The following is a 113,534-nucleotide window of genomic DNA, read 5'->3' as shown; positions in this document are numbered from 1 at the left end:
AAATATCGGGATTGTCTGCATCAGGTCCAGGATTGGTGAGATGATCTTTTCAAAAAGCGGATGGCGATAGGCGAGAATGCCCAACAGCAACCCTCCGCCCGCGCCAATCGGCACCGCGATCAGGACCGAGGCCAGCGTCACCATGGCGCTGTCCCATTGTCCGAAAACTGCAAGATAGACGAAGCAGGCCCCGACCAGAGCGGCCAATCCCCAGTCACGGCAGTATTGCCCCAAGGCGACAACGGCGGTGATGACCACGATCCAGCTGATCGCAGGCAGGATGACCTGCGCGTCATTTCCCTGACCGCTGACAAAGCCGTCGGCCAGCAGAGCCAATACCAGATTATAGGGCTGCTCGATCAACCACGCGATGGCGCGGGTGACATCGGTGAAGGACACTGGCCCGATGGCGGCATCCTCGATCAGCCATGTCATCGCCGAGGAAATGAAGGTTTTGAACGGGATCACCCAGGCCGAAGGGAACTTGGTCAACCAGCGCGCATCCAGCGCCTTGCTCAAATCACGACCGAAATAGCCAAGCACGATGGTGACCAGAACAAGCAGCAGAATGGCCATCTGGCTGCGGGTCAGGCGGATCATGCCATGTCTCCGCCGCCGAACAGCACATGCGCAACGGCCTTGCGGTCAATCGCTCCGACGGGCTGGCCCTCTGCATCCACGACGGGGATCGGCGCATCTGCCGCGATAATCCGTTCCGCCACGTCCGAGATGCGCGTGGATTGAGAGATCGGATCGCCCTCGCCCACAGCGCCGCAGGTCATGACACCGCCGACGGTCAGGACCTTTGAACGGGGAATATGTTTCGTGAATTCAGCCACATAGTCGGTGGCCGGGTGCATCACCAGCTCTTCCGGCGTGGCGATCTGGATCACCTCTCCGTCCTTCATGATGGCGATGCGGTCGGCCAGGCGAACGGCCTCTTCGAAATCATGGGTGATGAAAACGATGGTCTTGTGTAACCGCTCCTGCAACCGCAGGAATTCATCCTGCATCTCGCGCCGGATCAGCGGATCGAGGGCCGAGAACGGCTCGTCCAGAAACCATAGATCAGGCTCGGTCACCAAGGAACGGGCAATGCCGACGCGCTGTTGCTGGCCGCCGGACAGCTCACGCGGGTAATAATCCTCGCGCCCCTTCAAACCGACCAGTTCCACCACCTCGCGGGCCTTGGCCTCGGCTTCGGGTCTGGGCGTGGCCTGAATCGTCAACGGAAACATCACATTCTGCAAAACGGTCAGATGCGGCAGCAACGCGAAATGCTGGAACACCATGCCCATCTTATGACGCCGGATTTCGATCAGCTCATTCTCGCTGGCGCGCAAGAGGTCAGCATCGTCGAACAGAACTTCTCCGGCGGTTGGTTCGATCAACCGGGACAAGCACCGTACCAGAGTGGATTTGCCGGACCCCGACAGGCCCATGATGACGAAAATCTCACCTTCCGAGATCTCGATATTGGCGTTGCGCACTGCGCCGATCACGCCTGCCTTGCGAATTTCTTCTGCCGTAGGTTCGGGGGTTGTCCGCAGCAACCGATCTGCGTTGGGGCCATAAAGCTTCCAGACGTTTCGGCACGACAGTTTGGTCTTGGGGGGCATCAGGGTGGTCCGGTTCGTTCGCGAAAAAGGCCAGAGCGGTCCGAGAGAGCGGCAGGCCCGCTCTGGCCAGTGGATTACTTCGAGATCCAGCCAGACCAGCGGTCTTTGTTGGTCTCCATCCACTCTGCAACAACGCTGTCGATTTCCACGCCGTCCAGATCGGCCTTGCCAACCATGGCGCTCATTTCATCATTGTTGATTTTGTAGGCTTCGATGATGTCATAAGCGCCCGGCCATTTTTCTTGCATGCCAGACCAGGCTGCTTTCCAGATCGGGCCACGCGGCTTGCCGCAATCATAGGCCATGTTCGGGTTCACACCAACCGAAGGGTCGCTGTAACACTCTGGCGTAAATGGCGGAAACTCGACAAACTCGCCTTCGTATTTCGCCGGCGCCCAATGTGGGACATAGACCCACAGAACAATTGGATCCTGCCTTTGATAAGCGGATTCCAATTCTGCAAACAGGGCCGCGTCGGTGCCCGCATGGACGACTTCGAAATCCAGTTCAAGCGCTTCGACACGCTCGTCATCGAAGCCACCCCAGGTCACCGGGCCGCCGACATAACGCCCGTTCGGAGCAGTTTCCGCCGTCGCGAATTCCTCGGCGCAGTCTTTCAGTGCCTCCCAATTCGGCAATCCCGGGCACCGTTCCTTCATGTAGCTGGGATACCACCATTCTTCGATCGCCATCAGGCCGGTTTCGCCGACATTGACAACCTTGCCGGTGCCGGTTGCCTCGTCCAGCGCTTCGCGCCCGGTGGTTTCCCAGATTTCCATTGCCAGATGCAGGTCACCCGTTTTCAGACCGGCGAACTGAGCAATGTAATCCGCCTGAACATATTCAACGTTGTACCCGGCTTCTTCCAGGATCGAACCCATGATCTTGGTATTGATCAACTGCCCCGACCAGTCGTGCAGCGTTAGTTTGATTGGGTCCGTGGACTCAACAGCCCCAGCAGTTGTTGCGGCTCCGGCGGCCATGAGGGCCAGCGCGGAAATTCCCATTTTACAATTCATAACACCTTCTCCCTGTCGTGATTTTTTTTGATGAATCGGTGGTATTGAGTATAGACGACCACATCGTGGGGTTTTGTGTCAATAAAAACCACGTAAAGCCACATAAATTCCTGCTCGAGGCAAGTTTCAACGGCTTCTCTTTGGTAGAACGTTGCTTTATGTGGGTATTGTGGTATGGCTTAACGTCCCTTATGACGATGCCATCAGAGCGCGAAACATGAACCTGCCGACCACAAACCAACGAGAAGAAGAAATCCTGCGCGCCCTTTTTCGCGCGGGCGGTTCGTGCCGCGTAAGCGTTCTGGCGAATGAACTTGGGGTCAGCCTGGAAACCATTCGGCGAAACGTCCGCAATCTGGAAGAGCGCGGCATCGTGCGCAAGGTCCATGGCGGGGTTCATCTTCTCGAAGACATTCTGGAACCGTCGCTGCAAAGCCGCCTGGACAAGAAGGTTGACGCGAAAGAGAAGCTGGCGAAGGCGGTTGCGGAGGTCATCAGTGACGGAGACTCCGTTTTCCTCGATATCGGCTCTACTACCGCTTATGTGGCGCAGGCACTTTGCAATCACAGTGACCTCTTTGTCGTGACGAACTCGGTTTTTGTTGCTCAGGCATTGGCTTCAAGAAACAACAACCGGGTCTTCATGGCTGGTGGCGAGCTGCGGTCGCACGATGGGGGCGCATTTGGTATTGAAGCTCAGGACCTGATCAAACGTTTGAACGTCCGTTTCGCCGTTCTTTCAGTCGGGGCGGTCAATGCGGACCCGGGCTTTATGCTGCACGACCTGCAAGAAGCAAACCTGGCCCGCGTCGCCATTCGAAACGCACAGGTCCGCATTGTCGTGGCCGATGGCGAAAAGCTGGGAAAGCGCGCGCCGGTCACATTGGAACCTGCCGACAAGATCAATCTGTTCTTTACCGATGTGAACCCGCCCGAGGACATCTGCCAGATGCTGTCGGCAAATGAAATCGACCTTGTCGTCGCCGAATAAGCGCCTAACGCTTTTCGGCAATGATCCAAACCGGGTGGTAAGTCAGAGGAACCCTGCCGTCTTCTCCGAACTTTTGCACGTAGTCAGCTTCGAACCGGGCCAAGGTGGACCGGGTCCATGCACCCTGAGCCCGGCCATTTACCCCTGTACTGCGTAAATGCTTCAGCACATCTCTGGGTGTGTCAAAATAGGATGGCCGAACACTTTGGCCAACCGTCAGAATCTTGAACGGCCCATCTATGGCGGTTGCAAGGGCGTCAGGCAGGCATAGGCCCGGTGCACGGGCTGTCGATCCGATTTGCGCAAGCTCTTGATATTGCAATGGACCAAACCCGGAAATCGCCAGCCACCCTCCGGGTTCAAGCGCCTCGGCAACCTGTTGCAGCAAACCGGCCGGATCCTCCATCCATTGGATCATCGAGGCCGATGCGACCAAATCCAGCTTTGCGGGCCATTCGACCAGGCGGACGTCTCCGTCAACGAAAGCCGCATTTTCCGCATCTGCCGTCGCCCGAGCCTGCGGCGCGATATCGTTCAGGTGAAGATCGGGAAGATCAAAGTTCTGCCGCAGCAACCGGGTCAGATGGCCAGTGCCGCATCCCAGCTCGAACGCCACATCAAACCGGTTCGGCGCGCCAACCCGGCGCATCTCGGAAACCAGCTTGCGGGCAACCCAGGCCTGCTGGCTGGCTGTATCGTTGTAAGTCTGGAAGCTTCGGCTGAAGCTTCGCTGCACCTTGTCTGCCAATTGCGCGGTCATGACATCCACTCCGCCCAGCTTTGCCCCGGTTGGAAAGGTACATGCGGAGCAGCGACGCCCTTGACCACATCCAGGGTCGCGGCCCAGGCTATCCTTTGAGCAATGGACGGAATGATCCGGTCCCGCTCTGATATCCAAACCCGATCAAAGCCGGGATCAGGCGCCGAGCCGCGTTCGATTACCGCGTGAAGTTCCTTTCTTGCCTGCTCGATGTCCAGTTCAGGTATGTCAGCAGACAGTCCGGCGCGTCGGCAAAACTTGACGAAACTTGCCGAAGACAGCTGATCCGCCGTGGCCCGGACAATATCGGGCGCGATGCCCCGGCCTGCGCAGGCAGGATGCAACGTACCGCTGACGGCAACCAGCCGGTCAGGGCGAAACCCTGTGCTGGCCAACCAATGGGCCGCGGATGCGACGCCGAAAGAGAACGCAAGCATTTCGACTCGGTCATACCCGGCCAGATCGGGCAAGGGATCATCGAGCCGGGTATAGTCATCCACCAGCAGAACAGATCCGCCTCCGGTCAGCCCGCGGAACGGGGCAGAACCCAGCGCCCACCCCCCGAAGACCAGTGTCAGCTTGCTGTCATCCGATTGCGCCAGCCACTGGTGTCTCATTGCTTCCCCCCGGCCAAAGCGACCATCGCGCTGGTGATCCGGCCGAGCTCATCAGGTGAAACAATGTAAGGCGGCATACAATAGATGTTGCGCGCAAAGGGGCGCAGCCACACTCCGGTTTCAGGGGCCAGCCGATGAGCGACCGAAGGATCAACCGTTTCCTTCATTTCAATAACGCCAATGGCGCCAAGAACCCTGACATCTGCAACGCCCGGCAAACTGCGCGCTGGCTCCAGTTCGGTCCGCATCTGGCGTTCGATATCAGCCACCTGGCGTTGCCAGTTCCCCTCGGCCAGAAGTCTGAGGCTGGCCGAACCTGCGGAACAGGCCAGAGGGTTGGCCATATAGGTCGGGCCGTGCATGAACACTCCGGCCTCACTGTTGCCAATGCCATACGCCACCTGCTTGCTGGTCACGGTAGCAGCAAACGATATATGCCCCCCGGTCAATGCCTTACCCAGACAAATTATATCCGGGGTTATGCCCGCATGATCGGTGGCGAACAGCTTGCCGGTTCGGCCAAATCCGGTTGCGATCTCGTCAAAAATGATCAGCACGTCATGGGCATCGCACATGGCGCGTGCCGCGCGCAGCCATTGGGGATGATAGAAATACATGCCCCCGGCGCCTTGAACCACGGGTTCAAGGATCAAGGCCGCGAGGTGATCGCCCTTTTCGGCCAACAGTCGTTCCAGCGCCTCCAATCCGTTCAACGCGCTATCTTCGGGCCAGTCATCCCCCAACCGAACCTGGGGACGCGGCAGGAAGTGCTGGATCGACAAAGCCCCCCGGAACAGCCCGTGCATACCCGTCACAGGGTCACAGACGCTCATCGCTTTCCACGTGTCACCGTGATAGCCGCCCCGAATTGTCGCAAATTCGAATTTGCGGGTGCGGCCATGGGCCATTTGATACTGCACCGCCATCTTCATCGACACTTCGACCGAAACAGACCCACTGTCGCAATAGAAAATGCGGTCCAGCCCTTCGGGCAACATGTCGACCATCCTGCGCCCCAGATCAATGGCCGGATGGTGCGTCAGCCCTCCGAACATCACATGAGGCATCTTGTCCAGCTGGGACTGCATGGCGGACGTAATTTCGGGATGCTTGTGGCCGTGGATGGCGCACCACCATGACGACATGGCGTCTATCATCTTTGCGCCGTCCTCCCGATAGAGATACACGCCCTCGGCCCGGTCGATGAGATGCATCGCGCCGGGATCGGCCACGTTGGTATAGGGATGCCAAAGGTGGTTGGCGTCAAACTCCAGCGGGGTCACAGAAACCTCCGTATGGTCGCCACGTCTATGGACGAGAAGGCATCTGACAAACTTTGCTGCGTCAGGTCTCCAAGATAAGGCAGGCGTCCGAGGTGTCGCACCTTGCTCATTTCGACGATGGTTTGTTCCACGTCGGGCTCCGGATCTCCGACAAAGGCAACGCCGACCACTTCGCACCCAGCGCCTCGGAGTGCCATCAGGGACAACGTAGTATGGTTGATCGTTCCCAACGCCGTGCGCGCGACCAGAACGACCGGGGCCTGCCATTGGGCAATCAGATCCAGATAGTAGGATTTGCGGTTCAGAGGCACCATCAGCCCCCCTGCCCCTTCCACAACCAGCGGCCCCTCAACCTGCGGCAGCGCTAGCCGGGACAGATCGATCTCTATACCCATATCTTCGGCAGAAAGATGGGGTGAGGCGGGCATGTTCAGGCGATACGCCTCGGGCAACACGCCCACGCCGGACAAGGTGCAGACGGTTTCCGTGTCCGTTGCATCCTCGAGCCCCGATTGAACCGGCTTCCAGTAAGTGGCGTTCAGGGCCGCCGTCAGGCCAGCCGAAAAAACTGTTTTTCCGACGCCCGTGTCGGTTCCGACAATGACCAGAGCGCTCATGCGGCCTCCGACTGATGGCTGGAGATGGTCGCAAACAGGGCCGAAATGTCCTCAGGACTGACATTCCCGGTGATCGAGACGCGTAGACGGGATGTGCCTTTCGGAACGGTAGGCGGGCGAATGCCGCGAATGTCAAACCCCTGATGTTGCAAAGCCTGTGCCATCGCCATCGTGCGGGCCTCGTCCCCAAGAACGACGGGAATGATCTGGCTGTTCAAGGCCGCGTCAGGCAACCCAGTTTCACGGGCTGCATCATGTGCATGGCGCAGACGTTTGAGTGCAGCAGTGACCAAATCGTCATTCCCGGCCAGTTCACGCAGGACGGCCCGTACCAGCGCAGCATTCAGAGGGGACGGCGCCGTTGCAAAGATAAAGGGCCGTGCGCGGTTGATGAGGGTATCGATCATCGCCCGCGGGCCACAGATCAGCCCGCCGGAAACTCCAAGCCCCTTGCCGCAGGTGTGCAGGGTCAAAAGGTCAGCGTTCAGATCATGCGCCAGACCTTTGCCATTTGCCCCGAAAACGCCGGTTGCGTGCGCCTCATCCACGATCAGAACAGCTTGGGCTTCACGCGCCAGACATGACAAATCTTCCAGCGGAGCCAGATCGCCCTCCATGGAATAGACGCTTTCAACGGCAATCCATACCTGACCCTGCCCACCAGCGGATCGCCATTCGGTCAGAACGTTGCGCGCATCCGCGACGTCGTTGTGACGGAAAGCGCGCAGATCCGCTCGGCTGGCGCGCATCCCCTCATGGGCGCTGGCGTGAACCAGTTCGTCATACAAAACCAGATCCCCGGCAGCCGGCAGGGTGGAAAAGATTGCCTGATTGGCCTGAAACCCCCCGCCCATGAACAATGCGGCCTCGGCCCCAAAGAACGCAGCTGCTTCGTGTTCCAGCGCCTCATGCTCGGGGTGGTTTCCCCGCAGCAGCCGCGAGCCACCCGAGCCCACGGGCACGCCGCGCGCCAGCGCGGCCTGTGCGGCCTCTTGCAACAGGCTTGACCCGGCCAAGCCCAAATAGTCGTTGGACGCAAAATCCAGCCCGCGCGCCGGGATCAAAACCCGGCGGCGGTGCCGGGCTTCCAGCGCACCCAGCATGGATTCCAGTCGTTCGACTGCTTTCATTCGGCGGCTTCCGTGCGTTTATGGTCTTCAGCCGTTTCGGCCTGAAGGCCCAGTTTTGCAAACAGGATCGAGTCGGTGTCTTCTTCGGGGTTTTCCGCCGTCAAAAGAGTTTCACCGACAAAGATGGAATTTGCTCCGGCGAAGAAGCACATCGCCTGCATCTCGTCGCTCATGTCGCTGCGCCCGGCGGACAACCGAACATAGGCTTTGGGCATCAGGATGCGAGCGGTTGCGATGATCCGCACAAAGTCGATTGGATCAACCGGTTCCGCATCAGCCAGCGGGGTATCCGCCTGTGGCATCAGCATGTTGATCGGCACCGAATCCGGCGGCGGGGTCATGTTGGCCAAAGTCAGCAACATATCCATACGGTCGCCAGTGTGTTCACCCATCCCCAGAATACCACCCGAGCAGACCTTGATCCCGGCTTCTTGCACCCGGGTCATCGTGTCGATCCGGTCCGCGAAAGTACGGGTTGTGATCACTTCGGAATAATAGCGTTCGGACGTGTCGATATTGTGGTTGTAATAGTCCAACCCGGCATCGCGCAGCTGAACGACCTGGGTGTCATCCAGCATGCCCAGCGTCATGCAGGTTTCCATGCCCATCGCCTTGACGCCTTCCACCATGGCAACCAGGGCAGGCATATCGCGCGGCTTGGGCTCGCGCCAGGCGGCCCCCATGCAGAACCGGGTCGCGCCACCGTCGCGGGCCTTTTTGGCCTCGGCCAGTACACGCTGAACCTCGATCAGTTTCGATGCAGGCAGGGTGGATCCGTTGCGGGCCGATTGCGAGCAATAAGCGCAATCCTCGGCGCACCCGCCGGTTTTGATCGACAACAGCTTAGAGGTCTGGATCTTGTTCGGATCAAAGTTCTCGCGGTGCACGGTCTGTGCCCGGAACAGAAGGTCCATCAACGGGAGGTCATGAACAGCTTGCGCAGACTTTCGGGTCCAGCCGGAATGAGGGATGATCATTTTATCTATAAAACTTCCTGCAGCTTGCGTTGCCGAGGATTTATTATCGATAAAATCTGAAGGCGCAACCGTGTTGGCGCAAACGATCCCAAATCAAGCGGAAATGCCGCGCTTTTCAGAAATCAAGACCAAGATCAACGGTTCGGGCGGAATGCGTCAGCGCCCCGGACGAGATGTAATCGACCCCGGTCGCCGCAATTGATGCAACCCGGTCCAACGTCACATTACCGCTGGCTTCGGTCTTCATCCGCCCGTCCACCATGGCAACCGCTTCGCGCAGCATCTCGTCATCCATGTTGTCCAGCAATACGACGGACGCGCCGCCAACCTCGAGCACTTCCGCCAGCTGGTCCAGTCGATCGACTTCGATCTCGACGGCCATCATGTGGCTGGCTTGCGCTTTGGCGGCCTCAAGAACCTGACGCACACCCCCGGCAGCGGCAATGTGGTTGTCCTTGATCAGGATCGCGTCGGACAAAGAGTAGCGATGATTGAAACCGCCGCCATGCAGCACGGCCTGTTTTTCGACAATGCGAAGTCCGGGCGTGGTTTTGCGGGTACAGGTCATGCGGGCATTCGTGCCCTTTGTCTGCTGAACAAAGCTGGCAGTTTTTGTGGCAATACCGGTCAGACGACCGGCAAAATTCAGCGCGACCCGCTCACCCGAAAGGATCGAGGCGGCAGAACCTTTGATGGTCATCAGCGTGTCGCCGCGCCGACAGGGCTGGCCATCCTTGACATGCGCCTCAACCTCAAGCGTCGGGTCGACCAGCCGGAACGCAATCGTCGCCACCTGCATGCCCGAAACGACGGCATCCTCACGCGCATTCAGCCGGGCCGTATAGGTCGCGTTCGGCGGGATCACGGCGCGGGTGGTCACGTCACCGTATGCTCCCAGATCCTCCATCAACGCCGCGCGGATGACGGGTTCGAGGATCAGATCGGGCAGGGTCGCAAAACTCATGATATTTCCTTGCAGGCTTCGGCGCGAATGTGCAGCGCGTCGCTAAGATACATCCGGGATCGTTTGCCGGGGCCATCGGCAGTTTCCGGAAAGTCGGATCGCTCATGCGCGCCGCGGCTTTCTTCGCGCTGCAATGCCGCCGCGGCGATCAAGGTTGATGTGGCACACATGTTTCTGAAGGACGGGCATTTGCCATGCTGCTCTTCGAGCGTGGCAATCCTGCGCAATGCCCGGCATAACCCGGCGCGGTTCCGGACCACGCCAACATCGCGCGACATGGTCGTGCGCAACATACTGACCGCTTCAGACGTATCGGGGATGTCAGCTTGATCAAATTGAAGGGCCACAGGTTCCGACGCGGAAGTGTCCGGAATCGAACGCGCAATGTCCTCGGCACAGATGCGTGCAAACACCAACGCTTCGAGCAAACCGTTCGAGGCCAGCCGGTTGGCGCCGTGAAGGCCGGTCGAAGACGCCTCGCCGCACACCCACAACCGATCCAGCGTCGCGCGGCCATCAGTGCCTGTGGCAATCCCGCCCATGTGGTAATGCGCTGCCGGAGCAACCGGGATCGCGTCCCGGACCGGATCGATTCCGTTGCGCGCGCAATATGCGGCAACCGCCGGGAAAAGTTCGTTGATTTGCGCGCCCAAAGCCTTGCGGGTGTCCAGCATCGGGCAGTTGCCGGCCTGTACTTCGGCAAAAATCGCCCGGGCCACAACGTCGCGCGGGGCAAGCTCGGTATCAGGGTGAACGGCCTGCATGAAACGCTCGCCGTACTTGTTTATCAGTATTGCCCCTTCTCCGCGCAAGGCCTCGGTCGCCAGCGGGGCCGGGTCTTCACCCACGTCCATGGCCGTGGGGTGGAACTGCACGAATTCGGCATCGGCGATCAGCGCCCCCGCCCGTGCGGCCATTCCGATGACCTGCCCCCGGATGCGGGCCGGATTGGTCGTCAGGGCATAAAGCCCGCCAGAACCGCCGCCCGCCAACAATACGGCAGGTGCACGAAGCGTCACGGACGCAGATCCGCTTTCCGAGGCATCCTGCAGAACCACGCCCAACACGCGCCCTTCCGTCACTTCCAGCGCAACGGCAAGGACCCCCTCCAACACCTGCACCGACGGAGTTTCGCGCACTCGTTCGATCAGGGCGGCCATGATTTCACTGCCTGCCTGATCGCCCTTTACCCGCACGACGCGGGCAAAACTGTGCGCGGCTTCTCGGGACAGGACATACCCGCCACCCTCGGTGCGATCAAATGGTGTGCCCAAAGTGGTCAGGTCCAGAATATAGTCCCGCGCTTCTCGGGTCACCAAATCCGCAACGTCAGGTTCGACGGTGCCTGCCCCGGCATTGACGGTATCAACGGCGTGGCTTTCCGGGCTGTCGGCCAGGTCCATCGCCGCCGCCACGCCACCCTGCGCCCATGCCGAACTTGCACCTTCGCCCAAAGGTTCAGGCGAGATGATCACCACCGGTCGCGGCGCCAGTTTCAGCGCAGCATAAAGCGCGCCAATCCCGGCCCCGACAATAATGACGCGATCCGTGGTGATGTCGGTCATTGCCGATCAGATGCCGAGCTTGCGGGACAGATCAATCATCGCCTGTACAGATTTGCGGGCCTTCTCTGCCACGTCTTCGGCGACCTCGACCTGGCCTTCCATCGTGTGCAGAGCATAGAGGATCTTTTCCAGCGTGATCTTTTTCATGTACGGGCACATATTGCACGGCCCTACGAAATCGACCTCGGGCAGTTCATCCGCGATGTTCGACGCCATCGAACATTCGGTGATCAGCATCGCCTTTTCGGGTTTCTCATCATGCACATATTTGATGATCCCGCTGGTTGAACCGGAATAATCCGCCTCGGCCACCACATCCGGCGGGCATTCCGGGTGCGCAATCAGGCGCGTTCCGGGGTTCCATTCCCGGAAGTCGCGCAGGTCCTGTGCGGTGTATTGTTCATGCACGATGCAGGAACCGGGCCAATACACCACGTTCTTGTGGCTTTCATTGGCCACGTTTTGAGCCAGATATTGATCCGGCGTCATGATGACCGTGTCGCTCTCCATGGCATTCACGATCTGCAAGGCGTTCGACGAGGTGCAGCAGATATCCGAGGCCGCTTTGACCTCGGCAGTGGTGTTCACGTAAGACACAACCGGCGCACCGGGGTATTTGGCCCGCATTTCGTCGATTCCTTCGGCAGTAATCGATTCTGCCAAAGAACAGCCGGCATCCATGTCGGGCATCAGAACAGTTTTCCCGGGGCTCAGAATTTTCGATGTCTCGGCCATGAAATGAACCCCGGCCTGAACGATCACATCCTCTTCCACCTCGCTGGCCTTGATCGCCAGTTGCAGGCTGTCACCCACGAAATCGGACACACCATGATAGATTTCCGGTGTCATGTAATTGTGCCCAAGGATCACGGCGTTACGCTCTTTCTTGAGCGCGTTGATCGCCCGCACATAGGGCGCATAGATCGCCCAATCCGGCGGGCTGATCACACGATCCATACGGGCAAACGTGTCTTTCATCTCATTGGCCAACGTGGCCGATGGGGCGAGGTCATAGACGTCCGAAAGAACAGTGCGGACTTGTGCAATATCGAGCAACGGGCGAGCCACCTTTGTCAGTTGTCGTTAGCCTGGCGGGCTGCTTAACGGCTTAGCCCTAGCGGAAACATCCCCGGTTCGAAACCGGAAAATGAGACGTTAGCGCTAAGCCATGCAGACAAATTCAAAGATCAATGGCAAATCAGCCCAGAATCCCCGGCAGTCGCAGCCCGTGCTCACGTGCGCATGCCTTGGCATCCTCATAACCCGCATCTGCGTGTCGCCAGACGCCAGAAGCCGGATCGTTCCACAGAACCCGTTCAAGGCGTTTAGCCGCTGCATCGGTGCCGTCGGCACAAATCACGACGCCCGCATGTTGGCTGAAACCCATGCCAACGCCGCCTCCGTGGTGCAGCGAGACCCATGTCGCGCCCGATGCGGTATTGACCAGCGCGTTCAGCAGCGGCCAATCCGACACCGCGTCCGAGCCGTCCTTCATCGCCTCGGTTTCGCGGTTCGGCGACGCGACCGAGCCGCTGTCGAGGTGGTCACGACCGATGACGACCGGCGCCTTCAACTCTCCGGTTTTGACCATCTCGTTAAATGCCAGCCCAGCCTTGTGGCGGTCACCCAGTCCGATCCAGCAGATGCGCGCGGGAAGGCCCTGAAAGGCGATGCGCTCCTGCGCCATGTCGAGCCAGTTGTGCAGATGGGTGTTTTCGGGGAACAGTTCCTTCATCTTTGCATCAGTTTTGTAGATATCCTCGGGATCACCCGACAGCGCGCACCAGCGGAACGGGCCAATGCCGCGGCAAAACAACGGGCGGATATAGGCGGGCACGAAACCGGGAAAGGCAAAGGCGTTTTCCAAGCCTTCGTCCTGCGCCACCTGCCGGATGTTGTTACCATAATCCAGGGTTGGCACACCCGCGTTCCAGAAATCGACCATGGCGGCCACGTGTTGCTTCATCGACGCGCGCGCTGCCTTTTCCACGGCCTTGGGGTCGCTTTCCCTCTTGTCTTTCCACTTCGCCATGCTCCAGCCCAATGGCAGATAACCGTTGACCGGATCATGGGCGCTGGTCTGGTCGGTCACGATATCGGGGCGCATCCCACCCGCCTGCATCCGCCGGTAGATCTCGGGGAAAATCTCGGCCGCATTGCCCAGCAATCCGACCGATTTCGCCTCGCCCGCCCTGGTCCAGCGGTCGATCATTTCCAGCGCTTCGTCCAGCGTCTCGGCCTTTTCGTCGAGATACTTGGTGCGCAGGCGGAAATCGATGCTGTCTGGATTGCACTCGACGGCCAGGCAACACGCCCCCGCAAAGACCGCCGCCAGGGGTTGCGCGCCACCCATGCCGCCCAGACCGCCAGTCAGAATCCACTTGCCGGTCAGGTCCCCGTCATAGTGTTGGCGTCCCGCCTCGGCGAAGGTTTCGTAGGTGCCCTGAACGATGCCTTGCGTCCCGATATAGATCCACGAACCGGCCGTCATCTGGCCGTACATCATCAGGCCCTTCTTATCGAGCTCGTTGAAGTGGTCCCAGTTGGCCCAATGCGGCACGAGGTTTGAGTTCGCGATCAGCACCCGAGGTGCATCGGCATGCGTCCGAACGATGGCGACCGGTTTGCCGGATTGCACCACCAGCGTTTCATCTTCCTCCAGATCCTTGAGGCTGGCAACGATGGTATCAAAATCTTTCCACGTCCGCGCGGCACGGCCGATCCCGCCATAGACAACCAGCTCATGCGGGTTCTCGGCCACATCCGGGTGCAGATTGTTCATCAGCATCCGCATCGGGGCTTCGGTCATCCAGCTTTTGGCGTTCAGTTCGGGCCCTGTCGGGGGAAAGATGTCACGGGTATTTTTACGAGGATCGGTCATCGGGCAAGCTCCAATGCAGTGTCATGGATAGCGTCAAGAATGTCTTTGAGCCACCGGCGCAGGCGGTCGGCTTTGTCGGTGTCAAAAGCCCAGGGCGGCGCTTCAGTTTTCAGGTAGGTCGACTGAGCCAGCTCCATCTGGATCGCGTGAACCCCTTCGGAGGGGCGGCCATAATAGCGCGTTGTCCATCCGCCCTTGAACCGCCCATTCAGAACAGCCGTATAGGGCGAGGACGTCGCGAATTCATGCGCTATGGCTTCGATTTCCGGCGCGCAGGTCGCCCCATTGTTCGTGCCGATGCTCATATCGGGCAGAGTACCTTCGAACAGAAAAGGAATATGGCTGCGGATCGAGTGGCAATCATACAGCACCGCAACCCCATGGGCCGCCTTCACGCGTTCCAGCTCGGCCTTCAGGGCGGCATGATACGGTGCATGAAAAGCTTCCCGTCGTTCGAGGATATCCTTTTCGGAAGGCGGGATGTCCCAGATTCCCTGGCCGTCAAAATCCGTCAGCGGCACAAGAGAGGTCGTGTTCTGGCCGGGATAGAGTGACGCGCCCGACGGGTCCCGGTTGGCGTCGACCACATATCGGTGGAAGGTCGCCCGAACCGTGGTCGCACCGGGCAGAAGTCCTTCATACAAGGTATGAACATGCCAATCCGTATCCGCCAGAGCCTTGCCCCGCGCATTCAGCTTGGCCTCGATCGTGGCCGGCACATGGGTGCCGGTATGCGGCAGACCCAGCACGATCGGACTGTCACCGCGCGAAATCTCGACCGGGCCGCTCATGCGCCAAGTTCCGGCATGGCGATGCCCGTGCCACGGGCAATCTCGCCACTGGCAATCAGGGCCGAGGCTGCTTCGATCTCGGGTGCCATATAGCGATCGTCACCCAAGGCCGGCACCACGGCACGCAGCCGTGCCATCACGGCCTGCAACGTTTCGCTCGTAGGCAGCGGCGCGCGGAACTCGACCCCTTGTGTGGCACACAGCAGTTCGACCCCCAGAATGCGTTCCAGATTGGCAACCATCTGCCCCAATCGCCGCGCGCCATGGGCCGCCATCGAAACGTGATCTTCCTGATTGGCCGATGTGGGCGTCGAGTCCGTCACGCATGGATTGGCCAGATGCTTGTTTTCGCTCATCAGTGCGGCGGTCGTCACCTCAGCGATCATATAGCCCGAATTCAGGCCCGGATTGGGCGTCAGAAAAGGCGGCAGATCAAAGCTGAGTGCCGGATCGACGATCAACGCAATGCGGCGTTGCGCAATTGCCCCGATCTCGGCCACGGCGAGCGCAATCATGTCTGCGGCAAACCCAACGGGTTCGGCGTGAAAATTCCCGCCCGAAACGATCAGGCCGGTTTCCGAAAGAACCAGAGGATTGTCCGTCGCCGCGTTGGCCTCGATTTCCAGCGTTGTTGCAGCCTGCCTCAGCACATCCATCGCGGCCCCCACCACCTGAGGCTGGCAGCGGATACAATACGGGTCCTGAACCCGGGTATCGCCAACCCGATGGCTTTCACGAATGACCGACCCGGCCAGCAGCGCCCGCATGGTCACGCCGGCCTCGATCTGCCCGCGATGCCCGCGCAACGTGTGAATTTCCGGTTGCAACGGGGCGGTCGAACCCATGATCGCATCCGTCGTCAGCGCCGAGGTAACCAACGCGCTTTGCGCCGCCTGCCACGCGCCAAACAGCCCGGACAGCGCAAAGGCCGTCGAAAACTGGGTGCCATTGATCAGCGCCAGCCCTTCTTTAGGGCCCAGTTCGATCGGGTGCAGACCCGCTTTGGACAGCGCAGCGTCACCGGGCATCACATCGCCACTGAATTCGGCCTCACCAGCGCCCATCATGACGGCAGCCATGTGGGACAAGGGCGCAAGATCACCCGAAGCTCCAACTGAACCCTGCGCCGGGATCACCGGGGACACACCTTGTGACAACATCCCTTCCAGCAGGGTGATCACTTCTGGCCGAACCCCCGACGCTCCGCGCCCCAGGCTCAGCAATTTCAGAACCATCATCAATCTGGCAAGGGCGCGCGGGATCGCAGGGCCAACACCGCAGCAATGGCTGAGGATCAGGTTGCGCTGCAAGGTTGCCGTGTCCTCGGCCGCGATTTTGACGCTGGCCAGTTTCCCGAACCCTGTGTTCACGCCATATACGGCGGCCTCTCCCGTCGCCGCATCGGCGATGCGCTTGTGCGCTTCTTCGACGGCCGGGCGGCAGGCTGGGTCCAACCGAACAGCGCACTCTTCGCGAAGGACCAGTTCCAGTTGCGACAGGGTAACGGTGCCCGGGGTAAGGGTGAGGGTCGTCAAAATATACCTCCGAATATGCGGGTATGAAGAGGGTTGAAGCCGATGCGATAGGCCAATTCCGCGGGGTGTTCGACATTCCAAACCGCCAGATCAGCGCGCCGCCCGACTGAGATCTGACCGCAATCAGCCAACCCGAGAGCACGGGCCGCGTGAACCGTCACGCCTTGCAGGGCCTCTTCTGGCGTCATGCGAAACAGAGTGCATCCCATGTTCATCGCCAGCAACAGCGAGGTCATCGGCGCCGAACCGGGATTGCAATCCGTGGCAAGCGCCATGGGCACAGCATGCCGGCGCAACAGGTCAATCGGTGGCGCCTGTGTTTCGCGCAAGGTGTAGAAGGCCCCCGGCAGAATAACACCGACGGTACCGGCCTGCGCCATGTCCAGAACACCTGCTTCGTCAAGATATTCTATATGATCTGCCGAAAGCGCGCCGTATCCGGCAGCCAGTTTTGCGCCGCCCAAATTCGACAATTGTTCGGCGTGGATCTTGATCGGCAGGCCAAGCGCTGTCGCGGCATCAAAAAGCGGGATCAACTCTTCGGGTTGAAAGGCGATGCCTTCGCAGAAGGCATCGACCGCATCGACCAATCCCTCGGCATGAGCGGCGCGAAGCGTGGGAATGCAGACCTGATGAATGTAGTCCGACGCCCTGCCCTCATAGTTCTGAGGCACCGCATGAGCACCCAAAAAGCTGGTCAGAACACGGACGGGGCGATGATCGGGCAACGCCCGAGCCGCGCGCAACATGTTCAATTCAGTCTTGTCATCCAACCCGTAGCCGGACTTTACTTCGATGACCGATGCCCCTTCGGCCAGCATCGCATCCACACGCGGCAATGCTTGTGCGACCAACTCCTCCACTCCGGCTGCGCGCGTGGCTTTGACCGTCGAGATGATCCCGCCCCCAGCGCGCGCGACCTCTTCATAGCTCGCGCCGTTCAGGCGCATTTCGAACTCTGCGGCGCGATGGCCACCGTGAACCACATGGGTGTGGCAATCGATAAAGGCGGGCGTAACCAGGCGCCCACCCATTCGAGCCCTTGGCTGGTCGGCGAAACGTGACGGAAGATCCACAACAGGGCCGACCCATGCGATGCGCCCGTCCTGCAACACGATCGCGGCATCCGGGACCAAACCGTATGGCGCGCCGCCTTCGGTCATAGTTGCGGCATCAAGATCCGTCAAAACCTGCGTTTGCGTCTGCATGTGACTCGCACCCTCCGTGCATTTCCTACTTTTCTAGTACATTTCTATCATTTATATGTCTATGCATAAAATGAGGTGAAAAATGGCTATCTTCGCTAATCGCGCATTACTGAGCACCGGTTGGGCTATGAGCCTGCGCGTAGAAATCAGGCAAGGGCTGATGGTGTTGCTGCAACAGGGCGCGACGGCGCAAGAAGGCGATACTTGCGTCGACACTTTGCTGCCCGCATTGGCCAATCTGCACAGCCACGCATTTCAGCGCGCGATGGCGGGTATGACCGAATATCGAAAGGCCGGTCGCGACAGTTTCTGGACGTGGCGGGAACTGATGTATCGTTTCACTGCGCACCTTACGCCTGAACAGGTGCAGGCGATTGCCGCTCTGGTCTATATGGAGATGCAGGAAGCCGGCTATGCCTCGGTTGGTGAATTCCATTATCTGCATCACCAGCCAGACGGCACACCTTATGACAATCTCGCAGAGCTGTCCCAGCGAATCATGGCTGCGTCGGCCGAGACGGGAATCGGACTGACGCATCTGCCCGTACTTTATTCTTACGCAGGGGTCGGCGAGCAACCGTTGGAAGCGGGACAGCAACGATTTGGCAATGATGTGGACCGCTATCTGGCGTTGGTCGAACAGGCGCAGGCGGCACTGGGCGATCTGCCGGATGACTGTCAGATAGGCATTGCCCCGCATTCCTTGCGCGCGACATCACCGCAAGATCTTGGCCGGGTTCTGGACGCAAAAAAGACGGGACCTATCCATATTCACATCGCGGAACAACCCATGGAAGTTGAACAGGTTCACGAGGGTCTGGGCGCCCGCCCGGTGGAATGGCTGCTGAACAATGCAACGGTAAACCATCGCTGGTGCCTCATCCACGCCACTCACATGACGGAAAAGGAAACCCGCGATATGGCCGCAACGGGCGCGGTCGCGGGGCTTTGCCCGATCACCGAGGCCAATTTGGGGGATGGCCCCTTCAATGGAGCCGTCTTTCTTGAAGCCGGTGGTCGTTTCGGGGTCGGGTCGGATTCAAACGTGTTGGTTTCGATGACAGAGGAACTGCGTACGCTGGAATATTCCCAACGCCTGCGAGATCTGTCGCGCAATGTCCTGGTCGAAGGGGAGGGTTCGGTTGGACAGACACTGTATTGCAATTCGGCTTTGGGCGGTGCGCAGGCCCTGCGGCGCGCGGCGGGGCAGATCGCAGAAGGGATGCTGGCGGATCTTGTTGCTATTGACAGTCAGGATCCCGCGCTTTGTGCCCTGCGTCCTGAACAGTTGCTCGACGGGTTGGTCTTTGCCGCGAAGGACCACGTAGTGACCGATTTGTGGTCGGCTGGCCGCCATCAGGTACGCCGGGGCCGCCATATTGCTCGGGATCGGATTGTATCTGACTATCGACAGGCCATGGCTGATCTCATGCCGAGACTTTGAGCTTGCTGCGCCTTTACGGGCCGACAAAAATGGCCTCATAATAACAATATGTTTGTACGTAATTGGATGAACACCACGTGACCGATCAAAAACCTCTCGGCTTTCAGGACATTCGGGACGAAGTCGTGAACCGCATTCAAACCCGTGTCTGGCCACAGGGCAGCCTGTTGCCCACCGAGATGGAACTGGCAGCCGAATTCGGTGTTGCACGGGCGACGGTCAATCGGGCGCTGCGGGAACTTGCCGAACAGGGAATTGTCACCCGCAAACGCAAGGGTGGCACGCGTGTTGTGACCACACCGGTAAAGCAGGCGAAATTGCCGATCACTGTCGTTCGACAGGCCATCGAAGAAATGAACGCCGAATACCGCTATGCTCTGGTAAGCCGAACACTAATCGATTGCCCCGCGTGGTTGCAGGCAAAGCTGAGCATCCCGGAAGGTGCGCAGGTCGTCCATCTGCAATGCATGCACCACGCCGACAACCGTCCGTTTCAGTTCGAGGAACGCTGGATCAACGTCAGCACCGTGCCTCAGGTTCTCGACGAAGATTTCCTGACCGCCGGGCCGAATGAATGGCTGCTGTCCGAGGTGCCGTTTTCAAACGCTGAAATTGCCTTCTCTGCCGTCCCGGCAACAGGGCATTTGCAGGAGTTTCTGGCGGTACCGCCCGGCACACCGTTGTTTCAGCTAGAACGCACGACATGGTTTCGCAGCGATCCTGTTACTTTCGTGCGCATGACCTTCCATCAGGGATACCAGATGCGCACCACGTATTGAGGCCAGAGCACCGAACAGGTTTTGACATAGGAGCAAAAACCTTATCACTTCGATCCCACCTTCCTGACTGTCGTGGCAGTCACCTTTGCCCGTTCAGCATCCGAAGCAGCCGAGATTTGGTTCTTGTTGTTCAATGGCCAATGCAGAGACAATTGTACAATCGTCGGAATGGCAAATATGGCGGCAGGTCGTCTCGAACCTCAGCGCCGTCAGGTCGAAACGCTTGCTGATACGGCTTGATCCATCTTGTTTGGGAAGCCTCCCCTCAAGTTCGTATCCAAAACCGTGTGGAAGCCGGATGAAATCATACGGCGGAGCATCCTCTGGGGTGATGGATGACAAGGAGCAAAGCGCGTGCCCTTTTCGAAGGGCCAGAAACAATGGTTCAGACCAGATTGAAGTGAAATCCAAAGCGGCGCTGCTGTTGATCTTCGCCGCAAGCGCCTTGTCCAGCAAGTGATCATCGACCATACGCAACATGTTTTCAGGCAGATCCTCGACCAGCGTGACCCGCATCCACGGAAACAGCGGGCTGAAGGGTTCAGAGATACCCAGTCAGATAAGGGGCCTAAGTCGGAGTCATTCCGACAGTCAAAGGAACTGCTTCGGGGTCGCGGAACTCGGTCGCGGTGTCACGGATTTTCCGCGCATCGTTCAGAAGGCGCCCAGCCTGTTCAACGACACGGGCACCGTACACTGTCGGGGCACATCGTTGTTGAGGCGCAGGAACAGATCGGTTCCCAATTCCTGTTCAAGTTTTTTGATCTGGTTGGCCAAGGGTGACATTCGCACCGTCACCCTGAGCGGCAGCCTGAACGCAGAGCAAGAGCCCGGGCCGGCCTTGGACAGCAAGGTCACCGGCCACGCGACCGTAGTCATCACCCGGAATTCGGCGACCGGAGAAATCTCGTATTCCAGCGAACTGAGCGTTGTCGGTCGGAACGAAGCTGACCTGAACACACCCATCCCCGGCGCGGTTTCGGCCATCCATCTGCACAATGTGCCGGTCGGCCGAAACGGCCCGGTTGTACAGGAATCGCTGGCGGAGGCAGGCGCCACGCTGAACGTGAACGCATCAGGGGGCTCGGTGTCATCGGTCAGGACGTGATCTCGAACCAGGTCGAAACCGATGGACTGTTTTCAACTAAGTACGTCATTGACTCGGCTGATGGCGACGTGATTGTCGGCAGCGATCTGATCAATGCGCTGAACGGCGCGGTCGGCGTTGATCCGCAGAACGGTTAAGGCGGCGACGACATCCTTATCGGTTGCAATTCGGCGATTTCGGGCCGGATTAGACTTGGTGACGTCAACAAGCTGAAAATCGGTCAGGCCACACGGATTCGTTTGTCGGCTTTTGCGCAGGCCGATGTGTCCGAGGCCCGAGGTTCAATCTTTAATATCTCAGCCGACGCATTGGAGGACGAACGCACTGGCGAGTGCAATTTCAAGACCCGGGTCAAACTGAACGATCGGCAATCCGACGAAGTGGCGGCTTTGGACTTGGTCCCCGGCATGCCCGCAGACCTGTTCGTCAACACAAGTGAACGCGCAGTGATTGCATATCTGGCACAGCCTGTCAGCGAGCGTCAGGCCAGAACTTTCTTCGAGTAAAGGGTTTTAAAAGACTTGCAGCTTTAAACTGTTGTGTATCGAGTTTTTTGGTGAGTGAGCGATGGCCTGCGCCCCTGTTCCGGGCGCGGGCCATCACTTTTGTGGGTCAGACCCCGTAACGGGCAAGAAACATGTCAACGGCCTGAGCAGCGACCTGATCTATTTCTTCCTGGGTGAACGTGTTCTGAATGCCAAAAGCCGCCCGGGTCCAGATCCGCACTTTGCACAGTTCGGAAAACTGCTCGGCAGCGATATGTACATCATCAATGGCCAATTCGCCCTTGGCCACGGCTTTTTCCAGATACTCGGCCATCTGTCGCTGGCCGTTTTGCGGCCCTGCCTCGTAAAACGCACGGCCAAGCTCGGGAAACCGGTCGCGCTCGGCAACGCAGATCCTGAAAACCTGCTGCGCGAAATCCGACACAAGGAAGGCCGTCAATTGCGTCGCCGTGATCTGAAGCACTTCGCGGGCGGGTTTGGTTTCGTCGATCATCGAGATGACCCGCTCGGCCATCAGGCAGCATTCTGTCTGGGCCACTTCCATGAACAAAAGGCGCTTGTCCGGGAAATAGCTGTACAGCGTTGCTTTTGACACGCCCGCCGCGCGGGCAATGTCATCCACACTTGCCCCTTCAAACCCATCCGCCATGAAAACCTCTCGAGCCCCGCGCAGAACCTGGTCGAATTTACGGCCGGTGCGCAGGATGGTGGCGGTCTGGGTCATGTCTTCTCCTCGATCGATAGCTGCGCCAGTTTATAAACCGCTCGGTTTAGATACAACGATTCTCAAATATTCCAGCGAAGCGGAGGTTGCATTTGCTTTGATGTCGGGTACTTGCAGCGCGTTCAAACCGTGCTAGGACTGGGCCCATGGTCGAAATCTTTCTGCGCACCCTTCCGTTTTTCGCGATTATCGGCCTGGGCTTTTGGGCGGGGCGCACGCGTTTTTTCACGGCTGAAGCAACGGCATATCTGACCAAGTTCGTCTTTTTCTTTGCGTTGTCGGCGATGCTGTTTCGCTTTGCCGCCACCCTTCCCTTTGCCGAGATTTTCAATGCCCGGCTCATCCTTGGATATCTGCTGGGAACCATGACCGTTTACGTTCTGGCGTCGGCCATCGCCTGGATGCGCGGGCTCGACATTCCGACCGCTGCGGTCGAGGCTCAGTGCGCGGCCATCGGCAATGTCGGGTTCCTCGGGCTGCCCATGCTTTCCCTTTTGTTCTCCGAGGCTGCGATCGGGCCCGTGATGCTGGTTCTGACCGTCGATCTGGTCGTGTTCTCTTCCCTTATCGTGATCCTGATCAATGGCGGCCGTGACGGCAAACTGACCCCGACCACCTTCAAGTTGATCGGAATGGGTTTGGTCCGCAATCCCATGATCGTATCCATCTCGGCCGGTCTCATCTGGTCCTCGCTGCAATTGCCTGTTCCTGAACCTCTTGGCGATTTTCTGATCATTCTCGGTGGTGCAGCGACTCCGGGTGCATTGTTCGCCATTGGCGCGTCATTGGCAGACAAGTCGGCTGAACGTGTCCAGATCGCGGCATGGTTGAGCTTCTGCAAACTGGCGATCCATCCGGCCTGCGTTGCGGTCGCTCTGTTATGGCTGATACCGATTGATACTTTTCCCGCAACTGTTGCCATCTCTGCCGCTGCTTTGCCCGTTGCGGGCAATGTTTACATGCTGGCCGCGCATTACGGCATTGCCCCGCATCGAGCGTCGGCGGCAATCCTTCTATCCACAATCGTCAGTATTCTCACCGTGCCGATGGTGATCGCCTGGGCGGGCACATTCTGACCTTCACCTTTTCGAAAAATACTCTCAACGAAGGCGCACAGACTTTACGCCGGGTCCGCGGATCGTTAGCCATGTTGCGACTCGAAAACAAGGACGGTGCCTGATGGAAACCCTTTCGGAAAATGCCTGTTTTGGCGGTGTGCAGGGCGTGTACCGCCACGCCTCTTCGTCGTGCAAGTGTGACATGACTTTTGGCCTGTTTCTTCCAGCCGAGGCCAAGGACGGGCCGGTCCCGGTTCTTTGGTATTTGTCGGGATTGACCTGCACCCATGAAAACGCGATGACCAAGGCCGGGGCTCAGGCGTGGGCCGCGGAACAAGGGATCGCCGTGGTGTTTCCGGATACCTCGCCGCGTGGTGACGGCGTCGCAGATCATGAAGATTATGATCTGGGTCAGGGCGCGGGGTTCTATGTGAACGCGACACAGGAACCCTGGGCACCGCATTTCCGGATGTGGGACTATGTCGCCGAAGAGCTGCCCGCCCTGCTGTTCGAAAACTTCGCCATCGACAGCGAACGCCAGGCCATAACGGGCCATTCCATGGGGGGGCACGGCGCCCTGACGCTTGCCATGAACCTGCACGGACGCTTCCGTTCGGTGTCAGCCTTTGCGCCGATCTCGAACCCGACCGGAGCGGATTGGGGACGCAAACAGCTGAGCGCCTACCTTGGTGACGACGAAACGCTTTGGGCAAAACACGATGCGTCCTTGTTGATGAAGAAAACCGGCTTTGACGGTCCGATCCTAATCGACACAGGTGCAAACGATCAATTCATGGACCTTTTGCGCCCCGAAGCGTTGGCTAAAGCCATCGCCGAACGCCGCCAGCAAGCGACGTATCGCTTCCAGCCGGGTTACGATCATTCGTACTTCTTTGTGTCCACGTTTATGGAAGATCACGTCATCTTCCATGCCGAGGCACTGTACGGAGACTGAGGGATGAGCAATTACGATTATGACCTGATCATCATAGGGTCGGGGCCTTCTGGGCGTTCTGCGGCGATTCAGGCAGGCAAACTGAAACGGCGTGTGCTGGTCATCGACCGCAAAGACCGTTTTGGTGGCGTCTCTGTCCACACCGGCACGATTCCGTCCAAGACCCTGCGCGAAACGGTTCTGAACCTGTCGGGCTGGCGCGAGCGCAGCTTTTACGGGCGTTCATACCGGGTAAAGGATCAGATCCGGGCAGAAGACTTGAAAGCCCGCCTGCATATGACCCTCGACCATGAAGTCGACGTGTTGGAACATCAGTTCAACAGGAACCATGTCGAAACCCTGGACGGTCTGGCCAGATTTGTCGGGCCGCACGAAGTAGAGGTCGCAACCGATGCCGGGGAAACAACGCGTGTGACGGCCGCGAAATTCCTGATTGCGACAGGCACGAAAACCTATCGTCCGGATTATGTCCCGTTCAACGGCAAGACGGTGGTGGATGGTGACGAATTTCTGGAAATGGCAGAGATTCCGCGCTCGCTGGTCGTTATCGGTGCCGGGGTCATTGGCGTGGAATATGCCACGATGTTTTCAGCCCTGGACGTGCGTGTGACGCTGATTGAACCCCGCGACACGTTTCTGGATTTCATCGACAGCCGGTTGATCCACGACTTTACCCATCAGATCCGGGAAAACGGTGTCGACCTGCGTTTGGGCTCGGCTGTCGAGAAGATTGAAGACGCCGGTGAACATGTGGAAGTGACCCTTGAAAACGGTCGCCACGTTCGCGCTGAAATGCTTCTGTTTGCGGCCGGACGCATGGGGGCGACGTCCAAACTCAATCTGGATGCCGTCGGGCTGGAGACGGACCACCGCAACCGGATCAAGGTAGACCGCAAGACATATCAAACGGCGGTACCGCATATCTATGCCACGGGCGATGTGATCGGACATCCGTCGCTGGCATCAACCTCTTTGCAGCAGGGGCGCGTGGCTGCCTGTCACGCCCTTGAAACGCCCACGCTGCCGGAAAGCCCGTGGTACCCCTATGGCATCTATTCAGTGCCCGAAATATCAACCTGCGGAATGTCGGAAGAAGAATTGCAGGAGCGCAACATCCCCTACGAGGTCGGTGTCGCGCGATTCCGCGAGACGTCACGCGGGCATATCATGGGGCTGGAACACGGCATGTTGAAAATGCTGTTCTCGCTCAAGACCCGCAGGGTGCTGGGTGTCCAGATCGTTGGTGAAGGCGCGACGGAGTTGATCCATATTGCGCAGGCCGTGCTGAACCTGAAAGGTACGGTGGACTACTTCGTTCAGAACACGTTCAACTACCCGACTCTTGCCGAAGCGTATAAAATCGCGGGCCTGGATGCGTTCAACCGCATGCCCATACCCGAGGAATTCAAGGTCAAAAAGAAACCGGTGGAGCCGGCAAAGAAAGAGGCAAAGAAGGCGTGACGACGCTGTATGTCGATGGCGATGCCTGTCCTGTAAAAGCCGAGGCCGAACGGGTCGCGACGCGGCACAAGGTGCCGATGGCGCTGGTGTCCAATGGCGGGCTTCGTCCATCGGCCAACCCGCTGGTGCAGGTCATTGTCGTTTCCGAAGGCGCGGATGAGGCCGACAAATGGATTGCCGAACGCTGTGGAGAAGGGGATGTCGTCATAACGTCCGACATCCCTTTGGCCGCAAAATGCGTTGAAGCAGGCGCACGCGTGCTGCGCCCCAATGGTGAAACCTTCACCGCGGCAAATATTGGCCAACAACTGGCAATGCGTGACTTGATGGCCGATCTGCGCGCGGCCAATCCGTTGGGAACCGGCGGCGGTGGGCGACCCTTCGGTAAAGCCGACCGCTCGCGGTTTCTGGACGCCTTGGAACGGGAAATACGTGCCGCCAGAAAGGGATGATCATTCCTTTTGCTAGATCAAATACTGACCCGAATTCCGAAACGCCCGTTTACAAGTACCTCATTAGAACGCACCCTGTGCTTGAATTCCGATCAGGCTTTTCGAATACGGAGACTGCGTTATGAAAGTACAAGGCACCCATTATCGGTCTATTTGGTGGGACAAACCGGCAGGCGTGGTTCGGATCATCGACCAAAGGTGGTTGCCGCATGATTTTCGGGTCGTAACCCTGAAAACGCTTGATGAATTTGCAGCTGCGATACGGGATATGTGGGTCAGGGGCGCACCTTTGATAGGCGCGACCGCTGCGTTTGGAATTGCCGAGCAGATGTCTCGGGACAGCTCAGAAGCCTCGTTTGACGCCGCGTATGACGTTTTACATGCAACCCGACCCACGGCAATCAACCTGCGCTGGGCATTGGACAGATGCCGAGAAGCGCTGATGCCGCTTGCTCCGGGTGACCGCGCCGAGCGCGCCTGGTCGCTGGCGCAGGAGATTGCAGACGAAGATGTCGAGATCAACGCCGCAATCGGCCGGCACGGGTTGGAACTGATCAAGGATATCGCGGCCCGAAAACCCGCCGGTGAGCCGGTTCGGTTGCTGACGCATTGCAATGCGGGATGGCTGGCGACTGTGGATTGGGGCACGGCCACAAGCCCGATGTATCACGCACATGACGCGGGCATCCCCTTGCACGTCTGGGTGGATGAAACCAGACCGCGCAACCAGGGCGCACTGACATCCTGGGAATTGGGCGAACATGGCATTCCCCACCACTACATCGTGGATAATGCCGGCGGTCATTTGATGCAGCACGGCCTGGTTGATTTGGTGATTACGGGCACGGACCGAACCACGGCCCAAGGTGATGTTTGCAACAAGATCGGGACCTATCTGAAGGCTTTGGCTGCGCGGGACAACGGTGTGCCATTTTATGTCGCCCTTCCCTCTCCTACGATTGACTGGACCGTTCGCGACGGTGTGGTCGAAATCCCGATCGAAGAACGTGATTCCAGGGAAGTCTCCCATGTCATGGGGGTTGATGGGCAGGGGAACATCTCGGATGTACGCGTGACGCCAGACGGCACGGAAGGTGGCAATCCTGCCTTTGATGTCACCCCAAACCGGCTGGTGACAGGGCTTATCACCGAGCGCGGCGTCAGCGAGGCGTCTGCTGACGGGCTTGCCCGGTTGTTTCCCGAACGGGCTGGTTAACACTTTGTTTAGCACAGTCTTGAATTGTGCAATCGCCCACGCGGATCATGCACCCGCTTAACTTGCTGAGAATGAATGATGATTGAAAACTGGTACAGGGCCGACGAGGCACGGAAATGGCGTGACCGGGCCGGAACAGACCCCGCAGATCAGGAACTGGGCGAACGTGTCTATACCTCGCGGCTGATCGGTCAGAACCCGGACCTCCTGATGCACGGGGGAGGCAACACGTCGGTCAAACTGGAACGCCCTGATCTGTTTGGCGATCCACAGCGTGTTCTGCATGTCAAGGGATCTGGGTGGGATCTGGACAGCATCGAGGCACCGGGCTTGCCGGGCGTGTGGCTAGATCCTTTGATGAAACTGCGCGCATTGGACCATCTGTCAGATGCACAGATGGTCAATGTTCAGCGCGCCAATCTGTTGGATTCGAGTTCTCCGAACCCTTCTGTAGAAACTCTGTTGCATGCATTTTTACCGCACAAATATGTGGATCATACGCATGCGACACCCTTTCTGGTGCTCGCCAATCTGCCAAATGCCGAGGACGTCTGCCGCGAGATTTTTGGCGACCGACTGGGCATTGTGCCCTACATCATGCCTGGCTTCGGGCTGGCCAAAAAGGCGGCCGAGGTATTTGACGAAAACCCGAATGTCGAAGGGCTTCTGCTGCTTCAGCACGGGCATTTCACCTTCGGCGCGACGGCGCAGGAAAGCTATGACCGGATCGTGGCGCATACCAACGAGGTTGCTGCCTATTTCGGGATGAAGGACCTGACGACAATTGGCCGTCGCGATCCGGCTGAGAACCTTGAGGTATTGCCGATCCTGCGCGGGGTCATCGCCGAAGTGGCGGCCCAACGGGATGACCCGATGCCGGTTTTTGACCTCCGCAACGGGCCGGATGTCATGCAGTTTTTCGATCGTCCGGATATTGATTCATTGGCCCAGCGGGGCATGGCGTCGCCGGATCACGTATTACGGACAAAAGGCTGCCCGCTTGTATTGCGCGCGTCGGATTTGTCTGGGGGGCGGTCTCGGATTAAGGCAAAGGTCGAAGAGTTTGCCAAAGACTATCGGGCGTATTTTGAACGGCAGGCGCCGCAGGCCGACGAACGCAAGAAACTGCTGCCTCAAGACCCCAAGCATGCGTGGATCGAGGGCGTGGGGATCCTGGGAATGGGCCCGAACGCAAAGGCTGCCTCGGCCGCGGCAGATCTTGCGGAACAAAACCTGCGGGTGCGATCAGTGGGCGAAGACGCGGGCGGTTTTTTTCCCATCAATGAAAAAGATCGCTTTGATTGTGAATACTGGTCCTTGGAACAGGCGAAGCTGGGCAAAAGCTCACCACCTCCGCTTCAGGGCAAGATTGTGATGGTGACCGGTGGTGCAGGGGCGATAGGTCTGGCAACCGCCAAGGCCTTTGCTGATGCCGGTGCAAATGTCGTTCTGGTGGACCGGGATGAACGGGCGTTGGCCAAGGCCAAATCGACCCTTGGCACATGGCATTCGACATATGCCTGCGACGTAACCGAGAGAGGCGCCGCAGATGCCGCGATTGCGGCGGCGATACACCGGTTTGGTGGGATCGATGTAATGGTATCGAATGCCGGGTCGGCGACTTCGGGCGCTTTGCTGGATCTTGGTGACGACGAATTCCGCGCGGCTTTTGAACTGAATTTCTTCGCGCATAAGGCATTTGCGACACAGGCTGCCCGAGTGATGCAAGCTCAGGGCCGCGGCGGTCAGATCCTGTTCAATATCTCCAAACAGGCGATCAACCCGGGCCGGAACATGGGGGCCTATGGTACGCCAAAAGCCGCCACACTGTTCCTGTTGCGCCAGTTGACGCTTGAATTGGCCGAATACGGAATCCGTGTGAACGGGGTGAATGCAGATCGAATTCGGTCTGGCCTGCTGACGGATGGGTTCATTCAGGAACGCGCTGCCGCACGTGGCGTTTCCGAGGAGACCTATATGTCAGGCAACCTGCTGGGCCGCGAAGTCGAGGCGAAGCATGTCGCGAACGCCTTTGTTGCGCTGGCGCTGATGGAACGCACCACCGGTCATGTCGTGACGGTGGATGGCGGCAATACCGAGGCCGAACTTCGGTGACGCCTTTGCCCGATTGGTTCCCTGCCTGTGGCGTGTCGATGTGCCTCAGGCAGGAACTGCTGACCGGTTCTCGCGGATCGGCAGGTGGACTATGGCGCTGAAGGCACCGATCGCGACCCCGATCCACCAAACCATGTTGTAGTCGCCATACTGGTCATACATGCGTCCGCCAAGCCAGACGCCCAGGAAGCTGCCGATCTGGTGGCTCAAGAAGATAAAGCCATAGAGCGTTCCCATATAACGCAGACCGTATAGATGCGCGACGAGCCCCGAGGTCAGCGGCACGGTGGCCAGCCAAAGCGATCCCATCACCAGCGAGAACACGATGACCGTAAGGGGTGTGATCGGGAACACGATGAACAAAGCCGCTGCAATCGTCCGGCCCGTATAAACCGCTGCCAGAAGGTATTTTTTCGGAAAGTGGTTGCCGGCCCAACCCGCCAGTAGCGTGCCGCCGATATTGGCCAGACCGATCAATGAAATCGACACCGCACCAAGTGCGGATGTAGAGGTGATCCCGATGGAATGCAGTACGCCTCCGGGCTGGATTGGTCCACACATCTCGGCCACGAAAGCCGGGAAATGCGCGGTGATGAAGCCCAGCTGGTATCCGCAGCTGAAAAAACCCAGAAATATCAGCGCATAGGAAGGGTCGCGGAACGCCTTTCCCAGAATCTCGCTCATGCTTTCTTGCATCTCTGCCTTCGAAACGGGCTGTGGTGCACGCATGAAGGGCAAGGTCAGCACGAGGGCAAGAATTGCCGCGGCGAACACGACAAAAACCTGCTGCCAGGGCAGGAAAGTCAGCAGCCATTCAGCGGTCGGCGCGCCCAGAACCTGCCCAAAGCTGCCCGCAACAGTAACGATGGCCAGCGACATGGACCGGTTTTCATCGGTGGACGCGCGTCCGACAACCGCCAGAACCACACCAAACCCGGTCCCGGCGATGCCGAAACCCACCAGCCACGCGTATATCTGATGCTCGAACGGTGTAACGGACCACGCCGTCAGCACCATGCCAGCCGCGTAAGTGAGAGCGCCGAGGATGATGGCTCGGCGGTCGCCCACCTTTTCGGCAATCGCCGCAAAGATCGGCTGCCCGATGCCCCAGGCCAGGTTTTGAATTGCAATCGCCATCGAGAAATCGGTCCGCAGCCAGCCGAAATCATCGGCTATCGGAATCTGGAATACGCCGAACGACGCACGAACGGCGAAGCTGACCGTGATGATGATACATCCGACAATCAGAATCGGATTCAACAAGCGGGCGGATCGGGGCATGGGACCTCAGGCGTTACGTCCGAAGGACCGTATTACTTTTGGTGTCACCGTCAATTCAGCAGATTTGCGGTCACGGATAAACAAAATTGATGTGTCGCCAAAAATGGCTTCTTTTCAACGGCTGAGGCGACGGGTAAGGCTCGGATTCATGACGGATCTTATTTCGCTTTACGAGGCCCGCATCGCGGACGGAACGCTGACACGCGACGACGCGCAAGAGGCCGTTCTGCCCCAATTCGAACGCATCCGGGCGGCGCTGTCCAAGCCGGTCAAACGCGGGCTCTTCCGCAAGGCGCCTCCGCCACCCAAAGGGTTGTACCTGTGGGGCGGTGTCGGGCGTGGGAAATCCATGCTGATGGACATGTTCGTCGATACGCTGGGCAATATCCCGGCACGACGCGTGCATTTTCACGCTTTCATGCAGGAAATTCACGCTGGAATGCACAAGGCCCGGCAACAGAATGTCGAGGATGCCCTGGCACCGGTGGCGAAAGAGGTGGTCAATTCAGTTCGCTTGCTCGCGTTTGACGAAATGCAGATCACCGACATTACGGACGCAATGATTGTCGGGCGGCTGTTTGACTTGTTGCACGACGGCGGCGTGGTCGTGGTTACCACGTCGAACAGGCATCCCGACGATCTGTACAAGGATGGGCTGAACCGGCAGCTGTTCCTGCCGTTCATCGCGCATATCAAAGAGCAGTTGCAGGTGTGGGAATTGGTGTCGCCGACGGACTATCGGCAGAACCGGTTGGAGGGTGCCCCGGTCTATTTCACTCCGATTGGCCCAGAAGCCCGGCAGAAGATCAGAGAGGTCTGGACAGATCTTGCCGGTGGACCCGCTGATCCGCTTGTGCTGCACGTCAAAGGCCGGGCCGTTGAATTGCCCGCCTTTCGCAACGGGGTGGCGCGGGCTTCATTCTATGATCTGTGTGGCCGCATGCTTGGGCCGGGTGATTATCTGGCGATCGCCGAAGAGGTAAAAGTGCTCGTGCTTGAGGACATCCCACGCCTGTCGCGCAACAATTTCAACGAGGCCAAACGTTTTGTCACCCTGATTGATGCGCTTTACGAAGCCGGGGTGCGTTTGATCTGCTCGGCTGCAGCGGAACCCGAGATGCTGTATGTCGAAGGCGAAGGAACCTTCGAATTTGAACGCACGGCATCACGCCTGCGTGAAATGCAGGATCAGGATTGGGGGCGACAGGGACACTGATCCGCTCGTATCGCCCGCGCCCCATCCAAGACAGTGTCAGCCAGATCATGAGGTTGGAACGCGCCTACGCGTTTTCTTGCAGAATTTTCCCAGCCAGATAGAGCGAGCCGCAGATCAGAACCCGCGCCTGCGGGTCATTGTCCGCAATCACTTTCAATGCGTCCGCCACGCTGTCGGCGGTGGATGCGGGAAGGTTGACCCTAGCCGCAGCCGCAGCGGTTTCTTCCGCGCTGAGCGTTGCGGTCTCACCCGGAATGGACACGGCTGTCAGACTTGTCGCTTTCTCTGCCAGAGGTGCAAGATACCCTGTCACATCCTTGGTGTTGAGCATGCCGCAGATCATGTGCGTGGGTTTTTGCGGCAGGTTCGTCAGTACATCCGCCAACGCGATTCCGGCGGCGGCGTTGTGACCACCATCCAGCCAAATCTCGGCATGCGGCGCCTGATCGACAAGCGGGCCGGATTTCAGACGCTGCATTCGCGCCGGCCATTCGGCCTTGGTCACGGCAGCTTCGTATGCGTCGTCGCCCATGTTCAGATGGCGCAGAACAGCCAACGCTGCGCCCGCATTCTGAATCTGATGTGCGCCCAGAAGGTTGGGCAGAGGCACATCCCGTAAACCGGTTTCGTCCTGATAGATCAGACGCCCGTTTTCTTCCTGCACGTGCCAGTGCTGACTATGAACCAACAAAGGCGCACCCAATCGGGCGGCCGTGTATTCGATGACCTCAAGCGCTTCGTCCTGTTGCGGGCCGACAATGCACGGAACGCCGGGCTTGATGATGCCCGCTTTTTCCGCCGCGATCTTGCCCAAAGTATCACCCAGGAACTGTTCATGGTCGATGGATACGGGGGTAATAACCGTGACGGCCGGGTTTTCGATCACGTTTGTGGCGTCCAGGCGCCCACCCAGCCCGACCTCGAGCAATGTGAAATCTGCCTTGGCGCGGGAAAAGGCCAACAGGGCGGCGCATGTTGTGATCTCGAAATAAGTGATGTTTTCGCCGCCATTCGCAGCGTAGCATTCATCCAGAACCGCCGTCAGTTCTGGCTCCGAGATCAGCTCTCCGGCCAATCGAATACGTTCATGAAAACGGGCCAGATGCGGCGAGGTATAGGCGTGTACCGAGCGCCCTGCCCTTTCTAGACCCGCTCTGATCATCGCCTGAGTCGAGCCTTTGCCGTTGGTCCCGGCAATATGAATGACCGGCGGCAATTTCAACTGCGGATTGTCCAATGCCGCCAGCAGACGCCAGACACGGTCCAAGGTCAGATCAATGATCTTGGGGTGCAGCGCCATCATCCGGTCGAGGATGGCGTCGGACGTCCTGGCCGTCATTTCTGATCTGTCTCTTCGGCGGGGAGTTCTGTTGCGTCGGTTGGTTCCGGTGCCGGCAGATCGCCCATGATCGCCGGCGGCAGATTCATCAGCATCCGCGTGATGGTAATCAGTTCATCGCGCATTTCGGTACGTCTGGTGACACGGTCCAGCATCCCGTGATCCAGCAGGTATTCGGCGCGTTGAAAGCCTTCGGGCAGTTTTTCGCGGATCGTCTGCTCGATCACGCGAGGTCCGGCAAAGCAGATCAGCGCATTGGGTTCCGAGATATGGACATCGCCCAGCATCGCATAAGACGCAGTAACGCCACCGGTTGTCGGATGAGTCAGCACCACGATATATGGCAGGTTGGCTTCCTTCAGCATCTCGACTGCCACGGTGGTGCGCGGCATCTGCATCAGGCTGAGGATACCTTCCTGCATACGGGCGCCCCCGGCTGCCGAGAACAGGATCAGCGGCCGTTTGAGTTTTACCGCCTCCTGCGCGGCGGCGATGATCGCGTTGCCGACATACATGCCCATCGATCCGCCCATGAACGAAAAGTCCTGCGCGGCGGCCACAATGGGGGTGCGGCCAATTTCACCCAAGACAACCAGCATGGCTTCCTTTTCGCCGGTCTTCTTCTGCGCTGCTTTCATGCGGTCGGGGTATTTCTTCTGATCGCGGAATTGCAACGGGTCGTCTTTTGGCGCGGGCACTTCAAGTTCGGTAAAGATGCCGCCGTCAAACAAGTGCTTGAACCGCTCACGCGGTGTGATCGCCATGTGGTGGTCGCACTGTGTGCAGACATTCTGGTTTTCCGCCAACTCGCGATGGAACAGCATCGTTCCGCATTCGTCGCATTTGTGCCAGAGGTTTTCAGGCACTTCGCGGCGTGAGAAGATCGAGTTGATCCGGGGGCGGACGTAGTTTGTGATCCAGTTCATGTCGGAACCTTGGCTTGTGCGGTGTTGACGTCAAATAGGACGCCACGGAAGGAATTGCAATCAACGCCTGAGCGCAAGTCGCGCGGCCAGCCAGCAAACGAACATCACGGCAAGGTCCACCAGAAGCCAGGGACGAAGCTGTTCGGCATCAGATGCATCAAACGGAAGGGTGTACAGCGCCAGTCCGTTCAGGTTGTCCGGCAACGAGATGAACAGCAACGCAATGATGTTGTTGAAAAAATGCAAGGCGATAGCTGGCCCCAATGTTCCCGCCCGTGCCGTTAGGTCCGATGTCAGCAGACCGAAAACGCAAGCCCACAGCGCAATCAGCAACGCGTTGTCGCCAGCCATGTCCGGTGTGTAATGTCCAATTGCAAACAGGATGGATGGTACCCCCATCCAGATGACAGGCGATTGGAATCTGGCTGCCAGGGTTTGCTGAATATAGCCTCTGAACAACAGCTCTTCGGCGCTGGTCTGCACCAGAACAACCAAGGCCGAAACCGGCAAAAGAAGAAGCCAAGTTGACAATGGCAGGTTCTGCGACAGAGATCCGCCAAAGCCATAAGGCGGCAGCAGGAACCCGACAACGCCCAAAATAAGAAGTGCTTTCAACACTTTAAGGAATTGGCCCGCAGCCAATCGGTACCCGCCCACGATGGACACCAAAGACCTGTGCTGAACCTGCCGCGCGGCGACGGCCACGCCCAGAATGATGAATCCGAAACTGGCCAACAGCAACAGCAGCGCGAGGGGTGAACCGCCCAACAGAAGCGTCTGCGCCCAGTTTTCCGGACCCATCCCGGCAACCACGGTAAAAAATACCATGTTCAGAACGCTGACCAGCACGGCAACCAGCAAGAGCCCCAGCAACAGGCGCCAGATTTCCGGTTTGCCGCGTGCGGTTTCGACCAGATGGTCATGAGCGGAATATGCTTTAGGCATTTTCACCCGTGCTTTCCTGAATCGCCTGATCCGTAATCGTCGGGAGCAGCTCCTCGGGGTTCTGCGCCGCATTGATTCTTGTGGACAACGTAGTCAGATATCCCGCAACAGTCTGTAGCAATTGCGTAGCAACCGAAGCGTCGCTTTCGACCACGGCACGCAGTTCCTCGGCGCCGATACGCAGGAACCTGCAATCTTCGGTGGCGACCAGATCCAGTTGTCTGGGCTCTCCTGTTATGATCGAAAGATCACCGATCAGCCGCCCGGGTTCGATGATTGAGATCGGGCGTTTTTTTCCATCATCCGTGGGCCAGTCCAGCCTGGCCTGCCCTGAGACGCACAGATACGCCGCGTCGGGCGCCTGACCACGCGAGAAAATGACTTGCCCCGCTGCTGCTTCGTACCATTGCGCTGAGAACGCCAACAACCGCTGGTTGCGGCCATCCACGCCGGAAAACAACTCGGTCGCCGAAATGATTTCGAGCTTGCGGCTCAGATCGTCCGACGTGCTGTCTTCTTGCGGGGATTTGGATCGTGACACACCATCGATACGGCCATCCTTGATTTCCACAAACAGATCATACGCTTCGGGATGTGCAAAGTGATCTTCCATAAAGATCATAATGGAATCCGGCAACAATTCCCGCAGTTTCAGGCGGGTGCGCAACCGGCTTTCGGAATCGTGACTTGCCAGGGCCCTGTCCAGAATCAGGACGTCAGGCCGTTTGATACCCGCGCGTGAGAATGCGGCACGCTCCTGAAAGACGGTCGGCAGATTGTTCCCGCCCAGGCCTGCTGGCAGATCGTAGATGATGGCAGCTGCACGGCGTCGCAGGCCGGCTTCGTTCATGGCTTCGGCCACAACGTCTTCTATTTCGTCCGCGTGTGCACCGGCCATCAACGAAACCCGGCCGTAGATCGCATTTTCCATCGCGGTCAGACGTGGCACATAGATGTCCGGCGCAACTGACATGAACATGCCGCCCATCGCGTCCAGCAGCCGCTTAGCCTGACTTTTGCGGATGGCAAGAATCTTTTCCTTGTATTCTTCCGGGAAGTTTGGGCCGATCTGCTCGGCCGTCAACAGGAACGGTACCGTCAATAGCAATGCGCGCTCCTGGTCGCTTACGGCCATATCACCCTTGGCTTTGCGCCGTTCTTCGATATCCAGCAATTTGTGATACATGTCCTTGGACATGCCAAGCCTCAGGAAAAGCGGGTGATCCGCCCCGTCCCGCCCGAAGGTCTTGCTGAGCGTGTCCATGACGGCCTGAGAAATGCTGATCACGTCGTCAACCAGATCATGGGCGCTGAGCATCTGAACGAACCGTTCGTCACCCGCCAGTATATCCGGAGAAATGTCCTTGGATGGCGCCGCGAACAACAAGTTTCCGCCCAGCGGAACTGCCGGGTTAAAGCGATCAGGGTCGAAACGGTACACATATCGATCAAGCCCCTTTTCTGCCAAGCGCTCGGCGATGGTCCCTCGTAAATTGACAACTTCCTGTGCCAGGACCGGGTGAATTTCCGGGTCGAACTGCGTACGCAAAGTGCGGCGGAACATGAACTCGTCGATGCCCATCGCTTCCACCAGCTGGAACCACCAGTCACGTATGTCGTCGATATCGTCAAGACCGGCGAGACCCGGGTCAATCCATTCATCGTCCAGAGAATCCGGTGAATTGCCTGCACGAACAGCTTCGATCTGCCACCGCGTCGGGGCCTTGAGCATATCTGCTTGATGTCGTGGATGCGTGCGCAAAGGCATCATGAGGTTGTCGCCCAATGTGCCGTCAAACAGGTAAGGGCGCGAATAGGCATAGCCGATCCGGGCCGCGATGACGGCCTGATGCAGACCCCGCAGATTATGCCCCGCTATTATCACCTCACCCTGAGCCGGCAACACCTCACGAGTCAAAAGCTGTCCCAACGCACTGCGTTCCGACGCCTGTCCAGACTGAATTGCGACGCGCGCGCCACGCGGAATGGTCAGATCAAGATCTTCGAGAACGGTTTTCCCATCGCTGTCGCGAACCGTCACATTTCGCAGCTCGATTTCGCCAGTCAGACGCGGGATGGTTTCAGGTTCTCCCTCGAACAGCTCTTCCGGTATCATGTTGTCAGGCGCAAATCTTTCGGTGACGATTTCCCACCGCAAAGACATGTCCTGTACCTGATTGTAATAGGTCAGCAGATCCTTCCATGGGCCGCTCAGATCCTTGTAGGCGCCCAACGCGGCAACCAGCGCACCTACGGTCACCTCACCGGTAATCGCCAGATATCCTCCCACTGAATAAAACAGGAAGGGTGTCATCTGAGTTATCAGGTTGTTGAGGAACTTCATGAAGAATTTTTTGTTGTAGATCTTGAAACGGATCTCGAACAGTTTCCCCAGCCGATGGCTGAATTGCGCAAGGCGATAGCGCCACCCTCCGTTGGTACGCAGATCGCTGATACCCGCCGCAGTTTCGCCGATCTCCGAGCTCAGACGTCGAACTTCCTGAATGCGGTCCTTGTTTAGAAGGTTGATTTGCCGCTGAAGCTTGGGGATCAGCCAGGCCTGAAGCGGGATCAGCGCGATACTGGCAAGTCCGAACCAAACGCTTTGCATGAACAGGAAGGTGACGATCGTCATCATCTGGCCGAACTGGAAAACCGGCTGCGCGATGGCATCCCCCATCAGGCCACCCATCGGTTCGGCCTCGGACGTGATCATCGATACTAGCTCACCCTGGCTGGTGGTCGCAAAATAGGATTTCGGAAACCGCATCGACCGTTGAAACAACGTATAGCGCAGGCGCCGCAGCATGCGCTCGGCAAGGACGCCCTTCATCGTGTTGATGCGCATCTTCATGACACCGCTCACGATCACCGTCGCCAGGAACGCAACACACAGTATCATTAGATACTGAACCTGCGTCACGGTGAAGTTCCAGATGGTTACCGTGTCACCCGGCGCGCCGATTGCGTCGTTGATGATCTGTTTGGGAAGTTCCAGCGAGGCGTAAAGAAACGGGAACGACAGGACCGTCAGCAGAAGTAGAACAAGTTGCTGTTTCTTCGAATATTTCCAAATGAAGGCAAATAAAGTGGACTCCATAACCTGGCCTTGTCATGCGCTAAACTGTTGTGTGGCTGTTCTTGGGATGACCCACTTTGCAGGAGCCAAACGGTAAGCACTGACCCGGTACATTGCAAGAATAGACCGGTTCAGTTTCAGCATGTTGCGCCTATCCAAATTGTGGTCAGACCCCAACAGGAAAACACAAGGCTTCGATAGCAATTCCGTTATTACGGTTTTGTTCATGCCGTTGTCCTTGACTAAGGCCGGGCATTATCGGACGACGTGGCCATGGGCAGGATTCTGGATCGCTATACTCATCGCAAGACTCTGGGGCGCTGGCGTCGGGCCGCGCATCAGGCGCCGTATGCCAGCCAGGCAGATTTGCGCTTGCAACGGGATCAGGCCCGCAGTTTGCGCAGGCATCTTGATCATTTAATTCAGCAGGCAGACAGTCGCTTGATCCGGCCGACGATTGGGTCCACACAGTTTCCCAAACCCGTCGGAACAGACTGGAGCTGCCGTCCCGACCTATGGCGTGCGCCCCTCACGCAACCGGGTGTGGCTTCGGCACCGCGAAAGACCGTCCTGGACAGTCAGGTCAGCGTGTTCCACGATTGCCCGTTTTCTGAAATTGCCGTGCGGCAAGTCCGAAACAGAGAGGACAGAGATTTGGCTCCGTTCAGTCTCGTGATCGAGGCTTTCAGCTTTGGGGGGTCCTTCCTGTCCGTTTCGGTTGAATTGCCTGAGGACGCTGCAATTCACCTGACGCGCGAGCATCTTGTGAGGCTGGAAACCCTGATCGAGTGTGAAAAGCCATCGGGCGTTTTCGCGCGCCTCAACATTCAGCACGGGCCCAATATGGAACAGGTGTTGCGACGCCTTGATCCCGGCGAGGTATCAAAGGCCGTGGATTTTGATCTGGCGCATCTCCCCCTGAATGAGCGCAGGATCGAAAAAATCTGGCTGGATTTGATTTTTGAAACGCCCGAGATGAATCGCATGGTGGTGCGGGATCTTACGTTTTGCCGTTTTCATCGCGCCGATTTGTGAGAAGATCAGTCATGACGCAGACCAAGCTAACCTTCATACGGTTCGAAAACGGAATCTGGCAAGGTCACATTCAAGCCAGCAGTACGCCTAACCCCGAGGTAAGCTATCAGGGCGAAACCCTGAACAAAGTTGACCTGTCGCCCGCAGAAAACGGATGGGATTTGCGCATACAGGTGCCTGTTGCAGCCCTATCCGAAGGCGTGCACACGTTTGTCGTTGCAGATGCAGCCACAACCGAGAAACTGGGAAGCTTCACGGTGATTGCCGGTGAGCCCGCCGCAGATGATCTAAGGGCCGAAATTGATTTGCTGCGGGCTGAACTGGATATGCTGAAACGCGCTTTCCGGCGGATCTGCCGCGACGACCCCTGATCCGTTCCGGCTGGTTTTCCTGTCAATCTTGCCAGATTCGTGCATCATTGGCGGTTTCAGAACGGATCGCGCCTTATCATGGATCGCAGCAGCATAGTCAAAGTCATCGCTTTGATGGTTACCGGATTTGGTATCGGTATTGATTTTACCGGCGCCCTGATGCTGGTGCCTGCGATCGAAAACAGCTTTGACGCCGATATCACCAGCACCCAATGGGTTCTGAACATCTATGCCTTGTTTTTTGCCATGACCATGGTCGCAGGCGGGCGACTTGGCGACATGTACGGCCACCGCAGGATGATGCTTTTTGGCCTGTCGATCTTTCTGTTTTCCTCGGTCATGTGCTTCGTTTCGCCCAGTCTTGATTTTCTTGTCATTGCGCGTGCGCTGCAAGGCATCGGCGCGGGTTGTGTATGGCCCTGCACGCTGGCCTTCGGGGCAACCAAAGTATCAAAGCCAGAACATCGAGCCTTGGTGATGGGGCTAATTCTGGCGGGTGTGACCACCGGAAACGTGTTTGGTCCGATGATCAGCGGATTGGCCGTGAACTTGGGAGAGTGGCGCTACTTTTTCCTCGCCAATGTGGTCTTTTCCTGCATTTCGATGGCCTCCGCGCTGATCCTGATGGAGCGCGAAACACAGCACAAACCGGATGAACACCTTGACCTCGCCGGGATGGGTGTGTTGTCTTTTGCCGTTTTGCTGCTGCTTTACGGTTTGGATGTGGGCGCGGACTGGGGGTGGACGTCCGTCCCGTTGTTGATGCTGTTTTTCACCAGCGCTGCGCTTTTCATTCTGTTCCCCAAAGTCGAGAAACGCGTGACAGAGCCACTGCTTTTGCCGCAGATGATGCAAAACCGCGAGTTTCGCATCACCCTTGGCCTGAACATGTTCAACGTGTCCGCGGCATTTGTGGGGCTGCTGTATTTTCCCCAATACATGCAAAAGGTGCTGGGCTGGTCGACGTTTGAATCGGCACTGGGCTTGGCGCCGCTGACCGTGTTGCTTGCCGTGGGATCAATTGTTTCGGGTACGCTTTACAATGATTTCGGCCCCAAGCGGCTGCTGTTTTGGGGATATCTGATCGCAACGATCGGCGCTGCGACCATTGTCGTGCTGCCCGGTGATCTGGGGTACTTTCGCATCCTGCCCGGCATGGCGATGATCGGGCTGGGCGCAACTTTGACGGTTGGGCCGTCAGGCACTGCTGCAATGTGCGCCGTAAAGCCGGAACGGGCTGGGCTGGTTGGCGGCCTGAGTTTCATGACCCACCTGGTTTACGGCGCAATCTCTGTCGCCTGTGCCACGGCCATCATGTACGTCGTCAGCCTGTCTGAGCTTCGCCAGTATGTGGCCGCTTCGGGCATCAAGTTGACCGAAGCAGAGCTTCGCACGATCAATGGCGGAACACTTGATACGCCGTCCGCCCACGCGGTAATAAGCCGGTTGTCATCCAGCGAGGCAGAGACGGTTCAACGGGCATTGTCGGCGGCGTTTGACAGCGGGATGAGTATGGCTTTCGTCTTTTCGGCCTTGTCCGTCTCGGTCGGTCTCGTTCTGGCGCTGCTTCTCGACGAAAAGAAACTGCACCGGATCGAAAGCTGAAATCGGGAGCCAAGGGCTGCGACACCCGCAGCCCTTATCGTTTTACTGTGACGGCCCGTTGGGGTTGAAGGCCGATAGTCCCTTCAGGATATCGATGGCATAGGCCAGCTGGTAATCCTCTTCCCTTAGCTCTGCGGTTGCCTCGGCCTTGGCGCGATCTTCTTCTATCTGGCGGATCTCATCTTCGCTCAGGCTGTCATTGTTAAGGCTGCCGCGCAGATCGGCCTCGGAGCGCGAACGGGCGTTGGTTTCTTCCTCTTCCGGTTCTGGCGCCGGACGGGGTTGTTCCACGATAATATCAGGGCTGACACCCAGAGCCTGAATCGACCGCCCCGATGGGGTATAATACCGGGACGTGGTCAGGCGCATCGCACCATCACCCCGCAGCGGCATCACCGTCTGAACCGACCCTTTGCCGAAGCTCTTGGTGCCGACGACGATGGCCCGGCGATGATCCTGTAGCGCGCCCGCGACGATTTCAGATGCCGAGGCCGAACCACCATTGATCAACACGACAATGGGTTTGCCTTCCGCCAGATCGCCGGGGGTGGCATTGAAACGCTCACCCTCTTCCGGGTCCCGTCCACGGGTCGAGACGATTTCCCCTTCGTTCAGGAACGCATCCGAAACTTTGATGGCCTGTGTCAACAGACCGCCCGGGTTGTTGCGCAGGTCCAGTACGACACCATTGACCTTGTCGATACCACCGGCTTCTTCGATCTGTTCCTTCAACCCTTCCTGTAGGTTGGGGAAAGTCTGATCATTGAAGGTCGTTACCCGCAGCACGACACTTGTGCCCTCGGTGCGGGCGCGAACGGCGGTCAGCTTGATCGTGTCACGGATAATGGTGACATCGAAGGGATCAGGTTCGCCTTCGCGCACGACGGTAATAACAATCTCGGAGCCGACCGGCCCCCGCATCAGATCCACCGCCTTGTCCAGCGTCAGGCCCAGAATGCTTTCGCCATCCACATGTGTGATGAAATCTCCGGCTTCGATCCCGGCCTCGTCAGCGGGTGTGTCGTCGATGGGAGACACGACTTTGACAAAACCGTCTTCCTGCGTGACCTCAATACCCAGTCCACCGAACTCGCCCCGGGTCTGCACGCGCATCTGTTCGGCATCATCGGGCGAAAGATAACTGGAATGCGGATCAAGAGAGGTCAGCATACCATCGATTGCTGCCTCGATAAGTTCTTCAGGCTCGACCTCTTCGACATATTGCGCACGGATGCGTTCAAAAATGTCACCGAACAGGTCAAGCTGTTCATAGACGCTGGCCTTGTTCACAGCCTCTTGCGCCAGCAGTGGGCCTGCGATCTGCGTAGTCGCAAGAATGCCTGCCACAGTTCCGGCCAAACCGGCCATCACAAATTTCTTCATACTCGTTTATCCATCCTTGTCGGTCCGAAACCACGTTTCCGGGTCCACCGGGGTGTTGTCTTCTCTTACCTCTATATAGAGCGTTTCTGGACGATCAGTTCCAGTGCCATCACCGCTTGTTGACAATATTGCGCCGATTTCCGGCGTTTCACCCGGCATCAGGCCAACCGGAGTGCCTTTGGGGATCACCTGCCCGGGTTGACCATAGACCTCTTGCAAGCCCGAAAACACGAACAACAGGCCCGGTTGCGGCTCCAGAATGACAAGGTTTCCCAAATCCAGCAGTGGCCCGCGATAACGGATCGTGGCCGCAGTGGGGGATGTTACAAGCGCACGGGAACGGGTGCCGATGACCAGACCAGCGCGGGCGACCCCTGCGGCGTCCGGTTCACCGGCCTTGTGCAGCAGAATGCCCTGCACCGGCAAGGGAATCTGTCCTTTCTGATCCAGGATGCTTGCGTTGGTTTCAATGATCTCGCCTTCTGAAATCTCTGACAGACCGCTTGCAAAACCATCCAGAGTCTCGGTCGAAGAAATCAGAATGGCCGTGCGCACCGGGTCTTCGACAAACCGACGCGGCAAATCAGTGCGGTCGGCAATCGCTTCGCTCAACCGCGTGCGGGCGTCCTGCACACCGCGCAGCCCTTCGGTCAAAGTTTCCGAGGCGCTTTGTTGCAGCAGACGCAGGGCTTGAACCTCTTGCAGGTCCTGTGCCAGCGCTTGCGCTTTTGCGTTAAGACCAGGCGTGACCTCGGACAGCATCATTCCGGCCCGCGCCGCGCCCAATGGGCCTGACGGGTGCAGCATCAGCACTGGCGGCGCGGTCGTTTCGATGGTCTGCAAGATGCCAAGCAACTGCCTGACGTCCTTTTCACGCGCGCTCAATTGCGCGCTCAGTTGCGCTTCGCGTGTTGCAGCCTTGCGCAGACCGGTCCGCATCGCGCTCAGCCCGGCCTCATAGGCTTGTATCGTTTCGGTCAGCGCCCGCACCCGATCCCTTGCGCCGTCTGCTTCGCTCAGCGAGATCGACGCTTGTTCCAGCATCCTTGCCGCATCCAGTGCTGCCCGAGAAGCGTTGGTCTGGGCAAAGGCCTGACAAGCTGAAAGCAGCACAATCGCTAGGGCGGCCAGCCTCATGACAGCAGGCTTTCTCCGGTCATTTCCGGCGGTTCGGGCAAGTTCATCAAATCAAGTAGGGTCGGCGCCAGATCAGATAACCGCCCATGGCGTACCTGCGCGCCGTCTGGCCCTCCGACCAAAGCTATGGGCACCGGGTTCAGCGTGTGCGCCGTATGCGGACCGCCGGTTTCCGGATCAACCATCACTTCACAGTTACCGTGATCGGCGGTGACGATCATTGCTCCACCTGCTTTTTCCAAGGCAGCAACGACCTGAGTCAACCCCGCATCAACGGCCTCGCATGCCTTGATCGCAGCTTGAAGGTCGCCGGTATGCCCGACCATATCTGGGTTGGCGTAATTGGTTACGATCAGGTCGTAACCTTGTTCGATCGCCTCGACAAACTTGGCTGTGACCTCAGCCGAGGACATCTCGGGTTGCAAATCATAGGTCGCAACCTTGGGTGATTTGGGCATATAGCGATCTTCACCTTTTTCAGGGGTCTCCTTGCCCCCGTTCAGGAAAAAAGTGACATGGGGGTATTTTTCGGTTTCAGCTAGCCGGAACTGACGCAACCCCTGTTTGGCGACCCATTCCCCGAGCGTGTTCACAATCGCCCGTTTCGGAAAAACGGCGGTCATATATGCGTTGTGAGCGTCGGAATACTCTACCATGCCCAGCAGCGCCGACAGTTTCGGCCGCGGCCCGGTTTCGAACTCGGCAAAGCCCGGTTCACCAATCGCGCGCAGGATTTCACGAGCACGATCTGCGCGGAAATTTAGACAGAAAAAACCATCGCCGTCGGTGACGCCCTTGTAACCTTGCAACACGGTCGGCGTAATGAATTCGTCAGATTCAGACTGGTTGTAGGCATGGTCCACGGCGCCATGTGCGGTGTCGGCCGCCCTGCCCTTGCCGTTGATCATCGCGTCATAAGCTACTGCGATCCGTTCCCAGCGATTGTCGCGATCCATGGCGAAATAGCGACCGCTTACCGTGACGACACGTGCCCCCTCGGGCAGCCGTTCTTCCAACTGGGAAAAATAGGTCAGCGCAGATTTGGGGGCCACGTCGCGCCCATCCGTGACCGCATGCAGGGCGACCGGAACACCGGCATCCGTAATGGCCTTGGTTGCAGCGATGATGTGGTTCAGGTGCCCGTGAACACCACCATCCGAGACCAACCCCATGAGATGAGCCGTCCCCCCTGAGGATTTGACCTTGGAAATGAATGCCTGCAATGCCTCATTTCCAAAGAACGAACCGTCTTCGATGGCCAAGTCGATCTGCCCCAAATCCATGGCCACAACACGGCCCGCACCTATATTAGTATGACCGACTTCGGAGTTACCCATCTGCCCACTGGGCAGACCTACGTCCGGGCCATGCGTTGTCAGCGTGGCGTGCGGGCATTTGGCCATGATCGCGTCAAAGGTCGGCGTGTTCGCCAGATAGGGCGCATTCGCCTGTGTGTCGTCTGACACGCCCCACCCATCAAGAATGCACAGAACAACGGGTTTGGGGGTTGGCATTGAAATTCTCCGATTACTGCTCTTGGGTCTTCTTCTAGCGTCTGGTCGGCAAGGGGTGAACCATCTTTGCGGCAAATTACGCAGAATTAATCAAACGGCCTGGCGGCTTCGGCCCATCGCTGGAGGACATTGAGCCGCTGCATTTTTTCGACCTAAAGCCATCATGGTTTTATCGGTGACAACCCGGACGAGACTAGTCTTTGAGGTAACGCGTGTATGGCTTCGCCTTGCGGTTGCGATACTTGACCGTCAGTTCCAGCGGCGTGTCGTTTTCATCATAGATACCGATCATGATGCCCGTACCCCCGCTTCGGGTCCGCATATCGATCAAGTGCTGTTCGGACCGGGTGGTGCGCTGTGACGGGCGCCGCGCCCAGGCAAACAGGTGATCGTACATTTGCGCGATGATATCCGAGTGGTCCGCGCTGTCACCCAGATCCACCAGTTCATCGGGGTCGTTTTCCAGATCGAACAGGATCGGCCTGTACCCTCCTTCGCAATGGATGAGCTTCCAACTTTCATTCGCGACCATGAACATCACCGCGTCACGAACGGGTACGTTCAGCCGCTGCGCGATGGGGGACGCGGAATAGTCATACTCGCAGATCGCGACCTGTCGGGGCGTTTTGTCGGACTGACCATGCAGGATCGGCAGCAGAGAATGCCCTTCGAGAATATGCCCGGCCTTTTCGCCGCCTGCCAGTTCCAGAAACGTTGGCACCAGATCGATCGACTCGACCAGCGCGTCGCAGGTGGTGCCGCGCGTGACGTCCGCTTCGGGTGATGGGTCATAAATGATCAGCGGCATTTTGGTTGAGGCATCGTGGAAAAAGGTCTTTTCACCCATCCAGTGGTCGCCCAGAAAATCACCGTGATCTGAGGTCAGCACGATCATCGTGTCGTCTATCCGCCCGGTTTTCTTCATCCAGTCAAACAGGCGACCCATCTGGTCATCCGCTTGTTTGATCAGCCCCATGTAAGCTGGGATCACCGCCTCGCGGACATCCTTTCGTGAAAATGCCTGCCCGACCTTGGTGTCCATGAAGGCCTTCAGGACGGGGTGGGCATTCTTTCGCTCAGTTTCCGAGCGGACCACGGGCACGACATCTTCAGGCCCGTACATCGAAGCGTAAGGTTCCGGCACGATGTAAGGCCAGTGAGGCTTGATGTAGCTGAGGTGACAGCACCATGGTCCGTCATGGCTGTTCATGAACTCGATTCCACGGGTGGTCAGATATGGTGTTTCACTGTCCTCTTCCGCGATATTTGCAGATTCGGATGAATTCTTCAGGAACCACCCTGACAGCACGTTGCCATCGGCATCCAGACCGGAATTGGCAAAATCATGCCACGGATTGTCGCTCTCGTACCCCTTGTCTGCTAGGTAATGGTTGTATTTCTTTGCCCCGTCCGGGTCATAGAACCCGTCCGGACCCTCTGCGCGCAACCCGTCATCGCGTTCGAACACGTCAAACCCGCATTCCGCGACGCGGGCCCCGATGATGCTGTCGGGCTCCAACCCAAGACGGGCCATCCCCTCGGCATCGGCGGCCATATGTGTCTTGCCGACCAGCCAGCAATCCATTCCCGCCTTGCGCAGGTGGTCGCCCAACGTGATCTCACCCACTTTGAGGGGAATGTTGTTCCATGAAGCCCCATGGGAATGCACATAGCGCCCGGTATAGGTCGACATACGGGAACTGCCGCAAATCGGCGATTGGATATAGGCCCGGTCAAAGCGGACACCGCGCGCGGCCAGACGATCGATATTCGGAGTATGCAGATGTGGGTGCCCGTAACAGCTCAGATAATCCCAGCGCAGCTGGTCGAACATGATGAACAGGATATTCTTTGCCTTGGCCAACGCGGCGCCTCCCCGAAAGTCATGGGGACCTAGTTAGCCACTTCCGTTCGCAGAGCGAAGCAAAACTTGCTTCAGGCCTGATGTTCCATCTGTTCCAGCATCTTCCTGGCCCGTTTGCACTGCAACTGATCGCGCAGCGGGCTGTCCGGGTCGACATCCTTTTGGCACACAACGCATTTATCGGCGCCCGAGATCGCATTCAGGCCGCCGCAGCTGCCTTTGATGGTCTTCCCCATCAGCATGACACCCAATGACATACCGACCATGACAAGCGCCAAAAGAATAAAGGCCAGAATAAAAGTGCTCATCTCGGTTCCTGCCTGTCAGTTGGTTCCCAAAGCGTCTTTGAACGCGGTGCTGTGCGACGTAATATAGGCATCTTCGCCGCCTGTCACATCCCGCGAAATGAAGTACACGGCAAGTTTATACTTTTCCGCAATGTCCATTCCCTTCTCGTGACCCAAAGCCAGCATGGCCGTTGCCCAGGCATCCGCCAACATCGCGTTTTCCGCAAGAACCGTGACAGAAGTCGTGCGATGTGTAATCGGGCGTCCCGTTGTCGGATCGATGATATGCGAATACCGCACACCGTCCTGTTCGAAAAAATTCTTGTAGTCGCCCGAGCTGGCCATGCCGCGATCATCCAGGGAAACGATCAGTTGAATGCTCTGAGCGCCCGTTTCAGGCTTTTCGATGCCAATGCGCCAGGCTTCGCCCTGCTCATTCTTGCCTTTGGCAACAAGATCACCGCCGATCTCGACAAGGTAATCGTCGATACCAGCATCCTGCAAAGCGCCGGCAACCGCATCGATGCCATAGCCCTTTGCGATCGCCGACAGGTTGATGCCCACCTGCGGATCAGCCTTCGACAGCGTGCCGGCTTCGGTGTCGAGCGTCAGCAAACGGGCCTGCCCGACGCCGCTTAACGCGGCCTCGATTTCGGGATCCGATGGCACTGGATCCTCGGGCTTGCGTGGGCCAAAGCCCCAAAGTTCGATCAGCGGGCCCAGAGTTACATCAAAAGTCCCACCGGTTTTTTCGTGCACGTCATTGGCGGCCGAAAGGACCAGTGCGAGTTCGTCCGAGACCGGAACGGGGGCTGTGCTAGTTGAAGCGGAAAAGACGGACACCTCGGATTCTGGATCCCAATTGGACATTTTGGCGTTCACCTCGGCCAGCGTCTCTTCGACAGCCGCGGCCAATGCGGCCTCATCAAGATCTTCGCCGATCGCGGTTATGTTGAAGGTCGTGCCCATTGTTTCGCCCGACAGACGAACCACCTCGGGTTCTTTGTCGAACAAACAGCCGGAAAGAAGAGTGGCAACGGCCAGTAAAGGCAAAAGACGCATCGGCGATCTCCGGGAAATTCTGTGCCCGGCATATGCCAGTGGCCCCCGCCAAAGTCAAACTGCGATCACATCTTCAGCGGCAGGAAACCCAGCACCAAAAGGCCGACCCCCGCCGGCACGCCGAACAACCACGCACGTTTTTGCCAACCCGGCGGCTGTTGCTTCCACGCCATGCGGAAATTGTGGCCACAAACAACAACGGCAAAGAAGATCAATGCCGCTATGGGTGGAGTAAGATAGAGTTCACTCAATGGCTTGAACGTCCTTTCCGGGCCCGCGTTTTTGCCGATCAGCGCAATTGCACCCTATACAGGTCGTTTAGCTGCGCTAAGGTGAAAGGGAAAGACTTTGCAAGAACCACAAGGAGATTGCCCATGGCTCCAACCTCTTACCAGTCGCCTTCGCGTGGCGACAAGGCTGACAAGACGACGTACAGCCAGTCTGCGGAATCGAACCTGTCGCATTCGCAGACAACCGTGGCCAGGCTGCTTGAAGGTAAAGGGGACGCGGTGTTTTCGGTGCGGCCAAATGACACGATCCATTCCGTGGTCAACACGCTGAAGGAAAAACGGATCGGCGCTGTTCTCGTGACGGATCAGAACGGGGCATTGCAGGGGATTTTGTCAGAGCGCGACATCGTTCGGCGCATGGCAGACACACCCGGCCAGACCCTTCCGCAATCGGTCGAAGACCTCATGACCAGGGATGTTAAGACCTGCACACTGGATGATCTGCTGAATGAAGTTCTGAAAACAATGACCGAGGGTCGTTTTCGCCATATGCCGGTGCTGCGCGACGGCAATTTGTGCGGCGTCATCACGATCGGAGACGTTGTCCACTTCCGTCTCAAAGAGTTGGAATATGAAGCGCTTCGCATGAAGCAAATGATCGTCGGTTAAAGGCCCACTGTTCATCCGGTCGAGGTGAACTGAATACTTCCGGCGTTGATCTCGGCGGCTGTCAAACGACCCGAAGCGAATGCGCCCGTGTCAACCGATACCACCCGGTTCCTGATCCGGGGCAGGTCCATGATGGTGTGGCCATGCACCACCCATTGGCCATCGCTGCGGGCCAGCCTGGGAAACATGGGATGTCCCCAAAGACAAATCTGGCGATCCTGGGCCTCAGTCGGATGTCGGGGGTCCAGCGCCGCATGAACGAATGTGACGTTGCCGGTAGTCCAGGTCAAAGGCCGGTCAGCTAGCCAGTTGATCAGGCTTTCCCCCATCTTCAGGCGAAGATCATCCGCCAGTTTTCGAACCTGCTGGTAGTTGTCGATATCCCCGGGCGGTTTCAGCCCGAAAGACGCCAACGTGTGCACACCCCCATTTTGAAACCAGAGCCGGGCGTTGCCTTCCGGCACCTCCAGGAATTGCAACAGAAACTCTTCGTGGTTTCCAAGAAGACACTGAACGCGTCCTCCTGACGTCTCGCTCAGGTGAAACAGGTGGCGCAGCACCTGCGCGCTGTATGGCCCTCGGTCGATGTAATCTCCGACAAAGACCAGTAAGCTCTGATCGTCCAGTCTGGGCAACAACGCCTGCAACAAGTCCAGACGACCGTGGATATCGCCCACGGCCGTCACTTTCTCGGCCGGAGCGATGTCGCAAGACACTGCATTCGTTGTCCGCCCCGCCGTGCGGTCGAACCACCGTCTGATCCAGTTCGTAATCATACACGTTGATCCCTATCCTTCTCGCCCATTGGCGGCAATGAGCATCTGATTGAATCAGCAAAGAGTTGACCAATGACGTCTGGATGTTCGATATGACCTTCGGCGCAGTTCAAAATGTTTGACCCGGCATCACGGGAAGAACCTTTTGTTCAGCGATGATCGTGCAGGGCGTTTTGAGGGTTCTATGAAACGGGTTTTGATTACGGGCTCTGCGGGGTTCATCGGGTTCCATCTGGCAAAGCGGCTGTTAGAGGAAGGGTTCCGCGTGCATGGATACGACGGGATGACGGATTACTATGATGCGGTCCTGAAACAGCGTCGGCATCAAATTCTGCTTCAGACACCCGGGTTCACGGCAACCGAGGATCGGTTGGAAAATTTTGATCGGTTGATGCAGGTCGCCGAAGAATTTCAGCCGGAAGTCATCGTTCATCTGGCGGCTCAGGCCGGTGTGAGACACAGTTTGGAACATCCCCGCAGCTATGTTGAATCGAATGTCGTTGGAACATTCAACGTGATGGAAATTGCACGGCAACATAAGGTGGATCATCTTTTGATGGCATCGACCTCTTCGATATACGGTGCCAACGAGGACATGCCCTTCACCGAGACGGAAAAAGCCGACACCCAGCTTACCATCTATTCCGCGACAAAAAAGGCGAATGAGGCGATGGGGCATTCCTATGCCCATTTGTGGGATTTGCCGACGACCATGTTCCGCTTCTTTACCGTCTACGGCACCTGGGGACGACCGGATCTGGCGTATTTCAAATTTGTCGCCGCCATCCTGGATGGTCGCCCGATCGACATTTACAATCACGGCGACATGTACCGGGATTTCACCCATGTCCAGGACCTTGTACGCGGCATCAGATTGCTGATCGATGTGCCTCCGGTGCGGCCAGCCAGCCGTGAGGATATCGAGGACGGAGACAGCCTGTCGCCCGTCGCGCCCTATCGCATCGTGAATATCGGCAACGGCGAAAAAGTGCGCCTGATGGATTTCATCGAAGCCATCGAACAGGCCGTGGGGCAGAAGGCGATCAAGAATTTCATGCCGATGCAGATGGGTGATGTTCATGCCACTTGGGCGGACAATCGGCTGCTACAAAGACTGACGAACTATCGCCCCCAGACAGATCTGAAAGACGGTATCACACAATTCGTCGCGTGGTATCGAGAGTATTACGGAAAATAACGCAGGCTTACCGCCAAATGAAAGAACCGGCGTCTTCAACGCCGGTTCTTTTTTGTTCCTTAGCCGCCGAAATCGTCGAGCATGATGTCTTCGCGGTCCACGCCCAGATCCAGCAGCATGTTGATGACCGACTGGTTCATGATTGGCGGACCACACATGTAGTATTCGCAATCCTCAGGCGCGGGATGGTTCTTGAGGTACTCTTCGAACAATACGTTGTGGATGAAGCCGGTATAGCCTTTCCAATTGTCCTCGGGCTGCGCGTCCGACAAGGCCACATGCCACTCGAAATTGTCGAATTCTTCAGCCAGACTGTCGAAGTCTTCGACAAAGAACATCTCTTTCTTAGACCGCGCACCGTACCAGAAGCTGATCTTGCGGTTGCGGTTCTGAAGACGCTTGAGCTGATCAAAGATATGGCTGCGCATTGGTGCCATACCGGCGCCGCCGCCAATAAAGACCATCTCTTTGTCAGTTTCGCGGGCAAAGAACTCGCCGAATGGGCCTGAAATGGTGACCTTGTCACCCGGCTTCAGGTTGAAGATGTAAGACGACATCTGACCCGCCGGAATGCCTTCGGACCCCGGCGGCGGCGAGGCCACGCGGACGTTCAGCATGATCATGCCCTTTTCGTCCGGGTAGTTGGCCATCGAATAGGCGCGCTCGATGGGTTCGGTCACCACCGATTCATATTGCCACAGATTGAAGCGATCCCAATCCTCGCGATATTCCTCTTCAATGTCGAAATCCGTGTATTTCAACTGGTGTGCAGGTGCTTCGATCTGGATGTAGCCACCGGCGCGGAAGTTCACATCCTCACCCTCGGGCAGGTCCAGGATCAACGCCTTGATGAAGGTCGCTACGTTTTCGTTCGACCGAACGGTACATTCCCATTTCTTGACGCCGAAGACTTCTTCCGGAACTTCGATATCCATGTCCTGCTTGACCGCCACCTGACAAGACAGGCGATCACCACATGACGCTTCACGTTTCGTGATATGGCTTTCTTCGGTCGGCAGGATCGATCCGCCCCCCGAATGCACCCGCACCCGACACTGCGCACAGGTGCCGCCGCCACCGCAGGCCGAAGGGACAAACAGCTTCTCGGCAGCCAGCGTCTGTAGCAGCTTGCCACCTGCCGGAACGGAAATGGTCTTTTCGCCGTTGATCGTAATGTTGACGTTTCCGGTCGATACCAGCTTGGATCGGGCGGCCATGATGATGGCCACCAATGCCAGAACGATTGCGGTGAAAAGAGCTACGCCTAAGGTAAAGGTTTCCATCAACGCCCCCTTACAGTTTCACGCCCGAGAAGGACATGAAGGCCATAGCCATCAGACCTGCGGTAATGAAAGTGATGCCCAGACCTTGCAGACCATCGGGGATGTCTGAATATTTCAGCTTTTCCCGGACTCCGGCCATTGCGGTGATTGCCAGTGCCCAGCCAAAACCGGAAGACAAGCCATAAGTCGCCGCCTCGGCAAAGTTATAGTCACGCTCCACCATGAACAGCGACCCGCCAAGGATGGCGCAGTTCACCGTGATCAGTGGCAGAAAGATCCCCAACGCGTTGTAAAGCGGTGGGAAATACTTGTCCAAAACCATCTCGAGTATCTGAACCATCGCCGCGATCACGCCGATATAGGAAATCAGGCCAAGGAAGGTCAGGTCTACATCCGGGAACCCGGCCCAGGCCAGCGCGCCCGGTTTCAACAAGTAGTTCAGCAGTAGGTTGTTGGCAGGCACGGTGATGGCCTGCACGACCATGACCGAAATCCCCAGACCCAGCGCTGTCGAAATCTTCTTGGACACGGCGATGAAGGTACACATCCCCAGGAAGAAGCTAAGCGCAAGGTTTTCGACAAAGATGGCCTTTACGGCCAGTGAGATCAGACCTTCCATCAGTGGGCCTCTACCTGCTGAATTTTGTATTCACGCTCTTCCACCTGGTTCGGCTTCCAGGTGCGGAAGGCCCAGATGATCAGACCGATGATGAAGAACGCCGAGGGCGGCAGCAACAGCATGCCGTTGGGCACGTACCAGCCGCCATTGTTGACGGTTTCCAGAATGGTAACGCCGAACAGCGACCCCGCGCCAAACAGCTCGCGAATGAAGCCGACCAGCAGCAGGATAAGACCATAGCCCATGCCGTTGCCCATTCCGTCGATAAAGGACGCAACCGGCGGATTCTTCATCGCAAACGCCTCGGCGCGGCCCATCACGATGCAGTTGGTGATGATCAGGCCGACGAAAACCGACAGGGTTTTCGAAATCTCGAAAGCATAGGCTTTCAGGATCTGGTCCACCAAGATCACCAACGACGCGATGATCACCATCTGAACGATGATCCGGATCGAACCGGGGATCTGGTTGCGCAGGCACGAAATGAAGAACGACGAAAACGAGGTCACGAAGATCACCGCCAGCGCCATCACCATCGACACTTGCAACGATGATGTCACCGCAAGTGCTGAACAGATGCCCAACACCTGCAATGTGATCGGATTGTTGTCGACAAGCGGGTCGACCAGCATCTCTTTCTTGGTCTGGGACATCAAATCTCTCCTGCTTGAAGTTTGGCCAGGAAGGGACCATAGCCCGCATCGCCCATCCAGAATTTCACAAGGTTATCGACGCCGACCGACGTCAGCGTGGCCCCCGCCAACGCATCCACATAGAAATCTGGCCCGGCTGCGGGCTGTGATTTGGCAACGGTGATTTGCAGATCACCTGCTTCGTCGCGCAGCTTTTTCCCGTTCCACAGGGCTTTCCAGCGTGGGTTGTCCACCTCGGCCCCAAGACCCGGAGTTTCACCATGCTGATAGAATTGCAGGCCGTAGATATCGTTGCCGTTGTTTTCAAGCGCAATAAATCCATAGAGCGTCGACCACAGGCCGTATCCGTGCAGAGGCAGGATCACCTTGTCCAGATCACCTGCATCATCGCGCAGCAGATAGATAACACGGTATTTGGATTTGCGGCCGATACCGGCGGGGTCATTGTCCAACGCGACGCTCAGCTCAGGATCGCTAGCGGCGGCGATGTCGTCAAATGTGGTCGGATCAAACTGATCATCGACGAAGGTGCCTGTGGACAGCTCCAGCACATGTGGTTCGAAGGCGGCAAAAGCCTCTGTCACGTCGATGCCCGGCTCGAACACGCCCGCAACTTGCAGAACGTTTACCTGTTTGTCCTGCAGCCGGTTGGCCTCTTGCACCGGGCGCAGGCTGACTGCGGCCGCGGACACAACCATCGAGGCGACCAGACAGACGGCAACGGCGATGAAGATCGTCTTGCCAACAGAATCCGGCGACGCCGCCAGGAATTTGGCTAATGCGCCCTTGGGTGCCTCGTTTTGATCTGGGGATTGCGTATCAGACATGGCGACGCGCCCTCCGTTTGATGTTGGCTTGCACGACGAAATAGTCGATCAGCGGTGCAAAGACGTTGCCGAACAGGATTGCCAGCATCATGCCTTCGGGGAAAGCCGGGTTGATCACGCGGATCATCACGACCATGACACCGATCAGAGCGCCATAAATATAACGCCCTACATTGGTGTGGCTGGCGGAAACCGGTTCCGTCACCATAAAGGCCAGCCCGAAAGCGTAACCGCCCAACACGATATGCCAGTACCATGGCATCGCGAACATCGGGTTGGTATCCGATCCGATCAGGTTCAGCAGCAGGGTAAAGCCGATGGTGCCCGCCAGACAGCCCACAATCAGGCGATAGTTGGCGATCCTGGTCATCAGAAGGAAAGCCAGACCGATCATGCAGGCCAGCGTCGATGTTTCGCCAAAGCTGCCCTGAATGGTGCCGAAAAACGCGCTCGACCAGGTGATGCCTTCAGCGGCCAGCGCCTGCACGCCTTCGGCCGCAGACACGCCCAATGCAGTTGCGCCCGAGAACCCGTCAACGGGTGTCCAGACCGCATCCCCCGACATCTGCGCCGGATAGGCGAAATACAAAAACGCCCGCCCCACAAGCGCGGGGTTGAGAAAGTTCTTGCCGGTGCCCCCGAACACTTCCTTACCGATCACAACGCCGAAGATGATGCCCAATGCCACCTGCCACAGGGGCGTCGTAGCAGGCATGATCAGCGTGTAAAGCATTGATGTAACTAGGAAGCCTTCGTTCACCTCATGGCCGCGCACGGTGGCAAAGATGACCTCGAAGATACCGCCCGCGACCAGCGTGACGATGTAGATCGGAAGGAAATACATCAGACCATGCATGACATTGGCAAAGATGCTGGACGGGTCCAGCGAAATCCCGAACATCTGCAACAAAGCAATCCGCCAGCCGGTGGCCGATTCCGGACCCAGCAAAGCAATCGCAGAGTTTGCCTGATAGCCGGTGTTCCACATCCCCCACAGGATGCAGGGGATCGTCGCGATCACGACATAGGTCATGATCCGCTTCATATCCACATAGGACCGCGCGTGCGGCGCCACCGTGGTCACGGTTTTTGGAGTGTAGATGAAGCTTTCCACCATCTCGTAGATGGGGAAGTACTTTTCGTACTTGCCGCCCTTGGTAAAGTTCGGCTCGATCCTGTCAAAGAAGCTGCGCAAACCCATTCGGCTCAGCCCTCCTTTTCAATTTTGCTCAGGCAGTCGCGCAGCGCCAGCCCGTATTCATATTTTGCCGGACAGGCAAAGCCCACAAGGCCAAGATCCTCTTCGTCCAGCTCCAGCGCACCCAGGGCTTGGGCAGTGTCCGTATCCATTACCAGCAGCGCCCGCAGCAACTGAGTGGGCAGATAGTCCTGCGGCATCAGGTCTTCGAAAACACCTGTGGGCACCATGGCCCGACGCCCGCCGTTCAGATTGGACGTGAAGGCATACAGCTTCTTGGCGAATGCCGAACCCAATACAGGCTGGACCGCGTATTTCGACGGCATCGGACGAATCCAGCCCATCGGGATTTGATCGGGATCTTCACGGATGATGCTGATCTGACGCGCGAACCGGCCCAGATAGGCGGTCGGGCCCTCAGCGTGCCGGCCCGACAGGATCGAACCCGAAATGATGCGGGGCGTGCCGTCCACATCGACTTCGTCGCGGGTCAGATCGTCAGTTGATGCGCCCATCACGGTACGGATCAAACGTGGTTGACGCGCACCCGGCCCCGTCAGGGCAATCACGACATTCGGATCCAGATGGCCGGTCAGCATCAGGCGACCAATAGCGATGACATCCTGATACCCGATGGTCCAGACCTGCTTGTCGCCTGCAAGGGGTTCGAGGAAGTGAATATGCGTTCCGGCCAGCCCCGATGGGTGCGGGCCTGCGAAAGATGCAGCTTCGACACCGGCGACATCTGCGCCGGGTATCGTGTCACCCTCTTTTTGGCAAAGATAGGTTTTGCCCTCGGTCAATGTGCTGACTGCCGCCAAACCGGCGGTAAATTCTTCGGGCGCCTCGGCAATGATCGTGGCAGCGTCAGCGGCCAGCGGGTCACTGTCCATGGCGGTGACAAAGATCGCATCCGGTTTGACGCCGGGGTTCGGCATTTTTGAATAGGGGCGCGTGCGGAACGACGTCCACAGGCCGGCGGCGCACAGCTTGGCCGTCACGCCTTCGGCGCTGTCGGCATCCCCTATGCCCGAGAAATCAACACCGGTGTCATTGACATCTGTCACTTCGATCACGACGCTTTGCAGCACCCGACGGGCACCACGGTTGATCGCGACGACCCTGCCACTTACCGGTGCGACCATCATCGCGTCAGGCGCGTCCTTGTGACAGAACAGCGGCGCGCCACGTACGACGCTGTCGCCTTCCTGCACCAGCATCTTGGGTTTCAGGCCGATGTAGTCACCGCCCAGGACGCCAACGGTCGCGTATTCCGGGCCCGGGTGAATGGTCTGGGCAGGAGCGCCTTCCACCGGCAGATCCAGCCCTTTTTTCAGTTTGAAAGTTTGCATGTTGCTACGTTCTTCCAAGCCTCTTTTCTGCGCCAGCTCTGCTAACGCCCTTTCGGGGTCATGCAATAGCGCGGTTTTTTCGAGCCTCCGTCGCAAAAGCGTCGAAAACGGTCCAAAATCCGCAGGCGTATTTCCGATCAAGGACCCTTTACGCGGGGAAGGTCATAAACGCAAACCTGTTACCGCCAAAACTTGAGGATGAACCACACAATCCTGCGATTGATCGGTCATTTCTTCTGAATCCATGGCGTATAATTGCATATCGCGCCCACCAGGGTTCCAGTGTAAGCAACCGGAATGGAAAAAGACACAGATTTGGAAATCTTTCTGGTTGCCACGCCGGGCCTCGAGGCGCCTCTTGGTGACGAGGCGCAATTCAACGGATTCGCGCAGGTCAGAACTGTACCCGGCGGGGTAACATGCCGGGGTTCATGGCCCGAGGTCTGGCGTGCCAACCTGACACTGCGCGGCGCCAACAAGGTTCTGGTGCGACTGGGCAGCTTCCCCGCCGTGCACCTTGCCCAATTGGACAAACGTGCTCGGAAATTTCCTTGGGGCACCGTTTTGCGTCCTGACGTGCCGGTCAAGGTGGAAGCCATCAGCCGCAAATCCAGAATTTATCACGCCGGTGCAGCTCGTCAGAGGATCGAGCGGGCAATATCCGAGACATTGGGCACCTCGATTTCATCCGAGGCAAACCTTCGGGTGTTGCTTCGAATCGAAAAAGACATCTGCACGATCTCGGTCGACAGTTCCGGCGAGCTGTTGCACAAACGCGGTCACAAGGAAGCCATTGCCAAGGCCCCAATGCGCGAAACAATGGCCGCCATGTTCCTGAAAGAATGTGGCTACTCGGGCGATGAACCCGTACTGGACCCGATGTGCGGATCGGGTACCTTCGTGATCGAGGCCGCCGAGATCGCTCTGGGTCTGCGCCCTGGCCGCTCCCGCGGTTTTGCATTCGAGGACCTGGCGGGCTTTGACCCTGATCAGTGGCAGGAAATGCGACGGGAAACGAAGGCGGCGGAATGCGCGCTTACCTTCTACGGCTCGGATCGCAACTCGGGCGCGGTTGACGCGGCGACTGCCAATGCCGAAAGGGCCCAAGTCGGTGCCGTGACACGGTTTCAACAGCGTTCCGTCAGCGACATAAAACCCCCCGAAGGTCCTGCGGGGCTGGTCATTGTGAACCCGCCCTACGGGGCGCGAATTGGTGACGAAAGACGCTTGCGCTCGGTCTATGGCGCGATGGGCAAAACCCTGATGAACCGGTTCCAGGGATGGCGGGTCGGCGTGATCACCAGCGCTCCGGGGCTTGCCCGGGCCACACGCCTGCCTTTGCTGGCGCCAGGACCGGTCGTCGACCATGGTGGAACCAAAATTCGTCTGTACAAAACAGATCCCTTGCCGTGATTGCCTGGGACGCTTTACAACCAATTGATGACGATGGCTGCGCGGGCGAAAGCGGACAAAGAAACCACAGGGTTTCCACCGCAAAAGGTTGCGATTCCCTTGCCTTTCAACAAGCCTGTCATCCAGCCAACGTTTTAACACCGGTGCCATCGCGACCTGCCCGGCGGGGGGGGAGGTGAACAAGTTGGCGGACACTGTGCGCGCCGGTCAACAGCAGAACGCAAACATGTAAACGCTCGTTTTTGCGAACCATAAACATGGCGACCTGCTTAGATCACCGGGTTCCGTGCCCATTGGTCCGCTGCCATATATTTTTGGGTGTTGAGATCGAAAGATTCGGGTAGTCGCATTACAGAATCCTCTTGCGCATCAGACCCGCCGCGTATAGATCACCCGCCACGGTCGGAGTGTAGCTCAGCCTGGTAGAGCACTGTCTTCGGGAGGCAGGGGTCGGAGGTTCGAATCCTCTCACTCCGACCAATGAAATCAACTTGTCAAATGCAGAGATATTTTGCCTTTTGACCAGTTAACTTACCTTTCCGCCAACAAAAGTTACTTCTCGCAGTCTGAATTACTGCTACTTCAAACGCTCTTTTTGAAGTAATCGATCCTTACCGGATGAGGTGGATAGTTCCTCCTTCGTCGGCATCGAACGCGCCAAAGTGCAGTTGTTATCGACTGCAAAGAGAGGAGCCATCCAATTACGGAGAAGAAATGTAGGTCTGGATCTGGCTAAGGACGTTTTTCAGGTACACTGCGTTTTAGCCACCGAGCGGCGGATCCTTAATAAGGAAATCAAGCGCACCAAGTCACTCCCATTTATGATAGACGGTCCTACGCTGAGTGGCTGGCATTGGAGGTTTGCGGCTCAGCCCATCATTGGGGTCGTAAATTGCGAACGCTTGGCCACGGTCTTCAGCTTAATTTATCCGACGGCGCGCAGATACGCGCACTGTGCAAAGCCCGGCTTCCGGCGCGGATCACATTTCTGTCGTTGCTGTCAAATACACAACCCAAGTCAAGCTTACATCCAGAAAAACGAAAACCCACGCTTATGCGTGGGCCTCGGAAGGAGGGCAATACAAGTTTGCGTCTCAAAATCCTTGTGGAGTGAGGCAGATTAAGAGTCGAGTGTGAGGACACCCCAAGCGATACCAATCTGGCGAGGTCGACATACCGGGACGGATAATGCCGTTGAGGATCGGTTCGAAACGGACCTAGGGTCAGGATTCAAAACCAATAGATGACGGTTGCTGTGAGTGCGATTGCGGAGAGGAAGACTTTGGGACAGCGATCATAACGTGTCGCTACGCGCCTCCAGTCCTTGAGCCTACCAAACATGATCTCAATACGGTTGCGCCGTTTGTATCGGCGCTTGTCATACTTCACGGTTGTCTTGCGTTGCTTTCGACCTGGGATGCAGGCGCGTATCCCTTTGTCTTTTAACGCATCTCGGAACCAGTCTGCATCATAGCCACGATCCCCGAGCAGCCAGTCGACATCTGGAATACTGCTCAGTAGCGCTCGCGCACCGATGTGGTCACTGACTTGGCCAGCGGTGACAAAAAGGCTGATCGGTCGCCCTTGGCTGTCACAGATAGCATGCAGTTTGGTATTCATGCCGCCCTTGGTTCGGCCCCCTCTCGGCAGCATCCTTCGGATGCGCCTGCCGTGCAGTGAATCAGACGGCCACGCCCCCCCTTTTTCGCGGCCATGCTGGTCGCGGTACGATGTGCTTTCAGATAGGTCGCGTCGATCATCACGGTCTTTTCCTCGCCGTGTTCGGCTGCCAAGCCGACCATCATCCGAGCGAAGATACCTTTCTCACTCCAACGCTTCCACCGGCTATAAAGCGTCTTGTGCGGTCCGTATTCTTTGGGAGCGACACGCCACCGCAACCCATTGCGATTGATGAAGATAATCCCGCTCAGCACCCTCTTGTCATCGCCCCGTGGCTTGCCATGCGACCGCGGGAAGAAAGGGGAAAGTTTGGCCATCTGCTCGTCAGTCAGCCAGAAAAGGTCGCTCATATCACCGCTCCGTTTTTCGAACCGTGAATCATGCAGCGCTTTGAAAATCAATGCATCCTGACCCTAAGGAGTAAATCCTTTCGGCACACCGAATATCGGAGAGTCTACGCTGCGACCTGTCAACGAATGCAGAAAAGCAATCAGGTTTTCGATTTCCAATTCCGCAAGCTGGATCGGATCAATATCAATTTTCTTGCGTTGACGTGCCATTTCATATTGGTCCTGCCAAACCAGAAAATCCGTTTTTTGCAACCATGGCACCTTGGGTAAGGCAGCCATTTGAGGGGTCCATTTGTCCAGGCTGGCCTGCGGATCCAAATGATGGCGAATGACGCTTTCAAGATCGGGGAAAGCGCCATTGTGACCGTAAGGCGCGGTCAGGGCAACATTGCGTAGCATAGGGGTACGGAACCTGTAGGCATCCTCAAGGCGGTTGCTTTCACCCATGCGGCCGACATCCCGGACGAAGGGATCCCACTGCCGGGTGCGACCCGGCCCAAAGGGTGGCAAGCCCAGTGCATGGAACTTCTGATCTGACATGAGCGATCCGCGGTGGCAGGCGGAGCAGCGGGCTTTTCCGTAGAACAGCCTCATCCCCTCGATTTGCGCAGGTGAAAGGGCATTCATGTCGCCCGCAAGATAGTGGTCAAACGGGCTGTCAGTGCTACGCCACTCGATCGCCATGAAAGCGGCCAGAGCGTTGGCGACTTGCGTGATCATGATGTCCTCGGTCGTCTCGACCTCATCAAAGGCGGCGACGATGGCCGGACCATAGCGAGGATCGGTGCGGACGCGTTTCGCCAGAATGGGCCAGCCCTTGTCGATACGATCGTGCACCGCGCCTGTGACTTCATTTTCGGCCACATTGCCCGCCATCTCGAATTGTGAGGTCAGGGGGAACAGAGCCTGTGCCGCCAGCAGGGAGTTCAGGCCCTCGGGCAGCCACTCCTGCGCCGGGGAATTGAAGCCGTTGCCGTAGACGTCGGAAATGCTCAGCCTGCCGTCGTGAAAGACGGTGTGTATGTCCTTGGCCCCAAGATTCCACAGGCCCGGAGAGTTGCGAGGGATGCGTTTGCGTATTCTGTCGGCCCCGGTGCCGGGTGTGCGGTCCGGCCCCAACCCCTGCCCGCCTTCTCCTATGCCCAGCGACAACCCGTCCGAAGTGCCGAAATCCGGGTGGTGACAATGGGCGCAGGCGATGTTGCGGTTGCCTGACAGGATCGGGTCGTAAAACAGTTGATGACCGATGGCGGCCTGTTTCATATCAAAGGGGATAAAGTCATCATCGGTCAGCGGGCGCGGCAAATCCTGTGCTACAGCGGCCCCGACCCAGAAGAAGGCAACGATCCCATGCGCCAGCTTGTTTTTGCCCTTTGCGTATTTGCGTCTCCGGCTCTGTCTGAACTGGAACAAGCCCGCGATATGATGGAAGCCGGACAGTTTGCAGCCGCGCGCGAGGAACTTCTTCCAGCCGCGCGCTCGGGCAACGCCGAGGCTGAAGAGTTGATCGGCGTGATGTACGGGCTGGGTTTGGGAGTCGAGCAGGATTACGAACGGGCCTTTGAATGGTATCTGCGCGCCTCGATGAAGGGGCATCCGGGGGCGCAATCGGGCGTTGGCTGGTACTATGAATTGGGTCTGGGCATGCCCGCGCCCGATCTGGTGCGTGCGTATATGTGGTACACGCTCAGCGCCATTGGCGGCGACCCCGACGCGGCGATCAGCCTTGAGGAAGTGGTCAAGAAAATGTCGCCGCAGCAGATTAAAAAGGCGCATGTTCTGGTCAACGACTACAAAGGGTGGATGTACCCGTTTCGGTGAGGGCCAGGCCGCAAAGCCCGGCCCAACCGTTCACTTCAGATCCGCATCACGAGCGGCGTTGACGTCCGCCTCAGCCGCCGCGACCGCCTCGGTCAGTGCAGCAAAGATCTCGTCGCCACGCGCAACGTTGGACTGGAACCAATCATAGACTGGCGTTGCGGCCTCTTTGAACGCAGCCTTCTGATCGGGTGTCAGCACATAGAGGTCTCCGCCCCCGGCGACGAAATCTTCATAGGCTTGGATCGACTTGCGCTTGGGGGAGGCGAAAGTGGCCTGTTGCAGGGCATAGAACCCGTCGACCACGACGCGGCGCAGATCCTCGGGCATCTCCTGGAACTTGGCGTTGTTCATCCACCACAATGCGCCCATATAGGCGTGGCCGTCCAGCGTTACGTATTGCAGGCCCGCATCCGGGAATTTCATGCCCATGATGTCGGTGATGCCGTTCTTGGATCCTTCAACGACACCGGTCTGGAAGCTGGTGAACAGTTCCGGCCACGGGATCGGGGTGGGCGACGCACCCAGCGCCTTGACCAGTTCCTGCGGCAGGTCGGCGACGACGGTGCGGATTTTCAGACCTTCCATATCCGCGGGCTCGGCAATGCGGCGCTGTGTGTTGGCGAAGTTGCGCCAGCCGCCGGTGTTGCCGATGGTCATCAGACGGATCGCGCCGCCCGAGTCCTCAAGCGCCATGTCGCGCATTGTGCGGGTGAAATCGCCCGACAGGACATGCTCGGCAATGCGGTCATCGGCCATCAGATAAGGCAGGTCCAGAACCTGCACGTAAGGAAAGATGCCTGAGGCACCGCCCGAGGTCGAGATGTAGATGTCGATGGTGCCGTCTGCCACGCCCTGCAAGCATTCGGCACCGTTCGAGCAGAGCTGTGTGCCGATGAACAGTTCGACCTCGATCGCGCCGTTCGAGGCAGATTCGACATAGTTCTTGAAGACGATCAGCCCGTCATAATCCTCATCGTTTTCGTTCGAATTTGCGGTTGCGCGCAGCGTATAATCGGCGGCTGTCGCAGCCATGGCGGACGCCGTCACCAGCGATGTGGCCACCGCTGCGGTTTTGATGAATTCTCTGAGCATGCGTTTCCTCCCTGTGGAACTCAGTTAGTTGGCAAATCCCGTTATCCTCGGGATCGTCATGGATAGTGCGGGTATGTAGGTGATCAGGAAAATCACGATGATTTCGACCGCCAGGAACGGCAGGATCGCCTTGGCGATGGTTTCAACCCGTTCGCGCGATACGGCGGCGGCCACGAACAGCACAAGGCCCATTGGCGGGGTGGCGAGGCCGACGGTCAGGTTGACGCTCATGATGATGGCGAAATGGATCGGGTCGACGCCGAGACTGGTGAAGATCGGTCCAAGGATTGGTCCAAGGATGATGATCGCGGGGCCTGCGTCCAGGAACATGCCGACGATGAACAGCAGCAGGTTGATCAGGAACAAAAGGATCAGCGGGTTTTCTGACAGGCTGAGGATCAGCGAGGCCAGTTGTTCCGGCGCATGGCTGAGGCTGACGACCGTCTTGAACGCCATCGCAGCACCAACCAGCAGCAGAACAACGGCTGAAGTCATGCCTGCATTGCTGAGCACCTCGGGGACCTCTTTCCATGTCAATGTCCGCAGGATGAAGAACCCGATGATGAAGGCATAGCCCACGGCGACTGCCGCAGCCTCGGTCGGTGTGAAGATACCACCCAGAATACCGCCCAGAATGATGACCGGTGTCATCAATGGGAAAAAGGCCTTCAAACTGGCCTGACGCCGCTCGGGCCATGTGTATTTGCGGCTGGCGACGGGGAAGTCATAGCGGTCGGCCATCAGTTTGATCATCAGCATCAGACCGACACCGACCATCACGCCCGGCACGATCCCCGCAAGGAACAACGCGGCCACGCTTTCGCCCATCACATAGGCGTAGATGATCATGATGCCCGAGGGCGGAATGATCGGCCCGATCACGGAACTTGCCGCCGTGATCGCGGCGGCGAATTTCCGGGTATAGCCCTGTTTCTCCATCGCCGGGATCAGCATCGACCCTAGCGCCGAGGTGTCCGCCACGGCGGACCCCGAGAGGCCCGCAAACAGGATCGAACTCAGCACGTTCACATGCGCCAGACCACCGCGCAGATGACCCATCAGAGCCTGCGAAAACTCGACAAGGCGGATGGTGATGCCGCCTCGGTTCATGAGCTCTCCGGCCAGCATGAAGAAGGGGATCGCCATCAGAGGGAAGCTGTCCATGCCGTTATAGACATTGCGATACAGCAACGTGATGTCGTTCGTCTGGCCGTTCAGCCAGAGCAGGATACCGGGCGCCGCCAGCAAAGCGAAAAAGACCGGCAGGCCGATCAGCAGGAAAATCAGGAAGGTGGGCAGGAACCAGATCAGCACTTATTCGGCCCCCACTGCCGCATCAGGAATTTCAGGCAACAGGTGGCCGCCGCCCAGCAAGGTGATGAAGGATCGCAGGATCAGCTCGATATTCACCGAGATCAGCAGGATGATCCCCACCAGCAGCGATGCCATCATCCAACTGCGCGGAATGCGATACCATTCATCGAACCCGAAAGAGGTAGGCAAATACAGCGCGGCAGTGGCGAATTTTCCGCCAAAGCCGGTAACCTCGGACCAGCCGATATTGACCGCGACCAGCAGGACGGCGAACGAGAGCAAAAGCAGGAACAGATTCAGCGTTTGACCGATGATACGGGGAAGGAAGCGTTCCAGCATGTCTATGGCCACAAAGCCGCCACGCCGAAAGGCGGTGGGCGCCATTAGACCGGTCATCCACAACATGCAGAACCGCGCGGCCTCATCCGGCCACGGCAGCGCATTGCCCAGAACGTATCGGAAAAACACCTGGATCAAGATTGCGATCACCATGAGCGCAATCGCAACAACACCAAACGCCCGGCCCAGACGCAGCACGGTTTCGTTCACGAATGCAATCGGTGCAAGCACCGATGCCAGTCCGCCCATGCGGATCCTCCCTTGGTCAGCCGTGGGTGTCCCCCACGGTCATCAAATCGCGCTTAGACTTTCGCGAATTGGCCGAGTTTCCCGGCATAAAATGTCAGCGCGTCTCCATCCGACATGCTGGCCTTGAGAACCTTTCCAACCACAATAACGTGATCGCCTGCATCGTGATACGCGTGCTGTTCGCATTCGAACCGCGCAAGGCAATCCGCCAACACCGGCGTCCCATTCTCACAGCGCTCGTGGCTGATGTCCCGCAGTGCAAATGCGTCTTTCGAGCAGCCGAAGCACAGCTCGGCCTGGTCCGACGACAGCACATGCACGCTGAAATGGCGGGCCTTGTGGAAATAGGGGAAGCGACGCGAGTTGCGGTCTCCGGCCCACATGATCAGCGGTGGGTCAAGCGACAAGGACGAAAAGCTGTTGGCGGTGATGCAGACCGGACCGTCCGCGCTGTTGCAGGTCACGATGGTGACACCGGTTGCAAAGCGGCCGAAGGCGTCGCGCAGAGTACGTGTGTCGTCCTTATGTGGAATGAAGGTGCGAGTCATGTCCTTTGAGATTGCGTTCATCATGGTACCTCGTGCCCCAGTGCCGCCTCGTACAGGCGGAACCAGCTTTCGCGATCCAGTTTGACTTTCAATGCGTCCGAGGCGCGTTTGATCCGGTCCAGATTGTTGGTGCCCAGAACCGGCAGGATGTTGGCCGGGTGGGCCAGCAGGAACGCCACAGCGACGGCGGCGCGATCTACGCCGAACCCGGCTGCGATTTCATCGGCAACGACCCCAACCGGCGGGTTTCCGGCCATCAACAAGCCTCCACCCAGCGGCGACCATGCCATCAACGGATGGCCATGCTGTTGGTGAAAGGCCAAATCACCGTTGGTGAATGGGCTGATCTGACCCAGAGAAATTTCGATCTGGTTGGTGACCAACGGCGTATTCATCGCCGATTGCAGCAACGACCAATCCCAAGGGCGGAAGTTGGACACACCAACCGCGCCGACCTTGCCACTGGCAACCACCTCATCCAGCGCTGCACCGGTTTCATGGTGATCCATCATTGGATCCGGGCGGTGGATTAACAGCAGATCGATGTGGTCAATCGCCATTTCCGACAGCGACGTGTCGACCGATTTCAGAATGTGGGCGCGCGAGGTGTCGTAGTATTTTACCTTCGCATCCGCGTAACGGCCAACCGGCGCGACGATGTCGCATTTGGTGACGATCTCCATCTTCTGACGCAGGTTTGGATTGGCGCGCAGGGCGGCACCCAGCACGGCCTCGGCCTGGTAGCCGCCATAGATGTCGGCCTGATCGAAGGTGGTGATACCCTGATCCAGACAGGTCTGAATCTTGGCCTCGACATGGCCCGCGGACGTGTCACTGTCATCGCCCAACCGCCACATGCCATAGACAAGGCGGCTCATCTCCAGCGAGTCAGATAGTTTCACACGTTGCATCAGCGGCGTTCTCCGTTGCCCAGCGGTGTGGCCGGGGTCGTTTTGGGAACCCTTCCGTAAGCTTCGGGAAGGGAACAGGTTTTCAGGTTCGGCAACACGCGGGCGCCTAAATGGCGGGCTTCGTCCAGATGCGGGTAGCCCGAGAAGATGAAAGCGCGGATGCCCATCTTCTGGTATTCCTCGATCTTCGACATAACCTGATCCGTCGATCCGACCAGAGCGGCACCGCAACCAGACCGTGCCCGGCCAACACCGGTCCAGAGACCGGGTTCGACATAGCCGTATTCATCCGCCAGATCGCGGTTTCTGGCCTGATGCGCCACCCCCAGCGAGGTCGAATCCAGCGCCCGTTCGCGGATGGCGCGACCATATTCGTCGTCCAGCTTCGAGACGATGTAATCCGCGTATTCCTGTGCTTCAGCCTCGGTATCGCGAACGATCATATGGACACGCAACCCGTAATCCAGCGTGCGGTCGTAGTTTTCAGCGACGGCGTGAACGGCCTTCATCCGTTCAGCCAGTTGATCCTTGGTTTCAGGCCACATCAGGTAGACGTCACAATGCTCGCCGCACAGGTCCAGGGCAGAGGGAGAATAGCCGCCGAAATAAAGCAGCGGGCCGCCGGTCTGATATGGCTTGGCCGGGTCGGTGGTCAGACCCGAGAAGTTGTAGACCTCGCCTGCATGATTGATCTCATCCTGCGTCCAGGCCTGTTTCAGAATCTCCACCACTTCGCGCGAGCGCTGATAGCGGAACGCGCTGTCGGCCTTCTCACCGGGAAAGTCGGATGAGATGATGTTGACCGTCAAACGCCCCTTCAGCATGTGGTCCAGCGTTGCGATGGTGCGGGCCAGCATGATCGGTTGCATCTCGCCACAGCGTACGGCGGCCAGCAGGTTGATCCGGTCGGTGATCGGAGCGCAGCCGGCGACAAAGCTCAGCGTGTCTTGACCGACCTGATAGGAGGACGGGCAGAGGATGTTGCGAAAACCCTGCGCTTCGGCCTCTTTCACAATGTTCGAGCAATGCTTCCAACTCGACCGCAGGTCACCGTCGGGAACGCCAAGGAACTGGTAATCATCGGAACACAGGGCAGCGAACCACGAAACTTCGGCCGCATCCAGATCGGGGGATGTGATGGGGACGATGCTCATTTGATTCACGCTCCGTACATCTTTGACTTTCCTCTTGCGTAGCAATCGCTTTGATGTAGATCAATAGTGTATCAATTTTTCCTGCGACCGAGTGAAGCGTCTGCCGTGCCTGCATCCAACCGAAACCCCAATGCCCTGCCGGTATATATTCAGATCGCGGAACTTCTGATCCGTGACATCGCGGCTGGTCGCCTTATTAACGGTGAACGATTGCCGCCCGAGCGCGAGATGGCCGCAGAGCTGAATGTCTCGGTTGGGACGCTGCGAAAATCGCTCTCAGAGCTAGAAAAAAAGGGGATGTTGGAGCGAATCCAAGGCTCGGGGAACTACATACGCGAGACCGGTACGCAAAGCAGCGTCTATGCAATGTTTAGGCTGGAACTGCCCGAAGGGGGTGGCCTGCCTCGTGCGGATATCCTGTCGGTTGACCATCTGAAAAAGCCGGTTGGTCTGCCAAAATTCGGTGCTTCTGACGCCGGTTCGCGTGTCCGGAGGATGCGCTACCTGAATGATACAATCATCGCTGTCGAAGAAATCTGGCTGGACGAATCAGCGGGCCTGATCGACCAGAGCCTGCTGTCCGACTCGCTCTATCGCTATTATCAGCGCCAGTTGGGCTTTTGGATCGCAAGAGCCGAAGACAGGGTTTCGGTCCGGCCTCTACCGGACTGGACACCTTCTGACTTCACCAAGCCAGCCGGCCAAGCAGTCGGTTACATCGAGCGGTTCAGCTGGTCGGAAAGCGCCGAACCCGTCGAATTCTCAAAAACCTGGTTCGACCCGGATCGGGCCAACTACGTTCAACGTCTGAAGTAGAAGGAATCGCACATGACCCGGACCATCAATTACGGGCTGATTGGATGCGGAATGATGGGGCAAGAGCACCTGCACAATATCGGATTGCTGGAAGGTACCAGTGTGGCTGCGATCTTTGAACCCGATCAGGAGATGGCAAAAGCCGCCAAGGCAATTGCGCCGACTGCAACCATGGCAGGTTCCGTGCAACAGCTTCTGGCGGTAGAGGAACTGGACTGCGTCGTCATTGTCAGCCCGAACCATCTTCATGTGGACCAGATCTGCGAAATCGCTGAAACACGTCCTCTGCCGCTTCTGGTAGAAAAACCATTGTTCACCGACCCGCAGGACGCGCCCCGGCTCGAGCAGTTGCAGCGCGACTACCCCTGCCCGATTTGGGTTGCGATGGAATACCGGTATATGCCCCCTATCGCTGCTTTGATCGACAAGGCCGAGGCGACAGGTGGGGTGAAAATGCTGTCGATCCGCGAGCATCGTTTTCCCTTCCTCGACAAGGTCGGCAACTGGAACCGGTTCAACCGAAATACTGGCGGTACTTTCGTCGAGAAATGCTGCCACTTCTTCGACTTGATGCGTCTGATATTGCGATCCGATCCGGTGCGCATCACGGCAAGTGGCGGGCAGGCGGTGAACCATCTGGACGAAAGTTACGACGGTCAAACCCCGGATATTCTGGATCACGGCTATGTTCTGGTCGACTTTGCTTCGGGCGCGCGCGCGATGTTGGAACTTTGCATGTTTGCCGAAGGCGCACGCTACCAAGAAGAAATATCGGCCGTCGGACCGGACGCCAAGATCGAGGCGTTTGTTCCCGGACCCGGACGATTCTGGCCCGACCATTTGGGTGCCCCGCCGCTGCCGCAGGTGATCCTGAGCCCGCGCAACCCCAAAGGTCCGGTATCAATGGACGTTCCGGTCGACCCCACCCTTTTGGCGGCAGGGGATCACAATGGGTCGACCTATTATCAGCACAAAGGGTTCCTGGCCGTGCTTCGTGGCGAAACAGCAAAACCGGATGTAAGTTTGAAGGACGGCCTCTGGGCTGTCAGGATGGGGCAAGCGGCACAACAGGCAATTGAAACCGGTGAAACGGTTTATCTGGCCTGACCCGCTCCCGCTGGTCCCTGCCCGGCCTGCTGGTCGGCTGGCCGGTCTGCCTTTCCCTGGCGCTCTTGAACAAGTGCTAGTAACCGACCGTGAACGCAGCACACTGGAAATTGGCTGATTGTGCCTCGTCTACCAGCGCAACGGCAAAGTCTTCCATCGATATCTCCGAATTGCCCAGTTCATCGACCAGCAGCGTGTCGGTGCCGGTTCTGAACGCGCCCAGGCGTGGGCCGGGCTGCAAAAGGGCTGGAGGGCTGGCATAAGTCCAATTTGCCGATGTTTCAGAGGCGCAGAGCTCCCATTGCGCCATCGATGCGCGGGCTGTTGGAACGATGTTGTCAGGCAAGAAATCCGGATCTGACAGAACCGTATGCGGACTGCCGTTTGGCAGATGCAGGCGCGCGGCGCCGCCAACGATGATCACCCGAAGACCCGTGCGTGAAGCAGCATTTAGGATCGAACGTGTCAGAGCCACGATCTCGCCTTCGCGCCCGGGCGCAGAGCGCAACGCGCTGATCGCAAGGTCCTGAGACTCCATGGCTGCGACGAGGGTTGCGGGATCTGTCGCATCCGCGATGACCGGTCTGACACCCTCGGGCAGCTTGGCAATCGCTGCCTCGTTTCGAATAGCTGCGGTTACGAGATGCCCGCGAGCAAGCGCTTCCGTTACGACGCGAGAACCGACATTGCCGGTGGCACCAAATACAATGAGTTTCATCGGAGTTCTCCTTTACAATGGGTGGCGGATGGAGCTTTTCAAAAGCTCAGATGGGCGGGTACGCGCCGCTCTTTGACCAACCCAGATTGCTGCAAAGACAAGCGCGGCGCCGGCGATTTGCATCTGTGTCAGCGCCTGACCCAGCAATGCCCAACCGATCAGAACGGCGGCGAGCGGGCTGAGAAAACCAAGCGCCGAGACGGCCCCTGGCTCTATCCGTGAGATACCGCGAAACCACAGGATATAGGTGAGCGCAGCCCCGATGAGCGCTAGGTAGAGGATGCCTGAGAGGTTCCGTGCATCCAGTGTTGGAAGCGGCGGCTCGATGAAGACGGCCAGAAGCACCAGCAACAGACCGCCGGCGGTCAGTTGCCAGGCGGTGAAGGTAAGCAGCGGCACCGGAGGTTGCCATTTCCGAGTCAAGACCGTGCCTGCCGCCATCGAGGCCGCCCCGCAAACTCCGGCAATCAAACCGATGGGATCAAGCCTTATACCTGACCCTAGGACAAGCAGCCCGACACCAAAGATGCCGATCAAGGCAGCCATCACGGCCGACGCTCTGATCGCTGTCCCAAGCAGCAGCGCGGCCAGGAACACGACGATCAGAGGCTGTATCGCACCGACTGTCGCCGCGACCCCTCCTGGCAGCCTATAGGCTGCGATAAACAGAAAGGCCCAGAAAAGCGTGAAGTTGAGCGCGCCGAGAACGAAAATGCGCAGCCACCAAATTCCTTTCGGCAAGCGCGGCGCCATTACCAGCAGCAGAAGGCCGGCAGGCAGAGCGCGCAGGGCGGCCATCGTCACCGGATACCCTGAAGGAAGGAATTCCGTCGTCACAAAGTAGGTGCTGCCCCAAACCAGCGGCGCAATGGCTGTTAGTGCAATGTCGAGATGTCTCATCGCGGATCTCCATTATCTTGAGGTCAAGATATATCCATTTATCTTGACGTCAAGAAATAACTTCGCAATATAGTTTCATGGACCACGTAGACCGCATCATTGCCCAATGGAACAAGGCCCGGCCCGACCTTGATGTCGGACCGATGGAAATCATCGGTCGGCTGTCACGATTGACTTCCAAGCTTCGGGGCGAAATGAAAAGAACCTGGAAGGCTCATGGGTTGAACGCCGCCAGCTTTGATGTCCTGGCGACCCTGCGCAGATCCGGAAAACCCGATGGCTTATCCCCTGGAGCATTGCTGGATCTGACCATGGTGACCTCGGGAACAATGACCAATCGCATCGATCAACTCGTCAAACACGGCCTCGTCGAGAGGGTGCCAAACCCTGAAGACAAACGCGGATTTCTGATCCGTTTGACAGAAGCCGGATTTGCGACGATCGAGAAAGCCGTCGTCGATCATGTCGACACACAGCATCGCCTTTTGCGCGGACTAACCTCGGCAGAAGCCAAAGACTTGAACAGGCTTCTGAAAACGCTGGATGAAAGGGTGAACTTCGAAAGCGGGGCGAATTCAAGCGATTAATCGTCGTTCAAGATGCAACGCATGACCACGACCTTTTGGTTCTATGACGCATCGATATGGGCGGCCCAGACCGGTCATCGCTTCTGCGGCGCCCGCCAGACCGGACTTTGGCCGCAGGTGCAAAGTCCTGAACCTTTCGAAGGTGCATTTCGCGGTACAAAGCGGGCGTTCGCGATCACGCGTCAAACGTCTGCTTTGTAGTGCGCCAGGAACATCGCGACGCAATCGTCCAAAACATCTTTGGGCGTCGGGTTTTTACCGAGGAAGAACTCTGGCCAGAAAAAGAAGTTCTTTACCAGCGCCAATAGCTGGTTGGTTGCAAAAACCGGATCAGCCTTTCGGATAACGCCCACATCCACGGCTTCGCTGAACAGCCTGGTTATTGGGTAATCAAGTGTCGCGGTTTCAGTGAAGAATTGCCGGGGCCGGTCAAGGTCGCGGATCAATTCTGAGATGACCATCCGATTCAGTCCGATGGCCGTCTCTTCCGTAATCACCCCAATGCAGCGCCGCAAGGCTTCCTTCAATTGATCGACGAAGTCACGATCCGGGTCAAAGCGCCGAAGGCGGTTCCGACCTATACCAACATGCTCATCGGCGGTCGGGGCATGCAGTCTCTGTTTTCCATCGGAGAAGTCTAAGCCGACAAGATCGTGCAGCCATCCCTGACCATCTACAGCAGTACGGCCTTCACCGCCCCTTGCTCAACGCAATTTGTCGGAAAGCTAACGAATAAGCACGAGGAACTGGCATTTGATCAGTTCTCGCACGTGGACTTCTACTACAAACCCGAGGCGGTAAAAGCATCGTCGGATGCGGTGGTTGAGTTCTTTGGCAGATAAACTGACAAGGCAGAGTCAGTCCGCGACCTCTGCCATTTTGGTTGGTCAATTACAGGATCGCTTGACCGTTCCCGTATGAGCTTTGCCGTCATCTTATGTGCGGGTTGCAGAACTCGGCCTTCGTTTCGGGGTGCTCGCCAAAGAGGTTACAGCCGATGAAGCGTCACGTATCGCCGTCCTCGACCCAGTGTCGTTTCTTGTCGTCGCCCGGGATCAGATCATAGGTTGTCTGAACGTCTTTCCCAATGTTTTTGGCGTGGAACGCGACAAAAAACGAAGGCGGCACGGTTGCACCATGCATGGTCTTCGCAGCAGCCGGGAAGATATCGTCACCACCCATTGTTTGAAACCCACCCCACTATGCAATAAGTTGTCCTGTGCTCACTTGCTGTCTGTGCAGAACATGGCACTTGGGGCCGACCAGGTTTATAGCGCCGCCCGCCGTACCATGCGCAGAACGCGCCGGATGGCAATTTGCAACACGCCTCAGAAGTATTTTGCAACCTCCCAGACGCGATCACCAGGACCGGAGCAACAGGTCAAATGTCTCGGCTATCATCGGGTTGTCTTTGCGACGTTCCAATGCCGCGAAACTCAGACACGCAGGAACAGACACGGAATTGCAGACGGCAAGCCCGAAGGATTGCTTTTGATGCAGCGCGATGGACTCGCGGCAGAGGCTCAGGCCAATGCCGGACCTGACCATTTCAAGCATCGAAGCTTCTTGATCCACCAGCGCAACCACATTCGGGCGGCAGGCGTGACGTTCGAAAACTTTGGCCAGAAGGCGATGGTGAACAGAGGCTTCGGGCGTGCCGATCCAAGGAAGGGCTGCAAGCGAAGACCAGTCGGACTCTTCCACCTGCTTCTGCCAGCCAGCCGGTCCGATCACGCGATACGTGAATTCGGCCAACTTGATGACATGCACCGGATCGTCTCCGTCCGACCCGATGCTGGATAGGTCATCGGGCCCACACAAGTAAAACCCGGCATCAACCCGACCCCGCTTGAGCCATGTCAAAATATCTCCGCTGACCCCGTGCTTCAGTTCGGTTTCAACATCAGGATGCTCTGCGCGCAAATTCGCCAACAGACGCCCCAACCGGATGAACTCCGGATCGACGATCGTACCGATCGTCAGTTTTCCACTCAAGCGCCCAACGCGCAGGCGGGCGCTGCGTTGGAAATCACTGACTGCATCGAGGACGTGTTGAGCCTTCGCTAATACCGCAGTGCCGTCATGAGTGATCTGCAACCCGGTAGCGGTTCGGTTGAACAAAGTAAGCCCCGTATCTTCGGAAAGACGCTTGATTTGATGGCTGATGGCCGGCTGTGTCAGGTTCAGCACCTCGGCTGCGCGTGAAACACTGCCTTCCCGGGCCACCGTCACGAAGGTCAGGATGGTGTTAATGCTCGAAAACCGGTCCATATAAAATTTACTAATATGGTATTGTGTAAATTGTCATTAGCTTTTTGCCTGCCGCTCCCGCAGAGATCGGTAAAACCAGCGTTCCGGGAGGGGGCGTGAACCACATTGTTGGCTTGTGGCGGAGAAAACGTGCCGCATAATCGTGCAGCCTGCAAGAGAACAGCATACCTTGTTCCCTCTGGCGCACAACTGGCAACGAAAAGACAGAACAGGTGGAAGACAAAGATGTCTGATGGCGCAAACAGGTACGACTATATTGTGATTGGCGGCGGTTCGGCCGGGTGCCTGATGGCCAACAGGCTGAGCACCGATCCAGGGAACCGGGTTTTGCTGCTTGAGGCGGGCAAGCCCGATACCTATCCTTGGATACACATTCCGGTTGGCTATCTCTATTGCATCGGCAACCCGCGCGCAGACTGGATGTACAAAACCGAACCCGCTAAGGGGCTGAACGGGCGCAGCCTGCTTTACCCGCGCGGGAAAGCGCTGGGCGGGTGTTCCTCAATCAACGGGATGATCTATATGCGGGGCCAGGCCCGTGACTATGACAACTGGGCCAAGCTCACCGGTGAAGAGGCATGGAACTGGGAAAACGCGCTGGCCGACTTCAAGGCTCATGAGAACCACTACCGGTTGGATGACGGCGCCGATCCGCGCACCGGCGACAACAGCCGGTTTTCCGATCTGCACGGGCATGGCGGCGAATGGCGGGTGGAAAAACAGCGACTGCGCTGGGATGTTCTGGACAGTTTTGCCGAAGCCGCGGTCGAATACGGCATCCCCAAGACCGATGATTTCAACACCGGCGACAATGTCGGGGTTGGCTATTTCGACGTCAACCAGCGTTCTGGCTGGCGTTGGAATACCTCCAAGGCATTTCTGCGTCCCGCCAAGTCGCGCCCGAACCTGACGATCTGGACCGAGGCGCAGGTTGAGAAACTGACTTTCGAAACAGGCGAGACCGGTCGGTTGCATTGTTCCGGGGCAGTTGTCTGCCACAAAGGACAGCCCGTTGCGGTCGAGGTCTCAAAGGAGGTGGTTTTGTCTGCGGGCGCCGTGAACTCGCCGCAAATCCTGCAACTGTCGGGGATCGGCCCGGCGGCGCTTCTGAAAAAGCACGGAATTGATGTCGTTATGGATGCGCCCTGTGTGGGCGAGAACCTACAGGATCACCTGCAAATTCGCGCGGTCTACAAGGTCAAGGGCACCAAGACGCTGAACACCCTGGCCAATTCGCTGATAGGCAAGGCCAAGATCGGACTGGAATATGTGCTGAAGCGCTCTGGCCCGATGAGCATGTCGCCCAGCCAGTTGGGGGCTTTCACCCGGTCTGATCCGGCAAGACCACACGCCAACCTCGAATACCACGTCCAGCCGCTGAGCCTTGAGGCGTTTGGCGAAGACCTGCATGATTTCCCCGCCATCACCGTCAGCGTCTGCAATCTGAATCCGACCAGCCGCGGGCATGTCCGCATCGCGTCTTCGGATTTCCGTCAGCCGCCCCAGATTACCCCCAATTATCTCGACACAGACGAAGATCGCAGGGTTGCCGCTCAAAGTTTGCGGCAGGTACGCGAGATCATGTCTCAGCCCGCGATGGAAGCTTACGAGCCGGAAGAGTTCAAGCCGGGCATTCAGTATCAAACCGACGAGGAACTGGCCCGTTTGGCAGGCGACATCGCCAGCACGATCTTTCACCCGGTTGGTACGATCAAGATGGGCCGAGAGGATGATGAAACCGCCGTTCTCGATTCGCATTTGCGCATGAAGGGGGTGATTGGGCTGCGCGTCGTTGATGCCTCGATCATGCCAGAGATCACCAGTGGAAACACCAATTCGCCCACGATCATGATTGCAGAAAAGGCCGCAGGCTGGATGCTGGCCGGTCAATAAATCCTGTAGGCATCCGGGTGCAACAACTTCCCAGAGGAACCACGCGCAAGCCGTTCTCCGATCTTCCGGTGACCGGCGTGAGAGTCGCCGACTTTGGCCGGTATATCACCGGTCCTGCTGTCGCAATGTTGCTGGGCGATCCGGGCGCGGCATCAACGATGTTCCGATCGCTCCGCAGCGACGCGACATCCACTTCCCGATGTCTTTGTCCAATCAACCGGCATTTGGCGCGGCACGCATGACCCTGCCGGGCGCGAATAAAATTCAAGCCCGGGGGAATAAACCCGATCGCCTGCGTGTAAGTGTCATGTCTGCGATGATGCAGACGCCCGACACGGAGGAACACCCGAATGACCCGCACTTCTTTTGCGCTGACCGCATCCACCCTGATGGCATGCGCCCTTGCAACCGCCGCCGCAGCTGGCGACGCCCCGGTCCTGACCGGGAAACTGGGCGATCAGACTATTTTGATGGATGCCGACAAGATGACTCTTTATACGTTCGACAAAGACGAAACGGGCAAGTCCTACTGCTATGATCAATGCGCAGTGAACTGGCCGCCGCTGACCGCAGCCGCGGGAACCGAACTGCCCAAGAACTATTCGTTGATCCAGCGCGACGATGGAACAATGCAGGTCGCCTACAAGGGCCAACCGCTGTATCTGTGGATCAAGGACAAGCAACCCGGAGAAATGACCGGCGACGGCGTTAAGGGCGTGTGGCATACCGCGCGGCCCTGATTGCGGCGCCAGGGGGCGGTCCGACCGGGCCGCCTTTGGCTTAGACGATGACACGGACATTCGACCAGCAACTCGAAGACGCCTTGCCCGATCTGTGGCGATTTGCGTTTTCACTGACCCAGAATCGCGACCTGGCCGACGATCTGGTGCAGGATGCGGTCTTGCGCGCGATCCGAAAAAAGGGGCTCAGATGGCCGGGCCACCCGGTCAAGCCCTGGGCGATGAAAATCCTGCTTAATTGTTTTCGCAATGACCGGCGGCGCGCTGCGATCCGTCCCGAAACCGATCCTCGGGCGTTGGATCAACTGGTCTCGCCCGGGGCGACCGCCGAAGAGCGATTGGAACTGCGCTGGCTGTGGCGTCGGATCGACGCCTTGCCGGAGGATCAGAAACTTGTTCTGCTGGCGGTCACCATCGCGGGGTTGACCTATGCCGAGACCGCCCGATTGCTGGGCGTCCCGCAGGGCACCGTCATGTCTCGGTTGTCCCGGGCCCGGACACGGCTGCAAGCCCCGGAAGAACAGGCGGGCAAATCACGATTGCGGAGCATGACATGACGACCGAACCGAACATGGACACTCTGATTCAGGCCGCAGTCGACGGCCAGTTGTCGCCATCTCAGCAGGACCGTCTGGACCGGCACCTTGCCGCACATCCCGCCGACCGAGCGCGGCTGGCGGCAATGATCCGGCAGGCGGGAATAATGCGCATCTCGGTGCCGCAGCCCGATCCCGCGCAACTGGACCGGCTGATGCACAGGGCGCGCGAGGGCACCAGTCACGGTGTATTAGGGCGGCTGGCCGCAGCGGTGGCGATCTTTGCCTTGGGTCTGGGCAGTGGCCTGCTCCTGTCGCGGGATTCTGTCAAGCCCGAGAAATTGATGGCGCAGGCACCAATTCAGGCGGCAGCGGCACACGCCCTTTATTCACCCGAGGTTCTGCACCCGGTCGAGGTGTTCGCCGATGAGCGCGAGCATCTGCAAACCTGGCTCAGCAACCGGCTGGGCGCGCCGGTGATCGCGCCGGAACTGGGAGAGACCGGCTACCGGCTGATCGGAGGTCGGCTGCTGCCACTGGGCCAAGGCCCGGCGGCCTTCTTCCTGTACGAAAACGAATCCGGCGACCGCCTCAGCCTGTTTGCCAATCTGACCACGGACCCAGCTCGAACCTCGTTTCAATACCGGCGCGACGGGGATTTGGGCATCGTGTTCTGGCAGGATGGGCGGTGGGAATATTCCATGGTGGGCCGCTCCGGTCGCCAGGTCATCGAAACCATCGCGCGCAAGGCCCATGAAGAACTGATCTGACAGGGCTATTCCGCCGCGCGCACCGGTTCGCGGTCGGTCAGGGATTTCCACGCGTCATACTGTGACAGAAAGACCTTGCCGTTCAGGTCGTCGAGGAAGTGGGACTGTTTCAGCCTGTCCATGACCGGGCCTTTGACCTCGCTCAGATGCAGACCGACGCCCATGTCGCGCAGGCGGTCATTGATCGCCTCGAGGCTTTCCAGCGCCGAAAAGTCGACCTCGTTCACCGCTGAGAACATCAGAACCACGTTGCAGATCTCGCAGCCTTCGGTCACGCGCGACTGGATCAGATCCTCGAGGAAGCGGGCGTTCACAAAGTACAGGCTTTCATCCACCCTCAGCGTGACCAGCGTGGGGTCGGTCTCGACCTTGTGGCGCAGGATGTTGCGGAAGTGCTGGGTGCCCGGCACCAGCCCCAGCTCGGCCACATGCGGGCGCGAGGTCTTGTACAGATGCAGCAGGATCGAGATCGCCACACCGCTGGCCACGCCGGTCTCGACCCCGGCCAGCAGGGTCAGCAGGATGGTGGCGGCCACGGCGGCAAAATCGGCCCGCGAATAGCCCCAGGTCTTTTTCAGGATCGAGAAATCCACCAGGCTGAGCACCGCCACGATGATCGTAGCAGCCAGCGTTGCCTTGGGCAGGAAGTAGACTAGCGGGGTCAGGAACAGCGCGGCTATCGCCAACCCGATGGCGGTGAAGGCACCGGCCGCAGGGGTTTCGGCGCCCGCATCGAAATTGACCACCGATCGTGCGAATCCCCCCGTAACGGGGTATCCCCCGGAGAACGCGGCGCCCAGATTGGCCGCCCCAAGGCCGATCAGTTCCTGATCCGGGTCAATACGCTGGCATTTCTTGGCGGCCAGCGTCTGCGCAACTGAAATACTTTCGACGAAGCCGATGATCGAGATCAGTATGGCGGGCACCAGCAGCGCGCCGATCAGGTCCGAAGACAGTCCCGGCAGGGTCAGCGGCGGCAGGCTCTGAGGCACCTCGCCGACGATCTTGACACCCCGCGCGTCCAGCCCGAAGGCCCAGACCGCAACGGTGGTTGCCACAACGGCCGCCACTGGCCCGGCCTTGGTCAGCACATCCGCCAGCAGCGGTGGCACCCCAATGCGTCGCAGCGCGGGTTTGAGGTTCTTGCGCACCCAGAACAGGAAGGCCGTTGCCAGCACGCCGATCACCAGGGCGATCCCGTTGGTCTGGCCGAGATTCTCAACGATCGATCCCAGCATCTCGGGCAGAGTATGCCCATGCGCGCTGACCCCCAGGATGTGCTTGAGCTGGCTGGTGGCGATCAGGATGCCCGATGCGGTGATGAAGCCCGCAATTACCGGATGCGACAGGAAGTTGGCCAGAAAGCCCAGCCGGAACACGCCCAGCAACACCAGGAACCCGCCTGACAGAAAGGCCAGTGTCAGCGCCGCCACCGCATATCCGGCGGTGCCCTGCTCGGCCACCTGCCCCACGGCGCTTGCCGTCAGCAGCGACACCACCGCCACCGGCCCCACCGCCAGCGCCCGACTGGTTCCAAAAACCGCATAGAGGATGATCGGCACGATAGAGGCATAGATCCCCGCCTCGGGCGGCAGCCCCGCCAGCAGCGCATAGGCCAGCGATTGCGGGATCAGCATGATCGTGACGATCACTGCGGCGATCAGGTCGTTCGACAGCGCCGCCCGATCATACCGGCGGCCCCAGTCGAGAATGGGAAGGTAACGATAAAGGCTCTGCATGGGGTTTCGTCCTGAAAAGGCGGCGGTCAGCACGAGATGGCTCTGACCGCCAGATCAAGGCCTGACTTGCGCGAAGACAGGACAGAACTTGCGTCGGTTTCGGGGGTGGGCGGCTTATTCAGCCGCGACTTTCAACGGTTCGGGCTTGGCCATCCATTCCTTGCCCTTCAGCATTGCCGACCAATAGACCGGTGGCAGCAGCTTTTCCTTGAGGAACCAGGCCGCGCGGCTGGGTCTGGTGCCGTCGATCAGGAATTTTGGGAAACTGGGTTTCAGAACACCGCCATACCCGAACTCGGCCAGCACGATCTTGCCGCGCTCCACCGTCAGCGGGCACGAGCCATAGCCGTCATAGGCCGCCACCGGCGAGCGCCCTTCGATATCGGCCAGGATGTTGTCGGCCAAGGTCGGCGCCTGCTTGCGCGCGGCGGCCGCGGTTTTGGCGTTTGGGGCGTTCATCACGTCGCCCAGAGACCAGATGTTGTCAAAGCTCTTGTGCCGCAGCGTCGCCTGATCGACATCGACCCAACCCGCCGCATCGGCCAGCGGCGAGACCCGGATGAAGTCCGGCGCCACCTGCGGCGGGCAGACATGCATCATGTCGAACTCGACCGTCACCTGCTCGGGCTGCTCATCGGGTTTGGCCACCGTGAACGTGGCCGTTTTCGCGGGACCGTCCACTGAAACCAGATTGTGAAAGAAATTCAGCGTGGCGTCGTATTTCCTGACGTACTCCATCAGCGCCGGGACATAGTCCTTTACCCCGAACAGCACCCCGCCCGCGTTCATGAACTGGATGTCGATATCCTTCAGAACCCCGCGCCGGACCCACGCATCGCCCGACAGATACATCGCCTTCTGCGGCGCGCCGGCACATTTGATCGGCATCGGCGGTTGGGTGAACAGCGCGCGGCCCGCCTTCAGCCCTTCGACCAACTGCCAGGTATAAGGCGCCAGGTCATAGCGATAGTTCGAGGTCACCCCGTTACGGCCCAGCGTTTCCTCCAGCCCCTCAACCGCGCCCCAGTCCAGCTTGAGCCCCGGAGACACCACCAGACGGTCGTATTTGACGACCCGGCAACCATCCAGAATCACGGCGTTGTTCTGCGGCTCGAACGCGGCCACAGCGGCCTTGATCCATTTGACTCCCCTCGGGATCAGCGAACCCATCGTCTTGGCCGTCTGTTCGGGCGTGAATACGCCGCCGCCCACCAGGGTCCAACCGGGTTGATAATAATGCACGTCGGACGGGTCGATGATGGCGATCGACAAGTCGGATTTGCGCGCATGCAGGCTGGCCGCGGTGGCGATGCCCCCGGCGCCGCCGCCTACGATCACCACGTCAAAGGACGCATCCCCCGTGTCGGTCGGGGTCTTGCCGCCATTGGCGATTCGGCGGGCGACGCCGCTCATGTCGTAACCGGCGACCTTGGTGGCCGTCAGAATCTCGGAGACGGGCCGCTTGTGCGCTGCCTCGTGCAGCGACCACAACGTGGCCGAGCGCGTGCCCGTCCGGCAATAGGCCAGAACCGGGCCCGGCAACTCGGTCAGGGTACGGCCAAATGCCTGCGAGTCATCATCCTTGACCATCCCGCTCTGTACCGGGACATAGCGCGCCTCAAGGCCATGTTTCCGGGCCGCAGCCTCGATCTCGTCAAAGCTGGGCTGATCGGCACCTTCGCCATCGGGCCGGTTGCAGATGATCGCCCGAAACCCCGCCGCCTTGACGGTTTCCATGTCGCCCGGCGTGATCTGCGGCGAGACCGACAGTGCGTCTGATATTTTCCTAATATCCATGTTGCCTCCGCAGATCAGAGTTTGTTGACGGGAACTTTGAGCATCTGATTCCCATCCTGATCGGTCGGGACGTCGCCCGCGCGGATGTTGACCTGGATCGACGGGATGATCAGTGTCGGCATGGCCAGCGTCGCGTCACGCTCGGTGCGCATCTTGATGAACTCGTCCCGACTCTTGCCGCCGCCCACATGGATGTTGTGCGCCTTCTCCTCGGCCACGGTGGTTTCCCAGCGGATGTCCCGCCCGTTGGGGCCATAGTCGTGACACATGAACAGGCGCGTCTCGTCAGGCAGGCTCAGCACCTTCTGGATCGAGTCATACAGCGTGCCGGCATCCCCGCCCGGGAAATCGGCCCGGGCCGAGCCGCCATCGGGCATGAACAGCGTGTCACCCACAAAAGCCACATCGCCCATGACATGCACCATGCAGGCCGGCGTGTGGCCCGGCGTGTGCATGGCAAAGGCGGTCATGTTGCCGATCTTGTAGGTCATGCCATCGGTGAACAGCGCATCGAACTGGCTGCCGTCGCGCTGGAACTCGGTGCCTTCGTTGAAGATCTTGCCGAACACCTCCTGCACGATCTTGATGTTCTCGCCGATGCCGATCATGCCGCCCAGCTTCTGCTGGATGTAGGGCGCCGCCGACAAATGATCCGCATGCGCATGCGTTTCGATGATCCATTCCAGCTTCAGACCCTGCTTTTCGATCTCGACGATCAGCAGGTCGGCATGGTCGAACGTGATCCTGCCGGCCGCATAGTCGATGTCCATCACGCTGTCGATGATCGCGCAGGCGTTCGACGTCGGGTCCTTGACGATATAGCTGATCGTCGCCGTCGCCTCGTCATAGAACCCCTGAACCTCGGGCTTGACGCTTTGGTCAACAGGATAGGCGCCAATCGGCGTCGCGATCGCGTCTGTCATCCTTTGGTTGTGCGTGTCAATGGACTTCTGATCGTTCATATTCGTGCCTCCTCTTGGGCGCGAGTCGAGCCTTTGTCAGCCGCGCGTCAACATCATTTCGTGAACGGCCGCCATGACCCGGGTATCCGGTGACCGGGTGACGGTACGGATGCCGTCCGGCAGGTTTTCGACATTTCGCGTGATGGGATCGAAGTTGCGGAACATCGCTGCCAGTTTGGCTGTTTCCTCGGGCGTCGCATTTCGGCCGCGCAATCCCGGCGTGTTCACGTCGTCATGGCCTTGCCCTTCCGCTGTGTGGCGATGCCGCATCGGGCTGCCGGCCCTTCCAGCCTGGCGGCCGGGTGCATCGTGCCGCAGAAAACAGGTGCCGAGCGCACCGACCGCCGCAGCGGCAAGCGCCGCAAGGGCAATGCCGCCGAGCTTCGGGATGTTTTTGCGGTCATCCATTTCCGTCTCCTGGGTTTTGGTCCGCCCGCAACCGAGATTCTGTTCAGGGCCTCGACACCTTGGGCGCGAATCTAAAGTTGAAATGCAAATATAACTTTCAAAGCACCAGTTCAGTGACAAAGTCACGAAACCCGCAACCCTTTGGCAATTTTCAGACGCCCTGAGCCTGTCTTTCCAATGCAGGCTTGTCGGTCAAAGTGATCCGTCCGCGCGATTGGCTGATCATCTCGCGCTTCTGGAAATCCTGCAAAATCCGCGTGATGACTTCGCGCGCAGTGCCCAGCTCGCTGGCAAGCTGTTGATGGGTGGCCCGGATTTCATCGCCCCCCTCGGCCAAGACAAGAAGACGCTCGGCCAAGCGCACGTCCAGATGCCCGAAGGCCACATCATCCACCACCCGCAACAGATCGATCAATCGGCGCGAATAGGCCTCGAAGACAAACTGGCGAAAGGCATCCTCTTCCGAGGCCAGACGATCAAACGAGAGCTTCGGCAGAACCACGGCAACGACATCGGTCTCGGCAATACCTTCTGCATTATAAGCTTCTTCGGCCAACATGCAGGCTGTGGTCAGTACACAGCTTTCACCGGCCTCGACTCGATACAACACAATCTCGCGCCCGGAATCCGACCTTTGAGAGACCCGGACCCTGCCGTGATACAGAAAGAGCAGGCTGTCGGGCACATTGTCGGGCCCGAATACCTGGGCACCCTTCGGGAAACTCAGGATTCGGGCGGCTGTCCGCAACCTTTCCCGTACCGGTTTGGGAAGGCGGCTGGTGCCGTGGAAACGCTCGGTCCAGTCGGTGATCGTCATCTTGCCTTGCGCATGGGTGCCACGATGCCCTCCTCGATCGGCGCGATGCGGTTTAGCAACTCACCCCGGTTTGCGGCGATGTCGGCGAGGGTCAGATCATCGAGCACCGCCATGAACGCCCGGGTCGCTTTTTGAATCGCCTGTGACAGCTTGCATATTCCGATCAGCGGACAGGTATTTTTTTCAGGATTGAAACACTCGACCACGTCCAGTGGCCCTTCGGTCAGGCGAATGACATCGCCGATGACGATGTCCTCGGCCGGTTTGGCCAGCCGGAACCCACCACCCCGACCCCGCGTGGTTTCCAGATAACCGGCGCGGCCCAATTCGTGCACGATCTTCACGATATGCGGTCGGGCCAGCCCGTGCACGCGCACGACATCGTCTACGCGGATGCGGTTCGGCGCCTTAAGCGCCGCCAACTGCAACGAACGCAGAGCGAAATTGGAATAGGATGTGAGTTTCATGTACGCCTTTTTTCGAAACCTCTATTCTAAATATAACTTATTAGCAAGCTCGGCGATCTTGTCACTGACCGGGATGCGGCACGGAACTACCTGAACCGATGAAATAAAGCCCAAAAGACCGAAAGGAAGACCAATGACCTTGCTTCTTGGGGACGTAGTTCCCGATTTCCAAGCCGACACCACGACCGGCCCGTTTTCCTTCCAACACTGGATCGGCGACGACTGGGCGTTTTTTTCAGCCATCCCGCCGACTTTACTCCGGTCTGCACCACTGAAATGGGCCGCATTGCGCAGCTGGCCGACGAATTTTCCGAGCGTGGCGTGAAACCCATCGATCTGCGCACCGACACCGTCGCCGAACACCTGCGCTGGATCGAAGTCGTCAACGACACCCAGCATACGAACCTGACCTTTCTCATCGTGGCCGACCCTGATCTGAAGATCGCCAAACTGTATCAGATGATCCACCCGGCGCAGTCCGAAACCGCCGCGGTACGGTCGGTGTTCATCATCGACCCCGACGAGGAGCTGCGCCTGACCATGACCTATCCCATCAGCGTTGGGCGCTACTTCGAAGAAATCCTGCGTGTGATCTATGCGCTGCAAACCAGCGACGCGAAATGCGTGGCCCTGCCCGCCGATTGGGTGCCTGGTGGTGCGGCGATCATTCCATCATCAATTCCGAATGAAAACGCCAAGGAACTGTTCCCGCAAGGTTGGGAAGAGATCCGGCCTTATTTGCGGAAGGTGAAACTGGCCGGCTGAAAGGTCGCCGGACTTGCGCGGGTTCTGTCGCAAATTTCTTTGAGAGTTGTATAGACGAAACTTGAGAGGCGAATACCCCACCAGCTGGATAAATTGCTGAAACGGACGAAGCCCGGGCGCAAATTGACCTTTGCGGATCATGTTTGCCAATTCTATGCCTGCCAGGACAGATGCGGCTGAAACGAGTGATTTGAACCCCAGCATGAGTCTGATCCTTCGTTTGATGAAGCGGTGGTCTTGTTCAATGATGTTGTTGAGGTATTTCAGCCTGACCGTCTCAATCAGGATCGGGCAACCAAAGCTTTTGAGCATCTTGTTGATTGCCGTGATGCCAACTGTATTGGCACCACTTTTGTCGATGACGATCTTGCGCGGCAAACCGTTAACCTCACGTGCGCGGGCGAAGAACGAGCGGTGAACATGTCTGATCTGTTTTGGCTGACCGACGCCCAGGTAGCGGGTGTTGAGCGGAATAGTCTTCATTAGTCGCAATGGTTTGCGCTGGCGCGATGCGCCGAAGGAATACGGCCCGCACAGTTGAAGGGGACTGTGGCCCCAGTGGGGCCGCGTAAGCCCGGGAAACGCTCTACAACCACTGGAAACGGTGGAGCGGCAAGGGCATCTTCGCCCGGATGATGGCCGGGTTGGCCGCTAAGCACGGAGAAGATAAGACCGTGATGATCTCCTCTCATCGAAACTGCGTTTCGACTGCCGGGCAGTGGACGCGACCTACCTGAAGGCGCACCGCACAACGACCAGTTTGGGCGTCAAAAAGGGGGGCGTGGACGCCTGATTCACTGCCCAGCAAGCGCATCCGAAGGATGCTGCCGAGAGGGCGCGATCATGCTTTTTTTGAGCAGGCGCAGTTCCAAGTCCTGTTCTGCCACAACTTCTTTCAGATCGCGGACCTCACAGCGCAGGCCTTTGACCTCGGTCGATGTCGCAGCACGTGCCGTGTCGCTTGCCAGACGTTTCTTGCCGGCTTCCAGGAACTCCTTGGACCAACTGTAGTAGAGGCTCTGCACTATGCCCTCGCGGCGACACAGCTCTGCAATGCTGTCCTCGCCCTTCAGGCCGTCCAGTGCGACCTTGATCTTCTCTTCCGCTGAATACTGCTTGCGGGTGGCGCGGAGGATGTCTTTGACGACCTTCTCGCCGTGGCTCTTACACGTTCCGGTCATGCGCTACATTTGATCCACTGGATCAAATGCTAAACGCTTTGACCTATATCATCTCCGCTCCTTGGTGGTTACGATGTGCCAGAAACCCTCTCTTATCAAATCGACCTAAACTGTCCCATTGGCGCTGACGTCCGACACGTGGCAGTCCGCAGCGCCACCAGCCAGGAACGAACCCGGTGCATTGCGTGCAGGTCCAACTGGTCCTGGCTCTTCTCAGTGACCGTGTGCAGGTTTGGACGCATCACTGCTTCTGCAATTGCCTCCGCATCATTGTAGTCCTTCTTTTGTCCCTTGTTGAATGGCTTCACATAGGTCGCTGGGATGATCCGAGGCTCAAAACCGAGCTCTCGCAGCAGTCGGCTGACAAAATGCGCGCTCATGCAGGCTTCCATCCCAACGATGCAACGCGAAAGTTTCTCAAAGATCGGCGTTAGTTCTAACCGCTCAATCTTCTTGCGCAAAACGCGCCGGCCTGCATGACCAAAGTCGACGAGGTGGCTTGTGTCTTTACCGATGTCGATGCCCATGACTGCGATCTTTTCCATGTCTTCTGGGATTTTTGGCAAGCTCAAGGATTGGAGACGCTTGACGACACGCTATGACCGATCACCAAAGGTGTTCCTCTCGGCCATCGCGCTCGCCGCTCTCGTCATCTATTGGTTATGAATCCTGACCCTAGGATTGCGCGGGCCAATAGAAGAAAACCAAATCCACCGGCATGCCCGGGCTGATCAGTGAATATTCAAACACAGGATCATCATAGAGGTCATTCATTCCCGAAACAGCATAACCTTCCGTTGGCATCCAGTTTTCGTCAAAACCCATCTCATAGTCGCCATTTTCGTCATGGTAGGCCACAACGCTATAGTAATCGGCATTCAGATCAGGGAAGTCCACGCGTTGCGGTTCCATGCTGGCCGGAAGCGCGATAAAGCCAGCGGCTGCGTTGTAATCCAGTATGTCGAAGGCGGCAGCATTATCAAAAGCCATGACAACAAGTTGACCTTTGTCACTGCGTGAGCCGCGCAGGTTGATCACCAGCCCATAGTCGGAAGGCGTTCCTGTCGAAGAGGCCGAGGTCACGGCGATGTCGGTGCGAAAACCTGAGGCGACCCAGGCTCCGCCAACAAACAGGGCGGCTGTGGCCAGAGCCCCGAAGATGCGTTTTGAGTTGGACGGCATGGCTTGGTCCTCGCCTTAAGAGTGGTTCGAAGTTTTGGCGTCTTGTTTCTTGGGCTGCCAGCCGGGCGGACGGAACAGAACCGCCAGCTTGTTCCGGAAACCCGGCATACGCCACGCATCGCGAAAGACACGGGTAAAGCCGTGGAAAAACGCCACAAACGGATTCACCGAATTGATGGGCGTAACCAGACCATAGGTGACTTCCTCGTTCTCCTCTTCGAATGTGCCAAACATACGGTCCCAGATGATGAAGATCCCGCCATAATTCTTGTCCAGGTACTTGCGGTTTGACCCATGGTGCACACGGTGATGCGACGGCGTGTTCATGATGTACTCAATGGGCTTCCAAAGCTTGCGAACCACCTCGGTGTGCAGCGCCGTCTGGTAGAGCTGCACCAGAAGTTCCGCAATCAAAACAACGAAGGGATTGAAGCCGAGAAGAACCAACGGCAGGTGGAAGAAGACGGGCCAGAAGCCATCCAGCGGACCATGCCTGTAAGCCACCGAGATGTTGAAGAAAGGTGAACTGTGATGCACCGAATGGGTGGCCCACAGAATATTGATCCGGTGCAGGATTCGGTGTTCCCAGTAATAGGCAAGGTCCGCAAGAACCAGCACAATCAGGAACGACGCCCATGTCGTGGGAATGTCGAACACAGCATATTGCGACGCCCAGACATACGCTCCGACATAAAAGCCGGCCATCAGCACAAAGGTAATCGCAATGAAAAAGCCAAGAGTGATGAAGTTGGTGACCGTGTCCCCAACCATCTCGAAGCTAAGCTTTTTCCCTATGGCGTAGCGTACAAGCTCAAAGATCAGGAAACCTATTGCAAAGACGAAAAACCACTCGTCGATCATTGTCTCCCAATAGTTGAGCTGAAAGTCGCTAATGTACGTGTTGAGGAGTTCCATTCTCATCGCCTCCTAATAAGTTGTCTTTTGTGACAAGTAATGGATTTCAGACCCATGTCAAGTAGACCGCTCGACAAATGAAGCTCTGGTTTAAAAACGCATTCACCGCAGGAAAACGCTGCTTAATAAAGAAAAGGGTTTGGCCGCTCTCGAGCTCAGATCTTCTTCCCGAGCACAGCATCGTCGTTTCGCAATATATAATACAGCCCGGGCCGGAAACTTCGGACGGGGGTTCACCAGAACGAACCATCCCCGGTCGGATGGCAATCTCGATGACGAATGGAATCTGGACGAAGTTGTTGTCTCGATCGTGGGAGCCGACGCCTTCAGAACCAATAGCGAGCAAGCATTCAAGTGTTTACACTTGGCCGCCTGCGGTCAAACGAATGCCACGATCATTGCGGGGCATTTCATGCGATCACCGCTTGAAAGTATGGTGTTACCCAATCAACCCAAGTCGTTCGCCCGGAGCCGCAAAACGCCGTAGATTGGGGAGTATCTCAGTTAGGGCCGCATCCTGAACACCAAACCAACGAGAAAGGTCTGCATAGAGCTGATCGGTAGAAGTCGTTGGGATCAGCACGCCGTCACCCACATCCAGCGGGTTGTCATCGCCCAACCCCAGGACAGGGTAGTCACCGAAAATTCGGCCACCGACAATGGGATCCCCCATCACCAAGGTATTGCCGCCCCAACCGTGGTCCGATCCGTTGCCATTCGATGTGAGCGTGCGGCCAAAATCGGAACCGGTAAAGGTGACAACCCTGTCCGCCAGCCCCATGTCTTCGAGCGCGGACTGGAAGGCGCCCAGAGCTTGGGACAACACGGCAAGCATGCTGGCATGGGTTTCAAGCAACTCATCATGATGGTCCCAGCCGATGTAGCGCACAAAAAAAGTCTGCTGCTCCAGCCCGAGACGATCAGAGGCGGCGATGGTGCGGCCACCATCTTGAGTTGCTGTGCGAGGTCAGTTTCAGGGAACCTGCCCGGGGCCTCAATGCCCTTGGTGGCGGCAGCGAAAGTCTCGTGCTGGGCCTGGGCGTTTCGCGTCAGGCGCAGGTAGGTTTCCCTGAAGGGATCTCCGGACTGATCGGCTGACATCATACGATTGAAACTGTCATTCAGCAGATCATTGAGTGGGGTAAAGCATGTTTGCCATTGGGTGCATTCCTCTTCTGGAAAAGTTAAGCCACCGATGGAAAGAAGTCGCCCGGCAGCATGAAAAAACCCAGCACAACCCTGGCGATCTGGATACACCAGAACAGGACCGGCTCAGTTGCCATGCAGACATCGGTCAACAAGAAAGCTTGTCCAGACGATATGCCAAGGACGCTCCAATATAGAAACAACAGACCCCAAAGAAATTGATAGCCCAGGAGAATCGAGGTCATCAGCAGGGCGAACACAATGTAGTTTGCGGAATGGCTGCGTTTTATGCGGGGTCTGCCAGATTTTCACATAGCGAAATTGCCATCGCCTTCGACTGGTTCACCCACTCTGCCGGCATCTCCAAGGCAGCAAGCGATGCCGTGTTGAAGTAAAGCGCCACTATGCCATGCGCTGCGCGCTGGGTGTTGACCTCTGAAGCCCCGGGATAGTTCCGCTGCAAAACCTCAGTAACCTGCGCTTCAAATCCAAGGATCGAAGCCCGGCAGTTTATTCTGAGTTCACCATCCTCTTTGGCCCGAGCCGTAAGAGCCGCAAATGCCAGAACCAGATCGGGTGACGAATCTGACTGATCGGAGAATAGGTAGTTCACCAAGGCATGCGCGGGCTCTGAATCCGGCAATGCGGCAACCAATTCGTTCGCAGCACTGTTGAACTGGTCCAACACGTAATCCTGCAAGGCCACGATCATCTCATCCCGGTTGCCAAGGTGGTGACGGATCAGTGGGCGGGTCAACCCCGCCTCTTTTGCAATCGCACTCAAGGTGGCACTATCCAGGCCCATCCGTGCGACACAGCGCACAAACGCCTCCATGACCTGACCATAGCGCTCATCGCGATTTGAAGGGCGTCCCATTGTTCTAATCCCAATATTTCAGCCGCAATGACGACTGAGCGGTTCCACCGGCTAAGACAGCAACATCCTTGAATTCTGGAGGCAGGCCCTCGGTCGGGACCTGGACCTTCATGTCCAGGTCACCATCCATGTCCTCATCGTAAAGAGCGACAAAAGCGTAGTCTCCCAGGGGTAAATAATGAAACGTGAAGGCGGTCTTTGAGCCGGACGCCGGTATCTGTGCCATCGCTGCCGCATTGGTTACGTCCATTGCCTCAAATGCGTCAGCTTTATTGAAGCCGGCTACGATGATTACTCCATTTCCGTTTCGAAGGCCTTCAACAGTAGTCAGAAATGGTGCGTTATTGGAGGGTTGAGCAAAAGAGCTGTTTGCAATGGCTAAAAAGGCTGTCATCGCCGTGTATCTCAAAAATCGCATCAGATCACCGAAAGCTGCCAAGTGTAAGCGAACATAGGTGAAGCACGATTAATTCTCAAATGCGACAGCAAACTGCAATCCCAAACCCCTGAACGTTCAAATCGGTCATAAGAACGTTGGTTTCCACACTCTCCCACACACGAACTAGGCTCCAGACTCATTGAATTACAGCCAGAACAGCACGGTAGCTGCTAGAGCGATGGCCAAAAGGAATACCTTTGGGCATCTGTCATATCGGGTTGCCACACGCCGCCAATCCTTCAGGCGTCCGAACATGATCTCGTATCACTGCCCGGCAGTGAATTGCACAGCAATGTCACGATAGGGGCGATTGCGTCGTTTGTAACGGCGCTTGTGGCGACCGCTAAATTTCTTTTCATCATCTACAACCGGCTTAAGAATCCCTGCTTTCAACAGGTGCTGCGCCTGCGCCCTCGTGCAGTCGATGTAGTCCGGGATTCTAGATACAGGCACAGCTCGGACCAATTTTTTGATCAATTTCTCAGCTTGCTGGACGCGAGCGGTTTGACGCATTGAATCGTGGTCGTTTGAGCCGCGAAGTAGTCCGGATTTTGTCAAAACACTCCTAACTGTTTTCGGATGCAGCGCATACTTCCTGGCGAGCGACGCTACTGAGTGCACCCTTGCCTGATCTACTACTGAGCCAAATAGCAAAGTACCCGGCTCTACCCGGACGTTGTCTAAAATGAACTCTCGAAATACCTCTTTGAAAGGGCCGATGTGTTTAACACCGCGGTCGGCCTGGACCCAGTGAAAAAGTCTTCCGAATGTTCCCTGCGGCCCGGACTGTGCTTGGCTTTTTTCAGAACTATTCAATAGATATCTCAGGCCTTCTCGATTTCCCTCCTCGCCCCTCGATGTGAACTCGTAACCTACCTTAGCGGCGTGATCCCATTTGTCTTCGTTTAGCTTCGAAAGCGCGGCATGGGCCCCAAACTCAACGCATGCCCCAAGCATCTCGGTAGAACGGCTTGCCAGATCAATCGGCTGGCTATCCATCCAGCTCGATACCATATGACCTTCCAACCGTTTCTCCACATAACCTTGAAGTTCAGAAGGTCTTCGAGTTTTTGAGTGCGCCAAGATGTCCTCAAGATCCCCAATGTTAGGTTTCAAGTACGAAGTGTCGATCTTCGCACCATTGCTTGTTGCCTTGCGCGCTCGAACCAAAGGCACGCTATGATATCGACAGGTTCGAACCGGGCTAAATGTCCAAGTGATGCTTGCTGCGCCAATTCCCAATCCGTCTCGGTTGGTCTCAATGTCCGAAAGTAAGCAAGCCGGGCAGAAAGTTTGCCTGTTTCTTAAGAGAAATTCCTGAAAGAAGTTCTCGCTGCGATAACCGTAAGCGGTATTCTCTCAGGAAGGGCTCAACTATTTGGGAAATAGCAAGGTAGCTACAAGTCTTACTCCCCAACCGTCAGGTCCACTATCTGGGCCGTCGGCCCAGTAGCGTACTCCCCCGCCTACGCTGATAAGTTGATCCCCGAGTTGGGTAACTTTGGTGACAACACCGTTGATTGGCACAGACCATTGATCGGTTTCCCAGTTGTAGGTGGACTCAGTGTTTAATGTGAACGTCCACGCGTTCGAATTTGTGTAGGAAATAAATGGCTGTAAGAACGTCTGGTTGATGTCGGTATCACCATCAATGTCCCAGATGTGATTTGTAAGGCCACCATATGTCCACTGACCCTGCTGTTTGAGTGCCACGCCGGTAACTCCAGCACCCCACTCTCCGAGACCTAAGCTGTTATCTGTCGACGTTGGCAGCAGAAAAACGGGGCCAGCCCCCCAGATCCAACCGCCCGCACTTGGTTTTTTGGGCGAAAGGAATAAGCTTTGAACAGTATCTCCTAGCCCAGTCTCGGATCCAGAACCCGGCAGGCCACCATCTATGGACGCAATTGGAAGAATTGTTCGGGATATGAGGTTCCAATCATCCGAAAGATCAAAGGGAACAACCGGTTGTACGTTTAATATCCAATGCGAACCATTTCTGTCGGCACCCAAATTCTGATCATAGTTCAGCTGGAATGGTACACTAATGAGAGCGGCCACGGGGTTAGCAAGTTGCTTTGCTAGTTCTTCTTCCTGGGACTCTGCCCACGCAGTACCAGAAACGGCACCAATCCCGGCAAGTATGGAGCAGCGTAGCAACCTGAGGTTCATAGGCGGTCTCCTCTTAGCTGGCCGTTTTCTCATGGGTGGCTTGCACTTGAGATCGCCAGGTTGGCAATGACGTCAATGGCCCACTCACAGTCCGCCGCCGCCGAACTGGATGAAATTATCCAGCACGGTTGACTTATAGCCAAAATACTTGATCGAACATGGCTTTCAGACTGTCTCCATAAGCGTATCCGAAAGCACATCCTCGGAGAGGGCCCCCGGTGCGCCTATCGCGACAAGCCTTGTTTCGGGTTTGCGGTCACCCCATATTCCATCCCGTGCGATGTCCATACGTTTTCCAACGACCTGAACAAGAATGCGATGATCCGGATCCTCCTCACTGAAGACAAAACCCTTGAGACGATAGACATCACCGGGAAGCTTCCGAATAGCGCTGCGGAGAGAGGATAGGCTTATGGGGTGTTCAGCTTTCATCATAGTTGTTGAAAAGCTGTCTGAATGATCAGCGTGGCGGCAACCGCAGTCGGGGCCATGTTCATGATGATCGGGTATTTCTGTTTGTAGCTGTTCGGCGGCAAAGCGACCGACTGAAAGAAGTATGTCCAGAGGGACGTCTGCGTTTACAGCTTCGACAAGACGATAGCGACGGAAGCGAGAGCCAAGCCAGTCGTGCACCTTCTGAACTGTGGCCCTGTCGACAAGATCAACCTTGTTCAAAATGACCATGTCCGAGAACGCAATTTGACGAAGCTTCAGTTCCATTTGTTCTGGCGCAGCGAATAGCTGTTCCGCATCGACAAGACACATAAGGCTGTCCAAGCGGATCATGTCCCGGAACCGTTGATCCGTAAACGTCATCGCGATTGACGATGGATCCGACACTCCGCTTGCTTCAAGGACGATGTATTCCGGTTTCTCAGGCCGGGCGAGAACGGCTTCCACCGTTTCGATCAGGTCATCTCGGATCGAGCAGCAAACGCAGCCATTCGCGAGGCTCATGACGTCATCTTCGAGGCCGACCACCAAGTCTGCATCGACGTTTATGGATCCAAAGTCATTTACAAGAACCGCAACCCGCAACCCGTGATTGCCTGTTAGGATCCGGTTCAAAAGTGTAGTCTTACCGGCTCCAAGAAAGCCGGTAAGGATCGTTACGGGGATCGCAGAAGTCGAACCAAATTCAATCATTGCTCGATCTCCTCTCAGTCTTCATCGCGCGAGCCGATTATATCAGAAACTTTGATGGTAAAGTTCTGCGGCCAATCTCCGCCGGGTGCTCGGAAAACGTCAGTTGGGTAGTATTCGCGTGGATCGATCTCCATATCGCGGTACTTCTGGTCTTGCTGATCTGCGCGGGTGAGCCTCGGATTCGGTAATGTGATTTCATCCGGAAGCTCAATACGCCCGGCCTCGGCTGCCGCAGCCAGTTCACGAAATGGTGGCACAGTACCGGATTTTCCGGGCAATGCAGCTTTCCTGTACCAGATTGCATCCTTGGTCACGTTCACAACGGCTACATCGAGACCCCATTGGAACAAACCGTCGTAGTGGGCGCGAATACCAGCCAGCATTTCAGCGTCAATGTCTTCGTCCTGGGTATAGTGTGTCACCATTCCCAAACGCGGCCTTGTGTCAGCAAAGAGCTTACCCACGGCATAGTGGGAGGTGTGATGCGTATCGATAGTGTAATTAAAGAGATCCTGTGGGATACCGTATTTGTAAGTCATCAACTGACCAATATCCTGCCCCGACATTTCGGTTACAAAGACATCAACGCCTTCGCCGTATTTCCGTGAAAGCTCATCCGGGCGTCCATCGCCGGTCCATACAAAGCTCAGACCGTTCCAATCAAGCCGATAACCAACTGCGCCGTCCTTGGCATGACTGCGCGGCCAGGACCGAACAGTCACACCGTCTTGGTCATAAACGATGCCACCTTCTTGGCGGAAATCGAACTCGTTGACCTCGATCTCATAGCCGTCCCCAATCGGGAACACATCAAAGGCCTCCAGATGCCATTTGAGCATCTGTTGCATGCCTTTGACCATTCCAGCTGTGCCAAGTTCGGGTGTCCGACCAGAGGGACCATGGATGCGCAATGGTGTATACCCTCCAGACCAAGCCCGGAACGGATAGATATAAGGAATGTCGGCGTAGTGATCGACATGCAAATGAGAGATGAAGATATCGTTGATCAACTGCCCAGGCACTTGCATCGCAATGATGTTGCGGACACAACCGGACCCAAAGTCGAAGAAGAACCGTTTTCCATTCCCCAACTCCACCATGATACAAGTACCCGCCTGATCTTCGCGCGGCGGATATGGTGTTGAGCCGCAGAATGAGATGCGCATCTCATCTGGCCCCAACTCCTCACTAAGCGGAAAATAGTTCGCATTTGAACCAGTCATGTACTTCGTAGGACGGAAGTACTCTGGCAAAGAGATGCCGCCTGCGGGTCGACCACCATATGGGTTCTTGAGTGTTTCTCCCAGTGGACCGCCTCCTTCGTGGGCCTCGGCACTTCCTGCCGCAAACCCAGCTGCCCCTGTCGTAGCCGCTCCAGTTGCCAAGCCCTTAAGAACACTCCGCCGCGACGGGTCTTCAATTTGATCTGATGCCCGAACCTGTTTGTCGTCCTGGTCTTTTCTATTGTCTTCCTTGGTCATGGATTGGTCCTCAGTTGGAAGTATCTCAAAGGTTGCGCTTCAACATCCGGCGAAGCTCGTTGATGAGTTCAGATTTGATGTGGGCCCATTCGGCGCGCTCTAAGGCCGAGATCGATGCGTCTTTCGAAAACGCAGATGCTTTCTTCAGGTCTTCGATGACCTCGCCGAGTAGCGCATCCGTTCCGATACGCCCCGACAGCACATCAGAAAGTTCTGGAATTTCTTCAATCAGGTCGACCGTCACTGGAAAAGTCCCGACACCCACTATCTATTCTCAAATCAAGATGAGTGCGGTTGACCGCAAAGGCCAAGTGAGTCACCGTGAGTTGGGGGTGAGTTGACATTGAACAAATCCAACGATTTAACAATAAATCAACATGTTGGGCAGCCTTCTCCGGAACTCATTCGGGAAGCTCTGAGCCGAATCGTATCAAGCGACGGGTTTCAAGCTTCACCACGACTCACGCAATTTCTCACCTATATAGTCGAGGAAGCTCTATCTGGTCGAAGCAATCAGATTAGAGGCAAAGCTATCGCTGTTGAGGTCTATGGGCGGCGCATAGATGGTACTGGTGGTCAAAACCTGGTTCGCGTTGAGGCAAGGCGGCTGCGTCGTCTTTTGCATCAGTTCTACGAAGATCACTGGGACGGCAATGGAGTTCGCATTTTTGTTGACCCCGGCGGATACAAGCCGCGGTTTTCATTCGAACCTACAATCGAAGACCGCACATCAAGTGAGCTGAAGAGCGACAATCCAGTAGGCCGTTGGCGTTCGCGGCAACTGCTGCATGCAGGACTGGGTGTTCTTGCATTGGTCGCTGTGCTTGGCATCTGGATGAGCCAGGATAGCAGGGAGGTTGTGCCAACAACTCGATCCATCGAACAAGCAGAACGTGTGGCGCTTGGTGAACAATCATTGACACGACTCCAGGCGGTCAACCTTGCGGATCAAGCCCGCGGCATGTTTTTCCCCGTTTTTGATGTCAAGCGTCAGCAAATAGCGCTGGGAATGTTCCAGTACGCCAGGGAACTCGACCCGGGTCTGTCCGACGGCTATGCCGGATCAGCGCAGGTCTTGGCGATCCTGGCGGTGTTGTCGCCGGATGAAGCACAAAGGGATGATCTCTTCAATCAAGCCTCGAAAATGTCTGGAAAAGCGCTTGAATTGTCCCCCTCTGATGCGTGGGCAAACGGCGCAAATGGTTGGGTGCTGGCTGTCAAAAACCAGCCAAACGAGGCATTGAAATACGCTAGAATGTCCGTCGAACTGGCGCCGAAGGATGGCCATATTCTCGACGTTGCAGGTATGACCGCCATCTTGGCTAACGCCCCGGAACTTGCTGCCGAGGTTAGCAACCCAGAGAGACCCAAATCAGGATCTGGTAGGTTTGGTGCGAGAAACATCTGGGGCGTTTCACAACTAATGCTCGGGAACTACGAAAGTGTTGTTGAAGCCTTTCAGGGAGCGCCAGCTGCCGGAGCGCCAGTCAGTGCGCCTTCGCTCTTATTCCAAGCCGTTGCGTATGATCAGTTGGGAAATTCAGAAGAAGCACGACGGCTCGTCACTGAAATGCGCAGGACATGGCCTGAGTTTCCATCCGAGTTTCTCGCCGGCAGGATTTTCCACAACGACGTCAATACGCGGAACATAATACTGGAGACGCTGAGTAGATACTGACGAAACGTATCGCGCCTATTGCCTAGAAACGAGCGTCAAATTCTATTCATATAATTCCGCTTTTAAATCACACGGCGTTGATAAAATCGGTGATAGAGCCAGACCACGCCGTCTGTCGATTGAGGATGGGCTTTGCAGATTTGCAAAGCCCGCATTCTGCGCGTCGCAGACGTTCGCGAGAATCCAAGCAAAAAGGCCGCATGGAACCCAAGGTTCCTTAGGAAGGCCCTTTGCGTGATCGAGCAACGCAAAGGACCATAACCGCAACGACTAAGCCAAAAACTGATTGAATTCATCGTTAAGGCAGACAATCGTGCCGCGCAATACAATGGGCAAACTACGCAAACTTATGGGGTGCGCGAAGTGTTATTCGCAAACCTACACATGATGTAGGTGTTCTCATAACGATGCATTACTATCGTTGATTTCATTCAGGAAATTCGGCTGTGTTCGCCCATAATTTTGCGCGGCATTTGCGCATAAGTTTGCACGATTTGCCCATAAGTTTGCGCGGTTCAAGAAACGCGCTAAATTGAAAGTAGTCACCGCACATCTTCTTCAACTAAAACCGGGCGCCTTTCAATCAAGAGTGCATTCTGATTGGAAATATTCAACCCTGATCATAGGGAAGCAGTTAATTCGCAGGCTAGTGATAGATCCTCGCTTCAAGAATGGGCATTTCCGTAACTGCTAGGTGAGCGCGTTCAAACCGACGCGCTCACTTTGCTTGGTTTTGTTTGTCACTACGGAGTTAAGAGCGATGTATCACTCTGCGGCAACCGCTTCCTCTTCCAGTGCCGGGTAATCGGTGTACCCTTTTTCAGTGCCGCCGTAGAGAGTGGTTGGATCGAGCTCATTCAGCGCGGCGTCTTTCTCCAGCCGGTTGACAAGATCCGGGTTGGAAATAAACGGCCGACCAAAGGCCACCAGATCGACGGCTCCGGTTTCAACCGCTTCAACCGCCATTTCGCGGTCATAAGCGTTGTTGCCGATTTTCGCACCGTCAAACAATTCATAGAGCGCCTTCAGATCGCCACCTTCCGGAATATCGCGCGGGCCGCCGGTCTGTCCCTCCACGAGATGGAGATAGGCCAGCCCATAGCCATTCAGCAATTTGACCGCATGGGTGAATGTCGCCTGTGGGTTGCTGTCGGAGATGTTGTTGGCGTCCGAGAATGGGCTGAGGCGGACACCAACGCGGTTGGCGCCCCAGACATCGACAACCACGTCCATGACCTCTTTCAGGAACCGCGCTCTATTCTCGACAGGACCGCCGTATTCGTCTTCACGCTTGTTGGATTCGTCCCGCAGGAATTGATCGATAAGGTATCCGTTGGCTGCGTGGACCTCGACACCGTCGAAACCGGCCTCTTTGGCGTTTTCCGCAGCCCTCCGGTAGTCCGCAACGATGCCAGCAATTTCTTCGATGGCCAGAGCCCGCGGTTCAGATGTTTCAACAAACTGCTCACCATCAAACGTCTTGGCCTTGGCTCCAATTGCGGATGGTGCCACAGGGGCGCCACCATCCTGCTGCAAACTGTAATGCGAAATCCGGCCCACATGCCAAAGCTGGATTACAATCTTCCCGTCCTTGGCATGGACGGCCTCAGTCACTTTTTTCCAGCCGTCGATCTGCGCTTCGGAATAAATGCCGGGCGTCCAGGCATAGCCCTTGCCTTGGGGCGAGATTTGCGAAGCCTCCGTTATGATCAGACCTGCACCCGCCCGCTGAGCGTAGTACTTGGCCTGCAATTCATGGACACTGTCATCCTCGGCTCTTGCCCGGTTGCGGGTCAATGGCGCCATGACAATGCGGTTTTTCAGCTCGATTGCACCAGCTTTGATGCCGGAGAACAGTTTTTCATCAGCCATTGCTGCTTCCTTCTTTGGTAAACTTCGTTCAGATATTATTGGACCGATTAGTCCAATAATAGGATCACTGTCTCTTGTTTGAGTTTGTGTTAGGTTTCATTTCCTTATGGTGGCGGGGGGCCTTATGGCGAAATCACCAACCGGGCTTGTTTCAGGGTTTGCGATATCTGCTCATCGGGAACGCCCGCCTTGCGCAAGGCTAGCGTGCCAATTGCAAGGGAGGCATAGGCGCGCGCCTTGCCGAGAGCCACACCCGGATCTGAAGGCTCAAGCGCTCTCGCAATAATCTCGTCAATACTCTCCAAATGCTGTCGCCCGAGAGCCGCCACTTCATCATCATGAGGAGCAAGCTCCGTAAGGCAATTGATCAGCATGCAGCCGTCACGACCACCTTGCGGGTTCGCCAAAGCTTCCATTATCGCACCAACGGGGTCATTTCCGCTCGCATCTGCAACGTCACGCAGATTTTTCAAACCACGCCTTGAATAGTGCCTGAGAGCTTTGTGAAATAAAGTCTGCTTGTTGACGAACGTTCCATAGAAGCTGGACCGGCTCAAACCCATGGCCTTGGTCAAATCGTCCACGGACGCGGTCTCGTAGCCCTTGTGCCAAAATACGCACAAGGCTTTTTCCAAAGCCTCAGCTTCGTCAAAGGCACGAGGTCTGCCTGGACCTGCGGATGATTTGATGTCGCCATTGGGTAGAGTTTTTTTGCTCATGCGCATGATTTGGAATGATTGATCCAGAAAATCAAGGTGGCGGTAGGAAATTTTTGGAATGGTCAGTCCGTATTGTGACCAGAGAAAGGAATTTAGGTCGGTAGAAATACAGAACCTTCCCATCCCGCTTGGTGTCACGCTAATCTTGGGATCAGGACTGTTTGTCTTTTTGCGGGAGTGTCAGACGAAGAGGATCGTGATCGTCGAAAAGAGAGCCCACGCTCGGTACTAGTTTCCAACACTGGACAGAGTGACTGGTGGCTTTGTCCAATGCGTTGATGTTGATCACTCACAAACCAGAGATTGGTTCGGTAGATCCATGGCCAATGACCTCATTGCGTGCCACAGAGAACTCATCGAATAAACAGGCCGTCAGGCTTATCTGCGGTGCCCAAATGCAGCTTACTCCCAATCGCCAGCAGATGAGCGCCAAGTGTCGGCTTCGCCATCCCAAACACTAGCGCTGACGCATGGCGTTGGGTTTATTCCGTCGCAATTGGATCCATGAATATCCGCTACGACAACGCGTCGACGCCCAAAATCAACGACCGTCCAGCCCTGGTTGAGCAAGGAGTGCACCTCTTCGCTAACCCAAAAGTGCGACATGCATCCGCCAGTTCCGCAGTAAAGAGATGCGGCGCTCGAACACGCAAAACCAGACTCATTCAAAACCCAGTCGCGTTGTAGATCTCCGTTGAGATCGACCCTTTCGACCGCGCCCCAATCTAAGCCAAACTGACCGTTGTTGAACTCCGCGCAGGCTCGTGCCGCCAGATCAACCTTTGCTCGCAAACCGGTTGGAAGTTGCGAAACGTCAGCCGCGACAACTGGTGAGGTCCAAACCAGGCCCGAACCAAGCAGGATCGCAGATACCAAACGTTTCAAGTAGTTTGCCAATTGGGAAGCCGGTTGAAAGGTGGCTTCAGTTGCATTGATCATACCTGTAGTCCCCGTATTCCAGCCAGTTTGACGAGCCTTCGCTAAAAATCAGAAACTCGGACATGTCTTCCCCAAGCAGGGCGACGACAAATCCGGCCGGCGGCTCATAGTTTCCGAAGTAACTATAGGCCGTCATGGCTCTGATCGACGCGCCGTTGACCGTTACTCGCGCGTCCCATTCTCCGTCCGGGTTGTCCAAAATTACCGGTTCGATGACACGCTCTACCGCTCCGCCACCACAATAGACGATGCCTTCTGGGGGTTCGTAGGAGGCCCCTTGGCTAGCTCCTGAATCGCAGGCGGAACGAAGGGACCGAATTGCCGCGCTGGAACCTTTCAAGTCAAAGATTCCGTAGCTGACATCTTGATTAATCATGGACAGGTTAACGGATGCATTGGCCGCGAGCTGGTCCAGTACAAAACCATAATCCTGCTGACTATTGAAACTGACCTCGACAGGATAATTGTCGACGATCTGCAAAGCCGCGTTTTCTGCGCCAACCTGAAATGCCCCAACTTCGGTGGTGCCATTCTTTAAAAACCGAATGGAAAGCCCTTGCTTCTGTACAATGTCCTGGCTGTCCTCATATCCAGCCGGAGCAAAGCGGATACGGTCACACTGAAGCTCCAGCGTCATGTTTCCGGTCTGAATAAATGCATTGGGATTAGGCCCGGAGTTGAACGACCACTCCGCTGATGCTGTGGTCGCCATAGCCATCAGTAGCATTCCAATGGAAATCGTTTTGAACCTCATTTTCTCTCTCCAGGGGTGTGGTTCGTACTGTCATTCAGCCAAAGTTTCCGGTCCGTTACCCGGGCAACAAGGTTAGGAAACAAGTGCGCCGTATTCGTTTGCGCCTTCTTGGGAAGGTCGCGTCAGCCACCAGATCATCAGGATGGACAGAATGAATTGAAGAATTGAGACAACAACAATACCGGTCACGCCCAGGACTGCCGCGGGTCCTCGTAATGCATCGGGGTTTTCCGTCCCTTGCTCCAATACCGAGAAGAACGCCACGCCGCCCAGCATAACAAAAAGCGTTGTAATGCTGAGCGCCATCGGCAGCAGCAAATACCAGCCAGGTCGTCCTGTATCATGCAGCCTCCGCCAACCGGCGGCCAGCATGGGTATGAGAACAGCCAGTTGGAAAACAGAGGACAGAACCCGAGATCCCTGCCCTGTTTCGGGGTTGGTCCCGAATATGATCGTATCCAGCACAGCTAAAGCAGCGCTCGCGAGAACCACGAACAAGAAGAACCACCAGTATTCTGAGCGTAAAGCCCGACCGGAGAACTGAAAGTATTTCGAGAAACACGTTTTAACGGCTTCGCTAAATCCCATATTTCACTCCATTCTTAACTTCTGTGCGGCCTTAAACGCTGCGCCGCTTAGGAGAGCGAACTCGCCCCTACGGATGCTCCTTCTTACCTTTGTTTGAAAGCAGAAGCCTATCGCACGAGAGCGTAATGAATTTTACGCGCGGAAAAAACATTGATTTATTAGAAAATAGATTCAAACATGCGAATTCGACACAGCTTTCATTTTACCTCCGTTGTTGTCGCTGTCGCCCGATTTGTCGGGCCCTTCCGACTGCTGGTGTGAGTGCTGGCGGTCGGAAGGCATTTTACACGGATCAGTCGTTGGGAGGGCGCGATGCTTAGACTTAACGTACTCGCCCTCTTTCCAGAGTTTGCTCTAGCATTTGCTAGTGACGTCATTCGGCCATCCCACGTTGTTGGAGGTCTTGGCAGTCAACGTAATAGTGATCTGCCCGCCAAGCCCCCCCCCAGCAAGTTTTGGAAAAGGTCGTCACAGGATCGAGGTATGTTCTGTCGGCTGCCCAAACGCGAGATCCTCAAACAAGCGTATCCAACTTCGTTAATTTCAACAGACTCAGAGGGAGAAGAAAATGACCAACAAGATAGTGATGATTGCGGGCGCAACTTGTTTCACACTGCTTGCGGCCTGTGAGGACACGGGTACATCCAGTGCGCCCGCCGAACTCACACCCGCTCAGCAGGCGTGTTTGCGAGATGTGGCCAAAACAACGAACAATTCGCAAGTCGTGGTGCTCTCATCCGCATTCAGCGAAGCTGGAACACAGGTCACCGTCGGCGTTGGAGAGGATCGGGCTCCGTGGAATTGTATTGCCTACAGTGATGGCGCGACGGCTGGTATCGAGTTCCTGGGCGACGAAGGCGCATTGTGAGCAGTCTGATGCGTGGCCAATAATGGCTGCGCAGCACTGGCTTGATCTGCTGAGGCTCGACTTGGTTTGTAGAACCACCATCATCGTATTCTCGATCCTGTACCTGTTGGCGTTGATTGCATTCTTGACCGGCACATTTGGCTGGTTGGGACAGGAACGAGATCCCTTGTCCGGGGTGTTCCTTTTGCCGTTGGGATTGCCTTGGATAATTCTAGTGGATTTGGTCTCAGAGTCAGCCAAACCGTGGTTTGCGGCGATTGTACCGGTGCTCAACCTGTTAGCGCTGGTCTTGATTTGCAGATGGGTACGCAGTTTGCGCCAGAAGTGAAGGCGGAGCTCTGTCTCACCCAAAAGGAGGAAAACATGGGAAAAGTAATCTTGGGAATTGTGATCGGGCTCGTCCTCGGCGTGGTTGGAGCGATGACCTTGGGTGGCGGGGCCGCAATGGGGGTCGGCGTTGCGACAGGCTTGTCCGCCGGTGTTTGCACCACATTGAAAGGAGCACAAGCCGAGAACCTGATCACCGCCGAGCAAGCGGATCAAATCCTCAATCGCGTAAATTCCGAGATGGCATCTCTGCAAGGAATTGAAACGACAGATGAGATCGTCGGCAGCGCACAGGCATGCGATGAATTTCTGTCAAAGTTACGAGAAGCAAAGTGAGGTTCCGCTTTGTACGGAACAAAACTTCAAGGACAAGCCAACAGGGAACCATCTGATGAAACTCGTTTTACTCAAACTCCTCACACCCATGTTCGCAATCGCGAGCACAGCTGCTTTTGCAATGTCAGAAGCCGACGACGCGTGTATCGACCATTTGCGGCTGGTTGGTGGACCAGACGGTCAATCCGGAACGATTGAAAGCTCTCAGTTCTCGGAAGCTGGTACGCTCGTTATGCTGCGTGATGCAGGTGGAACACTTTGGCGCTGCATCGCTTACAAGGATGGAAGCATCGGCGAGATGTCGGTTGTCGAAGCGATGGATGATGGCGGTGGAGCAGTGGCAGGCGCCGCCGGTTCTACCGGTAGCCAACGTGTCAAATTCGATGCTGATTCCACCGGCGCCGAACTAGTTGGTGAACTCGCGCCCGGAGCGTCGCAGCAATATGTTCTCGGTGCAAAGAACGAACAGTTTCTTTACGTCCAAGTTGCGCCGCGAAATGGCTCCTTGGACTATGTTATTCGTAACCCTGATGGATCTGAATTGTTAGGATTGATGTCGGCGGACAAAGAGTATCGAGGACAGCTTTGGCAATCCGGTGATCATGTTGTGGAGGTTATCAATCGCAGCAACTCTTCTGTCGACTACAACGTCATTTTCGGAATTGAATAGGTGATCAATCAGAAACCCTGGAACGCAAGTCCAAACAAGCGAGGGAAAAACAGATGAAACCCAAGGTCCTATTGGTGATCGGCACGGCGTGTATTACTGCGCTTGCAGCATGCGACGACAGTGTTGGATCAGTGGATGCAAGTGCACCAACTGTGGGCAGCTCTAGCGATCTTTCGTCATTTGAAGGGGCAAGAGCGGGCCAAGCTGAAATGGGCATCCAAAGTCTCGGATTTGAACTCATCCGCAGCGAAGGGCTGACCTCGTACTGGTTTAACAGAGATACTGGTGCATGTGCTCGGATCACGACATCTGAGGGAAGGTACTCAGATGTAACTATGCTGCCATCAAGTGACTGCTGACACATTTTTCATCAATCAAACATCTGCAAAAGGGAGCTTCAGTTTGCATTTCGACTTGGCACATGCGGCGGTTACCATCGTCGCTCTAATTGTAACAAACCTGGCCTTGAAATTGGCCGGCGTGATAAACGAAGAAAACAAAGACCAATTGAACTGGAAAGTATTTCTGGCCTACTTCGTGGTCGTCTTTATCATCAATCTGGTGTGGCCAATCTAAAGCTTCAGTTCGGAAAGTCTATCGCGCACTTGATACGGCTGCTGAGAATGAGCCGCTCCAATAGATTACCAAGTGGGAAGAGTTTGAGCATATAGCGCTTAGGAATAGAAAGGAACTGGCATGCGGTTTTTGACGTCCCTCATATTCATCGGTGTTCTGGCAACTGCGGCGAATTCTGACGTCACCAGTCGAAACGGTGGCCCAAGCAACAGCCAGATGCTCTCAAAGGGCAGCGACGGAGGCGTCGATGGCGTCGCTTTCTTTCGCCCAGTCCTAAGCGGAGTTTTGTATCGCTCTGGCTTCAAGGGCGGCGACAAGGGTCGAACGGGCTTGAGCAACGCTCAGCGTGAAACACTGTGCGATGAAGGGTTTTCGGCCGGGTTTTATGCGGACTTCGGCAAGAACACCGAATACGGCCGCACCAGTTGCGGAAACGGATCCTTTGACTATCAGAGCGCCAGATCGTCCCGACCCGGCACTGTCATGGCCGCCATACACGAGGTGATTGAGGACCCTGGAAAGGGTCCTGTCCTGGTGCACTGCATGTGGGGCGTTCATTCCTCTGGTGCATTGTCGGCAATGGCGCTTGTTCAGTTTTGCGGATGGACGGAAGAAAGGGCCAAGGAATATTGGAATGATGCCCGAAACGGGGCGCCTTGTTCAGGCGGGTGCGACCAGTGGATTGACACAAAATTCTCCAACTTCAGTGTCGACCCAAAGTTGAAAATCTCCACCGAACAACAGGCAGCGATTTGCCCTAAATGATACCGGGAGGACTATCCAAATGAAGTTCAATCTTCTGGGGTCACTTGCTCTCATTGCACCCACTGTCTTGTGGGCGAACGACGATGTTCTCGGTGAAGCCACGACCTTTGATAGTCCCAACGGCGTTACTGAACGCTGTATTCGGATCGAAAAAGTCCCAACGGGCGTGTACAAGAACAGCGATCTTGAGGAAGAAACTGCCTATTGCGAGATCAATTTCTATGCCTCCGAAATTGCTATTTGCCCAAAAACATGGAGCACCAGCCCAGGAATGGCAGTCTACGATATCTCGGAAGGACTTTACGTGGGGAACCGTTCTGAATTCGAGAGAAACGCTTGCAAAGAGGGGAAGGCAGCAAAAGATCTGGCCAAGGACAGGGTGGCCAAATTCAAATCCACCATGAACCAAAAGGGCACCAGTGGAACCTTTTCCACCTCGTCGCTGCTTTACTATCATTTCTCCAGATATTTCGACACGACTGTAAAAGTTCCAGTCGCCGTTTGGCGAAGCATTGACGCCCAGGCGCATTTTTCCGAGGTTGCAGAGCCTGGCCTTGCGATTTCTGGTGGCTCTCATGGCGGGCGCATGAACCATGAAGGCTGGCGGGTCTTTGCAGCTGCGGACGCCGATCCGAACTCATACCAACCGACCGATGATCTATTCACCGCAGATCGAACGCAGATTTACGGTGTACTGCTTGATAGTCCTGGGCATCGATACGGTTCGGAAATCAACGGCACTCGCAAGTCTGGTTGGGGGAAAGGCCAAAACCGTGACTTTCAGGAAACCCCCGCTTTCTTGGCTTTGCGTTCTTCGAAACCCTTGTCAGAGGCCATTGCAGAGGGCGTCAGAGAAGGCAGAAAAGACCGGATGATCAACAAGGATCTCGGCCCCGATGTCAGCGACCAACAGATGGCATTTTGGATGCAAGAACTTACCGAGATTGTTCTCCTCGATTTCATCTTTAGCCAGCAGGACCGCGTAGGAAACATAGACTTTACACCCTATTGGTATTGGGTCGAAGACGGAAAGCTGAAGCATAAGAAAGCCAAGAACCATGAGCCAAACGATGGAGACGTTCCCGCCGACGCGTTATTGATCCGTCGCAGCAATCTAAACGACAACGATGCTGGTGGGCGTGTCGAGTATGCCAACTTCGCGAAATCTACCCAAATGCTGGAGAAAATTCGCCACTTCTCTCCAAGCACGTATCGGCGCTTGGTTGCTTTGAATAGTGATCTTCAATCTCAAGGTCTCGTCTACGGCTGGTTGTCGCGGAGCCTTGGGTTGTCAGATAGGCAGATTGCCCAAGTTGTGAAAAACACCGAGCTGGCAACGTCCATTCTCTGGGACAATTGTTCTAATGGTGATTTGATGTTCGACTTGGATCCTGTCGCATTCTTTTTGAGAAACGACACCGAGGTAGAGGCTGTGGACTGTAATGCCCCGTAAGCTTTCCACCCTTTTTGCGGCGTTCATTTGGACCGCTCTGCTCGCCAGCAAAGCGGCGGCATTGGATGTCATCGTCATATCGGATCTGAATGGAAGCTATGGTTCGGTAAGATACGATGCCCGCGTCGACAAAGCGATTGAGCGCATAATCGAGATTGATCCCGATTTGGTTATTTCGACCGGAGATATGGTTGCGGGACAGCGCATTCCCAACTTGTCCGACAAACAGGTCAGGGAGATGTGGAAGGCGTTTCACGAGGCCGTATCAGATCCTTTAGAGGCCGCCGGCATTCCATTTGCGGTCACGCCTGGAAACCACGATGCCTCCGCCTATCGTGGGTTCGAGCGTGAAAGAAAAATATACGCAGAGGAATGGACGCCGAGAAAACCAGGCGTCGATTTCCTGGTTTCAGATGACTACCCGTTCTTCTACGCATTTGAGATGCAGGGCATTACGTTTGCGTCTCTGGATGCAACGACCCTAGGTCCCCTATCCGGCGACCAGCAGGACCGGCTACAGGAATTGGGTGCAGACGGAGACCCTATTGTTACTTTCAGCCACCTCCCACTTTGGCCGTTCGCGATCCAGCGCGAACGAGAAATCATCGGTGACCCTACACTTGAGAAGATCTACCTGGAAAGCGGTGTCGTTCTGCATCTGTCAGGCCACCATCATGCCTTCTACCCAGGCTGGAAAGACGGTGTGGCTTATGTTTCCCAAGCTTGTTTAGGAGGTGGCCCGCGACGGCTTATTGGTGACAATGCCAAATCACCTCACAGCTTCACTCATTTTACGTTCCAACCAAACGGAGAGTTTGGGATAGCAGTATATCGAGGGCCTGATTTCGAAAGGTCAGTAAACTTCAAGTCGCTCCCGAAAGAGATCAGATCCCCGAATGCGGTGTTGAAACGCTTAGACCTTGTGAAATGATTAGAGGTTGAGTTTCAGCTCAACTTTTTCAGGGACCAGATCGTTTATCATCTCTTCGATCCGAGCTTCTGAAAGTCCTCCCGAAGTAATGAAAAGCAATGAAACGCGAGATTTGCCGGGAACGTGGTGTTTTCGGACCAACTTCCAGCCAGCGTCTGCGGCCATGGCTTCAATGTCCCCGCTGACTTTCAATGAGTGCTCTTCGTTTGAAGCCTTGAGCGAAATTTCCACGCCCTTGTTTCGCCCACCGAGCCAAATGAAACACCAACATACAACCGCCACCAGTGTGGCCATCAAGGGTAAGCCCAGCCCTACCGCCAGCCCAAGCACGGTGACTATAATCATTTCCACCGTGTCGACCGGGTCATCCATATTTGATCGGAATCTTAACAGAGCTCCTATTCCAAAAATCACGAACCCGATCATCGATCCGTGCTGTACGACCAGAAACCCAACCGCCATGCCGACAAGCGCATAAAGGAAGAACAGTCGCGGCATGACGATATCGCTGACACTTCTACGGGCTTTACGTCTCACCGGATGATAGACGATCAAGCCAGCCAGAATGATCGTTACGATCACATCGAGAGCAAAGAAATACAGTTCCTGTTTGCCACGAAACTGCGTCCACCGGCGTTCGATAACGATTTCCGACCCCGAAGCCCCGGCCAGCATCGTCGCAGGGTCGACTTGTGACACCGCAGCACCTGGCAACAGCAGCATCAACAACACGGTCACAAATGTGAGGGTCGTATTCAACTTGTCTTCCTTCCTGCTCACGCCAAAGGCTTACGCTTCACCAAAGGCACATCGCGCCCTATTCAATTCAATCGCAACAGGCGGGATCAGGTAAAGAGATTACCGTGCATTCTTCGGACATCGCGTCCGGACTGTGATACGAACGCTGATACAAGGATATGGTCCAAGCGCGAGAAAATCCAATGTCAGAACACAAGCTGCTTCGGTCGAAACTTGGGTTTTCACGGTGCTTACCCAAGCTTGGAGAACTCGCTTCTTTTGCAAGCGCTACTGTTGCATTTCTGGCATGGATCGAGCTCGCCCACGCCGAGAGTCCCGGTTTGACTCTCATCGACTCCTTCAAGGTGGCGGATAAATCGGAAGGCTTCTCGGAGCCTTCCGGATTGTCTCTGTCCAACGCGGAAGGCTTCTTATGGTCAGTAAGCGACGCTGAACCTAAACTGCACCTACTTGGAATCGATGGGGCATTAGGAAACTCATTCAAGCTGCCTTCATTGGCGGGATCAGATCTGGAGGGCGTCGCATCACGAAAAGATGGGTCTGTTTTAGTACTTCAGGAAACCGATCGATCAATTCTAGTCGTTCACCCGACTGACCCCATTCAACTAACTACAATCCCTCTAACATCTCTCAAAGGCTACTCGGACGCCGCTGAATTGCTCGTCGGTAACCCTTTGAACAAGGGACCTGAGGGCATCGCCGTCGACCCGGAATCCGGGCGGGTCTTCATTGGCATTGAGGGACAACCAAGGTTGTTAATGGTCGTATCACCAGAGCTAGATGAAATTATTGAGATGATTCCTTTAGCCCGCGATGCAGGTTTTATCTCCGAGGTTGTAGATAATGATGAACTGGATTTGAGCGGCCTGGCATGGTCCCCGTCTTCACGTTCTCTTTGGATTGTAAGTGACAAAGGCCGTCAAATTTTCGTCTATAATCCAGAGTCCAAGTCCATAAAATCCATCAGTTTGACGTTCACAGAAGATGGCAAACAAAAGGAAGTTAAACATCCCGAAGGTATCGCTCTCGATGAGACCAAAGGGCTTCTCTACATCCTGACAGACGACGCCAAGAAATCGCGGCTTTATGTTTTTAATATCCCCAAATTTTAGTCGCTAGAGAATGACGCTCACATTGCCACGATAGCTTCCGCAAGTTGTTGCAGCTAGCTTACCACTCCTCTTCGTTGGTCCGCCCTAATCAGAACCGAACACTTAAGTTTGCACCGAGGCCATGCTCTTGGCCGTTGGAGCGAACTGAATAGCCATATCCTGCCGTTAGTCTGGCCAGATCAGATATCTGATACCCTAGCCCCAGACCAAGCACGAAACCATTTGCCCCTCGGTTTTGTCCGACTTGTGTGAAAGTGCCAAATATCGGGCTCGTTACAGTGATATCGTGCTCACTATCCTTGTTGGCAAAGAAGTCATACTCATAACGAGCAAAGGCAATTGGGGTTAGCACACCATTCTCTGTCAAGAAGTCCCGTTGGTAGTCAACTCCAATGGACGCGACCAGAGACTCTGCATCCGCTTTTTCAATTGAGTAGTTGAAGTCACCACCGCCAGTCTCTGTGCCTGAACCTTGTTGAATACGCCCGTAGTTCAATCCAAAAACCGTAGAAACCCTTGCACCGCTGTCCAGGTTAAACAACTTCCGTGCCTGGATACCGGCGTGGATTCCCTCTTGGTCCAAATCCGATTTAGCCTCGCCTCCCGTAAAGCCATCAACAGAAGGGTTGTTTCGCTTGGCGTCGGTTTCACCGAACATGTAACCGATCAGCCCGGAGAACTCCCACGTTCCGGTTGTCGTACGCCCGTAGACGCCCGCGTGATAACTGTCTGTCGAAAAGTCCTGATCGACTTGATCGTGCTCATCCATGGAGGACGTCCCAAATCCTGCGTAAACGCCAAAGACCCCTCTTTCCGAACTGAAGACATCAGCACCAACCAAAATAGTGCCGAGTGAATAGTCGAATGTCCCGAGGCCGTTTCTTCCATCAACGTCCCCGCTCACATAGGCCGTGTCGATCCACCAGCGCCGATCAGAGCAGTCGATTGCGCCACTAGGGCTGCGGTCCGTGTCGATGCCACCTGATGCAACGGGTCTGTTTTGATTGTTGAAACCAACTGCTCGATATTTGCGGCAGTCAGCATGGCTCAGAACAGTGTTTGTTATCAGGTCTAGTTGCTCAAGCCCAATAGTCAGGTTGGAGGAATAGGGTTCTGCATGCACGCGATTAAACCCAGCCAGACCTGAATTGGTGAGCGTATTGACAGCGGCACCAATTGTTGAACCGCTACTGAGCCCCGTCCCCGGTGATGCGTTTGTGGTATTAGCAACCGCTCCAGCGAGGTTGCTGGCGTTTGGCGAACTGGTAACCGCCGGGTTCTGCGGTAAGCTTGAGACCGGTTGTGCAGTGAATGCAATGTCGACCTGACCATCTGCGGTGGGCGTATTGGCTATCGTCAGATTAGACAAAGCCGGCAGAGATCCACCTGCAACAAGTGTTGGCGAATCTCCATCAATACTCGAGGCTTGAAGGACCGTGTAATTGTTGCCGGCCGCATAGTCTTGCGCAGTCAGACCGGGACGAGCGGCTTCGACTTGGATTGTGGCGTTGTTAATCCCTGTCACCCGCCCGCTGGATGACACCAAGTCAGCTTTCTGCCCGGCAGTTGGATCGACTTCACTTAAGAGCCTTGACCCAGTTTCAAAGGCGATTCCGCCACTGTTATTAAGTGTACCAATTGAAAAGCCCGGCGAAAGCACCCCCCCGTTCTTAACTGTGAAGTTGAATGCGTTCACGGTTCCCGTGCCGGCCAACGTGCCAAAATTCTCAAAGTTTACGGTGTTCAAACTACTTGCTGCATCAAGCCGAACAGTCGTGCCTGCCGCTATCGCCAGGTCACTGGTTGAAGAAATTGAACTATTCGTCAGTGTGAAATCAGAAGCCTCAGCAACCCGAGTCTGAATATAGTAGGCCCCAAAAACTACTTCGGTCGCTCCCATAACGGTAAGGTTGTCATAGGTTAGCGGGCGGTCAGACTGGAAGTAGACTTCAGTGGGGTCGATATTCGCGCCGTTGAAGGGAGCAAACGTCATTGATCTGCCGGAACCAATCGAAGTTCCAATGAGGTTCACTCTGAGCTTTCCATTGATGTTTGTTGCCAACGCTTCCCGAGATACGAAGTCTCCGCTGCCTGCGGCGACATCAACATTCAGAAGAGTTAAAACTGAAGCATTGCTTGAAACGGTATTTTGGCCAGGAACATACAACTCAATTTCACCTGAGGACGTGATCGAGGAGTTTCCAATTGTAAGTCCTGTAATGGGTCCGTTTGGGATCGGGAGACACGTGCGTTCCGTCGTTGAGATTGTTTGATTAACGCGAATGCTTTCAGATCCAGAAGAGTACTCAATTCGAGGAGCACCTAATTCCACGCAGGCCTGTGAGCTTTGGGCTTGCACTTTGGTTGGCGACATCAAATAAGCCAAGATTAAGAATGCGATATTCGCCAGAGTGATGCGCTGAGCAATTCGACTTAGTGGGAACGGCCTATTATTTATCACCAACTTTCTCCTCTCGCGGTACAAGCGAAGCTACCTCAACTTAGGACTAGAAAAACAAAGTTTATCTTTTTAGATTTTTTGTTGTGGCATATGAGCAAGCTCACAACACGGGAAGGTCTGCGCAACGCAGACCTGCTCGTGCATTTACTGCGAGGCAAGACAAGCCGGGTTTTACATTCCGACCATACCCACCTATGCGCAGAACCAATCGCAAAAGGTCAAGCCTTGAAACGATTTTGCCGAGCTTGATGGGCGCTGAACAGCGCCATTGAGTGTAGGCATGGATCATTGGATTTCGGAGTCGATGGCTAGGGTCAGGACCCATTGATTTTCAGCGAGCGGCATGATTCACGGCTGAAAACCGAGCGGTGAACATGTCTGATCTTTTCTGGTTGACCG

Annotated in this window: 108 protein-coding genes, 1 tRNA gene and 8 pseudogenes (1 of these 117 running past the window's edge); 41 read left to right on the top strand and 76 right to left on the bottom strand. The window is 56.8% G+C overall.

What is annotated here, in order from left to right; all coding sequences use genetic code 11:
* The 3 genes from ACR0I0_RS09635 to ACR0I0_RS09625 form a co-directional block, all read right to left on the bottom strand.
* Nucleotides 1–600: the start of an ABC transporter permease gene (locus tag ACR0I0_RS09635; protein ID WP_480491178.1), read on the bottom strand. 1,392 nt of this gene lie to the left of the window's left edge; only the first 600 of its 1,992 coding nucleotides appear in the window; it begins with the start codon at nt 598–600; its stop codon lies beyond the left edge, outside the window.
* Complete coding sequence (locus tag ACR0I0_RS09630) at nt 597–1,619, bottom strand: quaternary amine ABC transporter ATP-binding protein (RefSeq protein WP_171723798.1); 1,023 nt, start codon at nt 1,617–1,619, stop codon at nt 597–599. The genes ACR0I0_RS09635 and ACR0I0_RS09630 overlap by 4 nt, the downstream gene beginning before the upstream one ends.
* 74 nt (nt 1,620–1,693) lie before the next feature.
* Complete coding sequence (locus ACR0I0_RS09625) at nt 1,694–2,638, bottom strand: ABC transporter substrate-binding protein (protein WP_480491175.1); 945 nt, start codon at nt 2,636–2,638, stop codon at nt 1,694–1,696.
* A 217-nt stretch (nt 2,639–2,855) separates the two neighbouring features.
* Between ACR0I0_RS09625 and ACR0I0_RS09620 the strand changes: the two genes are divergently transcribed.
* Nucleotides 2,856–3,629 (top strand): DeoR/GlpR family DNA-binding transcription regulator, encoded by a 774-nt coding sequence (locus tag ACR0I0_RS09620; RefSeq protein WP_171723799.1) that lies wholly within the window; start codon nt 2,856–2,858, stop codon nt 3,627–3,629.
* 4 nt (nt 3,630–3,633) lie between these two features.
* Here ACR0I0_RS09620 and ACR0I0_RS09615 read toward each other — a convergent pair whose 3' ends face one another.
* From ACR0I0_RS09615 to hutI, 13 genes are all read right to left on the bottom strand, one after another.
* Entirely contained in the window at nt 3,634–4,389 is a 756-nt protein-coding gene (locus ACR0I0_RS09615) for a methyltransferase (RefSeq protein ID WP_210092934.1), read from the bottom strand.
* On the bottom strand, nt 4,386–5,006 hold the full coding sequence (locus ACR0I0_RS09610; protein ID WP_480491173.1) for a pimeloyl-ACP methyl esterase BioG family protein: 621 nt from the start codon (nt 5,004–5,006) through the stop codon (nt 4,386–4,388). Before ACR0I0_RS09610 ends, ACR0I0_RS09615 begins: the two co-directional genes overlap by 4 nt.
* Nucleotides 5,003–6,289 (bottom strand): adenosylmethionine--8-amino-7-oxononanoate transaminase, encoded by a 1,287-nt coding sequence (gene bioA / locus ACR0I0_RS09605; RefSeq protein WP_480491171.1) that lies wholly within the window; start codon nt 6,287–6,289, stop codon nt 5,003–5,005. The genes ACR0I0_RS09610 and bioA overlap by 4 nt, the downstream gene beginning before the upstream one ends.
* Nucleotides 6,286–6,906, bottom strand: a complete 621-nt coding sequence (gene bioD, locus ACR0I0_RS09600; protein WP_171723802.1) for a dethiobiotin synthase — start codon at nt 6,904–6,906, stop codon at nt 6,286–6,288. Before bioD ends, bioA begins: the two co-directional genes overlap by 4 nt.
* Nucleotides 6,903–8,036, bottom strand: coding sequence for an 8-amino-7-oxononanoate synthase (locus tag ACR0I0_RS09595; protein WP_171723803.1), 1,134 nt, complete (start codon nt 8,034–8,036; stop codon nt 6,903–6,905). The genes bioD and ACR0I0_RS09595 overlap by 4 nt, the downstream gene beginning before the upstream one ends.
* Nucleotides 8,033–9,013 carry a biotin synthase BioB gene (bioB, locus tag ACR0I0_RS09590; protein WP_480491169.1) on the bottom strand — a complete coding sequence of 327 codons (981 nt, stop codon included), beginning with the start codon at nt 9,011–9,013 and terminating at the stop codon, nt 8,033–8,035. The genes ACR0I0_RS09595 and bioB overlap by 4 nt, the downstream gene beginning before the upstream one ends.
* A gap of 115 nt (nt 9,014–9,128) precedes the next feature.
* Nucleotides 9,129–9,977 (bottom strand): carboxylating nicotinate-nucleotide diphosphorylase, encoded by an 849-nt coding sequence (gene nadC / locus ACR0I0_RS09585; protein WP_171723804.1) that lies wholly within the window; start codon nt 9,975–9,977, stop codon nt 9,129–9,131.
* The gene (locus ACR0I0_RS09580; protein ID WP_480491167.1) at nt 9,974–11,542 is read right to left on the bottom strand and encodes an L-aspartate oxidase; all 1,569 of its coding nucleotides are present in this window, start codon (nt 11,540–11,542) and stop codon (nt 9,974–9,976) included. The genes nadC and ACR0I0_RS09580 overlap by 4 nt, the downstream gene beginning before the upstream one ends.
* A gap of 6 nt (nt 11,543–11,548) precedes the next feature.
* Nucleotides 11,549–12,598 (bottom strand): quinolinate synthase NadA, encoded by a 1,050-nt coding sequence (gene nadA, locus ACR0I0_RS09575; RefSeq protein WP_171230399.1) that lies wholly within the window; start codon nt 12,596–12,598, stop codon nt 11,549–11,551.
* A 142-nt stretch (nt 12,599–12,740) separates the two neighbouring features.
* Nucleotides 12,741–14,423, bottom strand: coding sequence for a urocanate hydratase (hutU, locus tag ACR0I0_RS09570; protein ID WP_480491164.1), 1,683 nt, complete (start codon nt 14,421–14,423; stop codon nt 12,741–12,743).
* Nucleotides 14,420–15,214: an N-formylglutamate deformylase gene (gene hutG / locus ACR0I0_RS09565; RefSeq protein WP_480491162.1), complete on the bottom strand. Its 795-nt coding sequence runs from the start codon at nt 15,212–15,214 to the stop codon at nt 14,420–14,422. Before hutG ends, hutU begins: the two co-directional genes overlap by 4 nt.
* Nucleotides 15,211–16,749, bottom strand: a complete 1,539-nt coding sequence (hutH, locus tag ACR0I0_RS09560; RefSeq protein WP_480491160.1) for a histidine ammonia-lyase — start codon at nt 16,747–16,749, stop codon at nt 15,211–15,213. The genes hutG and hutH overlap by 4 nt, the downstream gene beginning before the upstream one ends.
* Nucleotides 16,746–17,957, bottom strand: coding sequence for an imidazolonepropionase (gene hutI / locus ACR0I0_RS09555; protein WP_480491159.1), 1,212 nt, complete (start codon nt 17,955–17,957; stop codon nt 16,746–16,748). Before hutI ends, hutH begins: the two co-directional genes overlap by 4 nt.
* An 82-nt stretch (nt 17,958–18,039) precedes the next feature.
* Between hutI and ACR0I0_RS09550 the strand changes: the two genes are divergently transcribed.
* Both ACR0I0_RS09550 and ACR0I0_RS09545 read left to right on the top strand, forming a co-directional pair.
* On the top strand, nt 18,040–19,401 hold the full coding sequence (locus ACR0I0_RS09550; protein ID WP_480491157.1) for a formimidoylglutamate deiminase: 1,362 nt from the start codon (nt 18,040–18,042) through the stop codon (nt 19,399–19,401).
* 77 nt (nt 19,402–19,478) lie between these two features.
* Entirely contained in the window at nt 19,479–20,180 is a 702-nt protein-coding gene (locus ACR0I0_RS09545) for a GntR family transcriptional regulator (RefSeq protein ID WP_480491155.1), read from the top strand.
* Nucleotides 20,181–20,273: 93 nt separating this feature from the next.
* Here ACR0I0_RS09545 and ACR0I0_RS09540 read toward each other — a convergent pair whose 3' ends face one another.
* Entirely contained in the window at nt 20,274–20,708 is a 435-nt protein-coding gene (locus ACR0I0_RS09540; RefSeq protein ID WP_280922539.1) for a LysR substrate-binding domain-containing protein, read from the bottom strand.
* A 232-nt stretch (nt 20,709–20,940) separates the two neighbouring features.
* Here ACR0I0_RS09540 and ACR0I0_RS09535 point away from each other — a divergent pair, with 232 nt between their 5' ends.
* Genes ACR0I0_RS09535 through ACR0I0_RS09525 form a run of 3 tightly spaced genes read left to right on the top strand, consistent with a single transcriptional unit; the run spans nt 20,941 to nt 21,794 of the window.
* Nucleotides 20,941–21,288 (top strand): CHRD domain-containing protein, encoded by a 348-nt coding sequence (locus ACR0I0_RS09535; RefSeq protein ID WP_210092946.1) that lies wholly within the window; start codon nt 20,941–20,943, stop codon nt 21,286–21,288.
* A complete protein-coding gene (locus tag ACR0I0_RS09530; RefSeq protein ID WP_480491153.1) occupies nt 21,285–21,425 on the top strand; it encodes a hypothetical protein in 141 nt (46 codons plus the stop codon). Before ACR0I0_RS09535 ends, ACR0I0_RS09530 begins: the two co-directional genes overlap by 4 nt.
* A gap of 12 nt (nt 21,426–21,437) precedes the next feature.
* Nucleotides 21,438–21,794, top strand: a complete 357-nt coding sequence (locus ACR0I0_RS09525; RefSeq protein ID WP_480491359.1) for a beta-barrel domain-containing protein — start codon at nt 21,438–21,440, stop codon at nt 21,792–21,794.
* 106 nt (nt 21,795–21,900) lie between these two features.
* Here the strand turns inward: ACR0I0_RS09525 and ACR0I0_RS09520 are convergent, their stop codons facing one another.
* The gene (locus ACR0I0_RS09520; protein WP_171169500.1) at nt 21,901–22,518 is read right to left on the bottom strand and encodes a TetR/AcrR family transcriptional regulator; all 618 of its coding nucleotides are present in this window, start codon (nt 22,516–22,518) and stop codon (nt 21,901–21,903) included.
* Between the two features lie 146 nt (nt 22,519–22,664).
* On the opposite strand from ACR0I0_RS09520, the gene ACR0I0_RS09515 reads away from it, so the two are divergent.
* The 6 genes from ACR0I0_RS09515 to ACR0I0_RS09490 all read left to right on the top strand — a co-directional run bounded on the left by ACR0I0_RS09515 (nt 22,665) and on the right by ACR0I0_RS09490 (nt 29,775).
* Complete coding sequence (locus ACR0I0_RS09515) at nt 22,665–23,594, top strand: AEC family transporter (RefSeq protein WP_480491151.1); 930 nt, start codon at nt 22,665–22,667, stop codon at nt 23,592–23,594.
* Between the two features lie 103 nt (nt 23,595–23,697).
* Complete coding sequence (gene fghA, locus ACR0I0_RS09510; protein WP_171636202.1) at nt 23,698–24,531, top strand: S-formylglutathione hydrolase; 834 nt, start codon at nt 23,698–23,700, stop codon at nt 24,529–24,531.
* A gap of 3 nt (nt 24,532–24,534) precedes the next feature.
* Nucleotides 24,535–25,992, top strand: coding sequence for a Si-specific NAD(P)(+) transhydrogenase (gene sthA / locus ACR0I0_RS09505; protein ID WP_171230389.1), 1,458 nt, complete (start codon nt 24,535–24,537; stop codon nt 25,990–25,992).
* Entirely contained in the window at nt 25,989–26,444 is a 456-nt protein-coding gene (locus ACR0I0_RS09500) for a YaiI/YqxD family protein (protein ID WP_171119171.1), read from the top strand. Before sthA ends, ACR0I0_RS09500 begins: the two co-directional genes overlap by 4 nt.
* A gap of 121 nt (nt 26,445–26,565) precedes the next feature.
* On the top strand, nt 26,566–27,660 hold the full coding sequence (gene mtnA / locus ACR0I0_RS09495) for an S-methyl-5-thioribose-1-phosphate isomerase (RefSeq protein ID WP_480491149.1): 1,095 nt from the start codon (nt 26,566–26,568) through the stop codon (nt 27,658–27,660).
* 75 nt (nt 27,661–27,735) lie between these two features.
* Nucleotides 27,736–29,775 carry a bifunctional aldolase/short-chain dehydrogenase gene (locus tag ACR0I0_RS09490; RefSeq protein WP_480491147.1) on the top strand — a complete coding sequence of 680 codons (2,040 nt, stop codon included), beginning with the start codon at nt 27,736–27,738 and terminating at the stop codon, nt 29,773–29,775.
* A 45-nt stretch (nt 29,776–29,820) separates the two neighbouring features.
* Here the strand turns inward: ACR0I0_RS09490 and ACR0I0_RS09485 are convergent, their stop codons facing one another.
* Nucleotides 29,821–31,056 carry an MFS transporter gene (locus tag ACR0I0_RS09485; RefSeq protein ID WP_480491145.1) on the bottom strand — a complete coding sequence of 412 codons (1,236 nt, stop codon included), beginning with the start codon at nt 31,054–31,056 and terminating at the stop codon, nt 29,821–29,823.
* A 148-nt stretch (nt 31,057–31,204) separates the two neighbouring features.
* Here ACR0I0_RS09485 and zapE point away from each other — a divergent pair, with 148 nt between their 5' ends.
* A complete protein-coding gene (gene zapE / locus ACR0I0_RS09480; RefSeq protein ID WP_480491143.1) occupies nt 31,205–32,272 on the top strand; it encodes a cell division protein ZapE in 1,068 nt (355 codons plus the stop codon).
* 64 nt (nt 32,273–32,336) lie between these two features.
* Here the strand turns inward: zapE and ACR0I0_RS09475 are convergent, their stop codons facing one another.
* The 4 genes from ACR0I0_RS09475 to ACR0I0_RS09460 are packed head-to-tail and all read right to left on the bottom strand — an operon-like array spanning nt 32,337 to nt 38,582.
* Nucleotides 32,337–33,611, bottom strand: a complete 1,275-nt coding sequence (locus ACR0I0_RS09475; RefSeq protein WP_480491141.1) for a bifunctional folylpolyglutamate synthase/dihydrofolate synthase — start codon at nt 33,609–33,611, stop codon at nt 32,337–32,339.
* Nucleotides 33,608–34,537 carry an acetyl-CoA carboxylase, carboxyltransferase subunit beta gene (gene accD, locus ACR0I0_RS09470; protein ID WP_209833845.1) on the bottom strand — a complete coding sequence of 310 codons (930 nt, stop codon included), beginning with the start codon at nt 34,535–34,537 and terminating at the stop codon, nt 33,608–33,610. Before accD ends, ACR0I0_RS09475 begins: the two co-directional genes overlap by 4 nt.
* Before the next feature lie 60 nt (nt 34,538–34,597).
* Entirely contained in the window at nt 34,598–35,482 is an 885-nt protein-coding gene (locus ACR0I0_RS09465; RefSeq protein ID WP_209834088.1) for a CPBP family intramembrane glutamic endopeptidase, read from the bottom strand.
* Nucleotides 35,475–38,582, bottom strand: a complete 3,108-nt coding sequence (locus ACR0I0_RS09460) for an ABC transporter transmembrane domain-containing protein (RefSeq protein WP_480491140.1) — start codon at nt 38,580–38,582, stop codon at nt 35,475–35,477. Before ACR0I0_RS09460 ends, ACR0I0_RS09465 begins: the two co-directional genes overlap by 8 nt.
* Before the next feature lie 252 nt (nt 38,583–38,834).
* Here ACR0I0_RS09460 and ACR0I0_RS09455 point away from each other — a divergent pair, with 252 nt between their 5' ends.
* The 3 genes from ACR0I0_RS09455 to ACR0I0_RS09445 all read left to right on the top strand — a co-directional run bounded on the left by ACR0I0_RS09455 (nt 38,835) and on the right by ACR0I0_RS09445 (nt 41,572).
* Nucleotides 38,835–39,596 carry a DUF6478 family protein gene (locus ACR0I0_RS09455; RefSeq protein ID WP_480488259.1) on the top strand — a complete coding sequence of 254 codons (762 nt, stop codon included), beginning with the start codon at nt 38,835–38,837 and terminating at the stop codon, nt 39,594–39,596.
* A gap of 11 nt (nt 39,597–39,607) precedes the next feature.
* Nucleotides 39,608–39,967 carry a hypothetical protein gene (locus tag ACR0I0_RS09450; protein ID WP_480491138.1) on the top strand — a complete coding sequence of 120 codons (360 nt, stop codon included), beginning with the start codon at nt 39,608–39,610 and terminating at the stop codon, nt 39,965–39,967.
* Between the two features lie 78 nt (nt 39,968–40,045).
* Nucleotides 40,046–41,572 carry an MFS transporter gene (locus ACR0I0_RS09445; RefSeq protein WP_480491136.1) on the top strand — a complete coding sequence of 509 codons (1,527 nt, stop codon included), beginning with the start codon at nt 40,046–40,048 and terminating at the stop codon, nt 41,570–41,572.
* 42 nt (nt 41,573–41,614) lie between these two features.
* Here the strand turns inward: ACR0I0_RS09445 and ACR0I0_RS09440 are convergent, their stop codons facing one another.
* The 7 genes from ACR0I0_RS09440 to ACR0I0_RS09410 all read right to left on the bottom strand — a co-directional run bounded on the left by ACR0I0_RS09440 (nt 41,615) and on the right by ACR0I0_RS09410 (nt 49,070).
* Nucleotides 41,615–42,955 carry a S41 family peptidase gene (locus tag ACR0I0_RS09440; RefSeq protein ID WP_171119151.1) on the bottom strand — a complete coding sequence of 447 codons (1,341 nt, stop codon included), beginning with the start codon at nt 42,953–42,955 and terminating at the stop codon, nt 41,615–41,617.
* Nucleotides 42,956–42,961: 6 nt separating this feature from the next.
* Complete coding sequence (locus ACR0I0_RS09435) at nt 42,962–44,092, bottom strand: murein hydrolase activator EnvC family protein (RefSeq protein WP_480491134.1); 1,131 nt, start codon at nt 44,090–44,092, stop codon at nt 42,962–42,964.
* Entirely contained in the window at nt 44,089–45,606 is a 1,518-nt protein-coding gene (gene gpmI, locus ACR0I0_RS09430; RefSeq protein ID WP_480491132.1) for a 2,3-bisphosphoglycerate-independent phosphoglycerate mutase, read from the bottom strand. The genes ACR0I0_RS09435 and gpmI overlap by 4 nt, the downstream gene beginning before the upstream one ends.
* Nucleotides 45,607–45,799: 193 nt before the next feature.
* Nucleotides 45,800–47,470, bottom strand: a complete 1,671-nt coding sequence (locus tag ACR0I0_RS09425; RefSeq protein ID WP_480491130.1) for a sulfatase-like hydrolase/transferase — start codon at nt 47,468–47,470, stop codon at nt 45,800–45,802.
* Nucleotides 47,471–47,541: 71 nt separating this feature from the next.
* Entirely contained in the window at nt 47,542–47,778 is a 237-nt protein-coding gene (gene nqrM / locus ACR0I0_RS09420; RefSeq protein WP_152460192.1) for a (Na+)-NQR maturation NqrM, read from the bottom strand.
* A 15-nt stretch (nt 47,779–47,793) separates the two neighbouring features.
* Nucleotides 47,794–48,819 (bottom strand): FAD:protein FMN transferase, encoded by a 1,026-nt coding sequence (locus ACR0I0_RS09415; protein ID WP_171636228.1) that lies wholly within the window; start codon nt 48,817–48,819, stop codon nt 47,794–47,796.
* Nucleotides 48,820–48,884: 65 nt separating this feature from the next.
* Nucleotides 48,885–49,070 carry a hypothetical protein gene (locus ACR0I0_RS09410; RefSeq protein WP_170345279.1) on the bottom strand — a complete coding sequence of 62 codons (186 nt, stop codon included), beginning with the start codon at nt 49,068–49,070 and terminating at the stop codon, nt 48,885–48,887.
* A gap of 123 nt (nt 49,071–49,193) precedes the next feature.
* Between ACR0I0_RS09410 and ACR0I0_RS09405 the strand changes: the two genes are divergently transcribed.
* Nucleotides 49,194–49,718, top strand: a complete 525-nt coding sequence (locus tag ACR0I0_RS09405; RefSeq protein ID WP_480491128.1) for a CBS domain-containing protein — start codon at nt 49,194–49,196, stop codon at nt 49,716–49,718.
* 11 nt (nt 49,719–49,729) lie between these two features.
* On the opposite strand, the gene ACR0I0_RS09400 is transcribed toward ACR0I0_RS09405, so the two are convergent.
* On the bottom strand, nt 49,730–50,494 hold the full coding sequence (locus tag ACR0I0_RS09400; RefSeq protein ID WP_480491127.1) for a metallophosphoesterase family protein: 765 nt from the start codon (nt 50,492–50,494) through the stop codon (nt 49,730–49,732).
* 184 nt (nt 50,495–50,678) lie between these two features.
* Between ACR0I0_RS09400 and ACR0I0_RS09395 the strand changes: the two genes are divergently transcribed.
* Nucleotides 50,679–51,692 carry an SDR family NAD(P)-dependent oxidoreductase gene (locus tag ACR0I0_RS09395; protein ID WP_480491126.1) on the top strand — a complete coding sequence of 338 codons (1,014 nt, stop codon included), beginning with the start codon at nt 50,679–50,681 and terminating at the stop codon, nt 51,690–51,692.
* A 59-nt stretch (nt 51,693–51,751) separates the two neighbouring features.
* Here the strand turns inward: ACR0I0_RS09395 and nqrF are convergent, their stop codons facing one another.
* Genes nqrF through ACR0I0_RS09365 form a run of 6 tightly spaced genes read right to left on the bottom strand, consistent with a single transcriptional unit; the run spans nt 51,752 to nt 57,624 of the window.
* Nucleotides 51,752–52,975, bottom strand: coding sequence for an NADH:ubiquinone reductase (Na(+)-transporting) subunit F (gene nqrF, locus ACR0I0_RS09390; RefSeq protein WP_480488275.1), 1,224 nt, complete (start codon nt 52,973–52,975; stop codon nt 51,752–51,754).
* A 10-nt stretch (nt 52,976–52,985) separates the two neighbouring features.
* A complete protein-coding gene (gene nqrE / locus ACR0I0_RS09385) occupies nt 52,986–53,594 on the bottom strand; it encodes an NADH:ubiquinone reductase (Na(+)-transporting) subunit E (RefSeq protein ID WP_050603817.1) in 609 nt (202 codons plus the stop codon).
* On the bottom strand, nt 53,594–54,247 hold the full coding sequence (locus ACR0I0_RS09380; protein WP_152460184.1) for an NADH:ubiquinone reductase (Na(+)-transporting) subunit D: 654 nt from the start codon (nt 54,245–54,247) through the stop codon (nt 53,594–53,596). The genes nqrE and ACR0I0_RS09380 overlap by 1 nt, the downstream gene beginning before the upstream one ends.
* A complete protein-coding gene (locus ACR0I0_RS09375) occupies nt 54,247–55,074 on the bottom strand; it encodes a Na(+)-translocating NADH-quinone reductase subunit C (RefSeq protein WP_480491124.1) in 828 nt (275 codons plus the stop codon). The genes ACR0I0_RS09380 and ACR0I0_RS09375 overlap by 1 nt, the downstream gene beginning before the upstream one ends.
* A complete protein-coding gene (locus ACR0I0_RS09370) occupies nt 55,067–56,275 on the bottom strand; it encodes an NADH:ubiquinone reductase (Na(+)-transporting) subunit B (protein ID WP_171636240.1) in 1,209 nt (402 codons plus the stop codon). The genes ACR0I0_RS09375 and ACR0I0_RS09370 overlap by 8 nt, the downstream gene beginning before the upstream one ends.
* A 5-nt stretch (nt 56,276–56,280) precedes the next feature.
* Nucleotides 56,281–57,624 (bottom strand): Na(+)-translocating NADH-quinone reductase subunit A, encoded by a 1,344-nt coding sequence (locus tag ACR0I0_RS09365; RefSeq protein ID WP_480491122.1) that lies wholly within the window; start codon nt 57,622–57,624, stop codon nt 56,281–56,283.
* Between the two features lie 297 nt (nt 57,625–57,921).
* On the opposite strand from ACR0I0_RS09365, the gene ACR0I0_RS09360 reads away from it, so the two are divergent.
* Nucleotides 57,922–59,037 (top strand): THUMP domain-containing class I SAM-dependent RNA methyltransferase, encoded by a 1,116-nt coding sequence (locus tag ACR0I0_RS09360; RefSeq protein WP_171636244.1) that lies wholly within the window; start codon nt 57,922–57,924, stop codon nt 59,035–59,037.
* Nucleotides 59,038–59,440: 403 nt separating this feature from the next.
* Nucleotides 59,441–59,517 (top strand) — tRNA-Pro (locus tag ACR0I0_RS09355).
* 750 nt (nt 59,518–60,267) lie between these two features.
* Here the strand turns inward: ACR0I0_RS09355 and ACR0I0_RS09350 are convergent.
* A pseudogene (locus tag ACR0I0_RS09350) lies at nt 60,268–61,067 on the bottom strand (IS5 family transposase).
* 63 nt (nt 61,068–61,130) lie between these two features.
* Nucleotides 61,131–62,330 (bottom strand): cytochrome-c peroxidase, encoded by a 1,200-nt coding sequence (locus ACR0I0_RS09345; RefSeq protein ID WP_480491120.1) that lies wholly within the window; start codon nt 62,328–62,330, stop codon nt 61,131–61,133.
* Between the two features lie 87 nt (nt 62,331–62,417).
* Between ACR0I0_RS09345 and ACR0I0_RS09340 the strand changes: the two genes are divergently transcribed.
* Complete coding sequence (locus ACR0I0_RS09340; protein ID WP_480491358.1) at nt 62,418–62,888, top strand: tetratricopeptide repeat protein; 471 nt, start codon at nt 62,418–62,420, stop codon at nt 62,886–62,888.
* Between the two features lie 30 nt (nt 62,889–62,918).
* Here ACR0I0_RS09340 and ACR0I0_RS09335 read toward each other — a convergent pair whose 3' ends face one another.
* From ACR0I0_RS09335 to ACR0I0_RS09310, 6 genes are read right to left on the bottom strand one after another with little or no spacing between them, the layout of a single operon-like run.
* Nucleotides 62,919–63,980, bottom strand: a complete 1,062-nt coding sequence (locus ACR0I0_RS09335; protein WP_480491118.1) for a TRAP transporter substrate-binding protein — start codon at nt 63,978–63,980, stop codon at nt 62,919–62,921.
* 24 nt (nt 63,981–64,004) lie between these two features.
* The gene (locus ACR0I0_RS09330) at nt 64,005–65,294 is read right to left on the bottom strand and encodes a TRAP transporter large permease (protein WP_152460165.1); all 1,290 of its coding nucleotides are present in this window, start codon (nt 65,292–65,294) and stop codon (nt 64,005–64,007) included.
* The gene (locus tag ACR0I0_RS09325; RefSeq protein ID WP_171638394.1) at nt 65,295–65,882 is read right to left on the bottom strand and encodes a TRAP transporter small permease; all 588 of its coding nucleotides are present in this window, start codon (nt 65,880–65,882) and stop codon (nt 65,295–65,297) included. It lies immediately after the preceding gene.
* A 53-nt stretch (nt 65,883–65,935) separates the two neighbouring features.
* Nucleotides 65,936–66,454 carry a flavin reductase family protein gene (locus tag ACR0I0_RS09320; RefSeq protein ID WP_171723835.1) on the bottom strand — a complete coding sequence of 173 codons (519 nt, stop codon included), beginning with the start codon at nt 66,452–66,454 and terminating at the stop codon, nt 65,936–65,938.
* The gene (locus tag ACR0I0_RS09315) at nt 66,451–67,341 is read right to left on the bottom strand and encodes an aldo/keto reductase (protein ID WP_171638390.1); all 891 of its coding nucleotides are present in this window, start codon (nt 67,339–67,341) and stop codon (nt 66,451–66,453) included. Before ACR0I0_RS09315 ends, ACR0I0_RS09320 begins: the two co-directional genes overlap by 4 nt.
* Nucleotides 67,341–68,495, bottom strand: a complete 1,155-nt coding sequence (locus tag ACR0I0_RS09310; protein WP_480491116.1) for an LLM class flavin-dependent oxidoreductase — start codon at nt 68,493–68,495, stop codon at nt 67,341–67,343. Before ACR0I0_RS09310 ends, ACR0I0_RS09315 begins: the two co-directional genes overlap by 1 nt.
* Nucleotides 68,496–68,600: 105 nt before the next feature.
* Between ACR0I0_RS09310 and ACR0I0_RS09305 the strand changes: the two genes are divergently transcribed.
* Entirely contained in the window at nt 68,601–69,311 is a 711-nt protein-coding gene (locus ACR0I0_RS09305; protein WP_480491115.1) for a GntR family transcriptional regulator, read from the top strand.
* Between the two features lie 12 nt (nt 69,312–69,323).
* Complete coding sequence (locus tag ACR0I0_RS09300) at nt 69,324–70,418, top strand: Gfo/Idh/MocA family protein (RefSeq protein WP_480491113.1); 1,095 nt, start codon at nt 69,324–69,326, stop codon at nt 70,416–70,418.
* Between the two features lie 76 nt (nt 70,419–70,494).
* Here the strand turns inward: ACR0I0_RS09300 and ACR0I0_RS09295 are convergent, their stop codons facing one another.
* A complete protein-coding gene (locus ACR0I0_RS09295) occupies nt 70,495–71,136 on the bottom strand; it encodes an NAD(P)-dependent oxidoreductase (protein ID WP_171638382.1) in 642 nt (213 codons plus the stop codon).
* 12 nt (nt 71,137–71,148) lie between these two features.
* On the bottom strand, nt 71,149–72,036 hold the full coding sequence (locus ACR0I0_RS09290) for an EamA family transporter (RefSeq protein ID WP_171638380.1): 888 nt from the start codon (nt 72,034–72,036) through the stop codon (nt 71,149–71,151).
* A gap of 77 nt (nt 72,037–72,113) precedes the next feature.
* On the opposite strand from ACR0I0_RS09290, the gene ACR0I0_RS09285 reads away from it, so the two are divergent.
* Nucleotides 72,114–72,623 carry a MarR family winged helix-turn-helix transcriptional regulator gene (locus ACR0I0_RS09285; protein WP_480491112.1) on the top strand — a complete coding sequence of 170 codons (510 nt, stop codon included), beginning with the start codon at nt 72,114–72,116 and terminating at the stop codon, nt 72,621–72,623.
* A 182-nt stretch (nt 72,624–72,805) separates the two neighbouring features.
* On the opposite strand, the gene ACR0I0_RS09280 is transcribed toward ACR0I0_RS09285, so the two are convergent.
* The 3 genes from ACR0I0_RS09280 to ACR0I0_RS09270 form a co-directional block, all read right to left on the bottom strand.
* A complete protein-coding gene (locus ACR0I0_RS09280) occupies nt 72,806–73,120 on the bottom strand; it encodes a TetR/AcrR family transcriptional regulator C-terminal domain-containing protein (RefSeq protein ID WP_480491356.1) in 315 nt (104 codons plus the stop codon).
* A 508-nt stretch (nt 73,121–73,628) separates the two neighbouring features.
* Nucleotides 73,629–73,805: a hypothetical protein gene (locus ACR0I0_RS09275; RefSeq protein WP_480491111.1), complete on the bottom strand. Its 177-nt coding sequence runs from the start codon at nt 73,803–73,805 to the stop codon at nt 73,629–73,631.
* 177 nt (nt 73,806–73,982) lie between these two features.
* Entirely contained in the window at nt 73,983–74,894 is a 912-nt protein-coding gene (locus ACR0I0_RS09270; protein ID WP_480491110.1) for a LysR family transcriptional regulator, read from the bottom strand.
* A 225-nt stretch (nt 74,895–75,119) separates the two neighbouring features.
* On the opposite strand from ACR0I0_RS09270, the gene ACR0I0_RS09265 reads away from it, so the two are divergent.
* The 4 genes from ACR0I0_RS09265 to ACR0I0_RS09250 all read left to right on the top strand — a co-directional run bounded on the left by ACR0I0_RS09265 (nt 75,120) and on the right by ACR0I0_RS09250 (nt 78,833).
* Nucleotides 75,120–76,787: a GMC family oxidoreductase gene (locus ACR0I0_RS09265; RefSeq protein ID WP_480491109.1), complete on the top strand. Its 1,668-nt coding sequence runs from the start codon at nt 75,120–75,122 to the stop codon at nt 76,785–76,787.
* Nucleotides 76,788–77,137: 350 nt separating this feature from the next.
* Nucleotides 77,138–77,527, top strand: coding sequence for a COG4315 family predicted lipoprotein (locus ACR0I0_RS09260; RefSeq protein WP_480491108.1), 390 nt, complete (start codon nt 77,138–77,140; stop codon nt 77,525–77,527).
* Nucleotides 77,528–77,574: 47 nt separating this feature from the next.
* A complete protein-coding gene (locus ACR0I0_RS09255; RefSeq protein ID WP_480491106.1) occupies nt 77,575–78,084 on the top strand; it encodes an RNA polymerase sigma factor in 510 nt (169 codons plus the stop codon).
* Entirely contained in the window at nt 78,081–78,833 is a 753-nt protein-coding gene (locus ACR0I0_RS09250; RefSeq protein ID WP_480491104.1) for an anti-sigma factor family protein, read from the top strand. Before ACR0I0_RS09255 ends, ACR0I0_RS09250 begins: the two co-directional genes overlap by 4 nt.
* 5 nt (nt 78,834–78,838) lie before the next feature.
* Here the strand turns inward: ACR0I0_RS09250 and ACR0I0_RS09245 are convergent, their stop codons facing one another.
* From ACR0I0_RS09245 to ACR0I0_RS09220, 6 genes are all read right to left on the bottom strand, one after another.
* On the bottom strand, nt 78,839–80,572 hold the full coding sequence (locus ACR0I0_RS09245; RefSeq protein WP_480491102.1) for a SulP family inorganic anion transporter: 1,734 nt from the start codon (nt 80,570–80,572) through the stop codon (nt 78,839–78,841).
* A gap of 114 nt (nt 80,573–80,686) precedes the next feature.
* The gene (locus tag ACR0I0_RS09240) at nt 80,687–82,369 is read right to left on the bottom strand and encodes a bifunctional protein tyrosine phosphatase family protein/NAD(P)/FAD-dependent oxidoreductase (RefSeq protein WP_171723847.1); all 1,683 of its coding nucleotides are present in this window, start codon (nt 82,367–82,369) and stop codon (nt 80,687–80,689) included.
* Between the two features lie 14 nt (nt 82,370–82,383).
* Nucleotides 82,384–83,268, bottom strand: coding sequence for an MBL fold metallo-hydrolase (locus ACR0I0_RS09235; protein ID WP_480491354.1), 885 nt, complete (start codon nt 83,266–83,268; stop codon nt 82,384–82,386).
* Between the two features lie 99 nt (nt 83,269–83,367).
* Complete coding sequence (locus ACR0I0_RS09230; RefSeq protein WP_480491100.1) at nt 83,368–83,739, bottom strand: hypothetical protein; 372 nt, start codon at nt 83,737–83,739, stop codon at nt 83,368–83,370.
* A gap of 151 nt (nt 83,740–83,890) precedes the next feature.
* Entirely contained in the window at nt 83,891–84,556 is a 666-nt protein-coding gene (locus ACR0I0_RS09225; protein ID WP_209833742.1) for a Crp/Fnr family transcriptional regulator, read from the bottom strand.
* Nucleotides 84,553–85,023, bottom strand: a complete 471-nt coding sequence (locus tag ACR0I0_RS09220; protein ID WP_171638354.1) for an Rrf2 family transcriptional regulator — start codon at nt 85,021–85,023, stop codon at nt 84,553–84,555. Before ACR0I0_RS09220 ends, ACR0I0_RS09225 begins: the two co-directional genes overlap by 4 nt.
* 207 nt (nt 85,024–85,230) lie before the next feature.
* On the opposite strand from ACR0I0_RS09220, the gene ACR0I0_RS09215 reads away from it, so the two are divergent.
* Nucleotides 85,231–85,788 carry a redoxin domain-containing protein gene (locus ACR0I0_RS09215; RefSeq protein ID WP_480491352.1) on the top strand — a complete coding sequence of 186 codons (558 nt, stop codon included), beginning with the start codon at nt 85,231–85,233 and terminating at the stop codon, nt 85,786–85,788.
* 75 nt (nt 85,789–85,863) lie between these two features.
* On the opposite strand, the pseudogene ACR0I0_RS09210 reads toward ACR0I0_RS09215, so the two are convergent.
* A pseudogene (locus ACR0I0_RS09210) lies at nt 85,864–86,196 on the bottom strand (DDE-type integrase/transposase/recombinase); the annotation flags it as partial.
* 12 nt (nt 86,197–86,208) lie between these two features.
* On the opposite strand from ACR0I0_RS09210, the pseudogene ACR0I0_RS09205 reads away from it, so the two are divergent.
* Nucleotides 86,209–86,569: pseudogene (locus tag ACR0I0_RS09205) on the top strand (hypothetical protein); the annotation flags it as partial.
* 67 nt (nt 86,570–86,636) lie between these two features.
* Here the strand turns inward: ACR0I0_RS09205 and ACR0I0_RS09200 are convergent.
* Together ACR0I0_RS09200 and ACR0I0_RS09195 are read right to left on the bottom strand one after the other, a co-directional pair.
* A pseudogene (locus ACR0I0_RS09200) lies at nt 86,637–86,969 on the bottom strand (transposase); the annotation flags it as partial.
* Between the two features lie 137 nt (nt 86,970–87,106).
* Nucleotides 87,107–87,514: pseudogene (locus ACR0I0_RS09195) on the bottom strand (IS110 family transposase); the annotation flags it as partial.
* Between the two features lie 10 nt (nt 87,515–87,524).
* Here ACR0I0_RS09195 and ACR0I0_RS09190 point away from each other — a divergent pair.
* Nucleotides 87,525–87,635 (top strand): annotated as a pseudogene (locus ACR0I0_RS09190) (IS5/IS1182 family transposase); the annotation flags it as partial.
* 9 nt (nt 87,636–87,644) lie between these two features.
* On the opposite strand, the gene ACR0I0_RS09185 reads toward ACR0I0_RS09190, so the two are convergent.
* The 10 genes and pseudogenes from ACR0I0_RS09185 to ACR0I0_RS09140 form a co-directional block, all read right to left on the bottom strand.
* Nucleotides 87,645–88,151, bottom strand: coding sequence for a DUF2141 domain-containing protein (locus ACR0I0_RS09185; RefSeq protein ID WP_480491098.1), 507 nt, complete (start codon nt 88,149–88,151; stop codon nt 87,645–87,647).
* Between the two features lie 15 nt (nt 88,152–88,166).
* Nucleotides 88,167–89,066, bottom strand: coding sequence for a sterol desaturase family protein (locus ACR0I0_RS09180; protein WP_480491096.1), 900 nt, complete (start codon nt 89,064–89,066; stop codon nt 88,167–88,169).
* A gap of 439 nt (nt 89,067–89,505) precedes the next feature.
* Nucleotides 89,506–90,009, bottom strand: a pseudogene (locus ACR0I0_RS09175) (DUF1501 domain-containing protein); the annotation flags it as partial.
* A gap of 489 nt (nt 90,010–90,498) precedes the next feature.
* A complete protein-coding gene (locus ACR0I0_RS09170; RefSeq protein WP_171723851.1) occupies nt 90,499–91,089 on the bottom strand; it encodes a TetR/AcrR family transcriptional regulator in 591 nt (196 codons plus the stop codon).
* A gap of 4 nt (nt 91,090–91,093) precedes the next feature.
* Nucleotides 91,094–91,507, bottom strand: a complete 414-nt coding sequence (locus tag ACR0I0_RS09165) for a DUF2141 domain-containing protein (protein WP_209834448.1) — start codon at nt 91,505–91,507, stop codon at nt 91,094–91,096.
* Nucleotides 91,508–91,672: 165 nt separating this feature from the next.
* Nucleotides 91,673–91,882 (bottom strand): annotated as a pseudogene (locus ACR0I0_RS09160) (hypothetical protein); the annotation flags it as partial.
* 1,020 nt (nt 91,883–92,902) lie between these two features.
* Entirely contained in the window at nt 92,903–93,700 is a 798-nt protein-coding gene (locus ACR0I0_RS09155; protein WP_480491094.1) for a transporter family protein, read from the bottom strand.
* 165 nt (nt 93,701–93,865) lie between these two features.
* Nucleotides 93,866–94,846 (bottom strand): CobW family GTP-binding protein, encoded by a 981-nt coding sequence (locus ACR0I0_RS09150; protein ID WP_480491092.1) that lies wholly within the window; start codon nt 94,844–94,846, stop codon nt 93,866–93,868.
* Nucleotides 94,847–94,860: 14 nt separating this feature from the next.
* Entirely contained in the window at nt 94,861–96,327 is a 1,467-nt protein-coding gene (gntH, locus tag ACR0I0_RS09145) for a guanitoxin biosynthesis MBL fold metallo-hydrolase GntH (protein ID WP_216598352.1), read from the bottom strand.
* Between the two features lie 25 nt (nt 96,328–96,352).
* Nucleotides 96,353–96,571, bottom strand: a complete 219-nt coding sequence (locus tag ACR0I0_RS09140; protein ID WP_171638341.1) for a hypothetical protein — start codon at nt 96,569–96,571, stop codon at nt 96,353–96,355.
* A gap of 99 nt (nt 96,572–96,670) precedes the next feature.
* Here ACR0I0_RS09140 and ACR0I0_RS09135 point away from each other — a divergent pair, with 99 nt between their 5' ends.
* Nucleotides 96,671–98,005, top strand: a complete 1,335-nt coding sequence (locus tag ACR0I0_RS09135; RefSeq protein ID WP_480491090.1) for a tetratricopeptide repeat protein — start codon at nt 96,671–96,673, stop codon at nt 98,003–98,005.
* Nucleotides 98,006–98,770: 765 nt separating this feature from the next.
* Here ACR0I0_RS09135 and ACR0I0_RS09130 read toward each other — a convergent pair.
* The 5 genes from ACR0I0_RS09130 to ACR0I0_RS09110 form a co-directional block, all read right to left on the bottom strand.
* A complete protein-coding gene (locus tag ACR0I0_RS09130; protein WP_480491088.1) occupies nt 98,771–99,877 on the bottom strand; it encodes an alkene reductase in 1,107 nt (368 codons plus the stop codon).
* A gap of 122 nt (nt 99,878–99,999) precedes the next feature.
* Entirely contained in the window at nt 100,000–100,734 is a 735-nt protein-coding gene (locus ACR0I0_RS09125; protein WP_371807744.1) for a TetR/AcrR family transcriptional regulator, read from the bottom strand.
* A gap of 264 nt (nt 100,735–100,998) precedes the next feature.
* Entirely contained in the window at nt 100,999–101,535 is a 537-nt protein-coding gene (locus tag ACR0I0_RS09120; protein ID WP_209834438.1) for a hypothetical protein, read from the bottom strand.
* Nucleotides 101,519–102,289 carry a hypothetical protein gene (locus ACR0I0_RS09115; protein ID WP_480491086.1) on the bottom strand — a complete coding sequence of 257 codons (771 nt, stop codon included), beginning with the start codon at nt 102,287–102,289 and terminating at the stop codon, nt 101,519–101,521. The genes ACR0I0_RS09120 and ACR0I0_RS09115 overlap by 17 nt, the downstream gene beginning before the upstream one ends.
* Before the next feature lie 72 nt (nt 102,290–102,361).
* Complete coding sequence (locus tag ACR0I0_RS09110; RefSeq protein WP_480491085.1) at nt 102,362–102,877, bottom strand: DUF805 domain-containing protein; 516 nt, start codon at nt 102,875–102,877, stop codon at nt 102,362–102,364.
* 568 nt (nt 102,878–103,445) lie between these two features.
* On the opposite strand from ACR0I0_RS09110, the gene ACR0I0_RS09105 reads away from it, so the two are divergent.
* The 8 genes from ACR0I0_RS09105 to ACR0I0_RS09070 all read left to right on the top strand — a co-directional run bounded on the left by ACR0I0_RS09105 (nt 103,446) and on the right by ACR0I0_RS09070 (nt 108,803).
* On the top strand, nt 103,446–103,745 hold the full coding sequence (locus ACR0I0_RS09105; RefSeq protein ID WP_171638330.1) for a hypothetical protein: 300 nt from the start codon (nt 103,446–103,448) through the stop codon (nt 103,743–103,745).
* A gap of 22 nt (nt 103,746–103,767) precedes the next feature.
* Entirely contained in the window at nt 103,768–104,073 is a 306-nt protein-coding gene (locus ACR0I0_RS09100) for a hypothetical protein (protein WP_171638328.1), read from the top strand.
* A 35-nt stretch (nt 104,074–104,108) separates the two neighbouring features.
* The gene (locus ACR0I0_RS09095; RefSeq protein ID WP_113790468.1) at nt 104,109–104,408 is read left to right on the top strand and encodes a hypothetical protein; all 300 of its coding nucleotides are present in this window, start codon (nt 104,109–104,111) and stop codon (nt 104,406–104,408) included.
* 55 nt (nt 104,409–104,463) lie between these two features.
* Nucleotides 104,464–105,078, top strand: coding sequence for a hypothetical protein (locus ACR0I0_RS09090; RefSeq protein ID WP_480491083.1), 615 nt, complete (start codon nt 104,464–104,466; stop codon nt 105,076–105,078).
* Between the two features lie 348 nt (nt 105,079–105,426).
* The gene (locus ACR0I0_RS09085) at nt 105,427–105,654 is read left to right on the top strand and encodes a hypothetical protein (RefSeq protein WP_171638323.1); all 228 of its coding nucleotides are present in this window, start codon (nt 105,427–105,429) and stop codon (nt 105,652–105,654) included.
* A gap of 120 nt (nt 105,655–105,774) precedes the next feature.
* A complete protein-coding gene (locus tag ACR0I0_RS09080) occupies nt 105,775–106,419 on the top strand; it encodes a hypothetical protein (RefSeq protein ID WP_480491081.1) in 645 nt (214 codons plus the stop codon).
* Between the two features lie 19 nt (nt 106,420–106,438).
* Complete coding sequence (locus tag ACR0I0_RS09075; RefSeq protein WP_480491080.1) at nt 106,439–107,872, top strand: hypothetical protein; 1,434 nt, start codon at nt 106,439–106,441, stop codon at nt 107,870–107,872.
* Complete coding sequence (locus tag ACR0I0_RS09070) at nt 107,862–108,803, top strand: metallophosphoesterase family protein (protein ID WP_480491078.1); 942 nt, start codon at nt 107,862–107,864, stop codon at nt 108,801–108,803. Before ACR0I0_RS09075 ends, ACR0I0_RS09070 begins: the two co-directional genes overlap by 11 nt.
* Here ACR0I0_RS09070 and ACR0I0_RS09065 read toward each other — a convergent pair whose 3' ends face one another.
* Complete coding sequence (locus ACR0I0_RS09065; RefSeq protein WP_480491077.1) at nt 108,804–109,562, bottom strand: DUF4956 domain-containing protein; 759 nt, start codon at nt 109,560–109,562, stop codon at nt 108,804–108,806.
* Between the two features lie 182 nt (nt 109,563–109,744).
* Between ACR0I0_RS09065 and ACR0I0_RS09060 the strand changes: the two genes are divergently transcribed.
* Nucleotides 109,745–110,674, top strand: coding sequence for an SdiA-regulated domain-containing protein (locus ACR0I0_RS09060; RefSeq protein WP_171638315.1), 930 nt, complete (start codon nt 109,745–109,747; stop codon nt 110,672–110,674).
* 88 nt (nt 110,675–110,762) lie between these two features.
* On the opposite strand, the gene ACR0I0_RS09055 is transcribed toward ACR0I0_RS09060, so the two are convergent.
* A complete protein-coding gene (locus ACR0I0_RS09055; protein WP_480491076.1) occupies nt 110,763–113,135 on the bottom strand; it encodes an autotransporter family protein in 2,373 nt (790 codons plus the stop codon).
* Between the last annotated feature and the right edge of the window lie 399 nt (nt 113,136–113,534).

The sequence above is a fragment of the Ruegeria sp. AG6 genome, from assembly GCF_056541565.1.
Note: the sequence above shows the minus strand (reverse complement) of the source record. Positions and strands in the feature narration are given on the sequence as shown.

What these genes read in the sequence shown, in the direction of transcription:
- ACR0I0_RS09630 (WP_171723798.1), bottom strand. Translation starts at nt 1,619, where the DNA reads ATGCCCCCCAAGACCAAACTGTCGTGCCGAAACGTCTGGAAGCTTTAT.
- ACR0I0_RS09625 (WP_480491175.1), bottom strand. Translation starts at nt 2,638, where the DNA reads ATGAATTGTAAAATGGGAATTTCCGCGCTGGCCCTCATGGCCGCCGGA.
- ACR0I0_RS09620 (WP_171723799.1), top strand. Translation starts at nt 2,856, where the DNA reads ATGAACCTGCCGACCACAAACCAACGAGAAGAAGAAATCCTGCGCGCC.
- ACR0I0_RS09615 (WP_210092934.1), bottom strand. Translation starts at nt 4,389, where the DNA reads ATGACCGCGCAATTGGCAGACAAGGTGCAGCGAAGCTTCAGCCGAAGC.
- ACR0I0_RS09610 (WP_480491173.1), bottom strand. Translation starts at nt 5,006, where the DNA reads ATGAGACACCAGTGGCTGGCGCAATCGGATGACAGCAAGCTGACACTG.
- bioD (WP_171723802.1), bottom strand. Translation starts at nt 6,906, where the DNA reads ATGAGCGCTCTGGTCATTGTCGGAACCGACACGGGCGTCGGAAAAACA.
- ACR0I0_RS09595 (WP_171723803.1), bottom strand. Translation starts at nt 8,036, where the DNA reads ATGAAAGCAGTCGAACGACTGGAATCCATGCTGGGTGCGCTGGAAGCC.
- bioB (WP_480491169.1), bottom strand. Translation starts at nt 9,013, where the DNA reads ATGATCATCCCTCATTCCGGCTGGACCCGAAAGTCTGCGCAAGCTGTT.
- nadC (WP_171723804.1), bottom strand. Translation starts at nt 9,977, where the DNA reads ATGAGTTTTGCGACCCTGCCCGATCTGATCCTCGAACCCGTCATCCGC.
- ACR0I0_RS09580 (WP_480491167.1), bottom strand. Translation starts at nt 11,542, where the DNA reads ATGACCGACATCACCACGGATCGCGTCATTATTGTCGGGGCCGGGATT.
- hutU (WP_480491164.1), bottom strand. Translation starts at nt 14,423, where the DNA reads ATGACCGATCCTCGTAAAAATACCCGTGACATCTTTCCCCCGACAGGG.
- hutG (WP_480491162.1), bottom strand. Translation starts at nt 15,214, where the DNA reads ATGAGCGGCCCGGTCGAGATTTCGCGCGGTGACAGTCCGATCGTGCTG.
- hutI (WP_480491159.1), bottom strand. Translation starts at nt 17,957, where the DNA reads ATGCAGACGCAAACGCAGGTTTTGACGGATCTTGATGCCGCAACTATG.
- ACR0I0_RS09550 (WP_480491157.1), top strand. Translation starts at nt 18,040, where the DNA reads ATGGCTATCTTCGCTAATCGCGCATTACTGAGCACCGGTTGGGCTATG.
- ACR0I0_RS09520 (WP_171169500.1), bottom strand. Translation starts at nt 22,518, where the DNA reads ATGACCCAGACCGCCACCATCCTGCGCACCGGCCGTAAATTCGACCAG.
- ACR0I0_RS09515 (WP_480491151.1), top strand. Translation starts at nt 22,665, where the DNA reads ATGGTCGAAATCTTTCTGCGCACCCTTCCGTTTTTCGCGATTATCGGC.
- fghA (WP_171636202.1), top strand. Translation starts at nt 23,698, where the DNA reads ATGGAAACCCTTTCGGAAAATGCCTGTTTTGGCGGTGTGCAGGGCGTG.
- sthA (WP_171230389.1), top strand. Translation starts at nt 24,535, where the DNA reads ATGAGCAATTACGATTATGACCTGATCATCATAGGGTCGGGGCCTTCT.
- mtnA (WP_480491149.1), top strand. Translation starts at nt 26,566, where the DNA reads ATGAAAGTACAAGGCACCCATTATCGGTCTATTTGGTGGGACAAACCG.
- ACR0I0_RS09490 (WP_480491147.1), top strand. Translation starts at nt 27,736, where the DNA reads ATGATGATTGAAAACTGGTACAGGGCCGACGAGGCACGGAAATGGCGT.
- ACR0I0_RS09485 (WP_480491145.1), bottom strand. Translation starts at nt 31,056, where the DNA reads ATGCCCCGATCCGCCCGCTTGTTGAATCCGATTCTGATTGTCGGATGT.
- zapE (WP_480491143.1), top strand. Translation starts at nt 31,205, where the DNA reads ATGACGGATCTTATTTCGCTTTACGAGGCCCGCATCGCGGACGGAACG.
- ACR0I0_RS09475 (WP_480491141.1), bottom strand. Translation starts at nt 33,611, where the DNA reads ATGACGGCCAGGACGTCCGACGCCATCCTCGACCGGATGATGGCGCTG.
- accD (WP_209833845.1), bottom strand. Translation starts at nt 34,537, where the DNA reads ATGAACTGGATCACAAACTACGTCCGCCCCCGGATCAACTCGATCTTC.
- ACR0I0_RS09465 (WP_209834088.1), bottom strand. Translation starts at nt 35,482, where the DNA reads ATGCCTAAAGCATATTCCGCTCATGACCATCTGGTCGAAACCGCACGC.
- ACR0I0_RS09460 (WP_480491140.1), bottom strand. Translation starts at nt 38,582, where the DNA reads ATGGAGTCCACTTTATTTGCCTTCATTTGGAAATATTCGAAGAAACAG.
- ACR0I0_RS09455 (WP_480488259.1), top strand. Translation starts at nt 38,835, where the DNA reads ATGGGCAGGATTCTGGATCGCTATACTCATCGCAAGACTCTGGGGCGC.
- ACR0I0_RS09450 (WP_480491138.1), top strand. Translation starts at nt 39,608, where the DNA reads ATGACGCAGACCAAGCTAACCTTCATACGGTTCGAAAACGGAATCTGG.
- ACR0I0_RS09445 (WP_480491136.1), top strand. Translation starts at nt 40,046, where the DNA reads ATGGATCGCAGCAGCATAGTCAAAGTCATCGCTTTGATGGTTACCGGA.
- ACR0I0_RS09440 (WP_171119151.1), bottom strand. Translation starts at nt 42,955, where the DNA reads ATGAAGAAATTTGTGATGGCCGGTTTGGCCGGAACTGTGGCAGGCATT.
- ACR0I0_RS09435 (WP_480491134.1), bottom strand. Translation starts at nt 44,092, where the DNA reads ATGAGGCTGGCCGCCCTAGCGATTGTGCTGCTTTCAGCTTGTCAGGCC.
- gpmI (WP_480491132.1), bottom strand. Translation starts at nt 45,606, where the DNA reads ATGCCAACCCCCAAACCCGTTGTTCTGTGCATTCTTGATGGGTGGGGC.
- nqrM (WP_152460192.1), bottom strand. Translation starts at nt 47,778, where the DNA reads ATGAGCACTTTTATTCTGGCCTTTATTCTTTTGGCGCTTGTCATGGTC.
- ACR0I0_RS09415 (WP_171636228.1), bottom strand. Translation starts at nt 48,819, where the DNA reads ATGCGTCTTTTGCCTTTACTGGCCGTTGCCACTCTTCTTTCCGGCTGT.
- ACR0I0_RS09405 (WP_480491128.1), top strand. Translation starts at nt 49,194, where the DNA reads ATGGCTCCAACCTCTTACCAGTCGCCTTCGCGTGGCGACAAGGCTGAC.
- ACR0I0_RS09400 (WP_480491127.1), bottom strand. Translation starts at nt 50,494, where the DNA reads ATGATTACGAACTGGATCAGACGGTGGTTCGACCGCACGGCGGGGCGG.
- ACR0I0_RS09395 (WP_480491126.1), top strand. Translation starts at nt 50,679, where the DNA reads ATGAAACGGGTTTTGATTACGGGCTCTGCGGGGTTCATCGGGTTCCAT.
- nqrF (WP_480488275.1), bottom strand. Translation starts at nt 52,975, where the DNA reads ATGGAAACCTTTACCTTAGGCGTAGCTCTTTTCACCGCAATCGTTCTG.
- nqrE (WP_050603817.1), bottom strand. Translation starts at nt 53,594, where the DNA reads ATGGAAGGTCTGATCTCACTGGCCGTAAAGGCCATCTTTGTCGAAAAC.
- ACR0I0_RS09380 (WP_152460184.1), bottom strand. Translation starts at nt 54,247, where the DNA reads ATGTCCCAGACCAAGAAAGAGATGCTGGTCGACCCGCTTGTCGACAAC.
- ACR0I0_RS09375 (WP_480491124.1), bottom strand. Translation starts at nt 55,074, where the DNA reads ATGTCTGATACGCAATCCCCAGATCAAAACGAGGCACCCAAGGGCGCA.
- ACR0I0_RS09370 (WP_171636240.1), bottom strand. Translation starts at nt 56,275, where the DNA reads ATGGGTTTGCGCAGCTTCTTTGACAGGATCGAGCCGAACTTTACCAAG.
- ACR0I0_RS09365 (WP_480491122.1), bottom strand. Translation starts at nt 57,624, where the DNA reads ATGCAAACTTTCAAACTGAAAAAAGGGCTGGATCTGCCGGTGGAAGGC.
- ACR0I0_RS09360 (WP_171636244.1), top strand. Translation starts at nt 57,922, where the DNA reads ATGGAAAAAGACACAGATTTGGAAATCTTTCTGGTTGCCACGCCGGGC.
- ACR0I0_RS09345 (WP_480491120.1), bottom strand. Translation starts at nt 62,330, where the DNA reads ATGAAACAGGCCGCCATCGGTCATCAACTGTTTTACGACCCGATCCTG.
- ACR0I0_RS09340 (WP_480491358.1), top strand. Translation starts at nt 62,418, where the DNA reads ATGCGCCAGCTTGTTTTTGCCCTTTGCGTATTTGCGTCTCCGGCTCTG.
- ACR0I0_RS09335 (WP_480491118.1), bottom strand. Translation starts at nt 63,980, where the DNA reads ATGCTCAGAGAATTCATCAAAACCGCAGCGGTGGCCACATCGCTGGTG.
- ACR0I0_RS09325 (WP_171638394.1), bottom strand. Translation starts at nt 65,882, where the DNA reads ATGGGCGGACTGGCATCGGTGCTTGCACCGATTGCATTCGTGAACGAA.
- ACR0I0_RS09320 (WP_171723835.1), bottom strand. Translation starts at nt 66,454, where the DNA reads ATGATGAACGCAATCTCAAAGGACATGACTCGCACCTTCATTCCACAT.
- ACR0I0_RS09315 (WP_171638390.1), bottom strand. Translation starts at nt 67,341, where the DNA reads ATGCAACGTGTGAAACTATCTGACTCGCTGGAGATGAGCCGCCTTGTC.
- ACR0I0_RS09310 (WP_480491116.1), bottom strand. Translation starts at nt 68,495, where the DNA reads ATGAGCATCGTCCCCATCACATCCCCCGATCTGGATGCGGCCGAAGTT.
- ACR0I0_RS09300 (WP_480491113.1), top strand. Translation starts at nt 69,324, where the DNA reads ATGACCCGGACCATCAATTACGGGCTGATTGGATGCGGAATGATGGGG.
- ACR0I0_RS09295 (WP_171638382.1), bottom strand. Translation starts at nt 71,136, where the DNA reads ATGAAACTCATTGTATTTGGTGCCACCGGCAATGTCGGTTCTCGCGTC.
- ACR0I0_RS09290 (WP_171638380.1), bottom strand. Translation starts at nt 72,036, where the DNA reads ATGAGACATCTCGACATTGCACTAACAGCCATTGCGCCGCTGGTTTGG.
- ACR0I0_RS09285 (WP_480491112.1), top strand. Translation starts at nt 72,114, where the DNA reads ATGGACCACGTAGACCGCATCATTGCCCAATGGAACAAGGCCCGGCCC.
- ACR0I0_RS09275 (WP_480491111.1), bottom strand. Translation starts at nt 73,805, where the DNA reads ATGGGTGGTGACGATATCTTCCCGGCTGCTGCGAAGACCATGCATGGT.
- ACR0I0_RS09270 (WP_480491110.1), bottom strand. Translation starts at nt 74,894, where the DNA reads ATGGACCGGTTTTCGAGCATTAACACCATCCTGACCTTCGTGACGGTG.
- ACR0I0_RS09265 (WP_480491109.1), top strand. Translation starts at nt 75,120, where the DNA reads ATGTCTGATGGCGCAAACAGGTACGACTATATTGTGATTGGCGGCGGT.
- ACR0I0_RS09260 (WP_480491108.1), top strand. Translation starts at nt 77,138, where the DNA reads ATGACCCGCACTTCTTTTGCGCTGACCGCATCCACCCTGATGGCATGC.
- ACR0I0_RS09255 (WP_480491106.1), top strand. Translation starts at nt 77,575, where the DNA reads ATGACACGGACATTCGACCAGCAACTCGAAGACGCCTTGCCCGATCTG.
- ACR0I0_RS09250 (WP_480491104.1), top strand. Translation starts at nt 78,081, where the DNA reads ATGACGACCGAACCGAACATGGACACTCTGATTCAGGCCGCAGTCGAC.
- ACR0I0_RS09245 (WP_480491102.1), bottom strand. Translation starts at nt 80,572, where the DNA reads ATGCAGAGCCTTTATCGTTACCTTCCCATTCTCGACTGGGGCCGCCGG.
- ACR0I0_RS09240 (WP_171723847.1), bottom strand. Translation starts at nt 82,369, where the DNA reads ATGGATATTAGGAAAATATCAGACGCACTGTCGGTCTCGCCGCAGATC.
- ACR0I0_RS09230 (WP_480491100.1), bottom strand. Translation starts at nt 83,739, where the DNA reads ATGGATGACCGCAAAAACATCCCGAAGCTCGGCGGCATTGCCCTTGCG.
- ACR0I0_RS09225 (WP_209833742.1), bottom strand. Translation starts at nt 84,556, where the DNA reads ATGACGATCACCGACTGGACCGAGCGTTTCCACGGCACCAGCCGCCTT.
- ACR0I0_RS09220 (WP_171638354.1), bottom strand. Translation starts at nt 85,023, where the DNA reads ATGAAACTCACATCCTATTCCAATTTCGCTCTGCGTTCGTTGCAGTTG.
- ACR0I0_RS09185 (WP_480491098.1), bottom strand. Translation starts at nt 88,151, where the DNA reads ATGCCGTCCAACTCAAAACGCATCTTCGGGGCTCTGGCCACAGCCGCC.
- ACR0I0_RS09180 (WP_480491096.1), bottom strand. Translation starts at nt 89,066, where the DNA reads ATGGAACTCCTCAACACGTACATTAGCGACTTTCAGCTCAACTATTGG.
- ACR0I0_RS09170 (WP_171723851.1), bottom strand. Translation starts at nt 91,089, where the DNA reads ATGGGACGCCCTTCAAATCGCGATGAGCGCTATGGTCAGGTCATGGAG.
- ACR0I0_RS09165 (WP_209834448.1), bottom strand. Translation starts at nt 91,507, where the DNA reads ATGCGATTTTTGAGATACACGGCGATGACAGCCTTTTTAGCCATTGCA.
- ACR0I0_RS09155 (WP_480491094.1), bottom strand. Translation starts at nt 93,700, where the DNA reads ATGAACCTCAGGTTGCTACGCTGCTCCATACTTGCCGGGATTGGTGCC.
- ACR0I0_RS09150 (WP_480491092.1), bottom strand. Translation starts at nt 94,846, where the DNA reads ATGATTGAATTTGGTTCGACTTCTGCGATCCCCGTAACGATCCTTACC.
- gntH (WP_216598352.1), bottom strand. Translation starts at nt 96,327, where the DNA reads ATGACCAAGGAAGACAATAGAAAAGACCAGGACGACAAACAGGTTCGG.
- ACR0I0_RS09130 (WP_480491088.1), bottom strand. Translation starts at nt 99,877, where the DNA reads ATGGCTGATGAAAAACTGTTCTCCGGCATCAAAGCTGGTGCAATCGAG.
- ACR0I0_RS09120 (WP_209834438.1), bottom strand. Translation starts at nt 101,535, where the DNA reads ATGATCAATGCAACTGAAGCCACCTTTCAACCGGCTTCCCAATTGGCA.
- ACR0I0_RS09115 (WP_480491086.1), bottom strand. Translation starts at nt 102,289, where the DNA reads ATGAGGTTCAAAACGATTTCCATTGGAATGCTACTGATGGCTATGGCG.
- ACR0I0_RS09110 (WP_480491085.1), bottom strand. Translation starts at nt 102,877, where the DNA reads ATGGGATTTAGCGAAGCCGTTAAAACGTGTTTCTCGAAATACTTTCAG.
- ACR0I0_RS09105 (WP_171638330.1), top strand. Translation starts at nt 103,446, where the DNA reads ATGACCAACAAGATAGTGATGATTGCGGGCGCAACTTGTTTCACACTG.
- ACR0I0_RS09100 (WP_171638328.1), top strand. Translation starts at nt 103,768, where the DNA reads ATGGCTGCGCAGCACTGGCTTGATCTGCTGAGGCTCGACTTGGTTTGT.
- ACR0I0_RS09095 (WP_113790468.1), top strand. Translation starts at nt 104,109, where the DNA reads ATGGGAAAAGTAATCTTGGGAATTGTGATCGGGCTCGTCCTCGGCGTG.
- ACR0I0_RS09090 (WP_480491083.1), top strand. Translation starts at nt 104,464, where the DNA reads ATGAAACTCGTTTTACTCAAACTCCTCACACCCATGTTCGCAATCGCG.
- ACR0I0_RS09080 (WP_480491081.1), top strand. Translation starts at nt 105,775, where the DNA reads ATGCGGTTTTTGACGTCCCTCATATTCATCGGTGTTCTGGCAACTGCG.
- ACR0I0_RS09075 (WP_480491080.1), top strand. Translation starts at nt 106,439, where the DNA reads ATGAAGTTCAATCTTCTGGGGTCACTTGCTCTCATTGCACCCACTGTC.
- ACR0I0_RS09070 (WP_480491078.1), top strand. Translation starts at nt 107,862, where the DNA reads ATGCCCCGTAAGCTTTCCACCCTTTTTGCGGCGTTCATTTGGACCGCT.
- ACR0I0_RS09060 (WP_171638315.1), top strand. Translation starts at nt 109,745, where the DNA reads ATGTCAGAACACAAGCTGCTTCGGTCGAAACTTGGGTTTTCACGGTGC.